Origin of the sequence: Mumia sp. zg.B17 (genome assembly GCF_019550915.1) — a bacterium.
Classification (GTDB): domain Bacteria; phylum Actinomycetota; class Actinomycetes; order Propionibacteriales; family Nocardioidaceae; genus Mumia.
This window is the reverse complement of sequence record NZ_JAHWCI010000001.1, coordinates 1-111,565: the sequence shown is the minus strand read 5'-3', so window position 1 is coordinate 111,565 and position 111,565 is coordinate 1. Positions and strand designations below refer to the sequence as shown.

Genomic DNA, 111,565 nt, shown 5'->3' with positions numbered 1-111,565 from the left:
TACGCGCCGTCGCCGTAGCCGGGGTTCAGGACGTCGAGCCGTTCGTGCAGCTCGGCGCGCGGCGAACGGGCGCCGCAGCCCAGGCAGACGACGTCGGCGATCCGCCCGTGCAGGGCGACGAGCTCGCGCTGGCCGGCGGCCTCGTGCAGCCCGTCGACGTTCTGGGTGATCACCGCTGAGACCACGCCGGACTGCTCCAGGGCGACCAGCGCGTGGTGGGCGGCGTTCGGCTCGGCACCGGTCATGTGCCGCCAGCCGATGTGGGCCCGGGCCCAGTAGCGCTGCTGCGCCTGCGGGCTGGCCACGAACTCCTGGTACGTCATCGGCTGACGCGGCACCGAGCCCGGTCCGCGGTAGTCCGGGATGCCGGAGTCGGTGCTGATGCCAGCGCCGGTCAAAGCGACCACGCGCCGCCCGTCGAGCAGGGCACGCACCTCGTCGAGCGCCGGCTGCTCAGTGACGATGTCCACGCTTCCAGCGTACGAGGGACCCGGCGACGCGACGGCGTCTACGCTGGCCAGCGTGAACAGCCGGGTCGCGTGGAGCAAGGGTGTGGTGGTCCCCGCTGCGCTCGGGGTGCTGTGCGCGACGGCCGGGCTGCTGACGTGGGCGGGCGCCGGCGCGGACGCGCGTGTGGGTGCGGCCAGCGTGAGCGCGTACGACCCACCGTCCACGGCTGCGGCCACGGCCTCCACCGCCGCTCCTCTCCTCGCGACCTCGTCGCTCGACTCGGGCGTCGGGAGGCTCGGATCGGGCCTCGACCGCGGATGGGTGTCGGCGGAGGCCGGTCGGACCGGGATCGCGGCCAGGGCGGTGACCGCCTATGCGAGAGCCGCCCTGCGGCTCGAGGAGGAGGATCCCGGTTGTCGCCTGGGGTGGACGACGCTGGCCGGCATCGGCTGGGTCGAGTCGCAGCACGGCACCATCGACGGCAACACGCTGCTCGCCGACGGGACCACCCGGCGACCGATCCACGGTCCGGCGCTCGACGGCACCGGCGGCGTCTCCGCGCTCGCGGCCTCGGCCGACGACACCGCCGCCCACGGCAACCCGGCCTGGGACCACGCCGTCGGCCCGATGCAGTTCATCGGGAGCACGTGGCGACGGTGGGGCTCCGACGGCGACGGCGACGGCGTGGCAGACCGTGCGGACCTCGACGACGCCGCGTACGCCGCCGGCCGTTATCTGTGCGCCAACGGCGACGACCTCACCACGGGGTCCGGGTGGACCGCCGCGGTGAGGTCGTACAACCACGCCGTCGCCTACGTTGCCGCGGTGCTGGCCGCGGCCGACTCCTACGGCGCCTGAGCGCCGACGGGCTCCGACTCAGTCCGCTCCCCGAGGCGCTTGGCGAGCGCGTCGCCCTCGATGTCGAGGTCCGGGATGATCTTGTCCAGCCAGGCGGGGAGCCACCAGGCGGAGCGGCCGGCGATCGCCATGAAGGCCGGGATCAGCGTCATCCGGACCAGGAACGCGTCGGCGAGGATGCCGAAGGCGAGCCCGAAGCCGATCGGCTTGATCATCGCCTCGTCGCTGATGATGAAGCTGCCGAAGACCGAGATCATGATGATCGCCGCGGCGGTCACCACGCGGGCGCTGTGGCTGAACCCGTTGACGACGGCGCGCTGGGCGTCCTTGCTGTGGACGTAGTCCTCCCGCATCCGCGACACCAGGAACACCTGGTAGTCCATGGCGAGCCCGAACAGGATGCCCACCATGAGCAGCGGCAGGATGCTGATGATCGGCCCTGGCGTGTCCACACCGAACACGTCGGCCAGCCAGCCCCACTGGAAGACCGCCACGGTCGCGCCCAGCGCCATCCCGATGGTGAGGAGGAAGCCCAGGACCGCCGACAGCGGCACCAGGATCGAGCGGAACACCAGGATCAGCAGCACGAACGCCAGGCCCACCACCAGCGTCAGATAGACGGGCAGGGCGTCGGCCAGCTTCTCCGACACGTCCACCGAGACGGCCGTCTGACCGCTGACCAGCACGTCGGCACCCGTCTCGCCCTTCACGTCCTGCACGGCGTCACGGATCTCGCCGACCAGGTCCTGGGTCTCCTGGTCTGCGGGGCCGCTCTTGGGGACGACGGTGATCGTGGCGAGGTCGGTGTCCGGCATCGGCTGGCCGGGCACGACCGCGGCCACGTCGGTGTCGATGCCCTCGACGGCCTTCGTCGTCTCCGCCACCGCGGCCTCGGGATCGTCGGCCTTCGCGGTGTCGACGACCACGAGGAGCGGTCCGTTCGACCCCGCCCCGAACCCCTCGGCGATGAGGTCGTACGCCTTGCGCTGGGTCGTCCCGACCGAGGCGGTGCCGTCGTCGGGCAGGGACTCCTCCAGCGAGAGGACGGGGATCGAGGCGACGAGCGCGACGGCCACACCGAGCACGGCGACGACGGCCTTGCGCCGGGTGACGAGTCCGGCCCAGCGCTGGCCCATGGCCGGCTTGCCCGAGTGGTCGTCCGCCTCGGGGTCGTGCTGCCGCAGACCCGGGATCTTGCCCTTGATGATGCGGCGCTTGGAGAAGCCGAAGAGGGCCGGCAGCAGGGTCAGGGCGATGAGCACCGCGATCGCGACCGTGGCCGCGGCGGCGAGTCCCATCTCGGTGAGGATCGAGATGTTGACGACCGACAGTCCGACGAGGGCGATGACGACCGTCAGCCCGGCGAAGACGACCGCGCTGCCGGCGGTGCCGACCGCACGCCCGGAGGCCTCCTCCGGATCGCGTCCGACCATCACCTCGTGCCGGTACCGGGACACGATGAAGAGCGCGTAGTCGATGCCGACCGCGAGCCCGAGCATGGTGGCGAGGATGGGCGTGGTCGAGCCCAGCGACATGAAGCCGGTCAGGGTGGTGATCCCCGCGACGCCGATGCCGACGCCGATCAGCGCGGTCAGCAGCGGCATGCCGGCCGCGATCAGCGAGCCGAACGTGATGATCAGGACGATCAGCGCGACGACGACGCCGATGATCTCCGAGCTCCCGGTCTCGGGGATCTGGGTCAGCGCGTCACCGCCCACCTCGACGGTCATGCCGGCGTCGCGTCCGGCCTCGGGCGCCTCCTCGAGCGCGGAGACCTGCGCCTCCGAGAGGTCGATGGCCTGCGACTCGTAGGTGACGGTCGTGTAGGCCATCGTCTCGTCCGGCGAGACCTGCTTGGCCTGGAACGGGTCGACGGCGTTGACGACCCCCTTGTCCGCGGCCATCGACGACACCGTGTCGGTGATGACGCCGGCGAACTCTGGGTCGGTGACCTTCGAGCCCTCGGGGGCCTTGAAGACGATGCGCGCGGTGGCGCCGTCGGCGGCGGCCTGGGGGTTGCGCTCCTTCATGAGGTCGAACGCCTGGACCGACTCCAGACCCGGCATCGAGAAGTTGTCCGAGGTCTTGCCCGACAGCGTCGCCGCACCGGTCCCCGCGAGCAGCAGGACGGCCAGCCACGCGACGAGGACACTCTTGCGGTGGCGGAACGCCCACCGACCAAGGCGGTAGAGGTACCAGGACACGGTGTCTCCTGTGGTTCGTGCGCCAGTGGGCGCGTGGGAGGGATCAGGGAGAGGGGGACGTGACGCCGAGCGCGGGGAGCAGCACGGCGTCGAGGAACCGGGTGACGTACGCGAGGTCGGACGGCTCTCCGTCGATGACCTCGCGCAGCAGGGCCGGCCCCGTCATGGTGACGACGACGAACGGGAGCGCCGGGTTGTCGGCCGCGACCTCCCCGCGTGCGACGGCACGCTCGAGGAGGACACCGATCTCGGCGCTCCGGCTGGCGACGATGCGCTCGCGGAGCGACTCGGCCAGCTCCGGGTGCGTCTTGCAGGCGTGGATGACCGCGACGACGAGGCCGATCTCGGTATCCTCGGCGTGACCGTGGTCGCAGGCCAGGGCCAGGAGGTCCCCGCGCAGACTGCCGGTGTCGGGCAGCTCGGACGCATCCGGTGCCAGGGCACCGATGGCGCTGGTGACCAGCGCCTCCTTGCTGCCCCACTGGCGATACAACGTCGCCTTGCTGGAGCGCGTCATGTCCGCGACACCGTCCATCGTGAGCTTGTCGTAGCCCACGTCGGCGAGCAGGCGCAGCACAGCCGCGTACAGCTCGTCGGTACGTTCGGGCGTCAGACGGCTCATGCAGAGACCTCGCAGACCAGTGGACGAGACATGACGTGACAGCGAAACGAAACCGTTTCGTATCGATCGTAGGCCGCGACACCTGAGAACGAACATCGCCGACAGGTGTGCTCGCTCACACCCCGTCGGTCGCCGCCAGCACCCAGGTAGCGTCGGGGGCATGGCAGACCTCGGCACGGCCCTCCGCTCCCTCCTCGACGGCCCGTACGCGCAGGCGCGCGAGTCGACACGCGACCTGCTCGCGAGCACCGGCGTCCTCACCGACCCGAGCCACCGCGTGGAGGAGCAACGGACCCAGACCCGCGAGGCGCTCCTCGCGCTGGCCAAGAGCGGCATCCCGGCCGCCGGGTTCGCCAAGGACCACGGCGGCACGGGAGATCCCGGCGCCTCGATCGTCGGGTTCGAGATGCTGGTGTACGCCGATGTCTCGCTGATGGTGAAGGCGGGAGTCCAGTGGGGTCTGTTCGGCGGCGCCGTCGAGAACCTCGGCACCCAGCGCCACCACGACACGTACCTTCCCCGCATCATCGACGGCGACCTCCTCGGCTGCTTCGCGATGACCGAGACCGGCCACGGGAGCGACGTCCAGAGCCTCGAGACGACAGCGACGTACGACGCCGCCACGGGTGAGTTCATCATCGACTCGCCGACCGCGACGGCGCGCAAGGACTACATCGGCGGCGCCGCCCACGACGCGACGCTGGCCGCGGTCTTCGCGCAGCTGGTCACCGCGGGCCCGGGCGAGGAGGCGCACTCGCGCGGGGTCCACTGCCTTCTCGTGCCGCTGCGGGACGACGAAGGCCGAGACCTCCCCGGTGTCACCACCTCCGACTGCGGGGTCAAGGGCGGCCTCAACGGCGTCGACAACGGCCGGATCGTGTTCGACCAGGTCCGAGTGCCGCGCGAGAACCTGCTCGACCGCTACGCGAGCGTGGCCGAGGACGGCACCTACTCCTCCCCCATCGAGAACCCCAACCGCCGCTTCTTCACGATGCTCGGCACCCTGATCCGCGGACGTGTCAGCATCGCGGGCGCCAGCGGCGCGGCCGCCCGCCAGGCGCTGGCGATCGCGGTCCGCTACGCCCTGCGCCGTCGGCAGTTCGGCGCACCGGGCGCCGCTGCGGGCGAGCCGCAGGAGGTGCTGCTGATGGACTACCGCACCCACCAGCGCCGGCTGCTGCCCGCGCTCGCCCGGGCGTACGCCCTCCAGACCGCTCAGAACGGCCTCGTGGAGACCCTCTCGAACATCCAGGGCGGCGGCGCCGTGGCCGACCCCACCGCGCAGCGCGACCTCGAGGCACTCGCCGCCGGGGTCAAGGCGTACGCCTCCTGGCACGCCACCGAGACGATCCAAGAGTGCCGCGAGGCGTGCGGCGGCGCCGGCTACATGGCCGCGAACCGCCTCACCACCCTCAAGGCCGACACCGACGTGTTCACCACCTTCGAGGGTGACAACACCGTGCTCATGCAGCTGGTCGGCAAGGAGCTGCTCACCGGCTACGCCGACGACGTGCGCGGGCTCGACCCCCTCGGCATGGCGAGCTTCGCGGTCTCCAACGCCGCCGAGGTCGTGCTCGAGCGCACCCCGGTGGCACCGCTGGTGGCGCGGCTGCGCGACGCGACGCGCCGTGAGGGCGACGAGCCCGACCTGCTCGACCGCGGCACCCAGATCTCGCTGCTCACCGACCGCGAGGAGCACCTGCTCGACACGCTCGCCCGCCGCATGCAGGCCGCCCGCAAGCTGTCCGGCGCGGAGGCTTTCGCCGCCGTCAACCGGGCGCAGGACCACCTGGTCCACCTCGGCCGCGCCCACGTCGAGCGGGTGGTGCTCGAGTCGTTCGTGGCTGCCGTGTGCGAGGTCGAGGACGACGAGCTCCGGTCGGTCCTCGACGCCGTCTGCGACCTCTACGCACTGAGCGTGGTGGAGGCCGACAAGGCATGGTTCCTGGAGCACCGGAGGCTGTCGGTCGGGCGCGCAAAGAACGTGACGGCCTCGGTCAACGCGCTCTGCGAGCGGCTGCGGCCCCACGCCGCCGACCTGGTCGATGCGTTCGGGATCCCGGAGAACCTCCTCGACGTCGAGATGCTGCGCTAGGCAGAGCCCGACGAGGCCTCGAAGTCGGCGCTGACCTCGGCGCCGACCTCGATGTCGTCCGGACGCAGCTCCATGCCGCCGTACGACTCCGGCCCGGCAGCCGTTCGCATCGCTGTCGCCTCGCCGAAGGCCGACACCGGCCCGACGTGTGGACGCAGTCCGTGCTCGTACAGCGCGACGAGGTGGACGGGCCCGAGGCCGAGAGCGCCGGCGTAGGCCTGAGCGCGGACCACCGCGTCGCGCGCCGCGTCCGCACGGACCGTCGCGACGGCGGCGTCGCGACGCACCTCGGTGAGTGCCCACTCCACTCCGTCGACGGCGACGCCGTCGAGCAGCGCGACCTCGCCCACCCATCGCGAGAGGGCGTCGAAGTCACGGAACGTCACCCGTACGCCAGCGCTCGCGCGGAAGCGTCGGACCTTCGTCTCGTCCTCCTGCGCGCTCGGCTTGATCCACTCGTCGTAGATCCACGCCGAGACCTGGTCGGCCCCCCACCACGTCGCCGAACCCGAGGTGACGTGCTGCTTGGCCTGTCCGACGAGAGTGCTGTGAGTGCGCGCAGCGGCGGCCACGACGTCGTCGCGGCGCGGTCCGGCGAACGACACGGTGAGCCGGACGGTCCCACGCTCGGCGGCGATGGTCTGGACGGCACGTCCCATCACGGTGATCTTGGGCATGGCCGCACCCTAGCCGCCACCGGACCGCTCAGGCGTCGGCGTCAGACAGGGTCGGCGTCGCTGAGGATCCGCTGGAACAGGACGTGGTCCTGCCACGCCCCGGCGATGAAGAGGTAGTCCGGCGCCACGCCGATCGCCGAGAAGCCGTTGCGGCGGAGCACCTGCTGCGAGCCGGCGTTGTGCAGCAGCGTCGCGGCCTGGAGGCGGTGCAGCCCCTCGGCGCGCGCATGGTCGCAGACCGCCGCGACCGCCCGGGTCATCAACCCTCGACCGGTGTGCTCGCCGTCGGTCCAGTAGCCGAGGTGACCGTTGCCGAAGACCGCGCGCACGATGTCGTTGACGTTGACCGACGCCACCACGGCGTCCGCCCCGTCCACGACGACCGCGGTGATGCTCTCGCCCCTGGCGTCGGACGCCACGCGGGAGTGGAGTCGTCGCGCCTGCTCGTCCACGGCGAAGAACCCGTCGCCTCTCACCGGCTCCCACGGAGCCAGGTGCGCACGGTTGCGCAGGTAGGCCGCCGCCAGTGCCGGAGCGTCGTCGGGCGTCACCGACCGGAGCAGATAACCGTCACCGAGCGCGACGCGCAGCTCGGTCGCCGCACCCGTCACGAGCGAGGGTCGACGGAGCCGGCGGAAGACTCCACCTGCTGGTCGGCCTCGGCGTCGGCCTGGGCCGTCTCCTTGAGCACCTGCTCGGACGCATCCCCTTCGGGCGCCGTCTCCTCAGAGGACTGCGTCTCAGAGGCCTGCGTCTCGGTCAGGGCGCCCGCCGGCGTGCTCAGGACCGCTCCGGGCGGAGCGACGCGAGCGATGACCGGCGGGGTCTCGCCGACGATGGCGTTGTGGCCACCGCGCCAGAAGATGTAGCGGGACCCCAGGTTGATCATCGTCGCCAGGCGGTTGCGCCCGCCGAGCAGGAAGTACAGGTGGACGACGATCCAGGTCACCCACGCGAAGAAGCCGGTCAGCTTGCCGAAGGGCCGCAGCTCCGCGACGGCCGAGCTGCGGCCGATCGTCGCCATCGTGCCCTTGTCGAGGTACGAGAAGGGCTTGTGCTCCTTGCCCTTCAGACGCGCACGGATGTCCTTCGCGGCGTACTTGCCGCCCTGCAGCGCCGGCTGGGCGAGCTGCGGCAGCGCGCGGTCCCCGTCCTCCACCGCGATGTCGCCCACGGCGTAGACGTTCTCCAGGCCCTGCACGCGCAGGTGGTCGTCGACCATGATCCGACGTCCGCGGCCGAGCGGGACGCCCCAGTTCGCGATGACGGGGTGGGTGGTGATGCCGGAGCCCCAGATGACCATGTCGGCGGGGATGAACTCCCCGTCGTTCACGATCACGCCGTCGGGCCTGACCTCCTTCACCGAGGTCTCGAGCCGCAGGTCGACCCCGCGCTTCTCCAGCGACCGGCGAGCGTAGTTGCGCAGCTTGGGCGCGAACGGCCCGAGCACGTGGGGCGCCATCTCCACCAGCGTGATGTGGACGCGCTCCGTGTCGATCTCGGGATAGGTGACCGGCATGTCGTGGTTGCGCATCTCCGCCAGCGCCCCGGCCGTCTCGACGCCGGTCGGACCGCCGCCGACGACGACGGCCCGGAACTCGGTGTCGCGGCCGTTGACCGCCGCGTCCTCGAGGATCGCGAACATCCGGTCACGCACGGCGAGAGCGTGCGAACGGCGGTAGAGCGGCAGCGAGTACTCCTCGGCACCCGGGATGCCGAAGAAGTTGGCGGTCGTGCCGGAGGCGATGATCAGGTAGTCGTACGACAGCGTCAGGCCGCCGTCGAGGTTGATGGTGCGCGTCGAGTGCTCCATCGACGTGACGGTGCCCTTCAAGAAGCGCACGTTGTCCTGCTTGGAGCGGATCGAACGCAGGAACCACGTGATGTCGCCGGGGTTCAGGGTCGAGGTCGCGACCTGGTAGAGCAGGGGCTGGAACGTGTTGTAGGTGTGCCGGTCGACGAGCGTCACGTCGACGTCGGCGCGCTTGAGCGCCCGCACTGCAGACACTCCGCCGAAGCCACCGCCCACGACCACCACGTGCGGCCGGTTCCGGGGCATGATCTGCGAGTCTCCCATGACTTTCAGCGTACGCCGCGGATGTGAGACCCGTATATGAGGTCGAAGCGGCGACCGGCGGGGCGTGACGTGTCTCACCTCCCTACGATTGGCACATGAGTGATCACTACGACGTCGTCGTCCTCGGCGCCGGACCGGGCGGTTACGTCGCCGCGATCCGCGCCGCACAGCTCGGCAAGTCCGTGGCTGTCATCGAACCCAAGTACTGGGGAGGTGTCTGCCTCAACGTCGGGTGCATCCCCAGCAAGTCCCTCCTGCGCAACGCCGAGCTCGCGCACATCATCCAGCACGAGGCCGAGTCCGTCTTCGGTATCGGCGTCGGTGACGTCACGCTCGACTACGGCAAGGCGTACTCCCGCAGCCGCGAGGTCGCCGACGGGCGCGTCAAGGGCGTCCACTTCCTCATGAAGAAGAACAAGATCGCCGAGATCCACGGCACGGGCACCTTCACCGGCCCCAAGGCGATCGAGGTGGCGCTCAACGACGGTGGCTCGCAGGAGGTCACCTTCGACGCGTGCATCATCGCCACCGGCTCGACGACCCGCCTGCTCCCCGGCACCCAGCTCTCCGAGCGCGTGGTGACGTACGAGGAGCAGATCCTGGCCGACGACCTGCCGGGATCGATCATCATCGCCGGTGCCGGCGCGATCGGTGTCGAGTTCGCGTACGTCCTCAACTCGTACGGCGTGAAGGTGACGATCGTCGAGTTCCTCGACCGGGCCGTCCCCAACGAGGACGCCGACGTGTCCAAGGAGCTCGCCCGCGGCTACAAGAAGCTCGGGATCGAGATCCTCACCTCCACCCGCGTCGACGCGATCGACGACTCGGGCGACAAGGTCAAGGTGACCGTCACCCGCAACCCCGAGGGCAACGCCAAGGAGGAGGTCCTCGAGGCCGACAAGGTCCTCCAGGCCATCGGCTTCGCCCCCCGCAGCGAGGGCATCGGCCTCGACAAGGCCGGCGTCAAGGTCTCCGACCGTGGCGCGATCGAGATCGACGACTACATGCGGACGAACGTCGACGGCATCTACGCGATCGGCGACGTCACCGCCAAGCTGATGCTGGCCCACGTCGCCGAGGCCCAGGGCATCGTGGCGGCGGAGACGATCGGCGGCGTCGAGACGTTCCCGCTCGACTACGCGATGATGCCGCGCGCGACGTTCTGCCACCCGCAGATCGCGTCGTTCGGCTACACCGAGGCCCAGGCCAAGGAGCTCGGCTTCGACGTCAAGGTCGACAAGTTCCCGTTCACCGCCAACGGGAAGGCGCCCGGCCTGGCCGACACGGCGGGCTTCGTGAAGCTGGTGACCGACACGACCTACAAGGAGCTGCTCGGGGCACACCTCGTCGGCCCTGAGGTCACGGAGATGCTGGGCGAGCTGACGCTGGCCCAGCGCTGGGACCTGACCGCGGACGAGGTGGCACGCAACGTCCACGCCCACCCCACGCTGTCCGAGGCGGTGCAGGAGGCCGTCCACGGCGCAGCGGGGCACATGATCAACCTCTGACCTCGACGCCAGAGCGCCGAAGCCCCCTCCCGCTGGTGCGGGAGGGGGCTTCGGCGTTCAGACCGAGCTGTCAGTGCTTGCCGTGGCCGTGGCCGTGCCCGTTGCCGTGCCCGTTGCCGTGGCCTCGCGAGTACGAAGGCTGCGACTGCGGGTTGAACTCGTCGTACTTGTAGCCCTTGGCACCCGCCAGGCGACGATCCTTCACCTGGAAGACGTCGAAGCCCTTCTGGATGTCGCTGGAGTAGATGTAGCCGTTGTAGTAGTACGCCGACCACGATCCACCAAGGATCAGACGATCAGCGGAGAGCGGGCCGCGGTCGAACCACGCCAGCTCCTTCGGGTTGGCCGAGTCGGTGAAGTCCCACACCGAGATGCCGCCCTGGTACCAGGCCTGGACCATGATGTCCTTGCCCTTGATCGGGATCAGGGACCCGTTGTGCGCCACGCAGTTCTCGGTGTTGGCCTGGGTCCGCGGGATCTTGAAGTAGCTCTTGAACACCAGCTGGTTGCCGCGCTCGATGTCGTAGATCGCGTCCGCGCCCTTGGTCTGGCCGACGGTCGGGTTGCAGGTCGGGCCGCCACCGCCGCCGAGCTCGTCGGTGAAGACGACCTTGCTGCCCTCGTTGTTGAACGTCGCCGAGTGCCAGAACGCGAAGTTGGTGGTGTCGCGGACCTGCTCGATCACCTTCGGGTTCGCACGGTCCTTGATGTCGAAGAGGACGCCGTCACCCATGCAGGCGCCTGCGGCGATGTCCTTCGACGGGTATGCCGTGATGTCGTGGCAGCCCGACGTGGTCGACGAGTAGTTGCCCGGCGGGTTGCCGCCGTCAGGGAAGACGACCGGCTCGGACACGACCGCCGCGGCGGCCGGGTTCTTCACCGGGATCTTGACGACCGAGACCAGGTCGTGGGGCGGCTGGCAGTCGGGGAACGCCACGTTTGGCGAGTAGGACGAGACGTAGACGAAGAGGTCCCTCTTGTTCTTCGACGGCGCCAGCGTGTGCGTGTGAGAACCACACTTGGTCTCGACCGAAGCGACGTACTTCGGGGCCGTGGGCCGGCTGATGTCGAAGATCTTCAGGCCCTCCCACGACTCCTTCACCGTCGCGGGCTGGGTCGTGTTGTCGCACGAGTCGTTGCTGCGGCTGGAGTCGGTGCTGAGGATCAGCAGGTTGCCGCTCACCGAGATGTCGTTCTGGGAGCCGGGGCAGAGCACCTGGGTGACCTGCTTGGGCCTGCTGCCCTTCTTGATGTCATAGACCGTGAAGCCGTTGTAGTTGCCGGCGAAGGCGTAGTTGCCCTGGAACGCCAGGTCGGTCTGGAAGGCTTCCTCCGGCGCGAAGGCCCCGTTCTTGGGGATGTTCGCGAGCAGCCTCATGTTGGGGCTGGAGGCGGTCTCGCCGACGCCGAGCTCGGTGGAGCTGTCGTCGACGGCGGCCAGCCGCTGGGCGGCCACGGGAGCCGGCGAGCTGCCGTCGTCGGGGACGCCGGCCGAAGGGCCGGCACCAGCGAGGGAGGCGAGGACGAGCGCGCTTGCGCCCGCGGAGACGGTAATTGCGCGGGTGAGACGTGATCGTTTCAATGGGTTCATGGTGAGAACCCCTTCTCGTGAGGTTCCCAGCAGCATTGCGCCATTAGCAGAATTCCGCAACGCTTCAGACATCACCACTTCCGAAGGGACGTTCGTCCGTTGACCTCACGCTCACGCCGCCCGGTCGCTCTCACGCTCGTCGGTCTCGTCCTGACCGCTGGAGCGCTCACCGCCTGCTCGGAGGACGGCGAGGCGGGAGGCCAGGAGACGAGCCCACCGCCGGCCCAGGGCACCGTGCTGCAGCCGGGTCGCCCTGGCGAGCCCAACGCCTCCGTCGCCCCCGAGGACTACCCGAAGGCCGCGAAGCAGAACGAGGCGGACGTCGACTTCATCACGATGATGATCACCCACCACCTCCAGGCACTGGAGATGACCGAGCTGGCGAAGACCCGGGCGGAGCACGCGAGCGTGCGCAGCCTCTCCGACCGCATCTCGGCGTCCCAGGGCCCGGAGATCCATGCGATGGTGGCGTGGCTGGAGGCTCGAGGACTTCCGGTGCCCGAGGGTGCCGAGGGCCACGGAGGCCACGGTGACCACGGACCGACGACCCAGGCTCCCGACATGGCCTACGGGATGCTGACCGACGACGAGATGAAGGCCTTGGCAGGCGCCGACGGCAACGCGTTCGACCAGCTCTTCCTGCGCGGCATGATCGAGCACCACTCGGGCGCGGTGGCGATGGCCGAGACGGCCCAGGCCGAGGGATCCGACCTGGTCGTCAGCGAGATCGCCGCCGATGTCGCGTCAGGGCAGGGCGCGGAGATCGCACGGATGCAGGTGCTGCTCGACCAGGTCGCCTGACGCCGGCTAGCGACGGGCCGCCCGAAACCAGTCCGACACCTCGCGGCGCCAGACCAGGACGACGCAGGCGACCTCGGCCAGCAGCCACACGAGCCCCAACGGCGCGGTCAGCACGGACGCGACCATGCCGAGGGCGGCGACCACGGTGAAGACGATCCGCGTGGCGGGGCTGCGCGACAGCATCGCCAGTGCGGACACCGCTCCGGCGACCGCGAGGAGCGCCAGAGCGAGGGAGAGCCAGAACATCGTCCGGGCCAGCTCGGCGGCCGTCATGCCGAGCTGGCCGAGGATGTCGGAGTCGGCGATCATGGGCTGCTCGGCGATGAGGTCGGCGTACTGCCCCGGCGACGCGAGATAGAGCAGGACGTTGAGGCCGAACACCGCGGCAGCCACACCAGACAGTGCCGCGGCGACGACCACGGCCGTCACCAGCGGGCGCGGTCGACCCGGGACCGGCATCCGACCGTACGGCGCAGGGTTGGCGCCCGGTCCGTACTGCGACGACTGCGGCGAGAACGGCTGCGAGACCGCCTCGGGACCAGACGCGTACGGACGCGCAGCAGGTGCCGGCTGACCGCCCGACGCCGCCGGGTCGGGCGCGCGCACGGAGGGCGGCGGCGCCTGGGTCTGCGACGTGGGCAGCACAGGCGTCGGAGGGCCCGGAGGGTCCACAGGCCGATGTTGCTGCGACGTGGTCTCGGCGGGAGCCTCTCCGGCGAACCAGGCACGACTCTCTCTGCCCCACAGGAACACGACCACCATCACCCCGAGGAGCGCCGGGACGATGCCCGCTGCCCCGGCGACGAGGAAGGCGAGGCTCGAGAGCACGGCGAGGACGGTCAGACCGATCCGCGCACCGCGGTGACGCTTGGCCGTCCAGATCGCCAAGACGATCGCCGCCGCGGACAGCGCTCCGGCGCCCATGAGCACGCCGCGCAGCCATCCGAGCGCCTGGTCGACCGAGATCGCACCGTCGGCCGGTCCTGCCGCGAGCGCGTCCTCGATCTGCTCGCGGACCTCGATCGAGCCCCAGTTCGACAACGTCGACACGATGCTGACCAGCACGATCGCGGAGGCGACACCCGCCGCCAGGCAGGCCATCGTCACCTTCTGGGGACGTGCTGTCGTCGCGTTGGCCATGGGGCTATCCCATCACGCGGCCGTCAGCGCACCAGCAGGCGGTGAGCCCGCCGTCACCTGAGGCGGTGACGGCGGGCTCACTCGGCGTGTCAGGCCGCCGCGACGCGCAGGCCCTCGCGCGACGGGTCGAGGTCGACCACGACCTCGTCCCCGTCGCGGACATCGCCCGCGAGCAGCTCCCGTGCGAGCGTGTCCCCGATCGCCTGCTGGATCAGGCGACGAAGCGGACGAGCGCCGTAGGTCGGGTCGAACCCGGTGAGTGCCAGCCACTCCTTGGCCGCGTCGGTCACCGTGAGCCGAATCCGCCGGGTCTCCAGCCGCTTCGCGAGGGCCTCGACCTGCAGGTCGACGATCCGCGTGAGGTCCTCGACCGACAGCGCGTCGAACATGACGACCTCGTCGAGGCGGTTGAGGAACTCCGGACGGAACGACGCTCGTACGATCTCCATGACCTTGTCCCGCTTGGCGGCCTCGTCGAGCGCCGGGTCTGCCAGGTAGACCGAGCCGAGGTTCGACGTGAGGATCAGGATCACGTTGCGGAAGTCGACCGTACGACCCTGCCCGTCGGTCAGACGCCCGTCGTCGAGCACCTGGAGCAGGATGTCGAAGACCTCCGGGTGAGCCTTCTCGACCTCGTCCAGCAGCACGACCGAGTACGGGCGCCGACGCACAGCCTCGGTCAGCTGACCGCCCTCGTCGTAGCCGACGTAGCCCGGAGGCGCACCGACCAGACGCGAGACCGAGTGCTTCTCGGAGTACTCGCTCATGTCGATGCGGACCATCGCCCGCTCGTCGTCGAACAAGAACTCCGCCAGCGCCTTGGCAAGCTCCGTCTTGCCGACGCCGGTCGGGCCGAGGAACAGGAACGAGCCGGTGGGCCGGTTCGGATCGGCGATGCCAGCGCGTGAACGGCGCACGGCGTCGGAGACAGCCTTGACCGCATCGGACTGGCCGATCAGCCGGTGACCGAGCTCCTCCTCCATACGGAGCAGCTTGCCGGTCTCCCCCTCGAGCAGGCGGCCCGTCGGGATCCCGGTCCACGACGCGATGACCTCGGCGATCTCGTCGGGGCCGACCTCGTCGTTGACCATCTTGTCCTCGGGCTCGGCCTCCTCGTCAGCCACGGCCTCCTCGAGCTGCCTCTCCAGGCCGGGGATCTCGCCGTAGTTCAGCCGCGCGGCGGTCTCGAGGTCGCCGGCGTTCTGCGCGCGCTCGGCCTCGCGCCGCTTCTCGTCGATCTGCTTCTTGATCTCACCGACCTCGTTGAGACCCGAGCGCTCACGCTCCCACCGGGCCTCGAGCGCCCGCAGCTGCTCCTCGGAGTCGGCGAGGTCGGCACGAAGCTTCTCGAGCCGCTCGCGGCTTCCCTCGTCGGTCTCCTTCGCGAGGTGCAGCTCCTCCATCTTCATCCGGTCGACCGAACGCCGCAGCGTGTCGATCTCGACGGGGTTGGAGTCGATCTCCATCCGCAGCCGGCTGCTGGCCTCGTCGACGAGGTCGATCGCCTTGTCGGGCAGCTGCCGCCCGGAGATGTAGCGGTCGGACAGCGCGGCCGCCGCGACGAGTGCCGCGTCGGAGATCTCGACCTTGTGGTGCGCCTCGTAGGTCTCCTTGAGACCCCGCAGGATCGCGATCGTGTCCTCGACACTCGGCTCGTCGACCAGCACGGGCTGGAAGCGGCGCTCCAGCGCGGGGTCCTTCTCGATGTTCTCGCGGTACTCGTCGAGGGTGGTGGCACCGACCAGACGCAGCTCGCCGCGGGCCAGCATCGGCTTGAGCATGTTGCCGGCGTCCATGGAGGAGTCACCGGTCGCGCCGGCACCGACGACGGTGTGGAGCTCGTCGATGAAGGTGATGATCTGTCCATCGGAGTCCTTGATCTCCTGCAAGACGGCCTTCAGCCGCTCCTCGAACTCGCCGCGGTACTTCGCGCCGGCGACCATCGCGCCCAGGTCGAGCGACACCAGCCGCCGTCCCTGAAGCGAGCTCGGGACGTCGCCGGCGACGATGCGCTGGGCGAGGCCCTCGACGACGGCGGTCTTGCCGACGCCGGGCTCGCCGATGAGGACCGGGTTGTTCTTGGTGCGCCGCGTGAGCACCTGGACAGTGCGCCGGATCTCGGCGTCGCGGCCGATGACGGGGTCGAGCTTGCCCTCACGCGCCGCAGCGGTGAGGTCGACGCCGTACTTCTCCAGCGCCTGGTAGGTGTCCTCGGCGTCCTGGCTCGTCACCCGCGCGGAGCCTCGTACGGTCTGGAACGCGCCGCGCAGCGCGTCGGCGGTCGCCCCGACACCGTCGAGGATCTCGCGGGCCTTCGACTGGACGGTCGCGAGGCCGACCATCAGATGCTCCGTCGAGACGTACTCGTCACCGAGCTCGCTGGCGAGGTCCTGGGCCCGCTGCAGCACCTCGAGGGTGGCGCGGGCATATCCGGGGGAGGCCACGCTCTGGCCTGCAGCCGACGGCAGCGTCTTGACGGCCTCGTCGGTCCGGGCCCGCGCGACGGCAGGATCGGCTCCCGCAGCCTGGAGCAGCGGCACGGCGGTGCCGCCGTCGGCGTCGAGCAGCGCGTCGAGCAGGTGCAGCGGGTCGACCGCCGGGTTGCCGGCGGCGGCCGCAGCCTGGATCGCCGCGGCGAGCGCCTGCTGGCTGCGGGTCGTGAGCTTGGAAGCGTCCATGTGGGTCCTCTGGTCTGTCAGTTCAACGGTTACCAGGTTCAACGCGTCGAGAGTTGAGTCGATTCCACTCAACTCTGTCCCTTTCTAACATGCCCTGCCCGCGTCCGCGTGATGAAGGGTTGCGGTCGGTTCTGGGCGCGCAGAGCGACCGCAACCCTTCACAACGCGGACGGGGCGGGCTCAGCAGCCGCCGAGGGCCTCACGCACGGTGCGGGTGTAGACCTTGGCGCCTCGCGCGTTGGGATGCACCCGGTCCGAGGCGAGGAGCGAATAACGCCCCGCGACGGCTCCGTGCCAGTCCGCGAGCCTCACGGACCGATGGTCGGCGGCCACACGGCGCACCGCCGAGAGCGCGCTGCGCTGCCACGGGCGCCCGGGCACGTACGGAGCCACCAGGATGACCTGGCGCCCGGCCAGCCGTCGCGTGACCAGGCGGTCGAGGTCGCGGCGGTCGACGAACCCGTTGGTGCCCGTCCCGATCACGACGACCGGCCCCAGGACGCCGCGTGCCGCGGCCCGGCGTACGGCAGCAGCGACGTCGTCGTACTGCCAGCCGACCTTCGCCGTCGCGTCGAGCTTCGGCATCGCCGACACCAGCTGCGGCGCGGCGGCGACGAGGACCGAGTCGCCGAACGCACTGACCCGTACGGACCTGCCCACCGTCCGGCACGTCGCGGCAGGGGCGGAGGGCTTCGTCCGTGAGGGCTTCTCCGCCGCGGGCCGCGGCGCCTCGGCGAGAACCCGCTCTCCCGTCGAGAGGCTGGCCTGCAGCGGGCTCCGGTCCGGCGCGGTGGCGACCGCGCCGGCAGCGACCGCGACGACGACGCCAGCCGTCGCCGTCACGAGCACCCAGCGGCGCCGCGGCCGGCGCCGGTCCTCCGCAAGGCGGTAGGCGGGCGCAGCCCACCGCCGCAGCGTGAACGCGATGCCGTCGCTGCGCATGGGCATCTCGACGAACCGGTACGACACGGCGGCGACGCCCACCGCGACCAGCGCGGCGAGCCCACCCGCCAAGGGCGACCACTCCGGAGGAGCGACCCGGGTGGCGAGCACGATCAGCGGCCAGTGCCAGAGATAGATCCCGTACGACCGGGCGCCGAGCCAACGCAACGGCGCGACAGCCAGCGCACTGGCGAGCGGGGTCCGGTTGACCGCGGACAGCACCAGCGCGGCGCTCGCCACGCTGACGACGAGCAGGCCACCGGTGTAGGGGACCGCGCTCGACCACGACACCGTCCCCGCGTAGGCCAGCAGGATGGCGAGGCCGAACACGCCGCAGGCCGTGATCCCTAGCCGGCTCTCGAACGTCGCCGAGGCCCGGTCGGACCGCAGCAGGTGCGGCGCCCGGCTCAGTGCGAGCGCCGCGCCGACGAGCAGACCGAAGACGTGGGTGTCGGTCCCGACGTAGGCCCGGGTCGGGTCGTCGGGGGTGTAGAGGACGGCCATCCACACCGCCGACGCCACCGCGAGGATCGTCGCCGCACGGACGAACCGGGCCCGCGAGAGGACGAGGATGCCGAGCGCCAGCACGACGGGCCACACGACGTAGAACTGCTCCTCGATCCCGAGCGACCACAGGTGGTTGAGCACGGGAGGCTCTCCCCGCTCCGCGTACGCCTGCCCCTGCGCGACCTGGAACCAGTTCGAGGACCAGGTCAGGCCGCCGAGCACCTGCCACCTCAGACCGGCTGCGGTGTCACGGCCGACCAGCACCGTCAGCGCGGCGACGACCACGATCATCACGGTGGCTGCAGGGACGAGCCGGCGGACGCGCCGGACCCAGAACGACGGCAGGTCGAACCTGCGGGTGCGGTCGGCGTCCTCGAGCAGCACGGCCGTGATGAGGAACCCGCTGAGGACGAAGAACACGTCGACCCCGACGTACCCGCCGGGCATCTGCGAGGGCGCGACGTGATAGGCGACCACGAGGACGACGGCCACCGCCCGGAGACCGTCGAGGCCGGGCGCCGTCGGCCGGCGCGCCGTGGGCCGGCGCGGGAGGTTGCGGCCGCTCGTCCCGGTCCGGCGCCCGGCGGCCTCCGGGCGCCGTAAGCCCTCGCTCGCTCGCTCGAGCGGACGTGACGCTTCCCTACCCCCGAGATGCAGCACCTCGCCTCAGCCCAACCTCACCAGCTGGACGCGGCACGAGGGCGCGGAGCCGGGGTTCACCGGGAGCCGGTCGACGGTGAACGGGGTGTCCACCCCGGTCGAGACCTTGGGGATGACGATCCGCCGCGCCGCCGCCCGGGTCGAACCGGGCGAGGCGACGATCACGGTCAGCCGGTAGTCGGCCGTGCTCGCCGAGTTGACGATGACGCCCTGCGCTGTCCACACCTTCGGGTCGGCGGTCGCCACGCACCGCAGCGACAGGAGGTCCTCGGGGGCTGCCCGCGTCTTGGAAGCGGGCGTCGGAGCCGACGAGGACGCCGTGGCGGACGGGTCCGCAGCGACAGGCTGCGCCCCGCCGCCCGAGCACCCTGGCAGGCAGGCGACCGCTGCCAGGGCAGCGGCGACGAGGAAGGGCTGAGACCGGCGCATAGCGCCATGACACCACGATCGGCGGCCCTCACCAGGGAGGCACGTCCGGGACCGTCCAACCCGGTCCGCACCGGACGTCGCTCAGCGTCGCGTACGGCGGATGAGGAACGGCTGGGCGTCGAAGCGCACAGGAAGATTGCGTACCCGCGGAGCGTCGGAGTCGCGCTCCTCCAGCTCGGTCTCGAGCTCGACGACCCGAGCCTGCAGGGCGAGCACCTGGTTCTCGAGCTCGAGGACGCGCTTGACGCCCTCGAGCCCGAGACCCTCGGCCGTGAGCCGCGCGACCGAGCGGAGGAGCTCGATGTCGCGCAGCGAGTAGCGCCGCCCGCCACCACCGGTCCGGGCGGGCCTCACCAGCCCGAGCCGGTCGTACGCCCGCAGGGTCTGCGGGTGGAGCCCCGAGAGCTCCGCCGCCACGCTGATCACGAAGACCTTGGCCTCCGGGCCGGGCGGGACGAAGTCACCCTGGGAACGGCTCATCAGACACCTCCGGAGAAGAGCTGCGCGCGGGGGTCGTCTCCTTCACGAGCGTTGCGCAACGACTCGACCGCGGTCCGAGCATCGTCGGTCAGGGACGACGGCACCTGAACCTCCACCGTCACCAGCAGGTCGGCCTTGGTGCCGTCCTTGCGAGGAGCGCCCTTGCCACGCGCACGGAACGTGCGGCCGTTCGGGGTCCCCGCCGGCACCTTGATGCGGACCGGCGCTCCGCCGAGCGTCGGGACGGCGATCTCGGCACCCAGCACGGCCTCGTCGAACGCCACCGGCACGGTGATGGTGAGGTTGTCGCCCTTGCGGCCGAACAGACGGTGGGGCTTGACGTGGACCGAGACGTAGAGGTCGCCGGAGGGGCCGCCGTTCTCGCCCTTCGCGCCCTTGCCCTTGAGTCGGATGCGCTGCCCGTCCTTGACCCCCGCGGGGATGCGGACCTGCATCGTGCGTGTCGACGCCGCACGGCCCGACCCGTGGCAGGTCTCGCACGGATCCTCGACCACGAGGCCGCGTCCGCGGCAGACGTCGCACGGCTCGGTCATCGCGAACAGGCCACCCGAGGCGCTGGTCTGCATCCCGCTGCCCTCGCAGCGGGGACAGACCCGGGGCACGGTGCCGGCCTTGGCGCCGGTGCCACGACACGTGGGGCAGGGCTCGTCGCTGGTCGTCCGCAGCGGCACGGTGACGCCGGCGATCGCGTCGTCGAACGACAGCGTCGCCTCGGTCTCGACGTCGGCCCCGCGACGGGCCGGCGCCGACCGGGTGCGGGTGGTCCCACCCCCGCCGAACATCCCGCCCAGCAGGTCCGAGAAGTCGAACCCGCCGGTCGTCGTCGTACCGCCGGGATAGCCGAACCCACCTTCCGAGCCCGCACGACCGAAGCCGCCGACCCCGGAGGAGAACATCGCCCGCTGCTCGTCGTACTCCTTGCGCTTGTCCGCGTTGGAGAGCACGCCGTACGCCTCGGAGATCTCCTTGAACTTCTCCTCGGCAGCCTTGTCACCGGGCTTGGCGTCGGGGTGGTGGTCCCGTGCGAGCTTGCGGTACGCCTTCTTGATGTCGGACGCGCTCGCGTCCTTCGAGACTCCCAGGACCTTGTAGAAGTCCTTCTCGAACCACTCGTTGTTCACGAGACCACCTCCTCACACCTCGTCGTACGGATCACTCGGTCGCCGGCTGCGACGCGTCCTCGTCGGCCTCGGCCACCGGGGTGTCGTCGTGCTCGACCACGGAGACCCGCGCCGGCCGGAGGACCTTGTCACCGATCCGGTAGCCCACCTGCATGATCGCGTCGACGGTCGGCTCCCCCTCGGGAGCGTCGGCGTCGAGACGGTGCATGAGCGCCTCGTGGAGCATCGGGTCGAACACGTCTCCGGGCGCTCCGAACGGCTCCAGCCCATGAGCGCTGGTGGCCTGGACCAACGAGTCGGCGACGGCCTTGAAGCCGCCCTCGAGCTCGCCGTGGTCACGGGCACGCCCGATGTCGTCGAGGACCGGGAGGAACGAGACGAGGACCGCCGCGGTGGCGTTCAGTCTCTGCGCCTCACGGTCACGGTCGACCCGCCGCTTGTAGTTGACGTACTCGGCCTGCAGACGCTGGAGATCGGCCGTGCGCTCGGCGAGCTGACGGGCGAGGTCGTCCTCGCCACCCTCCCGGCTTGCGCCGGCCACCTCCGGCTGCGCGTCCGCGGGCCCGGGGGCCGGAGCAGGGGTCTCCTGCTCCGGCTCCACGGTCTCCTCGAACTCGTTCGTCACTTGTTCTCACCCTCGTCGTCGACGATCTCGGCCTCGACGACGTCGTCGTCCTCGGCCTGGGCCTGGGCCTGGGCCTGACCCTCGCCCGAGCCGGCCGCGTTGGCCTGGGCGGCCGCGGCCTCGTACATCGCCGTGCCCATCTTCTGGCTCGACTCACCCAGCTTGGCGATGGCGGCCTTGATGGCGTCGATGTCGTCGCCGTTGAGCGACTCCTTGAGCGCGTCGACGTCGGCCTGGACCTCGGACTTCACGTCGTCGGAGACCTTGTCGCCGTTCTCGGAGAGGAACGTCGTGGTCGAGTGCACGAGCGTCTCGCCCTGGTTGCGGACCTCGACGGCCTCGCGGGCCTTGCGGTCCTCCTCGGCGTACTTCTCGGCGTCGCGCACCATCCGGTCGATGTCCTCCTTGGAGAGGGCGGACCCGCCGGTGATGGTCATCGACTGCTCCTTGCCGGTGCCACGGTCCTTGGCGGAGACGTTGACGATGCCGTTGGCGTCGATGTCGAAGGTGACCTCGATCTGCGGCACGCCACGCGGAGCCGGCGCGATGCCCGTCAGCTCGAACGTGCCGAGCATCTGGTTGTGCGCCGCGATCTCGCGCTCGCCCTGGTAGACCTGGATCGCGACCGACGGCTGGTTGTCGTCGGCTGTCGTGAAGACCTCCGAGCGCCGGGTCGGGATCGTGGTGTTGCGCTCGATGAGCTTGGTCATCACGCCGCCCTTGGTCTCGATGCCGAGGCTGAGCGGAGTGACGTCCAGGAGCAGCACGTCCTTGACCTCGCCCTTGAGGACACCGGCCTGCAGGCTCGCGCCCACAGCGACGACCTCGTCAGGGTTGACGCCCTTGTTGGGCTCCTTGCCGCCGAGCAGCTCGCGCACCAGGTCGGAGACGGCCGGCATGCGGGTGGAGCCGCCGACGAGGACGACGTGGTCGATGTCAGCGACCTTGATGCTCGCGTCCTTGATGACGTGCTCGAAGGGCGCACGGGTGCGCTGGAGCAGGTCGGCGGTGATCTTCTGGAACTCCGCACGGGTCAGCGTCTCGTCGAGGAACACGGGGTTCTTCTCGGCGTCGACGGTGATGTACGGCAGGTTGATCGACGTCGACTGCGAGCTCGAGAGCTCGATCTTGGCGCGCTCGGCGGCCTCACGGACACGCGGCATCGCCATCTTGTCCTTGGTGAGGTCGAGGCCGGTGCTGGACTTGAACCGGTCGACGATCCAGTCGACGATCTTCTGGTCCCAGTCGTCGCCGCCGAGGTGGTTGTCACCGCTGGTCGCCTTGACCTCGATGACGCCGTCACCGATCTCGAGCAGGGACACGTCGAACGTCCCGCCACCGAGGTCGAAGACGAGGATGGTCTGGTCGTCACCCTTGTCGAGCCCGTACGCCAGCGCGGCGGCAGTCGGCTCGTTGATGATCCGGCTCACCGTGAGGCCGGCGATCTCGCCCGCCTCCTTGGTGGCCTGACGCTGGGCGTCGTTGAAGTACGCCGGGACGGTGATCACCGCGTCGGTGACCGGCTCGCCCAGGTAGGCCTCGGCATCGCGCTTGAGCTTCTGCAGCACGAACGCGGAGATCTGCTGGGGCGTGAAGGACTTGTCGTCGATCTTGACCGACCAGTCGGTGCCCATGTGGCGCTTGACGGACCGGATCGTCCGGTCGACGTTGGTGACGCCCTGGCGCTTGGCGACCTCACCGGTCAGCACCTCGCCGTTCTTGGCGAAGGCGACCACGGACGGGGTCGTGCGTGCACCCTCGGCGTTCGCGATGACGGTGGGTTCTCCACCTTCCAGCACGGCGACGACAGAGTTGGTCGTGCCGAGATCGATTCCGACCGCACGGGCCATGTGTTCCTCCTGAGGGTTCGCGGGGCGGGCTTGTGACCCGCCGACTGCCTGCGTTCAATGAGTTGAGTCTGATCGTATCAACTTATATGAGCGCGACTTCATTCCACCGTAGCGGCCCCGATCCCGGACCGCGCGGACGGGTGAGATGGCACCGACCCTGCGGTGGGCGCTCAGATGACGAGCTCGGGCTGCAGCTGCTTCGGTGTCCAGACCTTCTGCCGTCGCGCGGCCAGCGCGGTCAGGATGATCGCCACGACGAACACGCCGACCAGCACCGAGAGGTCCCGGACGACGATCCACGCCTCGCCCCCGTAGAGGGTCTGCCGAAGCCCGTTGACCGCGTAGGACATCGGCAGGAGCCAGTGCAGCGACCGCAGCGGCTCGGGGATCGTCTCCCACGGGAACGTGCCGCCCGCCGTGACGAGCTGGACGAGCATGAGGACGAGCCCCAGGAACTCGCCCACCTCGCCGAGCCAGGCGTTGAGCGCCTGCAGGATCGCGACGAAGGACATCGATGCGATCACGAGCACAGCGGCCGTCGCGACCTCGTAGACCGGAGCGATGTCGAGCGCGAACCGGACGATCGTGAACATGACCGCGACCTGGACCAGCCCGACGACCGCCGGCGGGGCCCATCCGCCGAGCGCCGTCCGGGTCGCCGGACCGTTCGCCGCGAGGGCACGCGACGACAACGGCCGGACGAGCAGGAAGAGCACGTACGCCCCGATCCATGCTGCGAGCGGCAGGAAGAAGGGGGCGAGGCCGGCCCCGTACGACCCCGCACGCGCGAGGGTGTCCTCCTTGACCGCTACGGGGTCACCGATCGTCTCTGCGGTATCGCGCGCGGTCGTCTTGTCCAGGTCGGGGACCTTGCGCAGCCCGTCCTGCAGCCCGTTCCGGAGCTCGCCGGTCCCGGTCTCGAGCCTCGCGCTGCCCTTGCGCAGCGCGGTGCTCGAGGTGGCGAGCCGCTCAGCACCGTTCGCCACCTTCTCCGTCCCGTCCGCCAGGGTGCCGGCACCACGCGCCAGCGTCTGGGCGCCGCGGTCGACGCGTGCCGATCCCGAGGCGAGCTCCGCTCCTCCCGACGCGGCCCTCCTGACGCCCTGCGTGAGGTCCGGGGCAGCGGCCGCGAGCTTCTCGGTGCCGGCGGCGACCTCGGAGGACCCCCTGCTGAGCGCGTCGAGCCGGTCTGCGGCGCTCTCGATCTGCGCTGCCACCGCGTCGACCGGGACCTCGGCGTCGGCGAACAACGCCATCAGGGCGTCTCTCTCGGCGTCGGTCATCCTCCCCTGCTCGACGAGCGCATCGAGGCCTTCGTCGAGCGAGGCGCGCGAGGCGCGGAACTGGTCGACGACCGTTCCCGCCACCTCGGCCGCGTCGTCACCGACGGCGGCGACCTTCGCGTTCCCGTCGGCGACCTCCTGCGCGCCGTGCGCGAGCTTGCGCGTGTCCGCCGGCAGGCTCCCGGTGCGACGCTTCAGCTCGTCGAGCCCGTTCGAGAGCGTGCTCGCGCCGTTGGCGATGCGACGCGTCCCGCTCGCCAGCTCGTCGGCACCCGACTCGAGCCGGGCGGACCCGTTCGCAGCCTCCTGCGCACCACGCGCGAGCGTCGCCGTCCCGTCGACGAGCTCGACGGTCCCGTTGGTGAGCCGGCTGGAGCCGGCGACGAGCTCCTGCGCACCGTCCACCCCCTTCGTCAGATCGGTGTGCACCACGGAGAGCCCGTCGAGGAAGGTGCCCGCGGCGAAGGTGCCCACCTGTGTCGCGATCGTGTCCCGCACGTCTCCCACGATCGTCTCGGCGACCCGGGTGACGAGGTAGTTGTTGGCGTCGTTGGTGATGAGGGTGAGCCCTGCTCGCTCCGGCTCGAACCGGGCGGACGACGTCAGCTCCTCGGAGAACTGTGGACCGATGATGAGCGCGGCGTCGTAGCGTCCGTTCCGCACACCGGACTCCGCCTCTCCCTCCGACGTCTCGACCCAGCCGAATCCACCGTCGCCGCTCAGGAGGCGGTCGGCGACCTGGTCCCCGTAGTCGACCTTCTCGGTCGTCCCGTTGATCGCGTCGGTCATCGTCGCCCCACGGTCCTGCACCACGAGGGCCGCCGGTACGCGGTGGAGCTCGCCGTACGGGTCCTCGTTGGCGAACAGGTAGAGCCCTGCGTACAACGAAGGGATCACCACCATGGCGAGGATCGCCAGCTTGGGCAGCGTGCCGGCGCTGATGCGCCGGATCTCCGAGACGGCCAGCCGGATCGCGATCATTGATCCTTCTCTCTCTCGCCGAACAGCCAGTCGGAATCGTCGGTCTCGTCGGACGGCGAGCGCTCCGGGTCGACCGGTTCCGGGCGGGTGCGCAGGGCCTCGACCGGTGTCGCCAGACGTGCGCTGTCGCCGCGGGCGGCAGGGAGGTTGGCGCCGAGGTCCCGCGCTGACGACCGTCCGCACTGAACGAGGACCCCGTACCCGGAGGATGCGTAGGACTGCGCGATCTCCCACCAGTCCACCGGCTCACCGCCGTGACGGTCCGGGAGCGAGAGCACGAGGAACCGGACATCCTCGTGCTCGGCCGCCAGCGCGCTGAGAAGGGCCGTACGCACGGCTCCTAAGATCGCGTCCATCCGGACCGACCGGAGCTGCTCCCAGCCGTGAGCACGGAGCCACTTCGTGGGTTCGCCGGGCATCGAGCCACGACAGGCGAGGGCAAGACCTTCGGCGGCGACGGTCCCGACGGGCACCGCGTCGTCGGGCTCGGAGACAGCAGGCAGGTCCACGACGGCCGCGAGCTTCCGCAGCTCCGCCTTGTCGTTGGTCGTCGTCCCGTCGTCGCGGACGAGCGTCGCCTTGCCCTCGAACGGCGCCAGCCGCCCCGCGGCTACCAGAGCCATCGCCGTGTTCCCCTGGCCCGGCTCCCCTGCCATCAGGACGCACTCACCGGTGTCCACCGAGAAGTGGTCGATGTCGAGCAGCAGGCCACGCCGCCCGTGCACCTTGACGTCGTCGAGTACGACACGCACGTCCGCACCTACCCCTCGTCAGCGCTCACGGCTGGACACCGGACAGACAACCAACCTGGGTGTCGTCGTTTCTCGATGGTTCGCCGCGGCCCGAACCGCCGCAAGCCGAACAGAGCTGCCAGGACACGTCCGGCGCGCGGGTATCGACCGTCCGGCCTACTGTCGGCAGGAGGCGACTCTCACCATGCGACGGGGGCTTCTGTCATGGCGTCGAACTCCCGACCGACGAAGATCCGCGGTGGCTCGGTCGCGCTCGTCTTCGTGGGTGCGATGGTCGGGGTCGCGGCTCGCGAGGGCCTCAAGCTCGCCATCCCGAACAGAGACGGGATCCCCATCGTCGTCCCCGTCGTGAACATCCTCAGCGCGTTCGTGTTCGGCTACCTGTTCGAGGCGCTCGCCCGCAAGGCGCCTGGCACCGAAAACACCTCGCCGTGGATGCAGCTCATCGGGGTCGGGTTCTGCGGCGGGCTGTCGACGTACAGCTACCTCGCTACCGAGACGGCCGTGCTCCTGTACGACTCACGGGTCGGCATCGGCGTGTCGTACGCCATAGGGACGATCATCCTCGGTGCCGTCGCGACGTTCGCGGGGTTCATGCTCGCGTCGCGGCTGCGCGCGCGGAGCACCGGCGACACCGAGGTCGAGACATGACCTTTCCGCTCTTCCTCCTGATGATCGTGGCCGGCGGCGTCGGCGCGTGCGTGCGCTTCGTCCTCGACGAGACGATCAGGTCGAGGAACCCGGAGCCACCCTTCCCGATCTCTACCGCACTCATCAACCTGAGCGGCTGCTTCGTGCTTGGACTTGTCACCGGCCTCGTCGTCAGCAGGCTCGCCTCGGCAGACGTACGCGCCGTGGTCGGGTCGGGGTTCGTCGGCGGATACACGACGTTCAGCATGGCAAGCTTCGAGACCGTTCAGCTGATCCGCGAGATGCGCTATGGTGCGGCTGCCGCCTACGCCTTCGGCATCCTCGGGGGAGGCGTCGCGCTCTCGCTCCTCGGATTCGTCTGGGGCAAGACCCTGTAGCCGCGGCTAGCTCCGCGAAGATCTCGAGGGTGCGCGTGTGACGGACAATCGGAGGGACAGTCGCCGCACCGGCCACCCCGGACGAGATCGGAACCCATCACGGTGAGCACGACGAGACGGGGACGCGCGCCCCTTCGCGCAGCATCGATCGGGCTCGTCGTCTTCGGAGGAACCCTCGGCGCGGCAGCGCGCGAGGGACTCGTGCTCGCCGGTCGGCACACGGACGGGGCCCTGTTCGTGGTGCCGCTGGCGAACGTGATCGGCGCGTTCATCCTCGGCTACCTGTTCGAAGCCCTGACCCGCACCGCTCCTGCGCCGGAGCGGACGAGGCGCTCGATGCTGCTCGTCGGTACGGGGTTCTGCGGTGGGCTCACGACCTACAGCGCGCTCGCGACGGGCACAGCGGCGCTGTTCGACGACTCCAGGATCGGCATCGGTCTCGCGTACGCGTTAGGCACCGTCGTGGTCGGCGCCGGCGCGACGCTGCTGGGCATCGTGCTCGCGTCCGGGCTCCATGACCGGAGGGCTGCGGACAGGCACGAGGCTGGAGGGGCGGATTCGTGACGTTCCTCCAGTTCCTGATGCTCGTCGTGGCCGGCGGCGCAGGGGCCGGCGTGCGCTACGTGGTCACGTGGACGGTCGCAGCCAGGACGTCGCGCTCGGGCTTCCCCTGGGCAACCATGATCGTCAACCTGACCGGGTCTCTCCTGCTGGGCTGCCTCCTCGGCCTGGCGTCCGGCGACCGGGCCCCGTCCGACATCGCGGTGACGGTCGGGGCAGGCTTCCTGGGCGGCTACACGACATTCAGCGCGGCCAGCCTCGAGACCGTCACGCTGGTCCGGGAGAAGCGTTACGTCCTCGCCGCCACGTACGGGCTGGGCGTGCTCGTCGCGGCGGTTGCGCTCGCGCTGCTCGGGTGCGCATGGAGCAGAAGCCTCTGACTCCTACGGCGGTCGCCGGACACGGTCCTGTGGCGTGAGGCGGCTACTCCGCGAAGATCGCCAACGTGCGCGCGACGCACACGGGCTTGTCGATGCCCTCGGCCTCGATCGTGAACTCGACGCTCACGCGCTGGCCCAGGGCGACCGGCACGACCTCGACGAGCCTCGCGCGACCGCGCACCTTGGACCCGACGGGCAGCGGCGCGGGGAAGCGGACCTTGTCCGACCCGTAGTTGACGCCCATCTTCACGCTCTCGACCTTGTAGGTCTCCGCGGCCAGCATCGGGATCAGCGAGACCGTGAGGTAGCCGTGCGCGATCGTACGACCGAAGGGCCCCGCGGCTGCCTTCTCGGGGTCGACGTGGATCCACTGGTGGTCACCGGTCGCCTCCGCGAACAGGTTGACCTGCTCCTGGGTGATCTCGTGCCACTCGCTGACGCCGAGCTCCTCCCCCACACACGAGGTGAGCTCGGCCAGGTTCTTGAAGACGCGCATCCGATTCCTCCGCACTAAGCGCTCGCTTACTGCCCCGATCCTAGAGGGGAGGAGCTCAGCGGACGAGCCAGGGTACGGCGGCGAGCGCGACGCCGAGAGCCAGCAGCGCGCTGTCGGCGCGGGACCACGGCGCCGGCTCCGCCCAGGTGCGCCGCTGCGCCGAGGCGAAGCCGCGTGCGTCCATCGCCACCGACATCCGGGTCGCGTCGCGCAGCGCGGACACGAGGAGCGCGAACGCGAGCGAGACCGCGTGCCTCACCCGTGATAACGGGCTGCGCGTCGGCCCGAACCCACGCGCTCGTCGCGTCCGGTCGAGCTGGCCCCACGTCTCGCGCAGCGCACCGAAGCGTTGCATCGCCGCGGCGAACGCCACCACCGGCCGCGCCGGCAGCCGCAACCGCTGGCCGAGCTGGTCGGCCAGCTTCGACGGGTCGACGTACGCCGCGAGCACCGCCCCGGGCAGCGCGAGCACGACGATGCGCAGGCCCGCGGTCAGGGCGACCTCGAGATCACGCCCACCAAGCCACCACGTCGACCACACGAGCGACACCGAGGCGACGGCGATCGCCCCGAAGCGGGCGAGCGCGAACCTCGGCGACGGGAGCAGGACGACACCGGCGACCGCGTACGCGCCGAGAGCGAGGCACGCGGTCTGCAGGTCGCGCACCGCCAGCGAGGCGACGATCGCCAGCGTGCCGATCGCGAGCAGCACCAACGGGTTGGCATCTCGGACGAAGCGTCTCATCGAGCGTCGTCCACCGGTGCGGGCGCGGGCGCAGGCCCGGGCGCGACGTTACGACCGCCCTCGAGCGGCACGACACGGTCGGCCCGCGCTGCGAGATCGGCGTCGTGGCTGGCCGCGCCGATCACCGCGTCGGCACCCGCAGCGGCACGCATCCACCCCGTGACGGCAGCCCACGTACCCCGGTCCTGACCGACGGTGGGCTCGTCCAGCAGGAGGACGGGCGGACGGTGAGCCAGGGCAGCACCGAGGGCCAGCCGTCGCTGCTCCCCGCCGGAGAGCCGGTACGGGTTCGCGTCGGCGAGGTGGTCCAGCCGGAGATGGACGAGAACGGCGTCGACGTCGACCGGGACGCCGATCCGCCGGGAGGTCGCCGCGATCTCGTCGCGGACGCGGGTCGTGAGAAAGCCGTGCTCCGGGTTCTGCGGGACCCACCCGATCAGCGCGGCGAGATCGCGCGAACCGATCCGGTGCGGCGGTCGACCCAGCCCTCGCACCTCGCCGGCACCCGGACGTCGCAGACCCCCGACGACCTCGAGCAACGTGGACTTGCCCGCCCCGCTCGGCCCGCTGAGAACGGTGACGGCGCGCGACTCCAGGGCGGCGTCGACGTCGCGCAGCGCCGCGGTGACAGTGGCGCCCCGGATGTCGGTGCGACGCAGGTCGACGCCCAGCGCGAGCGCATCGAGGCGCGGCACCGCGCGGTCGGTCTCGACCAGCACGACCGGCGGCTCGACCGGCTCCGGCGCGGCGACCCCCGGCATCCACACCCCGACGCCGGCGAGGTCGTCGCGCAGTGTGGCGACGAAGCTCACCGGGTCGATGTCGGCGACCACGGATCCGTCGTGGCCCAGGACGACCACACGGTCGACGTGAGGGAGCCACGGGGCGATGCGGTGCTCGACCACGACGAGGGTCGCCCCTGTCTCGGCGACGACCTCCGCGACGCAGCGGCGTACGGCGTCGGCGTTGACGTCGTCGAGCATCGACGTCGGCTCGTCGAGGAGCAGGAGGTCCGCCTGCGACGCCAGCACCCCGGCCAGCGCGGAGCGCTGAAGCTCTCCTCCGGACAGCGCGGACGTCGGGTGCTGCATGCCGTACGGCAGGCGTACGGCTCGCAGCGCGTCGCGCACCCGCGGCCAGATCGCAGCCGGGGCGACGCGGGCGTTCTCGAGCCCGAAGGCCACGTCGCGGCCGAGCCGCTCGGCGACCACCGCGTCGCCGGGGTTCTGCAGCAGCATGCCGACGCGGCCGATGGTGGTGACCTCGCCGAGGGCGTCGCCGTCGCCGGTGGTCTCGAGCACCCCTGCGGCGGCCCGGAGCACCGTCGACTTCCCGGCACCCGACGGCCCCGCCAGCAGCACCCGCTCACCCGGGTCGACGCGCAGGTCGAGGCCGGCGACGACCGGCGTGCGCCGGCCCAGCGGACGCCAGCCGAAGCCGCGGAACGCGACCGATCCGGTCACGCTCGCGGGGAAGGGCTCGTGGACGACGCCGCGGCTCGGTCGTGGTGCTCGCGACCGGCCCCGAAGGCGTCGAGAGCACCCGTCTTCGCCAGGGCCCGGACGAGCAGCCACCCTCCGACGCCCGCGACGAGCGCCCCCGACACCGCGAGGAACACGAGATAGACGAGCTGGTAGCCGAAGGCCCAGTCGGCGTAGTACGCGTACCACTCGTACACCGCCTCGAACGCCCCGGCGAGCGCGCCTCCTGCGGCGGCGACGACGACACCCCACCGGCGGTACAGGAAGAGGGCGAACACCAGCTCGACCCCCAGGCCCTGGATCAGGCCCGAGACGAGGACGGACATGCCCCACTGGTTGCCCAGCAGGCCGGAGACGACGGCTGCGACCACCTCGGTACCGACCGCGGCGCCGGGTCTGCGGACGACGAGCCCGCCGATGACACCGCCGATCAGCCAGACGCCGGAGATCAGGCCGGAGCTCGGGGGGTAGGCGAACAGCGCCGTGCCGCTGACGACGGCGAACAGCTGGTTCCATCCCCAGAACACCACGCCGATCGCCACGCCGAGCATCGCCACCGTGACGAGGTCGATCGTGCGGTAGCGGGTCGAGGACGTGCGAGGACGAATGGCATCAGCCACGGTGACTCCCTTCGCCGGTGCTAACCGGTGCAGGTTCGGAGGGTCTGCGGGCTTTCCGCACTCTCAGCGCACCGTGCCCCTCGGGCACCTGCGCTCCCCTGTCGTGAGGTCGACTCTAGCCGCACCCGCGGCGTCGTGACGAGCGCCCGCTAGGGCGCGGTCCGCAGCGAGGACGCCAGATCGGTCAGCGCGGAGTCGACGACGCGGTAGTAGGCCCATCGGCCTCGCTGCTCGCGGGTGACGAGGCCGGCGGAGACGAGCTGTTTCATGTGGTGCGAGACGGTCGGCTGACTCAGCCCGACCGGCTCGGTGAGGTCGCAGATGCAGGCCTCGCCTCCTTCGGACGCGGCGATCAGCGACATCAGCCGCACCCTGGTCGGATCACCCAAGGCTTTGAACATCCGGGCGAGCACCGCGGCCTGGTCGTCGTCGAGGACGCCCCCGGTCAGCGGCGAGCAGCATGCTCCGGCGGAGGTCTCGAGGACGGGAAGCGTCATGTCCATCACCCCATCGTGCCACACGTATTGACATCCGTCGATCAATCGGTAGTGTTCGATGCATCGAACTTCCTCGATCTCAGGAGACATCATGACCCTCACGAACGACGAGCTCGTCGAGCAGGTCCGCGAGCGCTACGCCACCGCCGCCGTCCAGGCCCGATCCGGCACCACGAACGACCTGGTTCTCGCGACGACCGAGTCGTGCTGCGCACCGGCCGCCGACGCCGCGGACTCGTGCTGCGGCGGCTCCACCGCGGAGGTCGATCCCTCGTTCGGTGCCGGCCTGTACTCGAGCGCCGAGGCGGCCGAGCTCCCGGCCGAGGCGCTCGCCGCGTCGCTCGGCTGCGGCAACCCGCTCGCCGTCGCTGCCTTGAGCCCCGGCGAGAAGGTGCTCGACCTGGGCTCCGGCGGTGGGATCGACGTCCTGCTGTCCGCCCGGCGCGTCGGTCCCGACGGCTTCGCGTACGGCGTGGACATGACCGACGAGATGCTCGACCTGGCCCGGGCCAACGCCACGAAGGCCGAGGCCACGAACGTGGAGTTCCTCAAGGGGTCGATCGAGGACGTGCCGCTGCCCGACGCGGCCGTCGACGTGGTCATCTCCAACTGCGTGATCAACCTGTCGGTCGACAAGCCCCAGGTCCTCGCCGAGATGTTCCGCGTCCTGGTTCCGGGCGGGCGCATCGGCATCTCCGACGTCGTCGCCGAGGACCACCTCACGCCGGCCGACCGTGCCGAGCGCGGGTCGTACGTCGCCTGCATCGCCGGCGCGCTGTCGCGCAGCGAGTACCTCGACGGGCTCGCCGCGGCGGGCTTCGCCGACGCGACGGTCGAGCTGACCCATGAGGCGGCCCCGGGCATGCACGGTGCGATCATCCGTGCCACCAAGCCGACTGCATGACGGTCTCCGACGCCGGCACCCGCCCCGCTCTCGCCGGGCGGCTGTCGGCGACCGACCGGCTGCTGCCGGTGTGGATCGTCGCCGCGATGGCGGTCGGGCTGCTGGTCGGGCGCCTGGTCCCCGGACTCGACGACGCGCTGGGCGGCTGGGAGATCGGGGAGGTCTCCGCGCCGATCGCGCTGGGCCTGCTCGTGATGATGTACCCCGTCCTGGCGAAGGTCCGCTACGACCGGACACGCGCGATCCTCGGCGACCGCCGTCTGATCGCGGTGTCGCTGACGCTGAACTGGATCGTGGGTCCGGCGCTCATGTTCGCGCTCGCCTGGCTGCTGCTTCCCGACCTCCCCGAGTACCGCACCGGGTTGATCATCGTCGGCCTGGCCCGGTGCATCGCGATGGTCCTCATCTGGAACGACCTCGCCTGCGGTGACCGGGAGGCCGCCGTCGTCCTGGTGGCGATCAACAGCGTGTTCCAGCTCGTCGCGTTCGCCGCGCTCGGCTGGTTCTACCTCCAGATCCTCCCCGCGTGGCTCGGCCTGCCGACGACCAGCGCCGAGCTGAGCGTGGGAGCGATCGCGATCAGCGTGCTGGTGTTCCTCGGGATCCCGCTCGCCGCCGGCGCCGCCAGCCGGCTCCTGGGCGAGCGCCTCAAGGGCCGCACCTGGTACGAGACCCGCTTCCTCCCCACGGTGAGCCCGCTCGCGCTGTGGGGGCTGCTGTTCACGATCGTGGTGCTGTTCGCCCTCCAGGGCGACGCCATCACCCGCCGACCTCTGGACGTCGGACGCATCGCCGTGCCGCTGCTCCTCTACTTCGTCGCGATGTTCGCCCTCGCCTGGATCGGCTCGCGCGCCGCCGGGCTCGACGACGCACGGACGACGACGGTCGCGTTCACGGCTGCCGGCAACAACTTCGAGCTCGCGATCGCCGTGGCGATCAGCACCTTCGGCGCCACCTCGGGTGAAGCCCTCGCCGGCGTCGTCGGCCCTCTCATCGAGGTGCCCGCGCTCCTGGCGCTCGTCTACGCCGCCCGCGCCCTCCGGCCACCCCCACCTCAGGAGATCCCCCGATGAGCGTTCGCACCGTGCTTTTCGTCTGTGTCCACAACGCAGGCCGTTCTCAGATGGCAGCCGGCTTCGTCCGGCACCTCGCCGGCGAGTCCGTCACCGTGCTGTCTGCCGGCTCCGAGCCTGCTGACCGGCTCAACCCTGTCGCCGTGGCAGCCATGGCCGAGCTCGGCATCGACATCGCCCAGAACCAGCCGCGGCTCCTCGAGACGACCGACGTCCGGCGCGCCGACGTCGTCGTCACCATGGGGTGCGGCGACACGTGCCCCGTCTATCCCGGCACCCGGTACGAGGACTGGGTGCTCGACGACCCCGCGGGACGCACCCTCGAGGAGGTCCGCCCGATCCGGGACGAGATCCGTGCCCGGGTCCGACGACTCGTCGAGAGCCTCGAGCCGGTCGACTGAGCGGAGGCGTCAGTCGACGCCGAGGTCCACGAGACTCTCGGCCACGAAGTCGCCGAGCTCTCGATGACCCGCAGGTGTCAGGTGGAGCCCGTCGTCGAGGTAGGGCAGGTCGAGCCCGACCGTCGAGACGTACGCCGCCCCGGCCCGGCCCGCGAGCAGCGCGAGCTGGGCGTCCACCCGCCGCGCCCCCCGTTCGCGGGCCGGCGCGGCGGCGGGCCCGACCACGACCACGGGCGGACCCTGCACGGACCTCATCACGCGCTCGAAGCCGGCCCGGACCGCCTCCGGCGTCTGGTCGACGTCGTTGAGCCCTCCTGCGATCACCACCAGATCCGCTCCGCCGGCCACGGCACGGGCAGCACGGGCGGCGAACCACGAGCCGTCGCACGGGCTCGCGGACCGGCTGAAGCCCGAACCGGAGAACGCGTCGACGTGGACCTGCCCCGACAACCGGGATGTCCAGGCGTCGCCGGCATCGTCCAGACCGAGCCCGGCGGACCAGGAGTCGCCGATCACGACGACCCGCTTCCCGGCGGGGGCGCCGACGACCCGGCGTGCCTCGGACTGCGACGTGAACCGCTCGCACCGCACGGCGTCGGCCCGGCTCTGCCCGAGGTCGGTGAGGAACGCCGCGCTGATCGTCAGGAGGAGCAGAACCACGGCCAGACGCGCCCGCCAGGAGACGTCCAGCAGACGTGGTCGGGCGACGCGACGTGCTCTCACCACCCCATGATCACTCCCCGCGGCGCCGAACGGTGAGAACCTGCGGAACAGATCAGGCCACGTAGACCTTCCGCAGCCGCTCGCGCACCTCCCACACCGTGCGATCGCCGGCGTGCAGGCGTACGGCGACTCCGGGTCGCAGCTCGAGGGCGCTACGGTCCTCGAACCGTACGGTCGCGTCCCCGGACAGCACCACGAACACCTCGTCGACCTCGGTGTCACGGACGGTGCCGGCAGTCATCTCCCAGATCCCGACCTCGGTGTCCCCGAGCGCAGCGAGTACGGCCGAGGCCGTCTGTGGCACCCCTGCGACGACGTCGCTCGGGTCGAGCGCGTCACCGGTGAGCGCGTGCGTCCGCACGTCGACGGAGGCGACGCGGTCGTCGACGGGATCCATGTCTCTCACCCGCCCGTGAACGTCGAGGCGACGGCGGCGTTGTCGTCGCCCGAGCGGCGCAGCACCGCCCACACCACCGCGAGCGCAGCGAGTGTGAGGAGCAGCATCACGGTCGACACCGCGGCGATCTCCGGCCGCAGCCCGACCTTGAGCGACCCGAACACATAGACCGGCCACGGCGTGTAGCCGGGGACCTGGATGAACGAGGCGACGATCGTGTTGTCGAGGCTCAGCGTGAACGCCATCAGGGCGCCGGCGAAGATGCCGGGCCAGGCCAGCGGCATCGTGACCTGACGGAACCTGTTCCACGGGTTCGCGTACAGGTCGGCCGCCGCCTCCTCGATCTGCTCGTCCATCCCCCGCATGCGCGCCCGGACGATGAACGTGACCACGGCGAGCGCGAGCGAGGTGTGCACGATGACGAGCCGCACCATCCCGTTGTTGACGACCGAGAGCCCGCCGTCGGTCCCGAGCGTCACGAGCCACGGCAGGATCGCGATGCCGTCGATGACCTCCGGCGTGATCAGCGTGACCGCGAGCAGCGCGGTCAGCAGCCCCGCCCACCGGGCGCCGGACCGGGCGCGGGCGAGCGCGACACCGCCCACCGTCCCGAGCACGGTGGCCACGAGCGACGCGAGCACCCCGGAGACCAGCGACGTACGGACGGCGTTGCCGATGACCGGGTTCTCCCAGGCCCGCGTGTACGCGTCGAACCCGAAGCTGTCCCAGGCGCCGAGGAGTCGGCCGGTGTTGAACGAGTAGACGACGATCACGAGGATCGGCAGGAAGAGGAACACGAAGACCAGCACGCCGAGCACCGCGAGCGCGAGGTTCACCGGATCCGTACGGCGACGAGTGGCGCTCACGGCGTCACCTCCAGGTTCAGGTGGCGGGCTCGTCGTATGACCGCCCGTACGAGCAGGAAGGCCGCGGCGGCAAGCACCACCGTCAGCAGCACGAACACCATCAGCGTGACGGCCATCGCCGCCCCGAGCGCCCAGTTCTGGGCCGACGTGAACTGGCGTGCCACGACCTGGCCGATCATCGTGCCGCGAGCGCCGCCGAGCACCGACGCGGTGAGGAAGTCGCCCATCAGCGGGATGAACACCAGGAGGCAACCCGAGGCGATCCCCGGCAGCGTGTCGGGGACGGTGACGGAGAAGAAGGTCCTCCACCGTCCGGCGCCGAGGTCGCGGCTCGCCTCCCGCTGGCTCGGGTCGAGCCGCTCGAACACGACGTACAGCGGCAGGATCATCAGCGGCAGGTAGTTGTAGACGACGCCGAGCTGGACGGCCCCACGCGTGTAGAGGACGTCGAGCGGGCCGCTCAGGATGCCCAGCCACTGGAGTGCGTCCGACGCCATGCCGTTCGGCGACAGGATGATCTGCCAACCGAGCGTCCGGACCAGGAAGTTCGTCCAGAACGGCACGAGCACGAGGGCGAGCAGGAGCGGGCGCCAGCGCGGGTCGACCTTGACGGCCATCCAGTACGCGAACGGGACGCCGACCAGGAGGCACAGCAGCGTGCCGGTGGCGGCGATCCTCAGCGTTGCCCAGAACGTCGACATGAAGACGCCGTCGAGGACCTCGGCGTACCGGTCGAACGACAGGTTGTCCATGGAGACGGCGGTGAAGAGGTCGGGCTTCTCGCCGAACGAGTACCAGACGACCAGCGCCAGCGGGGTGAACACGAAGAACGCCAGCCACGCCCACACGGGGAACGACAGCCAGGCGCTCGTCGCGCGGGGACGGAGTCGCGACATCGTCCTCATCCCGCCTTCGCCTGGACGTGCTCGAGGATCGCGGTGAGACGGTCCTGGGCATCGCTCAGCGTGGCCGGCGTGAGTCGCGAGACCACCGCGTCCGACGGGAAGATCAGGTCGAGCATCTCCAGCTCCCACTCCTCGGCGAGGTCCCGTTGGCCGGTGATCCCGGTCGGGTAGCCGTTCCAGTCGACCTCGCCGATCGCGGTCTCGGGGTCGAGCATGAAGTTGATGAACGCGTGCGCGGCGTCGACGTGCTGCGCGCCCCGCGCGATCGCCCAGGTGTCGACCCACAGGTTCGCGGTCGGCGTCGGGTAGACGAAGCGCCACCGGTCGGGGTCGTCGGACTCGGAGAAGGCGAGCCGGGCGTCGCCGTTGTACATCTGCAACAGCGCGAGCTCGTTCTGGACGACGCTCTGCGTCGGTGCCGAGTTGAAGGCCCGTACGTGCGGGGCGAGCCGGCTCGTCAGGTACGCCTCCGCCGCGTCGAGCGCCTTCGGATCGGTCGTGTTCGGGTCGATCCCCTCGGAGCCGAAGTAGATCGAGGCGACCTCCCACGGGTCGTCGAGCAGCGACACGGAGCCGCTCGCCTGCCCCGCGGCGAGATCGAGGAAATCGCGCCACGAGGTCGGGTTGCCGTCCACCTTCGTCGTGTCGTAGGCGAAGCCCGTCGTCCCCCACGCCTTCGGGACGGCATGGGTGTTGCCCGGGTCCCAGGGTTGGTCGACGAACGCCGTCTCGAGGTTCGCGATGTTCGGGATCAGACGGTGGTCCAGCGGGGACAGGAGGTCGTTCGCGACCATCATCGGGACGAACTGGCCCGACGGGACGAGGACGTCGTACCCGCTGGTCCCCCGGCTCGCGCCGATCTTGGCGATCATCTCCTCGTTGGAGGCGAAGCTGTCGACCTGGACGGTGATGTCGTGCGAGCTGCGGAACGCGCGGATGTTGTCCGGGCTCTCGTAGTCGCCCCACGAGTAGACGTTGAGCCGGTCCTCGAGGGTTCCGTCGGGCACGGCGGTGGTCGCCATCGTGCGGCTGCCGCTGCACCCGAGCAGCGTCGCGGTGCCGATCGCCGCAAAGCCGCCGAGCAGCGCCCGCCTGCTGATCCGCCCCGCCTCGGCGCGCGGTGCGAGAACCCGCACCGTGGCGGGCGGGCGTCGGCGGGTCATCCCTGCTCTTCCGCGAACACGTGGACGGCGGACGGCTCCCACGTCGCCCAGACCGTCGACCCGGTGGCGAGCGCAGGCGACGTGGACGCAGGGGTCCTCGCCAGCACCTCCCGGCCTTCCTCGCCGAGCACGACGTGCTGCACGACGTCGCCGAGGAACGACGTGCTGGCGAGCGTGCCGGCGACGACGTTCGGCGCACCCACCACAGGCTCGTCGGCCGTCACCGTCACAGCCTCGGCGCGCACCGCGACGCGTGCCGCGACGCCGTCGTCCATGCCGTCGAGCGCGGACGACTCGGGCACGAAGGTGACGCCGTCGGCGATCACGGCACCGTCCTTCACGATGCCGTCGGCGAAGTTCTGGGTGCCGATGAACCCCGCGACGAACGCCGTCGCGGGCGCGCCGTACACCTCCTCCGGCGTCCCGACCTGCTCGATCCGGCCGGCGTTCATCACCACGATCCGGTCGCTCATCGACAACGCCTCGGCCTGGTCGTGGGTGACGAACACGAAGGTGATGCCGACCTGGCGCTGGATCAGCTTGAGCTCCACCTGCATCTGCTCGCGCAGGTTGCGGTCCAGCGCCGACAGCGGCTCGTCGAGCAGGAGCACGTCGGGTCGGTTCACGATCGCGCGGGCGAGCGCGACACGTTGCTGCTGGCCGCCGGACAGCTTCTTCGGGCGCCGTTCGGCGTAGTCGCTCATCCGGACCAGCGCGAGCGCCTCGCGGACCCGCTCCGCGATCACGGCCTTGGCGAGGCGCGGCTGGCCCGCCCGCCGCTGGCGCAGGCCGTACGCGACGTTCTCCGCGACGGTCATGTGCGGGAACAGTGCGTACGCCTGGAAGACGGTGTTGACCGCGCGCCGGTTCGGGGGCACGCCGACGACCGACGTCCCGGAGAGGAGGACGTCACCCTCGTCCGGCTCCTCGAACCCGCCGATCACCCGCAGCAGCGTCGTCTTGCCACAGCCCGACGGTCCGAGGAGCGAGAGGAACTCCCCCTCGGCGATGTCGAGGTCGACTCCGTCGACGGCGGTCACCGTGCCGTACGTCTTGCGGATCCCGCTCAGCGAGACCGTGGTGGTGGTCATGCGTACCCTTCCGTGTTCCCGTGTCAGCCCCCGCTGGTCGAACCCGCCGCGATCTAGGAGTCGAACCCGAGCCCTGCCGCGTCCAGCGCACGCAGCCAGGCGTTGCGCCGGCCCTCGCGATGGTCGGCCCGGTCGAGGGCCCACCGCGTGACGTTGATGCCGAGCGCCGCGGCCGGCTCCGGCGGGAACGGCAGCGGCTTCTTGCGGACCATCTCCAGCTCGGTGCGCGGTGTCCGCTCGCCGGAGAGCCGGTCGAGCATCACGTCGGCGGCGAAGTGGGTGGCGCCGACCCCCAGGCCGGTGAAGCCGGCGGTGTAGGCCACCCGGCCCTGCTTCGCCAGTCCGTGGAAGGCGCAGAACTGCGTCGACGTGTCGATCGCGCCGGCCCACCGGTGGGTGAACCGGATGCCCTCGAGCTGAGGGAAGGTGGTGAGGAAGTGCGACGCCAGCGCCCGGTACGTCGCCGGCCGGTGCTCGTAGGCCGAACGCACCTTGCGCCCGTAGTGGTAGACCGCGTCGTACCCGCCGAACAGGATCCGGCCCTCCGGCGTGATCCGGTAGTAGTGGAACTGGTTCGCCATGTCGCTGACGCCCTGACGCTGCCGCCACCCGATCGCGTCGCGCTGGGCCGGGCTGAGCGGCTCGGTCATCAGCACGTAGTCGTAGACGGGCACGGTCATCAGCCGGGTGCGGGCCAGCAGCGACGGGAACACGTTCGTCGCCAGCACCACCCGGTCGGCGCGGACCGACCCGCGTGGGGTCCGCACCACCACCGGCCCGGTGCGTCCGTGGGTCTCCAGCGACTCGGCCGCACTGTTCTCGAAGATCTCCACCCCCAGGCCCGCCGCCACCCGGGCGAGCTCCTTGGCCAGCTTGGCCGGGTGCAACATCGCGGTCGAGTCACGGTGCCAGACGCCCGCGAGGTACGTCGGGCTGTTCACCTCCGCGCGCACAGCGTCGGCGTCGAGCACCTCGGCGCCGGACTCGCGGAGCTGGTCGACCTGGTACGGCTCGACAGCCACGTCGAGGCTGCCGGAGCGCTCGAGCTCGCAGTCGATGCCGAGCGCGTCGATCGCCTTGGCCATCGCCTCCAGGTTGTCCTGGCCCAGCCGCTCGAGCGTGTCGAAGTCGTCCGGCCAGCGGGTGCGGCCGTTGTCCTCGCCGTGGGTCAGGCTGGCGTCGCAGAACCCGCCGTTGCGCCCCGACGCGGCCCAGCCGACGGTCTGCGCCTCGATCAGCACCACCCGCGCGGCCGGGTTGCGGACCTTGGCCTTCACCGCGGTCCACAGGCCGGTGTAACCACCGCCGACCACCAGCAGGTCGGCGCTGTACGCACCGTGCAGCACCGGGTACGTCACCGCGTCCGCGACGTCGTCGAGCCAGAAGCAGGCGTCGCGCGTCTGCTCCAGCGAGGCCTCCACGGCAGCGGCGGGCGCCGGCTGCCGTTCGAAGACGGTCGGGTGCCGGCGTGCGCGCGCGTCAGCGTGCGGCATGGGCATCGCCGACCGACAGCGCCTCGTCCAGGACCGCCAGACCGGCACGCGCCTCGTCGGCGGTGATGTTGAGGGCGGGCACGACGTGGAGGCGGTGGTAGTTCACGAACGGCAGCAGCCCGTGCTTCTTGCACGCCGCGACGATCTCGTTCATCGCCGGGCTCGTCCCCCCGTACGGTGCCAGCGGCTCCCGGGTCTCCCGGTCGGCGACGAGGTCGAGCGCCCAGAACGCCCCCACCCCACGGACCTCACCGACACAGGGGTGTCGCTCGGCCAGCTCGGCGAGCCCCGGTGCGAAGACCGTCTCCCCCAGCGTGGCGGCGTTCTCGACGATGCGCTCGTCCTTCATCGTCTCGATCGTGGCGACCGCGGCGGCGCAGGCGAGCGGGTGGCCCGAGTAGGTGAGGCCGCCGGGATAGGGCCGGTCGGCGAAGGTCTCGTAGATCGGCTCGGAGATGATCACGCCGCCCAGCGGCACGTATCCCGACGTCACGCCCTTGGCGAACGTGATGAGGTCCGGTGTCGCGTCGTACAGGTCGAGTGCGAACCACGTGCCGGTCCGGCCGAACCCGGCCATCACCTCATCGGCGATCCAGACGATCCCGTAGCGGTCGCACAGCGCCCGAACCCCCTCGAGGTAGCCCGGCGGCGGGGGCATGATGCCCGCGGTGCCCGGGATGGTCTCGAGGATGATCGCCGCGATCGTGTCGGGCCCCTCCATCTGGATCGTGTGCTCGAGGTGCGTGAGCGCACGCTCGCACTCCTCGGCCTCGGTCGTCGCGTGGAACTCGGTGCGATAGAGGAACGGCCCGAAGAAGTGGACGACACCGTCCGCCCCGTAGTCGTTGGGCCAGCGCCGCGGGTCACCGGTCAGGTTGACCGCGGTCTGGGTGCCACCGTGGTACGAGCGGTAGCGGCTCAGCACCTTGCGGCGTCCGGTGTGCAGGCGCGCCATGCGCACGGCGTGCTCGACGGCGTCCGCCCCGCCGTTGGTGAAGAAGACGCGGTCCATCCCCTCGGGCGCGAGCTCGGCGACGAGGGCCGCGGCCTCCGAGCGGGCGGCGTTGGCGTGCTGGGGCGCGATCGTGCACAGGCGCGCGGCCTGGTCCTGGATCGCCTTGACCACGCGCGGGTGCTGGTGCCCGATGTTGGTGAAGACCAGCTGCGAGGAGAAGTCGAGGTATCGCTGCCCCTGGTCGTCGACGACGTAGCTCCCCTCGGCGCTCTCGATCACCATCGGGTTCATGGAGGCCTGCGCGACCCACGAGTGGAAGACGTGCGCGCGGTCGAGCTCGTACGTGCGGTTCGTCATGACGTCCTCTCTAGCTGTTCTTCGGGAAGGCGAGCTCGAGGCCGCCGACGGGCTTCACGGCGGGATCACCCCACCGCGAGGTGACCACCTTTCCACGGGTGAAGAAGTGGACGCCCTCGGTCCCGTGCGCGTGGCTATCGCCGAAGAGCGAGCTCTTCCACCCTCCGAACGAGTAGTACGCCATCGGCACCGGGATCGGGACGTTGATGCCGATCATCCCGACCTCGACCTCGTACTCGAACTTCCGCGCGGCCCCGCCGTTGCTGGTGAACAGCGCGACACCGTTGCCATACGGGTTCGCGTTGACGAGGGCGACGGCCTCGTCGTACGTGTCGGTGCGCACGACCGAGAGGACCGGGCCGAAGATCTCCTCGGTGTAGACGCTCATGTCGGGCGTGACCTGGTCGAACAACGTGGGGCCGAGCCAGAAGCCCTCCGCTCCACCGTCGGCGGCGACCTCGCGCCCGTCCACGACCAGCTTGGCTCCGGCCTCCTCGCCGGCATCGACGAACGACGCGACCTTGTCGCGGTGCGCCCGGGTGACGAGCGGCCCCATGTCGGCGCCCTTCGTCCCGTCGCCGGTGCGCAGGGTGCGCGTGCGGTCGGCGATCTTGGCGACGAGCTCGTCCCCGACTCCACCGACGGCGACGACGACGCTGATCGCCATGCAGCGTTCGCCGGCAGAGCCGTAGCCGGCGCTGACCGCCTGGTCCGCGGCCAGGTCGAGGTCCGCGTCGGGCAGCACGACCATGTGGTTCTTGGCACCACCCAGCGCCTGCACCCGCTTGCCCGACTGGCTCGCCCGCTCGTAGACGTAGCGGGCGATGGGCGTCGAGCCGACGAAGCTGATCGCCTTGACGTCGGGGCTGTCCAGGAGTGCGTCGACAGCGACCTTGTCCCCCTGGAGGACGTTGAAGACACCGTCGGGCAGCCCAGCCTCCTTCCACCGCTCGGCGATCCAGATTGCGGCCGAGGGATCCTTCTCGCTCGGCTTGAGGACCACCGTGTTGCCCGCGGCGATCGCGACCGGGAAGAACCACATCGGGACCATCGCCGGGAAGTTGAACGGGCTGATGATCCCGACTACGCCGAGCGGCTGGCGCTTGGAGTGCACGTCGACCCCGGAGGAGACGCCCTCGGAGTAGCCACCCTTCAGCAGGTGCGGGATCCCGCAGGCGAACTCGACGACCTCCAGGCCTCGGGTCACCTCCCCCAGAGCGTCGTCGAGCACCTTGCCGTGCTCGGCGGTGATGATCGCCGCGAGCTCCTCCTTGCGGGCGTTGAGGATCTCGCGGAACGCGAAGACGGTCTGCGTGCGCCTGGTGACCGACGTGTCGGCCCAGGAGCGCGCCGCGGCCGAGGCCGCACCGATCACGCGCTCGGCGTCGGCCTGGTCGGCGAAGACGACCTGCCCGGTCACGGCGCCGGTCGCGGGGTTGGTGACATCGCCGGTACGAGCGGCGGCGCCGGACCTGGAGCTGCCGAGGAACGGCGCGCCGTCGAGCCAGTGCGGAATCACGGTGGGAGTGCTCATGGGCACGAGCGTGCGCCTGGCGGGCCACCCCCCACAATGGACGGATTGTCACCCGTGCTCGACACAGGATTGCGGAGTGTAGCCTTCTGCCATGCCGCTCCCGACGCTCCGCGCCGTCTTGGCCTCGGACGCCCTCCGCGTCGCCGAGCCGCAGGTGCTGGCGGGCGCCGACCGGCTCGACCGGCAGGTCCGTTGGGTCCACGTCAGCGAGGTCCGAGAGGTCACCGGGCTGCTCACCGGCGGCGAGCTGCTCCTCTCCACCGGCCTGGCGATGCGGGGGGACGAGGCCGACGCGGCGGCGTACGTCGGTGAGCTCGTCGACGCCGGCGCGACCGGGCTCCTCGTCGAGCTCGGCGAGTCCTTCAGCGCGGTGCCCGCGGCGGCGCTGGCCGTCGCCCGTCGGCGCCGGTTCCCCGTGGTCGCCCTCCGGAGGCCCACCCGCTTCGTCGAGATCACCGAGCAGGTGCACCGTGCGATCGTCGCCGAGCAGTACGAGCACGTCGACTTCGCGCGGCGGGTCCACGAACGCTTCACCTCGCTGAGCCTCGAGGGAGCCGGGGCCCAGGTGATCGTCGAGGAGACCGCCGCCCTGGCCGGCTCGTCCGTCGTGCTCGAGGACCTGTCTCGTCACGTCGTGGCCTACGCGGCGCTGGGGCGCCCCGCCGCCGGCCTGCTCCAGGCGTGGGAGCGACGCTCGCGGCTGGTCGCCTTCACCGACCTCACCGGCGTGACGGGGCCCGAGGGCTGGATGACCTCCCCGGTCGGCGTGCAGCAGCAGCGCTGGGGCCGGCTGGTCGTCGTGAATCCCGCCTCCGACCAGGAGCGCCTCGCGATGGTCCTCGAGCGCGCGGCCCAGGCGCTGGAGCTCGGCCGGATGGTGGAGAGCGACCGGTTCGGGATCACCCACCAGGCTCAGGGTGGATTCCTCACCGAGCTCGCCGCGGGTCGCGTGGTCGACGTCGCCGAGGCCGAGGCGCGCGCCCGAGCGCTCGGGCTCCCCGCGGTGGCGCCGTACGTGGCCCTCGTCGTGCGCGCCGCACCGCGCGCCGGAGGGACGAGCACCGATCCGGTGGCGGCCCACCGCGGCGCACGGCGCCTCGTCGAGCGCGTCGCCCAGGCCGGGCGCGACGCCCGGCTCCCCCTCATCCTCGGCTCGCTCGGGCCTGTGGAGGTGGCGGTGCTGCTCGCGACCGGCGAGCGGGGCGGCGACGCCGCTGTCGCGCAGCTCGCGGAGACCCTGCACGCCCAGCGCGTCCGCCAGCCCGACCTCGATCCCGTGTCGGTCGGCGTGGGCGTCCCTGCCGAGACGGTGCTCACCGCCGGCGCTGGGCTGCGGCACGCCCAGCACGTCGCGGAGGTGGCCCACGCCCTGCCACCGGCACGCCGCAGACCGTTCTTCCGGGCCAGCGACGTCCGTCTCCACGGACTCGTGGCCCTCTTGCAGGACGACCCGCGGGTCCAGGCGTTCGCCGAGGCAGAGCTCGACCGGCTGCTCGTCCACGAGGCGACGCACGAGGACGGGATGCTCCAGCTGCTCCGCCAGTACCTCGCCGTGGGCGGCAACAAGACCGAGCTGGCGCGCGTCAGCCACCGCAGCCGCCCCGCGCTCTACAAGAAGCTCGCGCACCTCGAGCGCATCCTCGGCGTCCGCCTCGACGACGCCGACTCCCGGCTCGCCCTGGGGGTCGCCCTCCTGGTGCACGACCAGCCGCGGTGACCGCGCGCGGTCGACGCCGCCTCGACCGATAGGTTGGTGACCCAGGCCGCACCGGCGGCCACGGGAGCGAGGAGCACGACATGACGACCTGGGGCTGGATCGCCGTCTTCACCGTGGTGGCAGGTTTCGGCATGCTGCCGCTCGTCGTCGACCGCGCGACGTCCGCCAAGCTCGTCGGCACCACCGCGGCGTGCCTGGTGCTCGCCTTCTTCGCCGCCCTCCTCGTCATCGCACTGCCGAAGACGATCGCCTGAGCGGCGACACGACGTCACCGCAGACGACCCTGTGGTGACACACCGGCTGTTGTCCGCTCGCGGACGACGTGCTGGAATCGCGCCATGACCACACCCCGCGCCTTCGACCCCGCCAGCATCCCCGCCGGACAGCACATCGGCGGTCGGTACGCCGACGGCTCCGGTGCCGACGACGTCGTGGTCAGCAACCCCGCGACGGGGGAGGTCGTACGCAGGTTCGCCTCGGCCACAGACTCCGACGTCGACGACGCGGTGGCCGCAGCGGCCCGCGCGTACCCCGGATGGTCCGCCGCCACCCCTGGTGAGCGGAGCACCGCGCTCCACGCGCTGGCGCGCCGGCTCGAGCAGATCGCGGACGACCTCGCCGCCGCCGAGACGTTGCAGACGGGCAAGTCGATCCGGATGTCCACGGAGTTCGACGTCCCGGGCACGATCGACAACACCGCCTTCTTCGCCGGGGCTGCCCGCAACCTGGAGGGCAGGGCGAGCGCCCGCTACTCCGCCGACCACACCTCCTCGATCCGGCGTGAGCCGATCGGCGTGGTCGGCTCGGTCGCCCCGTGGAACTACCCGCTCCAGATGGCGGCCTGGAAGGTCCTCCCGGCGATCGCCGCTGGCAACACCGTGGTCCTCAAGCCGGCCGAGATCACACCGTTCACCTCCCTGATGCTCGCCCAGGCCGCCACCGAGGCCGGGCTGCCCGACGGTGTCGTCAACGTCGTCAACGGCCCCGGTCCGACGACCGGGAGCGCCGTCGTCGGCCACCCGGGCGTCCGCATGGTGTCCTTCACCGGGTCGACGGCGGTCGGCCGGCAGATCGCGACGACGGCCGCCGCCTCGGTGAAGCGCGTACACCTCGAGCTGGGCGGCAAGGCGCCGTTCGTCGTGTTCGACGACGCCGACCTCGAGGCGGCCGTCCGTGGCGCCGTCGCGGGCTCGCTGATCAACGGCGGGCAGGACTGCACGGCGGCCACCCGGGCGTACGTCCACGCGAGCCTCTTCGAGGCGTTCGTCGACGGGGTCGCCGAGCTGATGGGCAAGGTGGTCGTCGGAGACCCCACTGACCCCGCGACCGACCTCGGGGCGCTCAGCTCGGCGGCGCACCGCGACAAGGTGGCCGCGATGGTCGACCGCGCCCGGGCCGCCGGCGCCCAGGTGGTGTGCGGTGGAAGCTCGCCCGAGCGCTCGGGCTTCTTCTACGAGCCGACCCTCCTGACGGGGCTCCCCCAGGACGCGGAGGCCGTCCAGCAGGAGATCTTCGGGCCGGTTCTGGTGGCGCTTCCGTTCGAGTCCGACGACGAGGCGGTCCGGCTCGCCAACGACACCCCGTACGGCTTGGCGGCGTCGGCGTGGACGCGTGACGTCTACCGTGCCCAGCGCGCGGCCGCGGAGATCCAGGCCGGCTGCGTGTGGATCAACGACCACATCTCCATCGTCTCCGAGATGCCGCACGGCGGCTACAAGCAGTCGGGCTACGGCAAGGACATGAGCGCGTACTCGTTCGAGGAGTACACCCAGGTCAAGCACGTGATGCAGGACGTGACCGGCACTGCTCGCAGGCCGTGGCACAGCACCGTCATGGGGGTGTGACCGGCGGCACTTCAGCAAAGCGGGGGGATTGCATAGAAGGTCTATCTGTTGACGGGCGTATAACATAGGTCTGTGGACTCGCTGCCTCCGGTCGACCAGACCGACATCCGGTTCACGCTCGGGATGCAGTTGCGAGAGCTCTTGCGCGTCGCACCATCGGTGCACGCCCGCCTCGCCTCCGAGATCGGGATCGGCGTCACCGACGCCCTGGCGCTCGACAACGCCATGGCGGCACTGCCGCGACCCCTGGGCGTCGGCGACCTGGCCCACCGGCTCGGAATCCGGTCCGCCTCGGCGACCGTCGCGGTCGACCGCCTGGTCTCGTCGGGTCACATGGAGCGCACTCCGCACCCGACCGACCGGCGTCGCACCAGCCTCCAGCCGACCGGCTCCGCCTACTCCGACGCCCGACGTGCTCTCTCTCCGCTGATCTCCGCCATCCGCGAGCTCACCTCCGACCTCGATGACGAGTCGGCCCGCACGATCTCGACGTTCCTCGACGACGCCATCGCGATCCTGCGCGAGTACGCCGACCACGGAGGCGCTGACGAGCCCGTGCGCGGGCCCGCGAGCGACGTCCCGGCTCCCCGTTCCGACACCTAGGAGAGTGCGGCCAGCGCGGCGCGGATCAGCCGTTCGTCCCGCTCACGCACCACGAGGGTGACCGCACGCTCGCCGCGTCGGACCGCTCGGGCGGCCCGGTCCGCGCCGGGCGACCCGATCTCCACCGCGCCCACCTCGTCGGTCAGCGTGCGTACGGCGAGGGCATCGAGGACGAGCGGCCCGTGGATCTCGTCGCGGTCGACCTCCACCCGCGTGCGGTCGCGGGTCGCACGAGCGCGCGCCTGAGCCACGACGACGTCCACGAGCGAGTCACGCTCCGGCTCGGTCGGGGCCCGCACGTCGAGGACGCCGGCGGTCTCCCCGGCGGTGAGGCCGTCGGCGGGCTCGCGGGACGTGAGTTCGCCGAAGGTGGCGCGTACGTCGGCATCTCCGTGCACCTTGGCCTGCTTCGCTGCCGCCAGGACCGTCATCGCACAGGTCAGCGAGGGGTCGGCGCGTACCGCCATGGGCGCCTCGTACGGCACGGGGTCGCCGCGGAAGGTGAACCTCCACCGACCGCGTGGCCAGGCGATTGAGACGACCCCCGCCGCGGCCTCGGGTGGGAGCACGCAGGCGAGGTCGTCGGCGACCTCGACCCAGACGCCCGAGGGTGTGCGCCACCAGGTCCACCCAGGCCCCTGCTCCACCACCGACGCACCGTCCATGACGGCCATCCTGCCGGGTCTGGCACGAGGAGCGCGACACCTGCACGGGATACTGGCGCCATGCGCATCACCCGGGACGACACCGACGCTGTCGAGGAGTCCGACCTCACCGCCCGCCAGAAGGCCGAGAAGCTGGTCGAGCTCGCCACCGGCGCGGGCTACGAGCTCGCCGACGACGTCACACCGCGCTCGCTCCTGGTCGCCGCCTCGGAGTTCCTCGGGTTCGACGGCTCTTGGGACCGGCAGGAGGAGGTGCTGGCGATGGCGGACACGGCCGCGGGCGCCTCGGCCATCCACCCCGACGTCGTGCGGGTCGGCGCTGCGCTCGCACGTGGTCTCGACCCGTCGGAGTACGCCGACCGCTACCGCCGGTCGGGACGCATCACGCCACTGTCGGCCCACTACATGGCCGACCTCTACGACGAGGCCGGCGAGCCGCTGGCGGCCGAGCGGTGGCTCAACATCGGGATCCGGGCGCTCGAGCACCTCGACCCCGACATGGTGGACACGAGCACCTGGGACCTTCTGCTCCTGTCCCGCCGCAACCTGCGCGCACGCCTCGGCCGCCCCAAGGACGGGTACGACGAGGAGGCAGAGGCCGCCGACACGCACGTCGCGATCGACAGCGACGAGAGCGATTGACATGGAGTTCGGGGACGTCGTCCGGAGGCGACGGATGGTGCGGGCCTACGACGGACGACCGGTGCCGCGGGCACTCGTCGACCGGATGCTCGAGCACGCGACCCACGCTCCGAGCGCGGGGTTCAGCCAGGGATGGGCCTTCCTCGTCCTGGACTCCCCCGAGGACGTCACCCGGTTCTGGGAGGCGACGACGCCCCCGGACCGGGCGGCCGCGCCGTCACGGTGGCAGCGCGGCATGCGGACCGCTCCGGTGGTGATCGTGCCGCTGGCGCACAAGGACGCCTACCTCGAGCGCTACGCCGAGCCCGACAAAGGATGGACCGACCGCGACGAGGCACGCTGGGCGGTGCCGTACTGGTACGTGGACACCGCCATGGCGTCGCTGCTCATCCTGCTGACCGCCGTCGACGAGGGCCTCGGCGCGTGCTTCTTCGGGATCCCCCCGACGCGTACGGCCGCGTTCCGCAGCACCTTCGGCGTCCCTGAGGCGTACGACCCGATCGGCGCGGTCACGGTCGGATACCGCGCCGAGGACCACGTGCCGTCCTCGCGCGGACGTGCGCGCCGTGGACTCGACGAGGTCGTCCACCGGGGGTCGTGGGGCCTGCCGTCCGACGATGATCTTGGCATGTGATCAACATCACGAGTAGCCTCACCGCATGCTGCTCGCCGAGGAACTCACGCTGCTCGCTCTCGACCCGGAGACGGGAATGCTCCGGGGACGTGAGGCGTGCGTCGACCACGCCCTCGCCGGTGCCGTCCTCCTCGACCTCGCCGCGGCCGGCCACCTCCGTCTCGACGACGACACGATGCTCGTCCTCGGTGACACGTCACCGAGGTCGCCGCTGCTCGGCGGCGGCCTCTCCTTGCTGACCGGCCAGCTCCCCGTCGGCGTGCGTGATGCGATCCGGCACCTCGCGCCCACGCTGCGGGCCACGGTGCTCGAGAGCATGGCCGAGCGCGGCATGCTGCGGCGCGAGATTCACCGCAGCCTGGTGCTCAAGATCCTCGTCCGGTGGTACACCGCGTCACCCGACACGAGCGACTCCGTCCGCGCCGACCTGGAGACGATCTTCGCGGCTGTCGGCGGCTCGGCACCTGAGCCCGGCACCGACCTCGAGCCACGGGCGGCCGGCCTCCTCACCGTCCTCGACGGGGCCGATCTTCTCGAGCTGGTGAGCCCGTCGCAGCCGGACACGACACAGGTGCGCTCGTGGTGCCAGACACCGCGGCCCGACGAGGGTGACGACCTCCGTTGCGCCGTGCACGCCGCGCTCAGCGAGCTCTCTGCTCCCGGTCCGAGAGCCTCGCGCACGTCCAGGCGGACCGCCTCGGTCTGAGGCGCCGGCGGGTCAGCCCTCGGGTCCCCGTGACCTCGGATACGCGCGGGGCGCACCCAGGTCGCATCCCGGCTGCCTCTCGACGGGGATGGTGTGCGCTCTCGGCCTGGTACGGATCGTCGCCCAGGCCACGATCGCGCCGAGTCCCAGCATCGCCGCACAGATGACCATCGCCTGGTCGAAGCCCGCGTCGAACACTCCCGGGTCCGACAGTGCACCGCCGACGATCCCGACCAGGGGCGGCAGCGCGGCCACCGCGAGCAGCTGCGCCGTACGCGCCACCGCGTTGTTCACCCCCGACGCGATCCCGGCGAGGCGGTCGGGCGCCGCGGCCAGAACCGCCGTGGTCAGCGGCGCCACCAGCACCGTGAGACCGATCCCGAAGACGACGACTCCCGGCGCCACCTCGCTCAGGTACGCCGCGTCCGGACCGATCCGCAGCATCAGCAGCAGCCCAGCCGCCGCGACGACCGGCCCCACGGTCATGGGGATCCGCGGCCCGATGCGGGTCGCCACGGCGCCGGCGTCGGAGGAGAAGAGAAGCATCAGGAACGTGACCGGGAGCGTCGCCGCCCCCGCCGCCAGCGGCGAGTAGCCGGCGACGACCTGCAGCTGCACCACGAGCAGGAAGAAGACCGCGCCCAGCGCGCCGTACACGACGAACGTCACCAGGTTCGCGCCGCTGAACACCCGGTCGCGAAAGAGGCCCAGCGGCACGAGCGGGTCAGGACTGCGACGCTCCTGCACGACGAAGAGCAGCAGGACGACGAGACCGCCGACGGCCAGCCAGTCGCTGGAGGCGATGAGGCCGTAGGTCAGGACGGCCAGTCCGCCCGCGGCCAGCGCCACCCCGAGGAGGTCGAGATGCTTCGGCGCCCGCGGGTCCCGACTCTCGGGCACGTGCCGGGCGCACACCCAGACCACCAGCACCGCGAGCGGCAGGTTGAGCAGGAACACCGCACGCCAGCTCACCGCCTCCACGAGCCATCCCCCGAGGAGGGGGCCCACGGCCGCAGCGACTCCGCCAAGTCCCGACCACGCCCCGATCGCCGCTCCTCTGTCCTCGGGGTCGAACGACGCGGAGATCAGCGCCAGGCTCCCCGGTGTCAGCAGAGCCCCGCCGATGCCCTGGAGGACGCGGGCGGCGATCAGCGTGGAGACGTCCGGAGCGACGCCGCACAGCAGCGAGGCGACCGCGAACCAGAGCACGCCGATCACGAACACCCGCCGCCGGCCGAAGCGGTCACCGAGTGCGCCGCCGAGCAGGATCAGCGACGCGAGGCTCAGCGTGTAGCCGTTGACGACCCACTGCAGACCGCCGATGTCGGCGTCGAGGTCGTCGCCGATCGTGGGGAGGGCGACGTTGACCACGGTGCCGTCGAGCATCGCCATGCTCGACCCGAGCACGGTGGCGAGCAGGAGCCAGCGGCCTGCGGCGCTGCGGAGACGGACGGGCTCGTCCACGTGCGACACCGTACGCACCGATGGGGCCTCATGGGGAAGACTGGCGTCATGACGGTACGCACGCCCGACCCCAACCCCGGCTGGCTCTCCGATCACGCGCTCGACGAGACCCGCGGCCGGGTCCCGATCCTCTACGTCGAGGCGATCCCGGTCCGCATGGATCCTGACGGGCTCGTCGCCGAGATCGGGCTGCTGCTGCGGGGCTCCGCGCACACCGGCGCGATCTCGCGCTCGTTCGTCTCCGGGCGCGTCATGCACGGCGAGCGCGTCCGCGACGCTCTGATGCGCCACCTCGAGAAGGACCTGGGCCCGACCGCCTTCCCGGTGTTGCCGGTCAGCACCGTGCCGTTCGCGGTCACCGAGTACTTCCCCTACCCGGGGGCGTCGCAGTTCTTCGACGCCCGCCAGCACGCCGTCGCGCTCGCGTACGTGGTGCCGGTCTCGGGCGAGTGCCAGCCGCGCCAGGACGCGCTGGAGCTGACGTGGCTCACCCCGGGCGAGGCGTCGACCGACGCGGTCGCGGCCGAGATGGAGGGCGGTCGCGGGGCCCTGCTGCGGCAGGCGCTGGGCTACCTGGGGGTCCTCGGCGGCTGACCGCCTCAGCCCACCGCCTTGAGCCCCACCACCCCGCCGATGATCATCGCGAGGAACAGCAGGCGCACCACGGAGACCGGCTCGACACCGGTCGCCATCGCGTACGCGACGGTGAGCGAGGCGCCGATGCCGACCCACACGGCGTACGCGGTGCCGGTCGGCAGGCTCCGCATGGCGTACGCCAGCCCGACCATGCTGAGGACCACCGCCACGCCGAACACGACCGACGGGACGAGTCGGGTGAGACCGGCCGATCGCCCGAGCGCGGTCGCCCAGACCGCTTCGAGGACGCCGGAGACGACGAGGACCAGCCATGCCATGACGGGCTCCTGACCACGTGGTGTCGACGTCTTCGCATGACCGGGTACGTCGCTTCTCGTCCGGAGCCGGGTGGCTGATCACAGCGTACGAGACGCCTCGAAGTTACCCACCGGTAGTGTTTGGCGTACCTTACCCAGAGAACGCCCTTCGCTGGGGCTAAGGTGCGCTAGTCAGTACTACCGGCAGGAGCAGAGCATGCAGGTCGTCGCGATCGTCGTCTCGCTGGCCATCACCGCCGTCGCCGTCGCGCTCGCCGCCAGGGCGGTCGCCTCGATGGTGCGCGTGGTGAGGATGGGCCGGCAGACGCACAACCGGACCGACAACCCGGGGACGCGCTGGAAGAACATGCTGGTCGAGACCCTCGGCCACACGCGGATGCTCCAGTGGCACTGGATCGGCATCATGCACTGGTTCGTGTTCGCGGGATTCATCCTGCTGTCCACGATGGTCGCCGCGGCCTACTTCCAGATCTTCGACGCCCACGCGGTGCTTCCGATCATCGGGCACTGGGTCGTCTACCAGTGGGTGAGCGACCTCCTGTCGTGGCTGACCCTGATCGGCATCCTGTACCTGATCTTCGTCCGCCAGCGGAACAAGCCCAACAAGCTCGGCCGCAAGTCCCGCTTCTTCGGCTCCACGTTCTGGCAGGCCTACTTCGTCGAGGCTGTCATCCTGTCGGTCGTCGTCTGCGGCTTCCTGCTCCGCGGCCTCGAGTACGCGCTGTTCTCGCACGACGACCCCGCCCAGGCGACGTTCGCCCACTTCCCCGGCACCTTCTGGCTCGGCGATCTCTTCTCCGGGATGTCGGCCGGAGCGCTCGAGACGACCATCTACGCCGTCGCGATGGTGAAGATCGCCATCTCGATGACCTGGTTGATCACGATCTCGCTCAACATCACCATGGGTGTCGCCTGGCACCGCTTCACCGCCTGGGTCAACATCTGGTTCAAGCGCGAGGCCTCCGGCGCTCCCGCCCTCGGTGGGCTGAAGCCGATCTACGTGGACGACACGCCGGTCACGATCGAGACGATGGAGGACCTCGACGAGGACGCGTTCGAGAAGCTCGGCGTCGGCAAGGTCGAGGACTTCTCCTGGAAGGGCATCCTCGACTTCACCACCTGCACCGAGTGCGGCCGCTGCCAGTCGCAGTGCCCCGCCTGGAACACCGACAAGCCGCTCTCGCCCAAGCTGCTCGTGATGGGTCTGCGCGACCACGCGTACGCCAAGGCGCCGTACGTCCTCGCCGGCGAGGACGGTCGCGACGGTCTCTCCGAGGCGGTCACCACGGAGGCGGAGCGTCCGCTGATTGGCGACGAGTCGGTCTACGGCGTCATCGACCCCGACGTCCTCTGGTCCTGCACCAACTGCGGCGCCTGCGTCCAGCAGTGCCCGGTCGACATCGAGCACGTCGACCACATCATGGACATGCGCCGCTACCAGGTGCTCGTGGAGTCCAACTTCCCCACCGAGCTCAACAACATCTTCAAGGGCCTCGAGCGCAAGGGGAACCCCTGGAACATGTCGCCCAAGAACCGGATGGACTGGGCGAAGGACCTCGACTTCGAGGTGAAGCAGGTCGGCGTCGACATCGAGGACCTGGACGAGGTCGACTGGCTGTTCTGGGTCGGCTGCGCCGGGGCGTACGAGGACCGCGCCAAGAAGACCACGCAGGCGGTCGCCGAGCTGCTCGACACCGCGGGCGTCTCGTTCGCCGTCCTGGGTGACGGCGAGACGTGCTCGGGTGATCCTGCCCGCCGCGCCGGCAACGAGATCGTGTTCGCCCAGCTCGCGGCGCAGAACGTCGAGGTCTTCAAGGAGACGAAGGTCAAGAAGGTCGTCTCGACCTGCGCCCACTGCTTCAACACGCTCAAGAACGAGTACAAGGACTTCGGCATCGAGCTCGAGGTCGTGCACCACACGCAGCTGCTCAACCGGCTCGTGCGCGAGGGCCGGCTCACACCGCTCGCACCGGCCGACGAGAAGGTCGCCGGCAAGACGATCACCTACCACGACCCGTGCTTCCTCGGCCGCCACAACAAGGTGTACGAGGCGCCCCGCGAGCTGCTCGACGTGATCCCCAACGCCGAGCTCAAGGAGATGCCGCGCAACTCCGAGCGCTCGTTCTGCTGCGGTGCTGGTGGCGCCCGGATGTGGATGGAGGAGACGCTCGGCGAGCGGATCAACCTCAACCGCACCCAGGAGGCCATCGACACCGGTGCCGACCAGATCGCGGTCGGCTGTCCGTTCTGCCGGGTGATGCTGGCCGACGGCCTGACCGCGAAGCAGGCCGACGGCGCTGCTCGCGAAGAGGTCGAGGTGCTCGACGTGGCGCAGCTCCTCCTCGCCGGTGTCAAGCGCAAGGCGGCCGCCGACCCCGCGACCGAGCCCGGGCCCGACGCGACCGCCGCCGACGCCGGCATGGCGGCGACGGCGACCGCCGTCCTCGAGCGGCCCGAGGGCCCCGGTGAGGACCTCGACGAGCCCGAGGCGGGCACGCCGGAGGAGAACCGCAAGATCGCCGAGGAGTCCGACATCCCCGTCGACGACGAGGGCCACGGCCACTCCAAGCCCTGACGCCCGCCCTCGCGCGATTCGGTGAGGAGATCGGGGGCCGTCGACGGCCGAGTCCCGATTTCCTCACCGAATCGCCGTCTTGGTGGGCGGGGTCACGCGTCGCGGCGGCGGAGCGCGACAGCTGCGAGCGTCATCAGCACGGCGATCTCCGCCGCGAAGATCGCGAAGCTCGGCCAGGCGTCCAGCAGGTTCGGGTTGAACGACACGGGCGTCGCGATCACCGTTCCGGCGCTGCCCGGCATGACCCGTTCGAGGAACAGGCCGATGGCACCGGGGATCAGCGCGACCATGTTGCTCACCACGAAGCACAGCCCGATGGTGATCGTGATGGCCGCCGCGGTGTGGCGCAGCAGGGTCCCGATCGCGATCGAGAGCAGCCCCAGACCCGCCATGAAGAGGCCGCTGCCGTACATCGCCCGCAGAACGTCCCCCTCGAGCGCCATGCCGATGCCCTCGCGGTCGAGGAAGTAGTTGCCGCCGAAGTAGCCGATCAGGGCCGTCAGCGTGCCGACGACGAACAGCAGGCTCGCGACCAGCAGCGACTTCGCTGCGAGCACGCGCCCTCGTCGGGGAACGGCGGCGAACGTCGCCCGGACCATCCCGGTGCCGTACTCGCTGGTGACGGCGAGCACCCCCAGCACGACGGCCGTGATCTGGGCGATCATCATGCCCCAGGTGAGGAAGGCGCCGGGCGACTCGTCGGCCTCCGGGCTCGCGAGCCAGTCGGCATTGCCCCAGCACACGACGACCGTCAGGCCGGCTCCCAGGCCGACCAGAGCGGCGAGGGTCCACCACGTCGCGCGGACCGAGCGCAGCTTGATCCACTCGGCGCTGAGCACGTCGCCGAACCCTTGCCGGTGGACCGCCTGCTCCGACCCGACCGCGACGGTCTGCGTCGCGGTGCTCATGCCGCTGCTCCTGCCGTGACGGCGCCAACCTTCGAGCGGTACTCGACACTGTCGGCGGTCAACCTCATGAAGGCGTCCTCGAGCGAGGACCGCACCAGCGTGAGCTCGTGCAGCGGGAGGCTGTCGTGGTGCAGGAGATCGCCGATCGCCGACGCGTCGAGGCCCTGGACGTGGAGCGCGTCGCCGACGCCCTCCACGTCGAGCCCGCTCCTCGTCAGCAGCTCGGCCACGGCCGTGCGTGCCGGTGACTTGACCCGGACGTACGAGGTGGCGTGCGCGGCGATGAAGTCCTCGGTCGACATGTCGGCGAGGATCTGTCCGCGCCCGATGACGATCAGGTGGTCGGCCATCATCGCCATCTCCGACATGAGGTGGCTGGAGATGAAGACCGTACGGCCTTCGTCGGCGAGCCGGCGCGCGAGTGCGCGGACCCACCTGATGCCCTCGGGGTCGAGCCCGTTGACCGGCTCGTCGAGGATGACGACCGGCGGATCGCCGATCAGCGCAGCGGCGATCCCGAGCCGCTGCCCCATCCCCAGCGAGTAGCGTCCCGCCCGCTGACGAGCCACGGACTCCAGACCGACGAGCTCGAGCACCTCACCGACGCGGGTGGCCGGGATGCCGTTGCTCGCGGCGAGCCAGCGCAGGTGGTCACGCGCTGATCGGCCTGGGTGGAAGGCGTGGGCGTCGAGGAGCGCGCCGACCGAGCGCAGCGGCGCAGGTGACGTCTGGTGCCGATGACCGTTGACCGTCACCGAGCCCGCCGTCGGGGCGTCCAGACCGAGGATCATCCTCATGGTGGTCGACTTCCCCGCACCGTTGGGGCCGAGGAATCCGGTCACGCGACCTGGTCTGACCGTGAAGTCGATGGCGTCGACGGCGACCTTGTCGCCGAACGTCTTGGTGAGTGCCTGGGCGCGGATCATCCGATCGCCCGCCCCGATGTCTGAGCTGTCCATGCGCTCAGAGTCACGGGCAGTGGCGCCTGGGGGCATCGGGGAAACACCCCGGCCGTCCCCTGAGCCGACCCTGGAGACCGCCGTCGTACGGCGTCAGCCGATGACGGGGCGTGACTCCCCCAGCGCGGGGCGTGCGCCGGTACGAGACACCGCGAGAGCGGCCGTCTCCGCCCCCCGGCGCAGCGCCTGCTGCGCGTCGAGGCCGTCCACGCTCGCGGAGAGGAAGCCGGCGGCGAACGCGTCACCCGCGCCGGTGAGGTCCTCGACCTCCGTCTTCTCGGCCCGCTGGCGTACGAGGAAGCCGTCGGGGGTCATCTGGACCGCCCCAGAGGCGCCGAGGGTGGCGACCGCGGTCGGATACCACCGGCCCAGCGCCAGCAGCGCCCTGTCGGGTTCGTCCTCCCCGGTCATGCATCGCAGCTCGTCGGCGTTGGGCAGAATCACGTCGACCCCGGACGTCCAGTCCACGAACTCCTCGACCCCGGCCTCGCGCAGGAACGCCACCGACCCCGGGTCGACCGACACCACAGCGCCGCGGTCGCGTGCACGGGCGACGATCTCCTGCGCGACCGGACGCGTCGCGGGATCGAAGAACGAGTAGCCGGTGAGGTGTACCCACCGGACGTCCTTCCAGGCGGACAGGGGGACGTCCTTGGTCGACAGGGCGCTGTTCGCGCCGCGGTCGACGAACATCGTCCGCTCTCCCGCCTCGTCGAGGGTGATGACGATCGTGGCGGTGTCGTGCTCCCCGTCGGCGGCGATGCGCGCCTGCACGCCGAAGCGCTCGAGCGACTCCGTGTGCCGGCGTGCGCCGTCCCTGCCGGCACGTCCGACGAACATCACATCGGCACCGAGCGACCCCAGCCACGCCGCGACGTTCGCCGCGGAACCGCCATCGCGCCTGCGGATCACCGCGGGGGTGTCGCTCGCTGGGGTGACAGTCGAGAGGGGCCGGACGATGAGGTCGTCGACCACGTCACCGACCACGAGGATGCGTGCCATGCGTCGAACGCTACCGCCCGGATAATCGGGTGCGCCGGACCTGCCCCTCGCCCTAGTGTCGGAGCCAGTTGCCAACGAACGAGCCGCGGAGGGAGGCAGAGATGGACGACTGCACGCACGACATCATGACGCGTCAGCGCGAGGCCCACGTACGCCGCACGCTGGAGCGCCGCCGGCCCGGGACGATCCACCAGGCCTCCTGGCGGGCCCGGGCAGCCGGCGCGGTGCGCCGGCTCGCCGACTCGGTCGACTCCCGCCCAGCGGGGACGACCGCGCCCACTCGTCCGATGTGACCCTCGGTCGCCCCGGATCGACGTGACGCCGAGCGCCGCAGACGCGGCGCCGCCACGACGGTGAATCCTCCCCGTCTACCGCACGAACCACACATCATCGACGTCCCGTACGGGCACGTCGACGACGCCTGCACAGGCATAGGGGCAATGACATGAACGAGTACACCCATCTCCTGCTCACGAACATGCGTGAACGAGAGCTCACCCGCCGACTCGAGCAGCGAGAGCACCTCGGTACGACCTACCGCCCCTCGCTGCGCAACCGGACGGCCAGGACGCTGCACAGGGTCGCTGACCGCCTCGACGGCCAGTCGTGACCGACGACCGTCAGAGCCGACACCACCGAGACCGGTGGCACCGAGACCGGTGTCACCGGTCTCGTGCGCTCCAGGCAGTGGCGATCTCGGCGCCGACCGTGATGTTGTTGGCCGCGATGTCGAGGTTGACCTCGAGGCTCGAGCCGTGGGTCAGCTCGACGATCCGGGCGAGCAGGTAGGGGCTGACGTCCTTGCCGGTGATCGCATCGCGCTCGGCCTCGGCGAGCGCCTGCCGCAGCGCCTCGTCGTGGACCCGCGGGTCCAGCTGCTTGCCGGACGGCAGGGGGTTGGCCACCAGCACCGCGCTCTCACGACCGAGGGCGTCGTTGGCGGCCATCACCGCAGCGACCGTCGCGGCGTCGGGGACCGCCCAGTCCAGAGTCTCCCCCGACTCCGTCAGCCAGAAGCTCGGGAACTGGTCCGTCCCGTAGCCCAGCACCGTGACGCCGAGAGTCTCGAGGCGCTCCAGGGTCGCCGGGATGTCGAGGATCGACTTCACGCCGGCCGACACCACCGTGATGCGTGTGCCGGCGAGCGTGGTGAGGTCGGCCGACTCGTCGAACGTGGCGCTCGCCCCTCGGTGCACCCCACCCAGGCCGCCGGTGGAGAACACGCGGATCCCCGCCCGGGCCGCGAGGAAGGCCGTGGCCGCGACCGTCGTGGCACCGGAGGTCCGGGTCGCCATCGCGACCGGAAGGTCGCGTACGGACACCTTCACCACGGAGTCGTCGAGGGCGATCCGCTCGAGCGCGGCGTCGTCGAGCCCCACGTGCGGTTCCCCGTCGAGCACGGCGATCGTCGCGGGGACGACGTCGCGCTTGCGCAGGATCTCCTCGAAGTCACGGGCCGCCTGCAGGTTGCGGGGTCGTGGCAGGCCGTGGGAGATGATCGTCGACTCGAGCGCGACGACAGGTCGGCCGGCCTCGCAGGCAGCGGCGACGTCGGGGTGGATCCTCATCCGAGCGGTCTCTCCTCAGATCGTGGCGCGATAGAAGTTGGCGAAGGAACGCGAGGGCGTGGGACCGCGTTGGCCCTGGTAGCGCGACCCGTACTTCTCGGAGCCGTACGGGTGCTCGGCCGGCGACGAGAGCCGGAAGAAGCAGAGCTGGCCGATCTTCATGCCGGGGTAGAGCTTGATCGGGAGCGTCGCCACGTTGGCGAGCTCGAGCGTGACGTGCCCGTCGAACCCGGGGTCGACGAACCCTGCCGTGGCGTGGGTCAGGAGGCCGAGACGCCCGAGCGACGACTTGCCCTCGACCCGGGCGGCGACGTCGACAGGGAGGGCGACCCGCTCGTACGTCGACCCTAGGACGAACTCGCCGGGGTGCAGGATGAACGGTCCACCGTCGGCCGCCGTGACCTCTTTGGTGAGATCGGACTGGTCCTCTGCGGGGTCGATGTGCGGATAGCGATGGTTCTCGAAGACCCGGAAGAACTTGTCCAGGCGGACGTCGATGCTGGACGGCTGCATCATCTCCTCGTCGTAGGGATCGAGGACGATCCGTCCTTCGTCGAGCTCGGCTCGGATGTCGCGGTCGGAGAGCAGCACAGACCGACGGTAGCGCAGGTCTGTGGACGGAGGCCTTGGCTGACCCCCGGTGGATGTGCTTCACTTCCGAGGTCCCCCCTGCTCTCCACGGAAGGTGAACTTGTGGCTACCCCCGGCCGCAGGAAGGCTCACCGCGCCCCCCGCAAGCGCAAGACGAGCCCGACGTCGTCCAGGATCCGTCCTTCCGTGACGGTCACGCCCGAGACCCCGCACGAGCGCCTGGAGGCTCTGCCTCTGCGCTCCGCCCGTCGCCGACCCGCCGCGCTGGCCGGTCTTCTGCTCGCAGGAGTGGCGACCGTGGCCGCTTCTGCCCCGCAGGCGATCAGCACGACCGCTGCCAACGTCGAGGGCGCGTCGACCAGCGGCATCGTGATCCGGTCCGCACCTAGCCTCGAGCAGCACATCGCCGAGCGTCGTGAGATCGCCGTCACGCGCTCGAGCGGACGTGCGGCCCTCACCGCCCCCGGCAAGCAGGTGGTCGCCGGCGTCGCCGAGGCCACCGCAGAGCCGGAGGAGGAGGACGCGGCCGAGACCGAGGGCGCAGACTCCGAAAGCCCCGATGCCAGCACGCCGAGCGGATCGGTCTCGGGCAAGCCGTGCGCCAGCGGCTCCTCGGTCGAGAGCGGTCTCTCCTCGAACGCGATCGCCGTCCACCGGGCGGTGTGCGCCGAGTTCCCCAGCGTCTCCTCGTACGGCGGGGTCCGCGCGGGAGACGGCGGCGAGCACGGCACCGGACGCGCGCTCGACATCATGGTGAGCGGCTCGACCGGTGACGCGATCGCCGCCTTCGTGCGCGCGAACGCCTCCAAGCTCGGCGTCTCAGAGGTCCTCTGGGCGCAGAAGATCTGGACTACCCAGCGTGCCTCCGAGGGCTGGCGCCCGATGGAGGACCGCGGCTCGTCGACAGCGAACCACTACGACCACGTCCACGTGACGGTGAGCTGAGCGGCACCTATATAGTGGTCGGCGTCGCCTCGGCGACGACGCCCGCGGGCGTAGTTCAATGGCAGAACATCAGCTTCCCAAGCTGATAGTGCGGGTTCGATTCCCGTCGCCCGCTCCCTTCACGAAGGCCCTGGCCGAGACGACAACAGTCCCGGCCAGGGCCTTCGCTGCGAGTTAGCTCGACCAACCGAGGCCGTCGACGAACTCCTCCACCGCGGTCACGACGCGACCCAGGACAGCGACCGAGTCGGTCAGCGGGCCGGGGACGTACATGCCGTGATCTGCGCCCTCGACCTCGAGCACCCGCGCCGAGAGGCGGCGCGCGGCGTCGCCGTCCCACAGTGCGTCCGCCGTGCCGCCCACGAGCAGGAACGGCGCGGTTGCGCGGCTCAGGGCGTCGACCACCCACGGGAGGGTGAGTAGCGGCGTGATCCACACGGCGGACAACGATCTTTCCGCGGCGATCGCCGCGGCATTCGTGCCCAGGGACTTGCCGATCAGCAGCGGTCGGCCGCCCACGTGGTCGATGAGAGGAACGATCTCGCCGCAGACCCAGTGCTCGATCCCCGGCTGATCGAGAGCCGAGGGCTGTCGGGACCACGAGTGCCGGTGCACGGTCGCGCCCCGCCGCTCTGCGACGTCACCGGCATGCATCAGCAGCGGCGCGCCCGGTCCGAATCGAGCGCCGGGGATCACGACGACGTCGGTCATGCGGAGACCGTACCGACCGCCGGGCCACTTCGGGGCCATCGTCGTTCGTCGAGCAAGACGTGGTGCCCACCGCGCGATCAGTTCATTCGTCGCTGGCAGCGATTCGCCAGGTTCTCGCCCGCGCCGCCTGGCTCGCGCGGCGAGTTGCTGCCACGAACGGGATTTTTCGGCTGCTGCCCCTGTCGCTGTCTGGTCGGCTCGCCTAGGTTGAAGCGGGTCCGACACGACTCAACGAGGAGGTCCGAGGTGCGAAGAGCACTCACCGGAGCCCTGGGAGCAGCGGTCGCCGCCACCCTGGTGACCACTGCGACACCCGCGGCGGCAATCGACGACGTCAACACGACGCAGCTCCGCAAGGCAGTCACCGTCAACGGCATCCTGAAGCACGCGCGTGCACTGCAGGTCATCGCCAACCAGAACGAGGGGACGCGCGCCTCCGGGCTCCCCGGCTACGAGGCATCCGTCGACTACGTCACCAAGCAGCTCCGCCGATCGGGCTACTCGGTCAAGAAGCAGGCCTTCACGTTCTCGTTCTTCCGGTCGCTCTCCGAGCCGACCCTCTCGCAGGTGTCGCCGACGGCCACCGACTACGAGACCGACATCTACAGCTACTCCGGCGGCGGTGAGGTGACCGGCGTCGTCGTGCCCGCGAACGACAACGTCATCCCCGCGACCGAGGAGCCGAGCAGCACCGCCGGATGCACCCCGGGCAGCTTCGATCCCGCGCCGGCCGAGGACGCGATCGCGCTCGTCCAACGCGGCGGCTGCGACTTCGCCGTCAAGGTCGACAACGCCGCGGCGGCGGGCTACGACGCCGTGATCATCTTCAACGAGGGCAACCCGGGCCGTACCGAGCTGTCCATCGGGACCCTCGGCGATCCCAAGGACATCCCGGTCGTCGGGCTGTCCTACGCCGACGCCGTGGCACTGCTCGAGCAGGCCGCCGCAGGCCCCGTGACGCTCTCGGTCTCGACCGAGGTGGAGACCGATCCCAACCGCACCACGTGGAACGTGATCGCGGACCTCTCGCCGAAGGACCTCAAGAAGGTCAAGAACAAGGACCAGGTCGTCGTCGTGGGCGCTCACCTCGACTCCGTCCCCGAGGGCCCCGGCATCAACGACAACGGCAGCGGCTCGGCCGGCACGCTCGCGATCGCACAGGCGATGTCGGACCTCAAGCTGACCAAGAAGCTGTCCCGCCCGGTGCGCTTCGCGTTCTGGGGTGCTGAGGAGTCCGGTCTGCTCGGAGCCGAGCACTACGTCGCGTCGCTGAGCGATCAGCAGCGCTCGAAGATCTACGCGAACCTCAACTTCGACATGATCGGGTCGCCGAACTACGTCCGCTTCGTCTACGACGGCGACGGCTCCTCCGGCGGTCCGGTCGGTCCGCCCGGATCCGACGTCATCGAGACGATCTTCACGGACTACTTCGAGAGCCAGGGTCTGGCGAGCGAGCCGACCGACTTCGACGGACGCTCCGACTACGGGCCGTTCATCGCGGCCGGCATCCCGGCGGGCGGTCTCTTCTCGGGCGCCGAGGGTGTGAAGACGCCGGAGGAGGCAGCCGTCTACGGCGGTACGGCCGGCGAGTGGTACGACCCGTGCTACCACCAGGCCTGCGACGACATCACCAACCTCAGCGTGAAGGCGCTCAACGAGCTCGGCGACGCCGCTGCGCACGCGACCTTGACGTTGACGAAGTCGAAGTCCGGTCTCTTCCCCGACGGCAGCCGCAAGGCGAACGCTGCGGCGTCGGCGAAGGCCCAGGCCCTGTCCGCGCCGGCCCCGGCACGGCATCAGGGTCACGCGGCGACGCGCTGAGCCGACCGACCGGTTCACCATCTGACCGATGCCCCTCCGCTCCCTCGGGCGGAGGGGCATCGGTGTCCTCAGTCGTTCGGCACGCGCTGGACCGCGAGGAGCGCCTCGCCGAGAGCCCTCACACCATCCTCGCCGACGACGTCACCGAGGAGACCCAGGAACGCGCCTTCGAGCGCGCTCTGCGCATCGCGCCAGCGGCCGGAGTCGCTGGGCCGCTGGCGCAGTCTCGCCTCGGCGATCTCGTCGTCGTTCCACCCGAGCGTGGACATGCGCTCGGCGCCTGCGCCCGGATCGACGAGCATCGCGCGCGGGACGGAGAGCCCGACCAGGCCGAGGGCGGCGAAGTACTGACCCCCACGGATCTCCCGCACCGCCATCGCCGCTTGCGCCAACCGTGCCGGGACGTCGTTCGGGCGCTCGGCCCGCTGCCAGCCCTGAGCCAGCAGCATCGGCGCCAGGTCGGCCTCGTCGAGCACCTGCTCGAGCAGGACCGTGGCGCGCGCTGCCGCCTTGTCGTCCACGAGGTTCTCGCGGCCCCACCGGTGACACACGTCGAGGTAGGCGTCCACCGCGGCCTGTGGCGCCGTCTCGGCACTGCGCTCCCAGACGCTGTCGACCACACGCCGGGAGAAGATCCCCAGGACGTCGAAGGCCGCGTCCGTCGAGACGTCGCCGAGGACGCCGACGCGCCCGCGGAAGTAGAGGGCTGAGGCCGGCATGCCGGCCTCCTTGGAGGTCGACCGGATCATGGTCGACGTCATGAAGGTGCTGCCGACTGTGTTGAGCGCGTCGCGCCAGGGGTTCGCGGGGGGCATGGGTGCACGGTAGCCGCCCCCAGAGGCCCCGCGCAGGGCGCCGTCGCTAGACTCGGCGGGACTTCTCCCTGAGGAGGTCCCCCTTGCTCGTCCTGCGAATCCTCGCGGCCAACGCCGCTGTCGTCGCGGTGTGGATCGCGGCGCTCTCGGCGCTCGGCTTCCGGGCGATCCCGATGGAGGTGGCCCTTCTCGCGATGGGACTCATCACCTCGTCCCTCCTCGTGACGCGCGCGGTGATGGCGCGCGAGCGCCGCCGCGTCCCGGTCCCCGGGCTGATCGAGGAGCCCGCGCGCCTCGAGCCGTGAGCGGGCCCGCTCGGCCCGTCGTCTCAACGACTCAGTGCGGCTGCCACGCGTCTTCGTCCGTGGTCATCGCCTCCACCGCGTCCGGGAGGACCCCGTCGGCGAGGTGCTGGATCGTCACCGACTCGAAGACCTCACGGAGACTCGCCCGGGCCGCGATCCACACGTGCTGCAGCACCTCTGCCGACCCGGTGTAGGCCACGGACTCGGGCCGTAGTCCGTACACGCTCACGAGAGGGCCGTCGACCGCACGGATGACGTCGGCGACGGTGATCTCGGTGGCGGCCCGGGCAAGGCGCCAGCCACCGGACTGGCCGCGCTGGCTGACGACGATCCCCGAACGGCGGAGGTCGGCGAGGATCGCCTGGAGGAAGCCGTGGGGGATCTCCTGCTTGCGCCCGATCTCCTCGGCAGAGACCGGGGAGGCATCGTCGCGGCTGGTGATCTCGATCAGGCCCCGGAGGGCGTAGTCGGACTTGGTGGAGACCCGCATGGCTGAAGTCTCCCAGATCCCTCGACGTACCCCGGTTCGGCGCCCCGGGGTTGCATCGGTTACCCGCGAGTAGGACACTTGTTATTACTCGCGAGTAATCCGCTGCGTGCGAGGCAGCACGAAAGACTAAGGACCTGTCGCCGTGAGCCACTACAAGAGCAACCTTCGCGACATCGAGTTCAACCTCTTCGAGGTCTTCGGCCGCGACGAAGTCTTGGGGAAGGGCCTGTTCGAGGACCTCGACGTCGACACCGCCAAGAGCATCTTGAGCGAGATCGACCGGATGGCGCGCGAGGACCTCGCCGTGTCCTTCGCCGAGGCCGACCGCAACCCCCCGGTCTACGATCCCGAGGCCTGCACCGTCACGATGCCGGCCGGCTTCGCCAAGAGCTACAAGACGTGGATGGACTCGGAGTGGTACCGCCTCCAGCTCCCGGTCGAGCTCGGCGGTCAGCCTGCTCCCGCGTCGCTCGTGTGGTCCACCGCGGAGCTGGTGCTCGGTGCCAACCCCCCGGTCTGGATGTACTCGGCCGGCCCGAACTTCGGCTCCATCCTGCACCGCAACGGCACCGACCGTGACAAGAAGATCGCGCAGCACATGGTCGACCGCAAGTGGGGCGCCACGATGGTCCTCACCGAGCCCGACGCCGGATCCGACGTCGGCGCCGGCCGCACGAAGGCGTACCTCCAGGAGGACGGCACCTGGAACATCGAGGGTGTCAAGCGCTTCATCACCTCCGCCGAGCACGACATGAGCGAGAACATCATCCACCTGGTGCTCGCGCGCCCGGTCGGCATCGAGGGCGTCGGCGGCCCCGGCACCAAGGGGCTGTCGCTCTTCATCGTCCCCAAGTACGGCTTCGACCTCGACACCGGTGAGCTCGACGGCACCCGCAACGGCGCCTACGTCACCAACGTCGAGAAGAAGATGGGCATCAAGGTCTCGACGACCTGCGAGGTCACCTTCGGCGATCCGTCGGTCGGCAACGGCGCTCCGGCCAAGGGCTGGCTGCTCGGTGAGGTGCACAACGGCATCGCCCAGATGTTCCAGGTCATCGAGAACGCCCGCATGCTGGTCGGCACCAAGGCCATCGCGACGCTCTCGACCGGCTACCTCAACGCCCTCGAGTACGCCAAGGAGCGCATCCAGGGTGCCGACATGCTCGACCCGGCCAAGGACGCGCCGCGGGTGACGATCACCCACCACCCGGACGTGCGTCGCTCGCTGATGACTCAGAAGTCGTACTCCGAGGCGCTGCGCTCGCTGGTCATCTACACCGCGACCTGGCAGGACCGCGTGATGATGTCCGAGGCGGCCGGCGAGGAGGACACGCTCGCCGAGCGCGTCAACGACCTGCTGCTGCCGATCGTCAAGGGCTACGGCTCCGAGCGCTCGTGGGTCCTGCTCGGGACGGAGTCGCTCCAGACCTTCGGCGGCTCGGGCTTCCTTCAGGACTACCCGGTCGAGCAGTACGTCCGTGACGCCAAGATCGACACCCTGTACGAGGGCACCACCGCGATCCAGGGGCAGGACCTCTTCTTCCGCAAGATCGTCAAGGACCAGGGCCAGGCGATCGCCCACATGGCGCAGGAGATCCAGTCGTTCATCGGCTCGGAGGCGGGCAACGGCCGCCTCAAGGTTGAGCGCGAGCTCCTCGCCAAGGGTCTCGAGGACGCCCAGGGCATCCTCGGTGCGGTCTTCGGTCAGATGATGTCGGCCAACCCGGCCGACGGTGGCGATCCGAAGAACGTCTACAAGGTGGGGCTCAACAGCACCCGCCTGCTCATGGCGCTCGGTGACGTGGTCTGCGCGTGGCTGCTGCTGCGCGGCGCCGAAGTCGCCCTCGCGAAGCTCGAGGGCGCCGTCTCGCCAGCGGACAAGCACTTCTACGAGGGCAAGATCGCCGCGGCGCAGTTCTTCGCGCGCCAGGTCCTCCCGAAGCTCGCCGCCGAAAAGGCCATCGCCGAGGCGATCGACCTCGACGTGATGGAGCTCGACGAGGCTGCGTTCTGACGACCTGACGCACATCTCGACAGAAGGACCCGACTGTCCGCCGGAGACGGCGGGACGTCGGGTCCTTCTGTCGGGTCCTCGTCTCAGGACGACGGACCTGAGCAGGTGCGCGAGCTGATCACGTCCTTGGGTCGGACCAGCTCGCACAGATCCGAGCTGCGGTCGTCCGTACGAGTGGTGCCCGGGCTCTTGCTGATCCCGCCACCGTTCTCCTGGTCTCCCGGCGCGTCCAGCAGGTTGCCGTCGTCGTCGAGCACCTGCGTCTCGAGGGTCAACGCGCGCACCCCGACGAGATCACGCTTCGCAATCCGCGCCTGGAGGAAGACGTAGCCGTCGACAGCCCGAGCCACGTGCCACGGACCGGCCTGCCCGTCGACGACGAAGCGCCGGCGCATGGACGCCACCCGCTCGTCGACCTGGTAGGTGTCCCCGGCGTACCCGAGGGCGTAGCCGCCCGGACCGTCGACCGGGACCGCAGGATGCGTCGTGTCGTTGGCGTTCCTGGTCGACTTGCTCCCCGGCCCACGCATCAGCGCGGAATCCATCCCGACGGTGGTGCCCCGGTAGCGCAGCGGGATCTCGCACCCGATGCGCTGCCCCGTCGCGGAGTCCTCGGCGACGACGACCGCCGTCCGGCCGAGGCCGGTCATTCCACGTTGAACGTGGGCGGACAGCACCTCCTCCGGCTCGAACACCGAGCGTCTGCTCCCCATCCCCTTCGCGCAGTCGGTGGCGAGAGCGGCTGCCTCCTCGCGCGGGAGGTCACGCAGCCACAGCTCGACATCAGGCTGGGCGGGCTCCGGTCGCGCCGTCGGCGACGCCGCGACCTCGGACTCCGGGACGGCGGGCGGCGAGGTCGCAGGGTCGTCGCCGGCGAAGGCCAGGCTCAGGCCGATGACCGCCGCCGCCGCCACGGACGCCACGGCCGGGCCCGCCCAGCCACGTGTGATCGGGCGGCGGCCCCGGGATGCCGTCGCGACGATCTGCGCGGCGCGCTCGTCCTTGTCGGTGAGCACTCGCTCGGTCGGAAGCTCGATCCTCATGACCGCTCCTCACGTTGCAGGATGACTGACTGCTCGCCGAGGCGCGCACGGGCGCGAGCGAGCCGGGACTTCACCGTGCCGACAGGCAGCCCGAGCGCCTCGGCGGCCTCCTGCATCGAGCAGCCCGACCACCACACCAGCTCCACGACGACCCGCTGGCCGGCGGGCAGTCGACCCACGACGGCGCGGATCTCACGCATCCGTCGTTCGCTGTCGACGTCGGCCGCTACCCCGTCGGCGTGGTCGTGGTCGATCTCGTTCAACGGCACCTTGCGCCTCAGCGCCGCCAGCCGCCGACGCCCACGCAAGGCGTTGGCGCACTCCTGCGACGCCATCGCGAGCAGGACGCCGCGAGCGGACTCGCCCCTGAGCTCGTCGACCCGTCCGTCAGCGGCCCGCCGCCACAGGGCGACGAACGTGGCCTGCGCGACGTCCTCGGCGGTCGCCCAGCACGCCACCCGGCGGAACGCGAAGTTGTAGACCGCATCGCCGTACCGGGTGAACAGCTCGGCGAAGGCGTGCTCGCTCCCCGACCGCAGCTGCGCCCACACCTCGTGATCGGCGTGCGGGTCGATGCGGTCCTCCACCTGGCTGCTCACACCCTGGAGAGTCCACCACCGACGATCGGGTTCCCTCGACGCCCCGCGATCAGATCGTTGAGCCATCCGTAGTCGACCGCGCCCGCGGTCGCGCCGTAGGTGCCGCTCGACGCCATCTCCTCGACCGCGCGCTGGACCACGGCGTAGGCGGCCTGCGCCACGCTCGACCCCAGACTCACCCGTGCCACCCCGAGACGGCCGAGGTCGTCGATGCTGAGTGCTCCGGGTCCGACCATGACGTTGACGGGGACGGGGAGCGCGGCCGTGAGGGCACCGATGCACTCAGCGGTGGAGGCACCGGGGACGAAGATGCCGTCCGCACCGGCCTCGATGTAGCGGTCGGCGCGCGCGAGCGCCTCGGCGAGCTGCTCGTCGGGGGAGCCGACCGCTGCGAGGAAGACGTCCGTACGAGCGTTGATGAACATCGGCACGCCGGCGGCGTCGGCAGCGCGTCTCGCCGCGACGATCCTCGCGACGAGCTCCTCCGGACCGCGGTCGCCGTCCTCGATGTTGATGCCCACGGCCCCCGCGTCCAGGATCACAGCCACGGTCTCGCCGACGCCGTCGGCCGACGCCGCGTAGCCGCCCTCGACGTCGACGGTGACGGGCACGTCGACCGCGGCAGCGATCGCGGACACGACGGCCGTACCCCTTGCACGGTCCAGCTGGTCGCCGTCCGGCCTCCCCAAGGCCCAGGCGACTCCCGCGCTGGTCGTCGCGACCGCCGGCGCACCGGCCTCCTCGGCGACGACCGCGCTCGCCACGTCCCAGACGTTGGTCAGGGCCAGCGGCCGCGTCCCTTCATGGAGTGAGCGGAAGCGGGCGGCCTTGTCGTTGCTCGTCGCGTTCATCGCCCTAGTACACCGGGATCACAGCACTCCGGGCTGGCGGATATCGGACGTCACCAGCGAGTCGCGGCCACCGTCCCCAAGGCCAGGCGGCCGAGCTCCCGTGCGTGCACCTCGACACTGTCGACGAGGGGAACTGGGACGTCGTGGGGCTGGATCAGCAGACCGATCTCGGTGCAGGCGAGCACGACCGCATCCGCACCCTGGTCAGCCAACCGCTGGATGGTGTCGATGTACGCCGACCGGGAGGCGACCTGCACGATCCCCTTGGTCAGCTCGTCGAAGATGATGGTGTCGGACATCTCGCGGTCAGCCTCGTCGGGGATGACAGAGTCGATCCCGTGCCGAGCCAGCCGCCCGGCGTAGAAGTCCTCCTCCATCACCCACCGGGTGCCCAGGATGCCGAGCGTCCGCCACCCGTTGCGGGCCGCCTCCGCCGCGACGGCGTCCGCGATGTGAGCGAGCGGGACGTCGATGCCGGCTTCGACCTCGGGGGCGACCTTGTGCATCAGGTTCGTGCAGATCGCCACCGTGGTCGCTCCGCTGCGGACGCAGCGCTGCCCTGCCTCGGTCAGCAGAGCCGCGGCCGAAGCCCAGTCACCGCGGATCTGGCACTGGCGGATCTCCTCGAAGTCGAGCGACTCGAGCGTGATCCGCGCGGAGGCGTGACCGCCTCTCGCGGCGGCCACGATCTCGTTGATGATCCGGTAGTAGGTCGCGGTCGAGTGCCAGCTCATGCCGCCGATCAGTCCTAAGGTCTCCATGCCTCCATGCTGTTCCGACCCTGACGTCCCCGGAAGCCCACACTTGCCGAGGGCATCTCTTAGCGCCTCTAATGGGTCGAGATGGACCCACGACGTGTGCTCATGTTCCGTGTCGTCGCTCGTACGGGCTCGCTCAGTGCCGCGGCCCGCGAGCTCGGCACCACGCAGTCGGCCGTCAGCCAGCAGCTGAGACAGCTGGAGCGCGAGGCCGGCGGCCCGCTCCTGCTGCGGACCGCGCGGGGGACACAGCTCACCGAGGCCGGCGCCTCCCTGCTGGGGCACGCCGACGTCATGCACGGGGCCCTGCACCTCGCCGGCGAGGAGCTCGGTGCGCTGGCGCAGAGGCACAGCGGGGTCGTACGCCTCGCGTCCTTCCCCTCGGGTGTCGCGACCCTCGTGCCACCGGCCGTACGCTCGCTGCGCGCCGACCACCCCGGTGTGGGGGTCTCCCTGGTCGAGACCGAGCCGCCCGAGGCGTGGGCGTCGGTGCTTGCCGGCGAGACCGACGTAGCCCTGGTCTTCGGCTACGACGGCCCGCCGGACGACGACGGCTCGCTCAGCTGGGCGCCGCTCGGAGTGGAGCCGATCCACCTCGTGATCCCGCCCGGGACCGCGCCCACCGAGCTCGACACCCCGTGGCTCGCCGAGCAGGACTGGGTCGCCGGCTGCGCTCGATGCCGTCAGCACCTCGTGGCCTGCTGTCACGGCGCAGGCTTCGAACCGCGACTGCTCCACGAGAGCGACGACTACGTCGCGGTCCAGAACCTGGTGGCGCACGGGTTCGGAGTGACCGTCCTGCCGCAGCTCGCCCTCTCGGCGTTCCGACACCCCGATGTCGAGGTACGGCGGTCCACACTGTTCGGCGAGCGGCACGTCGGGATGGTCCACCGCAGAGGCGCGGAGGCCGTCCCCGTCATCCGCGCGTTGATGGAGCGCCTGCAGGTCTGCGCCCGAGGGCTGCTCGGGGCGAGCGCGGCCGGGTCATGATGCCGTCCCTCCTGCCCCGTCATGACGGCGAGGTGCTGGTGGTCGGAGGCCCGACGCTGGTGATGGACCTGGGCGGGTTGCGCATCGTCAGCGACCCCACCTTCGACGACCCGGGACCGCACGGCTACCTCACGAAGACCTCGGGCCCGGTCGTGACCGAGGGCCAGCTGGCCGACGTCGACATGGTGTTGGTGAGCCACGACGACCACGCCGACAACCTCGACGACCGTGGCCGTGCCTTTGCGATGGCGGCTCCGCTGCTGCTCACCACGACCGGTGGCGCAGAACGCCTCGGCTCTCCAGCGCAAGGCCTCGCCGCCTGGGAGACACGGAGGTTCCCCCGGCCCTACGACGGTGAGCTGACTGTCACCGCCGTACCGGCCGTGCACGGCCCCGAGGACGGCGAGCGGGACGCGGAGGGCAACGTCAACTGCCAGGTCGTCGGATTCGTCCTCGCCGGAGCCGGTCTGCCGACCGTCTACGTCAGCGGTGACAACGCGTCGGTCCGGACCGTCGCCGAGATCGCCCGGCGCGTCCCCGGCATCGACGCGGCGGTCCTCCACGCCGGCGCGGCCCGCGTCCCGGGAAAGTTCCGGGGGCGCCCGGTCAGTCTCGACAGCGTCCGCACGGCTGCGGCAGCTGCGATCCTGTCCGACCCGGTCACCATCCCCGTCCACTACGACGGGTGGGCGCACTTCACCGAGGGTCGCGACGCCATCGTCTCCGCGTTCGACGACGCCGGCCTCGCTGCCGTCGTGCGCATCGCCGACCACGGCACCTGGATCCCGCTGACGCCCTAGCGCCTCCGGCCCGGAGAGGGCACCGATACGCTCGCGCCATGGTCCAGCCAGTCACCTCGCGCGAGCCACGACGCCCGCGGCGGCTCTCTCGAGGCTGGTACGCCGTCGGCGCGGTGATCGCCCTCGTCGGGGTCGCCGGCGCACTCGTCCTCGGTCTCGGCGCCGTGGGCGTCGCCCGCGACGCAGCCGTGACGGCGCTGCCCGACGACAGCTCCGTCACCGTGACCAAGAACCGGCTCGCGGTGTGGGTGCGAGCCGACGTCCCCGCGGAAGCCACGGGTGCCGACCTCGGTGTCGCGTGCGACCTGATCCCCCAAGGCGGGCCCGTCATCGAGGTTCCCGCGCTGCGCAACCAGTCCGCGGCGGTCGGTGGGTGGCACCTCGTGGCGCTGTCGGCACGAGACTCGACGACCGGCTGGGTCGGCACGGAGGCCACGCTGTCGTGCGACGCGACCGACCCACGGCTGGCGACGGCCACGTGGGGCACGGGCAAGCAGCCGCAGGTGCTCGGCGTCGTCGCGCTGTCCCTCGGTGCGCTCGCGTTCGGCGTCGGCGGCGTCGTCGTCGGGACGCTCGCGGCGCTCCTGGTGTGGCTCGCGCGGAGGCGGACGCTGCGGCCCTGAGCCGCGACCGGTCCGCTAGGCCGTACCGCCGAGCGGGAGCACGATCCGAGCCTCGCCGTCTGGTGTGACCCGGACCGGGACCCCCCAGTCCTGCTGATGGATGTAGCAGGCGGCGCCGACTCCGCCGTCGTCGTCGCAGGACGCCGCCATGGCGGCCACGTGGAGGACTCCGTCACCGACCGCGGGATCGAGGACCAACCGACGGTCGAGTCCGGTCTCCCGGCCCTCGCCCTCGCGGAGGAGTGCCGGCGGCGTCGACGTGACGACCAGCCGCGTCGCGGGGCCGTACCGCTCGTCGAGGTGCTGCCCCGGTGGCGGCGTGAACGCGACCACCAGCTCGACCTCGCCGCCGCGGACGTCGGTGGTCGGGCGGCCGGTCGTGTGGCTGGCGCCGCTGGCGGCCGCGGAGGACCCGACCGCCACTCGGGTGAGCCGGTGCCCCGTCGACTCGACGACGAGCACGGTGTCACCGTCCACGAGCAGGCCGGACGGCTCGGCGAGGCCGGTGGCCAGGGTGCTCACCTCGTCGGTCGCCGGGTCGTAGCGGCGCACGGCGCCGTTGTAGGTGTCCGCGATCGCCACCGAGCCGTCGGGGAGGACCGCAAGACCGAGCGGGTGCTGGAGGAGCGCCTCGTCGGCCGGGCCGTCGACGAACCCGAAGTCGAAGAGGCCTTGCCCCACGACCGTCTCCACGACGAGCTCACCGTCGCGCTCGACGATGCGGCGAAGCGCGCTCGCCTCCGGGTCGGCCAGCCACAGCACCTCCCCGTCGGGGGCGAGGCGCGACGGCTGGGCGAACCACGCGTCGATCAGCGGCCCGTCGACCAGTCCTTCGTTGGTGGTGCCGGCGACCACCTCGACGGTTCCGGTGGCCGGGTCGAAGGTCCAGAGCTGATGGATCCCGGCCATCGCGACCCAGACCCGGCCGCGCCACCAGGCCACGTCCCACGGTGACGACAGCGACGTGGTCCCGTCGCCCTGCATCCACTGCCGACCGTCACCCGCGAGCGGCTCCGCCGCACCGTCGTCGAGCCGGAGTCCGACGAGCTGGTGCGCCACCGTGTCGGCGACGACCACGTCGTACGCGACGGTGTCCCGTACGCCCTCGGGGAGGAGCACGAGTCCGTTCGGCTCGCGGAACCCCTCGTGGCGGCCGACGACGGTCGCGGCGTCCGCCGCGAGCTCGACGACGCTCCCGCTGCCGGCGTCCGCGACGAGGACGTTGCCGGACGGGAGCCGGATCGCGGTCGCGGGAAAGCGGAGGTCGCCCGGCTCGGGATCGGGAGCGACGTACGGCGACCGGCCTCGCGTGAGCGAGCCTCGCTCCTCGTACTCGGGGACGAGCGTCGCGAGCAGCGCGTCGATGGCGTGCACGTGGCCCTCCCCGGCGTACTGGGCGACGACGTAGCCCTCCGGGTCGACCACGACCAGGGTCGGCCAGGCGCGCACGGCGTACGCCTGCCACGTCGTCAGGTCGGGGTCGTCGAGGACCGGGTGGGTGACGCCGTTGCGCTGGACCGCCGCGGCGAGCGCGTCGGCGGTCGCCTCGTGGGCGAACTTGGGCGAGTGCACGCTCACGACCACCAGCGCGTCGGCGTACTTCTCCTCCAGCGGGCGCATCTCGTCCAGGACGTGCAGGCAGTTGATGCAGCCTGAGGTCCAAAAATCGAGGACGACGAACCGTCCGCGCAGGTCGGCGAGCCCGAGGTCCGCGCCCCCCGTGTTCAGCCAGCCGCGACCCACCAGCTCGGGCGCCCTGACACGGACGCGACGCTTCTCGTTCACGCTCCGAGAGTAGGCACGGCGACCCCAGCGCGGAGGGGCCCGCCAGAATCAGGACAGGAAATGTCCGCAATCGACCTTAACGTCGGGTCATGACGACATCACCCATTCCTCCCGACTACGGCACGCTGACCCCCTACGTCTCCGTGCGAGGTGCTTCAGAGTTCGTCGACTTCATGGTGGCCGCCTTCGGGGCGGTCGAACGCGGGCGGTTCGCGCTCCCCGACGGACGGCTCGGGCACGCCGAGGTGCTCATCGGCGACCGTGTCGTCATGGCGTTCGACGCAGCACCGGAGTGGCCAGACTGCATCGCCCTGCTCAGCCTCTACGTCGAGGACGTGGACGCGACGTTCGTCTCGGCGCTGAATGCCGGAGCTCAGGAGGTGACTCCACTGGCCGACGACGCCTTCGGCAACCGAGGGGGCCGCATCCGCGACCCCTTCGGCAACGTCTGGTGGCTCGCGTCGCACGTCGAGGACGTCACACCGGACGAGATGGCGGCACGCCTCGCTGAGCCCGCGTACCAGCAGCAGATGACGACGGCGATGGAGACGTTCGACGCCGAGATGCGGTCGCGTCGCTCGAGACGCGGGTGATTTCTCGAAGGTCGGGTCCAGCACCGTCCCGGCTCCCCTAGGCTTTCGCGCATGGATCTCTCGCTGTACGTCGACGCCTGGGCCGAGTCCGCCGACCGGACCCTGGCGCTCCTCGACGCCGTGGTGGACGACGCGTGGGAGCTGCCGACCGGCTGCCCGGGTTGGCGCGTCCGTGACGTGGTCGCTCACCTCGCTGCGCTGGAGTCGGAGCTCGCGGGCACCGGCCGCGGTGGCCCCGCGCAGGGACGTGTCGACGGCGGCGAGTTCACGTCGGCGTACACCGAGGCCGGGGTGCGTGAGCGCGACGACGCCACGCCCCGCGAGGTGGTCGACGAGCTCCGCGAGGCCGTCGAGGTCCGCAAGAAGGCCCTCGCGTCTCTCCCCGACGACCCGTCGGCCGCCGCGGGGGTCACGCCCGGAGGCATCGGCTGGAGCAACGAGACGCTGCTGCGCAACCGGATGGTCGACATGTTCGTGCACGAGCAGGACCTGCGCGGCGCCGTCGGCGCCCCGGGCGGGTACGACGGCCGCGCCGGCGCCCTCGTGGTCGGAAGCTTCCTGACCGCGTTGCCCTATGTCCTCGCCAAGCGGCTGAAGGCCGAGCCAGGCACCGAGCTGGACGTCGAGCTCACCGGCGGCGTGAGGCGCTCGGTCTGGGTCGAGGTCGGCGACGGCGGACGGGGACGGCTCCACGACGGCACGTCCCCGCAGCCGACGGCGCGGGTCAGCATGGCCGCCGAGACGTTCCTGATGCTCGTCTCGGGGCGCGAGGCGCTCCATCCCCTCTCGGTCACCTGGACCGGCGACTCCAGCCTGGTAGGTGACCTCCTCGCCGAGATCGCGGTCACGCCGTGAGGCCGGCGCCCGCGGCGGGTTCCTGGACCACTGACGACATCGGTGACCTCCACGGCACCACGGTCGTCCTCACCGGGGTCACCGGAGGCCTGGGCACCGAGGTGGCCTTTCAGCTCGCGCACCACGGCGCGAAGATCGTCGCCGCCGGGCGCGATCTCGCCACGGTGGAGGACGCACTGTCAGCGCTGCGGCACGGGGTGCGTGACGCGCAGGCGCTCGCCGTCCGGCTGGACCTCGCCGACCTGGACTCGGTCGCCGCGGCTGCCACCGAGATCGCCGAGCGCGCCGGGCGGATCGACGTGCTGATCAACAACGCCGGCATCATGGCGGCGCCCTTCCGCACCTCCGCGCAGGGGTTCGAGCTGCAGATGGCGACCAACCACCTCGGCCACTTCGCGCTCACCGCGCACCTCTGGCCGACCCTGACGACGAGCCGTGCGCGGGTCGTGTCGGTCTCGTCGCTGATGCACTCGTTCGCCCGCAAACTCGACCTGAGGTCGCTGGAACCGGGTGCGGCGCTCGCCCGCTACGACCGCTGGGGGGCGTACGCGCAGTCGAAGCTCGCGAATCTTCTCTTCATGCGCGAGCTGGACCGACGGGTCCGCGCCGCCGGGATCGACGTCACGAGCCTCGGGGCACACCCGGGCTATGCGCTGACGCAGCTCTCCCGGTCGGGCCTCCAGCTCGGCGGCCGCAGCCTCCAGGGGGCCGTCGTCCACCAGGTCAGCCGAGCGGTCGCTCAGTCCGCCTCCGCAGGGGCGTGGCCGATCGAGCGCGCGGCGACGGACCCGACGCTCGAGGGCGGCGCGTACGTCGGGCCGTCAGGCTTCCGCCAGCTCCGTGGCCGGCCGAAGCCGGTCGGGATGACGGCGCTGGCCCGTGATCCCGAGCTCGCCGCCGAGCTCTGGGATGCCTCGGAGACCGCGGCCGGGGTGAGGTTCACCATCGGCTGAGCGCCAGCGAAGAACTCCCGCCTGGGCTCAGCACAGGTTAGGCTCCCGCCATGCTGGTACGCCGGATCGACGACCCCGATCTCGACGCCGTGCTCGCCCTCAACCAGGGCGCGCTCGAAGGCGTCGGGCCCCTGACCATGGAGCGGCTCGAGGAGATCCTCGGGTACGCCGAGCAGGCCGTGGTGGCGCAGGACGCCGACGGGGCGCTGGGAGGCTTCGCCCTCACGCTGCCGCCAGGCACCGCCTACGACAGCATCAACTACCGCTGGTTCTGTGACGAGCTGGACGACTTCTCCTACGTCGACCGGGCTGTCGTCGCGCCCGGCTTCCGACGGCGTGGCATCGCGACGATGCTCTACAACGTGCTCGAGGAGCGTGCGCGTGCGCGTGAGCTGATGGCTCTGGAGGTCTACGTGGAGCCGCGCAACGATGCGTCCCTGGCCTTCCACGGCTCGCGCGGCTACGCCGAGGTGGGGCGGCTCGACCAGGCCGACGGCAAGAAGGCCGCGATGATGACGAAGCAGGTCGGTTGAGCCTCAGGCACCGACGCTGACGGACTCGCCGCGCCTCATCGCCGCCAGGACGTCGGGCGCGGTCTCGGCGAGCTTGCGCCGGATCCTGCGGCGGTGGCGCACGATCATCGCTGCACCGAGGAGCCACGGGACGACCTGGACCGCCATCGCGCCTCGGAAGGCGCTGGAGGCGTAGACGTCGGAGCCCGCGGGTGTGAGCAGGTCGAGCACCACCCCGATCGCGAGGATCGTGCACAGCGACGCGATGAAGCCACCGGTGTTGACCAGGGCTGTCGCCAGGCCGGCGCGCTCGGCACTGCCGAAGGTGCGCACGAAGTCGAAGCCGACCATCGATGCAGGCCCCCCGACGGCCGTCACCACGACCATCGTGACCAGCAGCCACGGCGGCGCGTCACCCGGCCAGAGCAGCACGGCGGCCCACGAGCTCGCGATCGCGGCCACGATGGTGAGGGTGGTCGACGACCGGTGGTACGGCCGGTGGGCGGTGAGCCACGCGAGGAACGGTCCGCTCGCCATCGTGGCGAGGGTGAGCAGGGTCAGCAGGAACGCCGCGAACGCCGGAGTGGTGTGCTCGCCGCGGACGAAGAACGGGTAGCCCCAGAGGATGCCGAGGACCGTGGCGCTGAACTGGGTCGAGAAGTGCGTCCAGAACCCGAGCCGAGTCCCGTCGTCGCTCCACGCGTCACGGATGCGGCTTGCCAGCCCTCGGATCTGGAGCGGCGCACCGAGGTGCCGCCGGACGCCAGGACGGTCGTGCACGACGAGGAGGAGCGCGGCGGCGAGAACGAGCCCGGCCACGGCGGTCGTGAGATAGGCCCAGGTCCAGCCCAGCCGGTGGAGCGCCCACGTCATCGGCACCGCGGCCAGGATCATCCCGAGCTGGCCGCTGATCCCGGTCAGCTGCGTCATGAGCGGCACCGTGCGGGGCGCGAACCAGTAGGCGACGAGCCGCAGCACGCAGACGAACACCATCGCGTCACCGGCGCCGACGGCGATGCGCGCGACCAGGGCCACGGGGTAGGACGTGGCGAGGGCGAACACGACCTGCGCGGCGCTCAGGGTGAGGACACCGGTGAGGATCACCGCACGAGGTCCGAACCGGTCCAGCGCGAGGCCGACCGGGATCTGCATCCCCGCGTAGACGACCAGCTGGAGGACGGTGAACGTCGAGAGCTGGGCCGCGCCGATGTCGAACCGTTCGGTGGCCTCGAGCCCGGCGACCGCGAGCGACGATCGGTGGAACACCGCGAGCACGTAGACCGAGAGGGCGACGAGCCACACCACGTAGGCGTTGCGGCGCAGGCCGAGCCGGCGCGAGACCCGGGCGATCACGCCGACGCTCCGCCAAGACCCAGGACCGCGTGGCGGCTCGCTGAGAGGTGGGCGTCGGTCGCGGTCAGGAATGCGTCGAGATCGTCGCCGGCGATCAGGCGCGCGAGCTCGCGGTGGTCGCGTACGGCGGCCTCCATGCGCTCAGGAGACAGACCCATCGCGGTGGCGTTGACCATCATCTGCCGCTCACGGAGGCTGCGGTAGAAGCGGCAGACGTGCGGGTTGCCGGCCGCAGCGACGACGACCTCGTGGAAGCGGCGGTCGGCCTCGGTGAAGGCGGCCAGGTCGCGCTGCACACGGTGCTCCTCGGCGGAGTCGACGAGCGCGTCGAGCTCGGCACGGATCCGGCCCCCTGCGGCGAACGCACGCGGGGCGGCCCACTGCTCGACGAGAGCGCGCGCCTCCCAGACCGACTCCGCCTCGGCACTGGTCACCGTCAGGACGATCGCACCGCGCTTGGGATAGATGCGTACGAGTCCCTCCGTCTGCAGGCGCAGCAGCGCCTCACGCACCGGCGTCCGCGAGCATCCAAGACGCTCCGCGAGCGCGACCTCTCCGAGCTCCTCCCCACCGGGAAGGTCGCCGACGAGGATCTCTCGCTTCAGGGTCGCGTACGCCCGCTCCGTCGCGGAGGGACGAGCAGGAACGGTGGGGGCAGCGTCAGGGAGGCGGCTTGCACACATGTTGCATACATGATGGCACGCGCCTGCGACAGGCTCCGACCGGAGCCCTACGGCGTCACCTCACCCGGACGTCGTCGACCCGTCCGCCGTGGTCCAGCCACCACTGGGCACCGTGGCGCATCGCCGACGAGCGCCGGCGGTCCTTGCTGACCCGTTCGAGGATCGGGTCGCGCTGCATCCCGGCCGTGTACAACGCCGCGTGCGCGACGCTCAGGTCGGCATGGCCGAGCAGGTCGGCGACGCTGGGCACGGGACCTCCCGGCACGTGGGCGAGGGCGATGAGAGTCTGGCGGACGTCGGCGCCGCTCAGGCTCAGACGGTTGATCAAGGCGTCCCGCTCGGCCTTGCCGACGACGTACGGCAGCACACCCGGCGCTCCCTCGAAGCACCGGTTGGGCTGGGTCTGCTCGATCAGCACCTCCCCCAGCGCGGCGGCGTACGGGCTGCGCGACAGCACCAGGGCGGACTGGTGGCGCACGTCGTGGCTCGTCGCGCTGTAGGCGTCCTCGACGATCGTGCGACCGACGGGGTCGACCTCCCGCCCGGTGAACGACTCGATCCGCGCCGTCGCACCCCGGACCGCGGTCGCGAGCATCGTGGCGCGACTGGTCGCCGAGTTGGAGAGCGCGCGCGGACGCGACGGGAAGAGCTGCGGCCGGAGGCGTCGGAGCCGGTCGGCGGTCTGGACGGGAAGCACCTCCAGCAGCGGCACGATCCTGTGCAACGAGGTCTCGCTGGCCCCGTCGAAGAGCATGTGGGCCAGCTGCGCCTCCAGAGCCGCCATCGAGGACGGCGTGACCTCGTGACGGACGAGCTTGCGGTGCAATCCCCAGGTGGCACCGAGCTGGAGCTGGGCCGACGGCTGCGTGAGCAGCGAGATGAGGGTGTTGACCGCCTTCTCCGCGCGGACGTCGGCGATGAGGAGGACGGGGACGAGAGTGGCCTGGGCGCGCGGCTCGATCACCTGGGCACCCACCGCGCGCATGACGCGCGGCTGGTGCAGCGGCGCCTCGATCAGGCGGCGGAGCGCCTCGTAGCGGGTCACGAGTGCCAGGCCGTTGGCACGCGACGCCTCGCTGACCAGTCGACAGAGGAGGGGGTCGAGGGCGCTCAGGTAGGGGTCGTCGAACGGGTCCGACGCGGCGACGCACCCCGCCCACTCGAACCAGTCGACACCCTCGACGACCGGCCCCTGGACGGTGGCGAAGGCCTCGTCGAGCCGGGCACCGGAGACGTCGACGCTGCGGGCGGGAGGCCGCGCACCCCACGACCGCGCCAGTCCCTCGCAGGTCGCTGCGAGGCCGGCTCGCGGCAGACCGAGGATCTCCTCGTACGACCGCAGGACGGCTTCGGGGACCCGCAGGCGTCCCGACTCCCACCTGCTGACCCGCGAGGCGTCGGCCCGGTGGCCGTGCCGCGCGAGCTCCTCGGCGTACGGCTGGAGCTTGCGCAGATCAGTGTCTGCCGACATCAGCCGCCATTGGCGCAGGAGCCATCCCACGCGTTCGTAGGCGCTGATCTCCCGCGACTCGCCTGTCACCGGATCACCCCTTCCCCCGGCAGCGGTCATCACGCGAACGTAACGACCCGGAGGGTCTGAGTGGACGGGTTCTGAGAATTTGGCGCATTTCCGACATGCCGCAGCGCATCGGCTCCGGAACCGATGCGCCACGGCTCAGACGCCGCGGGTCACTCTCAGAGGGCGAGTGCGCTCGCGGGATCCTCCAGCAGCCGACCGACGTCGGCGAGGAATCGCGAGCCCTGTTCACCGTCGACGACCCGGTGGTCGAACGACACCGCGAGGGTCGTCACCCACCGCGCCACGATGTCGTCGTCGACCACCCAGGGGCGGCGGTTGATCGCCCCGACGGCAAGGATCCCCGTCTGACCGGGCACCAGGATGGGCGTGCCGGCGTCGACCCCGAAGACGCCGACGTTGGTGATGCTGAACGTCCCTCCTGCAAGGTCCGACGGTTGTGTCTTGCCGTCGCGTGCCGTCCGGACGACGTCTCCGATCTCGGCGGCGAGGTCGGGCATCGAGCGGCGGTCGGCGTCACGCACGACCGGGACGAGCAGACCGCGCGGAGTGGCCGCGGCGATACCGAGGTTGACGTCGTGCTTGAGCACGACCTCCTGCCGCTCGCTGTCGAACGACGCGTTCATCTCTGGCGTGCGTCGCAGCGCGAGGCACACCGCGCGGACCACGAGCAGGAGCGGCGACAGCTTGACCTCCGACAGCGCGCGATCGGAGCGCATGCGCTCCAGCAGCTCCATCGAGCGTGTGACGTCGACCGTCAGCCATTCGGTGACGTGGGGTGCCGTGAACGCCGAGGCGACCATCGCCTCCGCGGTGGCCTTGCGCACCCCCTTCATGGGGATGCGGGTCTCCCGGTCGCCACCGCCGGATGCGGTCGCCGCGGCGACGACGGTCGGGGCGGCTGACCCAGGTGCGGTCGGCGTCGAGATCTGGCGCGCGTAGGCCTCCACGTCCGGACGGCGTACCACTCCGCCGTCGCCGGGCGGCACCTGGCGGAGGTCGACGCCGAGGTCCTTGGCCAGCTTGCGGACAGGGGGCTTCGCGAGGGTCCGGACCGCGGCGGGCGGCGCCGCTGCCGGAGCCGGTGCAGCCGCGGGAGCCGGTGCGGCTGCCGGTGCCGGTGCCGGCGAGGAGACGGTGCCGCGGCGGCGCCGGCGTACGGAGTGACGCTCGCGCGGGCCGTACCCGACGAGGGTCGCGACCGGCGCAGCCTCCGCCTCCGGTGGCAGCTCGGCCCCCGTCTCCGCCCGCTCCTCGACCGGAGGCGGCTCCGCCGTCCCCGAGGGCGGCGCAACAGGCTCGTCGGCGCCGTCGGAGACCGCGATGATCGGGGTGCCGACGGCGACGGTGTCACCCTCGGCGACCAGGAGAGCGGCGACCGTCCCCGCGTACGGGGTGGGCAGCTCGACGATGGACTTGGCGGTCTCGATCTCGCAGACGATGTCGTTGACCTTGAGCGTGTCTCCGACCGCGACGTGCCACGAGACGATCTCGGCCTCGGTCAGCCCCTCGCCGGGATCGGGCAGCTTGTACTCGTTCGTCGCCACCGCCCTCACCACGCCAGGCTGCGGTCGACGGCGTCCAGGACCTGGTCCAGGTCTGGCAGCCACGTCTCCTCGACGCGGCTCGGCGGGTACGGCGTGTCGAACCCGCCGACCCTCAGCACCGGGGCCTCGAGCGAGTAGAAGCACTCCTCGGCGATCCGCGCCGCCAGCTCCGCGCCCATGCCCAGGTTGCGGTGCGCCTCGTGCACGACGACGGCGCGCCCGGTCTTGCGGACCGACGCGTGGACCGGCGCCATGTCGAGCGGCGACAGCGTCCGCAGGTCGATGACCTCGAGGTCGAGACCGTCGGCGATGCCGGCCTCGGCGGCACCCATGGCGACCGCGACCGACGGCCCGTACGCGAGGACGGTCGCCGACGTGCCGGACCTGACGACCTGCGAGGAGAACAGCGGGGGCGGCGCCACGTCGAGGTCGATCTCGGCCTTCGTCGAGTGGTAGAGCCGCTTGGGCTCGAGGAACACCACCGGGTCCGGCGCGGCGACGGCCTGCTGGATCATCCAGTAGGCGTCACGCGGGTTGGAGCACGCCACCACCTTGAGGCCCGGCGTGTGCGCGAACTGCGCCTCGGGACTCTCGGAGTGGTGCTCCACCGCGCCGATGCCGCCGCCGAACGGGATCCGGATCACCAGCGGCATCACCACCCGCCCGCCGGAGCGGTAGCGGTACTTGGCGACCTGGCTGACGATCTGGTCGTAGGCCGGATAGACGAAACCGTCGAACTGGATCTCCACCACCGGTCGGTATCCACGCAGCGCGAGGCCCACGGCCGTCCCGAGGATGCCGGCCTCTGCGAGCGGCGTGTCCATCACCCGGTCCTCGCCGAAGTCCTTCTGCAGGCCGTCCGTGATGCGGAAGACGCCACCGAGGCGGCCGATGTCCTCGCCCATGAGGATGACCTTGGCGTCGTCGTCCATCGCGTGCCGCAGGCCGGCGTTCAGCGCCTTGGCCATCGTCATCGTCGTGCTCACCGGGCCACCTCCGTCTCGAACGTCTCCGTCCAGGAGCGGAACTCCTCCTGCTCGGCCGCGATCTCGGCGGTCTGCTCGACGAACACGTTGGCGAACAGGTCTACGGGGTCGGGGTCGGGCAGCGCGCGTACGTCGGCGCGCAGGCGTTCGCCGAGGGCGTCGGCCTCCTCCTCGATGTCGCTGAAGAACTGGTCGTCGACCGCATTGACACGACGCAGGTAGGCGCGGACCCGCTCGAGCGGGTCGCGCAGCCTCCACCGCTCGACCTCGTCCGAGAGGCGGTAGCGCGTCGGGTCGTCGGTCGTCGTGTGCGCACCCATCCGGTAGGTGAACGCCTCGATCAAGGTCGGTCCGCTGCCCTCGCGAGCGCGCTGAAGGGCTTCCTGGGTGACCGCGTGCACGGCGAGGACGTCGTTGCCGTCGACGCGGACGCCGGGGAAGCCGAAACCGGCCGCACGCTGGTAGAGCGGCACGCGGGTCTGCCGGCTCGTGGGTTCGGAGATGGCCCACTGGTTGTTCTGGCAGAAGAACACGACGGGCGCGTTCATCACCGCGGCGTAGATGAAGGCCTCGTTGACGTCGCCCTGGCTCGTCGCGCCGTCGCCGAAGTAGGCGACGACGGCGGCGTCGCGGCCGGGCTCGCCGGTGCCGACCGCACCGTCACGCTGGATGCCCATCGCGTAGCCCGTGGCGTGCAGCGTCTGAGCGCCGATCACGATCGTGTAGAGGCCGAAGTTGTGCTCGTCGGGATCCCAGGTGCCCTGGTCGGTGCCGCGGAAGAGTCGCAGCAGCGCGATCGGGTCGACCTCGCGGCACCAGGCGACGCCGTGCTCGCGGTAGGTCGGGAACGCGTAGTCCTGCGGGGCGAGGGCTCGACCGGACCCGATCTGTGCGGCTTCCTGCCCGAGGAGCGAGGCCCAGATGCCGAGCTCCCCGTGACGCTGGAGCGCGGTGGCCTCGGTGTCGATCCGGCGGGTGAGGACGAGGTCGCGGTAGAGACTCGCGATGGTGTCGTCGTCACCGTCGAAGTGGTAGTCGGGGTGCTCGACGCGCTCGCCCTCAGGGCTGAGCAGCTGGACGAGCGGAGGGTCGACAGGATCGGCCATGAGGCACTCCTCGCGTTCGGCGACCTCGGGGTCTCCGCGGCCGGCGGATGTGAGTCGTCGAACGCCAACCGGACGGTAGCCGGGCAGGCTGTCGACGGGGTGTGAGCGGGCTCACACGTGGAGCCAGGCTAGCACCGGCCCGCAGGGCCCGGGGGGTGCCTCCACGTCCTCCAGGCCCTGCGGGGCGGACGCCGGTCATCGTGCGCGGGTCACCGTGTGCTGGTCACCGTCACGCCCGGATCGGCGGCGTCGCCGGTGGAGTACACGTAGTCGGCGGCCGCACCGTCGCCGAGCTGCGCCTTGAGGAACGTCGCGGCCCAGCGTGCCGACGTCGCGATGCTCGCCGCCTGGCTGATCGGCTGCACGCTCGCGTCGGGGTCGGCACCTGCCGGGTTCTGCGTGTCGGTGATGCCGTAGTGGTTGGCACCGGCCACCCGGACGATCTGCTTCGGGCCGTTCTCGAGCTTGGTGTACGAGGTCTCCGCGTCGGCGGGCAGCGCCACGCCGTCGACCGTCCCCTGGACGAGCTGCACGGGGATCTGGTTGTCCATGCTCGCCGACGAGCCGAGCAGCGGGGACTTGTTGTTGGTGCCGAACAGCGAGGCAGCCTTCACCTCGTCGGGGAGGGAGTAGCCGAGAGTGGTGCAGAACGGGATCCCGCAGGACTCCTCGGCGACCCCGAGGGCAGCAGCGCCGCCGAAGGAGTGCCCGAGCAGGACGAGAGTGTCGGTGTCGATCCGTCCGGCGAGCGGCGACGACGCCGTGGCGTTCTCCGCAGCCATCCAGTCGATCGCCTGCGCCGGCATCTTCTGCGACGGGTAGTAGTCGCTGTCGAAGAAGACGAGACGCTTGTGGTTGGGGACGACGACCACGAAGCCGTACGCGGCGACGGCGCGCGCGTAGGCCGCGTAGTGCATGCGGTGGACCTGCGCACCCTGCATTAGCAGGGCGACGGGGAGCTCGCCCTGTGCACCGGCGGGGTAGTAGACGTCGGTGCCGTCGTTGACGATCTCGCTCGAGTAGTGGGCGACGGCGGGCGGGGGGGCAGCGGCGGCGGAGGTCGTCGGGACGACCGACAGGATTCCCCCGGTCAGGGCGGCGGTCAGGGCGAGGTGGGCGGCACGCTTCAGGGGCACGAATCCTCCAAGGGTGTGGAACGACGTTCCAGCGGGTGGTGCCCACCGTGGCCCCCCTCGCGCCCACCGTCAAGAGGCACAGGCGCCGGGGTGGGAACCCGCTCCGGCGTACGGTCGGACCGTGCCACCGATCTGGATCGCCCCGATGCTCGCCACGCTCACGTCGCGACGCTTCGACGACCCGGCGTGGGTGTTCGAGCGGAAGCTGGACGGCGAGCGCCTGATGGCGATCCGCGAGGATGGCGAGGTGCGCCTGTGGACGCGCAACCGGATCGACGTCAGCGTCAGCTATCCCGAGATCATCGAGGCTCTTCGGCCCTTCGACTCCGCCTCGGACTGGGTGCTCGACGGCGAGCTGTGCGCGATGCGAGGAGACCAGACCAGCTTCGAGGACCTGCAGAAGCGGATGCACGTCACCGACGCGCGAGCGATCGCCTCGGCCCATGTCACGCTCGCCTACGTCGTCTTCGACCTCCCCCGCTACGACGGGCACGACCTCCAGCGCCTGCCGCTCACCACCCGCAAGGACGCGCTCCGTGACGCGTACACGTTCTCCCCGACGCTCCGCTTCAGCGAGCACCAGGCGGGCGCCGGGACGGCGATGTTCCACCACGCGGAGAGCGTCGGGTGGGAAGGGGTGATGGCCAAGCGGGCCGCTTCGACGTACCAGGCGGGACGACGCTCACCCGACTGGCTGAAGCTCAAGGTGGTGCGCGGGCAGGAGCTCGTGGTCGGCGGATGGACCGACCCGCAGGGCGCCCGCAGCGGCCTCGGCGCGCTGCTGCTGGGCTACTACGAGGGCGACGACCTCCGCTACGCCGGCAAGGTCGGGACGGGGTTCGACGAGAAGACGTTGGCCCACCTGGGCTCCCTGCTCGCACCGCTGTCCCGCTCCACCAACCCGTTCGCCGACTCCGCCGACGAGATCCGCAGGACCAGTCGGACGGCGGCGGCGCAGACGCACTGGGTGGAGCCCCGCCTCGTCGTGCAGATCGGCTTCAGCGAGTGGACGGGAGCGGGCCGGCTCCGCCACCCGCGCTACCAGGGGCTGCGCGACGACAAGGACCCGCGAGAGGTCGTCCGCGAGGAGCCGCACCCGATCGGCCCGTGACTGCGACGGTCAGCGCCTGGCCGAGCAACCCGCTGCGAGCACCGCCGGAGGCCCTCATGGGCGCGTGACGCGGTCCACGGTGTCCCGGATGTCGTCGTCGGTGGTCCAGGGCTGGATGCCTGCCATCGTCGTGGTGAGGGTGTCGTCCTCGAGGGCGGGGTCTCGCGAGAGCGCGTAGAGGGTCGCCGCATGCCCGCGCGCGACCCCGGCTTGGAAGGTGACCTTGTTGGTGATGGCGTTGACGACGGTGACGGCGGCGAGGAGGAGGCACAGCCCGGTCGCAGTGTCTTCGCCGACGACGTACAAGCCTGCGGCGGCGGCAGCCAAGACGGGTGCCATGACGAGCTTGCCGGCCCACCAGCGCCACTGCGCGCCGACGTCTTTGCGCTGTGGTTCTGTCATGGCGAGCATCGTGCCAGGCCGGAAGGTCTTGTCTTCGCTCGTGAGCTGCCGCCTGGTGACAGGGGACCGACTCGTTCACACGGTCAGCGCGTGGCGGACACGAGGGTCGAGACACCCAGAGTGGCGATGATCCCGGCCGTCCCGCGGTCGATGGCCTGCTCCACCCGCGGACGACGCAACCAGTCGACGGCACGCCCCGCGACGACGGCGATGAGGGCGAAGTAGACCAGTCCGATCGCGGCGAAGATGACCCCCAGGAGCAGGGTCGCTCCGAGCGTCGCGTCGTGGCCGGGGAGGAACTGCGGGACGACAGCGATGAAGAAGAGCCCGACCTTGGGGTTGAGCACGTTGGAGAGCAGACCGGCGCGCATCGCCGCGCCGGCGCGCACGCCGTACGCACCCTCGATCTCACCGAGTCCCTTCCCTCGCCGCAGCAGCGCCCGCAGGCCGAGCCAGAGCAGGTAGAGCCCGCCGGCGATCTTCACGGCACGGAACGCCTCGGCCGACTGCTCCAGGAGCGTCGCGAGACCGGCGGCGACCGCGAGCGCCCAGAGCAACGACCCGGTGGACGAGCCGGCGGCGGCAGCAAGGCCCGCGCGGGTCCCGCCCAGGCTGAAGCGGAGGACAAGGAAGGTGTCGGGCCCAGGGGTCAGCGCCAAGAGAAGGCACAGCCCGGCAAAGGCCACGAGAAGGGAGGGATCCATTTTTTTCCTGAGAACCAACATCATTGGCAGAGTGACTGGCTGATCGGCTTACAGCCTAACAGGATGCACAATCTAAGCCCCCGGTCAGTAGGCAATTATTCGCGATATGACGCAGGTCACTTGCCAGCGTGAATACCCGAGCGCCGGCACCCGGACCGCCGCCTCGGCGTCGCCGTTGCCTACCCTCGACACGTGATCACCCTCGCCGACCTCCAGGTCTCCTCACTCGGGCCCTGCCGGTACGACTCCCCCCTCGCGTCCTACGTCGCCGACCGCCAGACCAACGAGTACTACGTCTCCGAGGGTGACCGCGTCCTCTACGACGACACGATCGACCTCCTCGAGCGGCGCGCGGAGCCGGTCGAGCGGTCGCCCTCCTTCGAACCGGGAGGCCCCCGCGCCCGGATCTTCCACGATCCCGCCACGACGCACGTCGGGGTCGTCACCTGCGGCGGGCTGTGCCCCGGTCTCAACGACGTGATCCGCGCCGTGACGCTCGAGCTCTACACCCACTACGGCGTCACGCAGGTCACCGGCTTCCAAAACGGCTACGCCGGACTCGTCCCTCAGCTGGGCTTCGAACCCGTCTCTCTCACCCCCGGGCTGGTCGGGTCCATCAACAAGCGCGGCGGCACCGTCCTCGGGACCTCCCGTGGCGCCCAGGACCCCTCCGTCATCGTCGACCGCCTCGTCGAGCTCGAGATCGACGCGCTGATCGTGATCGGCGGCGACGGCTCGATGCACGGCGCCCACAAGATCGTCGAGGAGATCGGGCGCCGGGGCCTCGCCATCGGCGTGGTCGGGATCCCGAAGACCATCGACAACGACATCCCCCACATCGGCCAGAGCTTCGGGTTCGCCACCGCCTTCTCCGAGGCGTCGAAGGCGATCACCGCCGCCCACGTCGAGGCCGAGTCGGCCTACAACGGTGTCGGACTCGTCAAGGTGATGGGACGCCACGCAGGGTTCATCGCGTGCTACGCCGCGCTCGCCAACCACGACGCCGACTTCGTCCTCATCCCCGAGGTGCCGTTCGCCCTCGACGGCGAGAACGGGCTGCTGCGCACCCTCGCCCGCCGGGTCCGCGCCCACGGCAGCGCCGTCGTCGTGCTCGCGGAGGGCGCCGGCCAGGAGCTCATGCCCGCCACCGGGAAGTCGGACGCGTCCGGCAACAGGCGCCTCGGCGACATCGCGGCCGTCGTCCGCGCCGCCATCGAGAAGGACTTCCACGACCGAGGCGAGCCGTTGACCCTGAAGTACCTCGATCCCGGCTACGGCATCCGGGCGGTCCCCGCCGACGCCGCCGACTCCGTCTACTGCGCGCGGCTCGCCCAGATCGCCGTGCACGCGGCGATGTCCGGGCGCACCGACATGGTCGTCGGACGCCGCCGCCACCGCTTCGTGCACGTCCCGATCCCCCTGGTGATCGAGCGACGGCACTCGGTGGCCCCCGACGGCGACCTGTGGCTCAGCGTCCTGGAGTCGACGGCCCAGCCCCTCGACATGAGCTGAGGGGCCGGACCGGACGGACGCAGGTCTAGCTGCCGGCCGACTGCCGGCGCAGCACGTCGAGCACGCGGTCGTTCGCGCCGGGCTCCCCGATCGTGATCCGCATGCCGTCGCCGGCGAACGGACGCACGGCAAGCCCGTCGCGCCCGAAGGCCTCCGCGACCTCGAGCGTCCTCGCGCCGGTCGGCAGCCAGAAGAAGTTCGCCTGGGTGTCTGGCACAGGCCACCCGGCCGCCCGCGCCGCGTCGACCGTCCGGTCGCGCTCGGCAACGATGGCGTCGACGCGTTCGAACAGCTCCTTCTCTGCCGCCAAGGAGGCGACCGCGGCCGCCTGAGCCACGTCGGAGACGCCGAACGGGAGCGCCACCTTGCGCACCGCGGAGGCGATCCGGGCGGGCGCCACCGCATAGCCGACCCGCAGACCCGCCAGCCCGTACGCCTTGGAGAAGGTCCGCAGGACGACCACGTTGTCCCGGGCGCGATAGTGCTCGAGCGCCTCGGGGCCGGAGGAGTCCCCCGCGCGCCGGACGAACTCGGCGTACGCCTCGTCGACGACGACCAGCACGTTGTCGGGGACCGCGTCCACGAACGCCGCGAGAGCGTCGGGCTCCACGGCGGGCCCGGTGGGGTTGTTCGGAGTGCACACGATCACGACCCGCGTGCGCGGCGTGATCGCCGCGAGCATCGCCTCCAGGTCGTGCTCGGCGGCCGCCGTGAGCGGCACCTCGACAGGGGTGGCGCCGACGAGCCGAACCGCGATCGGGTAGGCCTCGAACGACCGCCACGCATAGACCACCTCGTCGCCGGCCTCGCACGTCGCCTGCAGCAGGTGGTAGAGCACGGCCACGGATCCCGTCGCCGCCGCAAGGTCGGTGGTCGGGACAGCGTGGTGCTGTGCCAGCGCGGCGTACAGCCCCACCGCACCCATGTCGGGATAACGGTTCACCCGGCGGGCGGCGTCGTCGATCGCGTCCAGGACGCTCGGCAGCGGAGGGTACGGGTTCTCGTTGCTCGACAGCTTGTACGGCACACGGTCGTCGGTCGTGGTCGGCGGGCGGCCGGGACGGTAGTCCGGCACTCCGTCGAGGGCTTGTCTGATGCGGGGTTCTCCCATGGCCGCACCCTAGCCAGCCGAGCCGGGTCGCGGCAGGCCCCCGGTGCTACCGTGCTGCGGCCAGCCAGCTCCGTCCCGAGGAAGGTGTCTCCGTGCCCGTCTCGACCCTCCTCGCCGGCGTGGCGCTCTTCGTCGTGATCGTCGCCCTCGAGCGGTGGCGCCGTCACGGCCTCCTGCGCGACCGCGGTCGGGCCGGGCAGCGCGACCGCGAGCGCCGCTCCGCGACCCATCGCGAGTGGCTGGCCACCGGGCTCGTGCTCGAGACCGACCCGGACACCGCGGACGCGATCGTCGACCGGGTCGTGACCGCGACGATGAGCAAGCCCGTCGGCCCGCGACGGTGGGCGCTCCTCACCGGCTTCGAGGAGCACGCCGCCTCCGCGGGGTGGATACGCACCGCGTCGGGAGAGATCGCGCTCGCGGCCCTCACCGCGCCCGACCGGGACGGCGCTCCGGACGGCTCGGCGTGGCTCGACTTCCGCGACCGGGTCGCGAAGGCCGCGCGGAAGGCGGGAGTCACGACGCACGAGACGGAGACCGGCGCCCTGACGTCCACCACCGACTCCCGACGAGGGACCGTCTGGACCTCCCCGGCGGCGCCCGCCTAGCATCTGCGGGCCGCGCCACACGCGTGAGAGCATCCCGACGTGGCGCGCACACAGTCCAGGCCAAGCCTCGGCTACGCCCTCGTCGTCGGCGGGGCCTGCTTCTTCGTCCTCAACGCCGGTGTCTCCCGGGTCGTCCTGCGGGCAGGGATCGACCCGGCCCTCCTGACGACGTTCCGGACCACGGGCTCGGCGCTCCTCTTCGTCCTCTTCGCCGTCGTCGCCGACCGCAGCGCGCTGCGCCTGCCCCGAGGACGCGAGCTCGCCCTCCTGCTGCTGCTCGGCGTCGTGGGGATCGCGAGCGTGCAGTGGACGTACAACATCGCGATCGACCGCATCCCGGTCGGCATGGCGCTGCTCCTCGAGTACCTCGCGCCCGTCCTGGTGGTGCTCTGGGCGCGGTTCGTGCAGCGGCAGCACGTCCGACGCACGATGTGGCTGGCCGTCGCGCTGACGCTGGTCGGTCTGGCGCTCGTGGCGCAGATCGCGAGCGGCCTGGCGTTCGACGGGCTCGGCATGCTCGCCGGGCTCGCCGCAGCGGCGTGCCTGGCCACCTACTTCCTCGTGGGCGAGCAGGGAGTGAGCGAGGCAGACCCGATCCGGGTCGTCGTCTGGGCGTTCGTCTTCGCCGCGATCGCCATGAACGTCGTGCGTCCGCTCTGGACGTCGCCCGACCTGGACGGCTCGGCCAACCTCCTCGGCGCGCTCGACGCGTACGAGGTCCCGCTGTGGCTCGCGATCGGCTGGGTGGTCGTCCTCGGCACCCTCACGCCGTTCTTCATGGAGCTCAGTGCGCTGCAGCACCTCCCCGCCACGGTCGTCACGATGGTGGCGACCCTCGAGCCGGTGGGAGCCGCGGCCCTCGGGTGGGCGTGGTTCGGCGAGTCGCTCGACGCGCTGCAGGTGGTCGGCGGGCTTCTCGTGGTCGCGGGCATCGTCCTCGCGCAGGCGTCACGCGCCGTACCGCCACCTGCGGTGCCCGAGGTGGCGGGCTGATCAGGGGACCCCGATCTGGTTGGATGGGGCGCATGAAGCTCGTGCTGACGTGGTTGTGCAACGCTGCGGCCATCGCGGTCGCCGCCGGGATCTTCGCCGGGATCAGCATCGGCGAGTCGGGGCAGGACTGGTGGGAGAAGGCCGGCACCCTCCTGGTCATCGCGGCCGTCTTCACGGTCATCAACCTGACCGTCGGACGCCTCCTCAAGCTCCTCTCGATCCCCTTCATCGTCCTGACGCTGGGGCTCCTGCTCCTGGTGCTCAACGCGTTGCTCCTGCGGTTCACCGCCTGGGTGACCGACGCGCTGCCGGTCGAGTTCAACATCGACGGGTTCTGGGTCGCGGTGGGAGGCTCCATCGTGATCTCGCTCGTCAACATGGTGCTGCGCATCTTCGTCGACGCCGACTAGAGTCCGCACCGCTACCGTGAAGCCATGACCACCGGCTCCGGGCACCCGCTCCGCATCGCCCTCGTCTGCCTCGGCAACATCTGCCGCTCCCCGATGGCCGACGTCGTGCTGGAGAAGAAGCTCGCCGACGCGGGTCTGGCCGACGAGGTGCACGTCGACTCCGCCGGCACCGGCGACTGGCACCGCGGCGAGCCGATGGACCCCCGTGCCGCCGCGATCCTCGAGGAGCACGGCTACGACCCGACCCGGCACCGTGCGCAGCAGATCACCAGCCGCTGGTTCGACGACCACGACCTGGTCCTCACCATGGACGGGTCCAACTTCGACGCCGTGCGCGCCCTCGCCCGGACGCCGCGCGACCGCAGCAAGGTCCAGATGTTCCGCTCGTACGATCCCGTGGCGACGCCGGGCGACGACGAGGTCCCCGACCCCTGGTACGGAGGTCCCTCAGGGTTCGAGCACGTCCTCAGGCTGATCGAGCGGACGTCGGACGCGATCGTCGCCAGCGCTCCGAGGCTCGTCGAGGAGCTTGCCAGATAAGGGGCAGGCGAGCCCGACCGTGTGTAGCGTCAGCACATGGCGCGCATGGGGGGCATCGCAGCGAAGGCTGAGGCACTGCTGGGTGTGGCCGTCGTCGCGACGACGCCCGTGGCCGGCGGGGACACCAACACCGCGACCCGGCTGCGTCTGACCGACGGCCGCAGCGCCGTCCTGAAGACCCGTCCGCAGGTGCCGCACGACTTCTACACGGCGGAGGCCGAGGGCCTGCAGTGGCTCGGCGAGGCCGGGGCGCCCGTGCCGCAGGTGCTGGGGGTGTCCGCGGACTGCCTCGTCGTCTCGTGGATCGAGCCGGGCAAGGCGACCGCCGACGCGGCGGAGAGCCTCGGTCGCGCACTCGCCGCCACCCACCGCGCCGGTGCCGACGAGTTCGGCTATCCCCGTGACGGATACATCGGGCTGGCTCCGCTGCCCAACAAGCCGGCGCCCACGTGGACGGAGTTCTACACGACCCGGCGCATCCTGCCCTACCTCAAGGTGGCCGTCGACCGCGGCGCGATGACCACGGAGGACGCGGCACCGGTCGAGGAGGTCGTGCGTCGCATCGACGACTTCGCCGGCCCACCCGAGCCGCCCGCGCGGATCCATGGTGACCTCTGGTCCGGCAACGTGGTGTGGTCGACCGAGGACCGCGCCTTCCTCATCGACCCCGCCGCGCACGGCTGCCACCGCGAGACCGACCTGGCGATGCTCGCCCTGTTCGGCATCCAGCACCTCCAGCGGATCCTCGATGCCTACATCGAGACGTTCCCGCTCGCCGACGGGTGGCACGAGCGGGTGCCGCTCCACCAGCTCCATCCCCTGCTCGTGCACGCCGCCCTGTTCGGTGGTGGGTACGGCGCCAGGGCACGGGCCGCGGCCGAGCAGCTCCTGGACGGCGAGGCGCCGAGGGCCACGGGCTGAGCGCTGGTGGGGCCGAGCACGGCAACCGAGGGCTGCCGCTGAGTGCCGGCCGGCTGCACGAGGTCGGGTGCTGCTGGGCCAGACCTGGCACCCTGGCCCCATGCGCATCCTCGTGGTGGACGACGACCGGGCGGTCCGTGACTCGCTGCGCCGGTCGTTGGAGTTCAACGGCTACGACGTCGATGTCGCCGCCGACGGTGCAGAGGCGCTGGCACGCGTCCCGATGATCGACCCCGACGCGATCGTGATGGACGTGATGATGCCGCGGCTCGACGGGCTCGAGGCGACGCGCGCCCTGCGGGCAGCGGGCAACGAGGTCCCGATCCTCGTCCTCACGGCCAAGGACGCCGTGGACGAGCGCGTCGACGGGCTGGACGCCGGAGCGGACGACTACCTCACCAAGCCGTTCGCGCTGGCCGAGCTCCTCGCGAGGGTCCGGGCGCTGCTGCGCCGCTCGAGGCGCACCGGTGACTCCGACGAGGAGGAGGTGGTCCTCGAGTTCGCCGACCTCACCATGAACACCGCCACCCGGGAGGTGATGCGGGGCGAGCGGCCCATCTCGCTGACCCGGACCGAGTTCGCCCTGCTGGAGCTCTTCATGGAGCGCCCCAAGCGGGTGCTCGAACGCTCGTTCATCCTCGAGGAGGTGTGGGGGTTCGACTTCCCGACCACCGCCAACTCGCTGGAGGTCTACGTCGGCTATGTCCGCCGCAAGCTCGAGGCCGACGGCGAGCCTCGCCTCCTCCACACGGTGCGCGGTGTCGGCTACGTCCTGCGCGAGACAGCACCGTGACCGGAGGATCCCGCTGATGGAGGCCGCAGCCCACACCCGCTCGTGGCGCCGTTGGGTCGGCGACCGCGCCCAGCGCGTCTCCTTGGCCACCCGCGTCTCGCTCCTCACGACCGCCGCGGTCGGCGTGACCCTCGCGTTCGTCAGCGCCATCATCTACGTCAGCGTCGAGTCCGAGTTCACGTCCAGCGTCGACGAGAACCTCAAGCTCCGGGCGGCCGCGGCCGTACGTGCCGGGATCGCCGACCAGCTCAACTCCGGAAGCTTCCCCAAGGCGGCCCTTGCCGCCGCAGACGTCCAGATGGCGCTGATCTACGCTGGCGCGCCGTCTCGCGATTTCGGGGACTTCATCGGGCCGGACGAGGAGGCGGTCGCCGAGGGGCGGGTGTCGCACTCGCTGCGCACGGCCACCATCGGTGGCGTCCACTACCGCGTCGTCGCCGTCGGAGCCGCACCGGGCACGGCGCTCGTGGTGGGTCAGTCGATGGCCAACATGGAGACGGCGCTCTCCCGGCTCCAGGTCGTGCTGTGGGCGGTGAGCGGCTTCGGCGTGCTCGTCGCCGGCCTGCTCGGCTCGGTCGTGGCCACCGGCGGACTGCGCCCGGTGCGCCGCCTCACGACCGCCGTCGAGCAGGTCGCGCGCACCGAGGACCTTCGTCCCATCGCGGTGTACGGGCACGACGACCTCGCGCGCCTCACCGTCGCCTACAACCAGATGATGGTCGCGCTCAAGGGTTCCCAGGAGCGGCAGCGGCAGCTGGTGGCCGACGCGGGACACGAGCTGCGGACTCCCCTGACCTCGCTCCGGACCAACATCGAGCTGCTCGGCCAGGCCGAACAGCGCGGGGGGATGTCCCGCCGGGCCCGCCAGGAGCTGATCGACGACGTCCGTGCCCAGCTCGACGAGCTCACCACGCTCGTCGGCGACCTCGTCGAGCTCGCCCGCGACCCCGGCGACCCCGACCCCGAGCCGATCGACCTCGCGGAGGTCGTCGAGACGGCGGTCGACCGCGTGCAGCGGCGGGCTCCCGGCGTGGCGTTCGAGGTCTCGACCGAGCCCTGGATCGTGATCGGCGAGTCCCGCACGCTCGAGCGCGCGGTCACCAACCTGCTCGACAACGCGGCCAAGTGGAGCCCGCCGCTCGGGGAGGTGCAGGTGCGACTGAAGGACGGTGTGCTCACGGTGCAGGACGCGGGTCCCGGCATCAGCGACGAGGACCTCCCGCACGTCTTCGACCGCTTCTACCGCTCGCGGGAGGCTCGACGCCTGCCCGGCTCGGGACTGGGCCTCGCGATCGTCGCCCAGGCGGCCCACCGGCACGGCGGGACGGTCACCGCGTCGCGCGGACCCGGCGGAGGCGCGCTCATGACCCTGCACATCCCCGGCCGCCGCGGCGACGGCGACCAGGACCGCTCCACGAGCGCCGAGCGGTGACTATTCTGCAGCTCCCAGGGTGATCTCAGCACGCTCTTAGTCGCGGCGGTCATGCTAGAGGCATGAACGATGAGTCCCGACCAACAGAGCCTGTGGGGCCGGCTCCGCAGCCGGCGTCGCAGCCCACCCCTTCCTACGCGGCGCCGAGCAGCACGGGACTTCCCGGCAGCTCCTCGTACACGCACCGCTACGACTCGGCCACCGGCACGCAGGACCGCCCCGGCGAGCACACGCAGGCGTACCCCTTCGGGTTCACGCCGCAGTCCGTCACGCCGCCGGAGAAGAACCAGCGACGCGGCGGGTTCGCCGCTGCGGTGGTCGCGGGCGCGCTCGTGGCCGGTCTCGTCGGCGGGATCGGCGGAGCCGCCGGCTACCACGCGCTGAACGACGACTCCAATCCGACGACCGCACAGTCCTCGCTGGACACCGCCTCGAACGCGTCCACCGCGTCGCTGCCCGAGGGGCAGGTCGAGAAGGTCGCCCAGACGGTCCTCCCCTCCACGGTCCAGCTCAACGTGAAGGGCGGCCAGGCCAGCGGGAGCGGCACCGGCATCATCATCAGCAGCGACGGCGAGATCCTGACGAACAACCACGTCATCGAGGCCGCCGCCGACTCCGGTGAGATCACCGTCTCGTTCAGCGACGGCTCGATCGCCCGTGCCCAGATCGTCGGCAGGGATCCGGTCACCGACCTCGCGGTCGTCAAGGCGGAGGGCAAGAGCGGCCTCAAGCCCGCCAGGCTGGGCAACTCTGCGGACCTGCGCGTGGGCCAGGATGTCATCGCGATCGGCTCGCCGTACGGACTGGAGAGCACGGTCACCTCCGGCATCATCTCCGCGCTGAACCGTCCGGTGCAGGCCGGTCAGACCGCCGAGACGAGCCACGTCTTCCCGGCGATCCAGACCGACGCGGCGATCAACCCGGGCAACTCCGGTGGTCCCCTCGTCGACGCCAACGGCGCGGTGATCGGCGTCAACAGCGCGATCCGCACCAGCGGCAGCGGCGAGTCGGGCTCCATCGGCCTCGGGTTCGCGATCCCGATCGACGTCGCCAAGAACGTCGCCGCGCAGCTCGTCGAGGGCAAGACCGTCGAGCACGCCCGCATCGGCGTCACCGTGTCCGACGCGGTCGAGTCCGACGGCATGACGACCATCGGTGCCGAGGTGAAGTCGGTCAGCGACAACAGCGCCGCGGCCAAGGCCGGCCTCAAGGCAGGCGACGTGATCGTCCGCCTCGGTGACCAGCCGATCGCCTCCTCCGACGCGCTGGTCGCGACGATCCGCGGCTACCAGCCGGGCGAGAAGGTCCAGGTGACCTACACCCGCGGCGGGCAGCAGGAGAAGACCGAGATCACGCTCGACAGCGACGGTGGGTCGCTGGGCTCCTGATCCAGAACGCTCAGAAGGGCCGTACGCACAAGATGCGTACGGCCCTTCTGTCAACCTGGGGTGCTCAGCCGAGCAGCTCGGACACCAGCTCACCGATGACCCGGTCGCCGTGCTGGGTGAGGATCGACTCCGCGTGGAACTGGATCCCGCGGAACGTCGGCCCAGCCACCGTGTGGACGTCGCCGGACACCGGGTCGACCTCCACGGTGACGCGGTCGGGCAGCCCGTCGCCCGGCTCACGCGCCACGAACGTGTTGTAGAAGCCGACGGTCTCCGTACGACCGCGGAGCGGCAGCGCCGACTGCGTCCCCTGGAACACGATGTCCTTGTAGGCGAGGTCCAGACCGAGCGCGCCGCACAGCACCTGGTGGCCGAGGCAGACCGCGAGGAACCGACGACCTGTCTCCAGCAGGTCGTCGACGGCGCGTCGTACGGTCGCGATCTTGGGATCGTCGAGGTCGCGGGGGTCACCGGGACCGGGTCCGATGACGACCAAGTCGTACCCGTCGAAGGTCTCCGGGCCGTCGTAGTCCTCGTGGCGGACGACGTCGGTGCTGATCCCCAGCACGCCGAGCAGGTGCGACAGCATGTTGACGAAGTCGTCCTCGTTGTCGAGGACGACCGCCCGGGTGCCCGCCAGGGAGTCGGCCGGCGCAGTGTCCGACTGGTCCGACAGCCAGAACTGGCTCAACCGCTGGTTGCGCGATCCGAGCGCGATCAGGACCTCGTCGTCGTGGGCGAACGCGTCGAAGCCCTCGATCGGCGCCGGGGCCGCGGGCACGAGGCCGAAGGCGCTCAGCACCCCTGCGGCCTTGGCGTGCGTCTCCGCCGTCTCGTGGTCCGGGTCGGAGTCGCGGACCAGCGTCGCCCCCGCGGTCACGGTGAGGTTGCCCTCGAGGTCCACGTCGGCGGTCCGGATGAGGATCGGAGAGTCGGCTGTCGGACGCCCCTGCGCGTCGCGTCCGAGCAGCGCCGCCGCCGCCGCGTAGTAGCCGCGGCCCTCCTGCTCGTACTTGGTGATGAGCCGGCAGGCGTTCTCGACCGGGCTGCCAGTGACGGTCGCCGCGAACATCGAATCGCGAAGCACCTCACGGACGTCACGGTGGGTCCGCCCGGCGAGCAGGTACTCGGTGTGGACGAGGTGGGTCATCGGCTTCAGGTACGGGCCCAGCACCAGGCCGCCCTCCGAGCAGATGTCGCACATCATCTTGAGCTCCTCGTCGACGACCATGAAGAGCTCGTAGATCTCCTTCTCGTCGCCGAGGAACCGCAGCAGCTCGCGCTTGCGGTCGGCCTGGCTCTCCAGCCCGCGCAGCCGGAACGTGCCCGAGATCGGGTTCATCCTGACCTGCCCGGCGTCGACACTGACGTGACGCTCGGGGCTCGCACCGATCAGGTAGCGGTCGCCGGTGAACACCAGGAACGTCCAGTGGGCGCCCCGCTCCCGCTCCAGCAGACGGCGCAGGACCGTCAGAGCGGCGGCCGGGCCCCAGTCGGCGAGCCGCGCCCGGTAGTGTCGGCCGATCACCAGGTTGGCGCCCTCGCCCTGACCGATCTCGGCGTCGATCACGGTCCGGACCATCTCGGCGTACGTCGCGTCGTCGGTCTCGAAGCCGCCCTTGTCGGCGGGAGCGAGCTCTCCGTCGGGGAGGACGGCGAGGAGCTCGTCCAGCGCCACGTCGGTCGACGTCTCGGCCGCGATCACCGACAACGGGGTGCCGTCGTCGTGAGCCTCGAACCCGCGCTCGCGGACCTGCCGGTAGGGAACGAGCACGAGGCTGTCGTACGAAGCGGGTGCGCCGTCGACCGGGTCGCTCAGCGGGACGTCCATCAACGAGTCGACATCGGTACGGGCTCCGCCGATCAGGACGACCCGGTCGGAGTCGCGGACACGGATGATCGCGTACGACGGCAGAGCCATCAGCTGCTCGAGCGCCGCAGCGGTCTCGGCAGCCGAGTCGTGAGGAGAGGGCATCGTCGGTCCTAGGGTTCGTCGGCCGACGGGCTCACCAGACACGGCCGAGGAGGCGGGGTCTGGGATGTGCACGAGACGCCACCTAGAGGTGGCGCCACCAACCGAGTGTGGTCCGTGCGTTCATAGGCGAGAGCGTAGCGCACGCCTGGCTCCGTCCTGGCGTCCTGCCCGCCTCTTGGGACGGCGGTCAGGAGCACGAGCATGCCCACCGCTCCGAGTCCGAGAAGCCCCGGGCCGACGACGCCCACGGGCACCGCCGGCGGTGTCACGTCGGCGATGGCGGGATAGAGGTGTCCCAGCACCGTCCACGCAGACGCGGCGGCGCCGCTGGTCCCCGACACCAGCGCCGCGGTACGCAGCCCGGACGGTACGGGCGACCGTCGTCCGGCGAGGACCCGCGCGAGCCCGATCGCGACCAGACCGAGCAGCACGAACGCGAAGAGCAGCATCGCGAGGCCGACCTCGCGCACCGCGCCGCCGTACGACCCGTCGAGGCCGTCGACGACCCGCAGGAGCCCCGACAGCACGAGGAGCAGCGGTGCGACGATCGCCGGGCCGACGACGAGCGGCTGGCGGGGGCGGGGTGCCACGAACGGTGTCATCTGTCCACGGTCGGTCCGCGCCGTGCGCAGGCACCACCGGTGAAGCCCCGGAGACGACCCGGAGCCGCCCCGGGCCGGGCTACCCGGCAGGAGCGGGTGTGGGCGCCGAGGTCGGCGTCGGAGCCGGCGTCGTCGACGTCGTCGGAGCCGGCGCGTCGGAAGTGACGTCGACCGGCACGTACGGCGTGACCTGGATGGTGCCGTCGGGGATGAAGTTCACCGGCTGCAGCCCCACGGGCCGTCCATCCCGGTAGGTGATCAGCGTGGCCTGCGCCTGTCGCCTGAGCTTGCTCCCGAGGGCGAAGGCGAACGCAGCGCCACCAGTGCTGGCATTGGTGAACGTCACGGTGCGCCGACCGTCCTCAGCCGTGAGAACGGTAGGCCCGCGCTGGACGTGGAGGTGGCCGGACAGCACCAGGTCGACGCACCCTGAGCGCGCGACCTCCTCGCCGGTGGTAGGGCTGTGGACGACGACCGTGCTGATGGAGCCGTCCTCGCACGCCGTCTCGGTGAGCTCGCGTCCCTGCTCGATGATCGAGGACGAGCCCTGGGACCATCCCGCGGTGAATCCCGAGCTGCGCGGGTCGCTGTATCCGAGGAACCGGATGCCCTCGACGTCGACCGGCTTGCCGTCGAGGACCTCGAAGCCGTCCTTCTTCATCTGCTCGGCGACGAAGTCGCCCTCGTCATGGTTGCCGGCGACGGCCACGGTGGGCACGTCGCGGAACTGCTGAGCGAGCGAGCGGATGCTGAAGCCCTCCCACGACCCCCCGGTCGACGTGTCGTCGCCGGCGTCGATGAGCAAGGAGGCGTCGACCTCGTCGGCAACCGCCCGGACGACCTTGTCCATGCCGATGTTGTCGTGCCGGTCGGCGACGAGGACCGCCACGATCTCCCCGTCCGCGGGCTTGCGGAGCTGCTCGGCGACCTCCGGCACGCGGTCCGCGAGGGCGCCGTAGAAGGTCACCGACGTCTCGTACGTCGTGATCGCCGACTCGACGATCGCCCGGCTGGCGTCGGTCGCGCTCCCGGAGGAGATCTGGAGCCTGTCGAGCGCGAGGTCGTCGGGGATCTGCGGATAGACCTCCGTCAGCGGACGCCAGCGGGTCTGCGTCACCGACTCGTCGGCCGGCTCGGGCCAGGTCAGCAGGACCACGGCCAGGACGGTCACGAGACCGAACGCGACCATGGTCCGCAGCGGCGCGTGCGGAACCGTACGGCGAGCGACGAAGCCCCGGACGCGCTCGGCGACCTCGTGGCGGCGACGACGCCCGAGCAGCACCCATCCGGCGACGAGGAGGAGCGCGACGGCGAGACCGGCCCCGAGCCCGCGCAGCGCCGAGGCGACCGCGATGTCGCGGACCACCCCGCTGATCTGGTCGATCTCGGCCTCGGGCTGGGAGGCGATGACGGCGTCGCGGGCGACGAGCTCGTTGAGGTCGTTGGCCTGGGTGTCGCCGATGTCGATGGTCACGCCGACCGACAGCGGTGTGTCGATCGGCATCCGGATCTGCGGGAGCACCGACCCGAAGTCGAGCGTCGCGTGCCCGTCGAACGTCGGCGTGACGACACCGGTGTGCGCACCCACGACCACGGTGCGGTGGGCGTTGGTGAAGGTCGTCAGTGCCACACCGCCGGAGACCACGAGGCCGACGAGCACCAGGGCGAGGATGGGCAGCCACGCGCGTCGGCGACGGCGCGCGGGCATCGACGGGGAGCCGGCGGGAGCGGGTCGGTCGTTCTGCTCAGGCATCGCCTCAAGTCTCTCGCACCGCACCACGCGCAGGGGCGGCGGTGTCCGTCCTGATCTGTGGTGCAGATCCTCGGCGGCACCCTACGCTGGGCTCCGGGAGGTCGTCATGGTGCTGGCGCTGGTGGTCTACGAGTCTCTCTGGGGCAACACCGAGTCGGTCGCACGCGCGATCGCCGACGGCATCGCCTCCACGTTCGGCGACGACGCGGTCACGGTCGCCGAAGCCGGGCCGGACGTCGGTCTCGACCCAGATCTCGCCCTCCTCGTGGTCGGCGGTCCGACCCACGCGTTCGGCATGTCGAGTGGGGCCACCCGTGAGTCCGGGCGCGAGCGTGGCGCGCCACACCTCCCTGACTGGGGAATCAGAGAGTGGATCGACGCACTCCCGTCACCCGGCAGAGCCGTTCGCGTCGCGGCCTTCGACACCCGTACGGTCTCGCCCCGACTGCCCGGGTCGGCCGCCAAGAAGGCGCTCAAGCGGTTGGTGGCACGCGGTTTCGAACCGGCCGCGAAGGCGCGGACGTTCGGCGTCCACGGGTACGAGGGGCCGCTCGCCGACGGAGAGCTCGACAGCGCCCGAGCGTGGGGCACCGAGCTCGCCGCCGTCGTGCGGTGAGCTCGGTGCGGTCAGGCCTCGACGCGGTCCAACCAGTGGCGGGTGGACCCGACGGTGAGCAGGAGCTGGGTCGCACGGGTCAGCACGACGTACAGCGTGCGCCACCCGGCCTCCGACTCGGCGACGACCTCGTCCGGCTCGACCAGGACCACCGCGTCGAACTCCAGACCCTTGGTGTCCAGACCGTCGAGCACCCGCAGCCGGTCCAGGTCGTGCAGCTCCTCGGCGAGCTCGGCGGTGCCCTCCTCACGGCGGCCGGTCGGGACGACGACGGCGATCGTGCCCTCCACCCGCTCGGCGAGGTCGCGCACGCCTCTGCGGACGGCCGACCACACCGCGGCAGCCTCGACGACCTCGTGCCGGGGCTCCTCGCCCGTACGGCGCACGGCGTCGGGGGTGTCGGCCCCCGGGATCGCGACCCGCGCCACCTGGGCGGCGAGGTCGTAGATCTCGGCGGAGTTGCGGTAGTTCGTGGAGAGCCGGAAGTGGTGCTCCTCCTTGCCGTCCAGGGCCGCGGTCCGCGCCCGGGCGGCCTCGTCGGGGTATGGCCAGGACGACTGCGCGGCATCGCCGACGATGGTCCAGCTGGCGTACTTCCCACGACGGCCGAGCATCCGCCACTGCATCGGCGACAGGTCCTGCGCCTCGTCGACGAGCACGTGCGCGTACGAGTCGTCCTCGATGGACTGCGTCGACCGCTGTTTGCGGACCGCAGCCTCCTCACGCTCGAACGACATGAGCTGCTTGACGTCGTACGGGTCGTCGTCGCCGTCGGCGGCCGAGACCTCGCCGAGCAGGTAGCGCAGCTCGTCGATCAAGGGCACGTCCTCGACGGACGGGGTGCCGTCGGCGCTGCGCCACGACGTGGCGAGCAGGTCGATCTCGCTGCGCTTGAGGATGCCCTCGGCGGAGCGCCGCAGCGTCTCGGGATCACCGAGGGTCTCCCACACGTCGACGGCGTCGAGCGGCGGCCACCACGCGGTGGCGAAGTCGAGGAACGCGTCGTCGGTGGTGAGCACCTTGTCGAACTCGTCCCGCTCCTTCTCGAGCGCCCGCTCGCCCTCCACCTGCGACCAGAGCGCGTCGAGCAGGGTCTGCTGGACCTTGCCGTACGCCCGGTTGCGCTGCTGGCCCGAGAGGAGCTGGCGCCGCAGGCGGTCGAGCGCCTGCGCGTCGAGGCGCAGCACGTCGTCGCGGTAGAAGTAGCGGAACGCGGTCGGCTCACCCGGCTGGGCGCTGCGGGCCACCCGGGACAGCACCTGGAGCATCCGTGCGGATCCCTTGACCGCGGCCACGGCGGGGGCGTCGTGGCGCCGACCCGAGACGCCGTCGACCACCTCACCCAGCGATCGCAGCGTCACCGAGGTCTCGCCAAGGCTGGGGAGGACGCGCTCGATGTAGCCCATGAAGACGCCGGACGGCCCGACGACAAGGACGCCACCGGACTCGAAGCGACGGCGGTCGACGTAGAGGAGGTAGGCCGCGCGGTGCAGCGCCACGACCGTCTTGCCCGTGCCAGGGCCACCACCGATGGTGGTCGCGCCACGGCTGGGTGCGCGGATCGCCTCGTCCTGCTCCTTCTGGATGGTCGCGACGACGGAGTGCATCGACGCGTCGCGAGCCCGGCTCAGGCTCGCGAGCAGCGCGCCCTCCCCCACGACGACCATGTCAGCGGGTGCGTTGTCGCCGTCGAGCAGCTCGTCCTCGACACCCACCACGGTCGCACCCCGGCTGCGGAGGACGCGGCGGCGTACGACACCGGCAGGGTCCTGCGCCGTCGCCTGGTAGAAGACCGATGCCGCCGGTGCTCGCCAGTCGATGAGCAACACCTCACGCTCGGCGTCCCGGACGCCGATGCGGCCGATGTAGCGCTTGACGCCGTCGACCAGGTCGAGCCGGCCGAAGACCAGGCCCTCGTGGGCGGCGTTGAGCGCCGCAATCCGCTTGGACGCCTGGTAGACCATCGCGTCGCGCTCGACCAGCCCGCCCTCGTGGCCGACGTGGCCACGGGCGTACCCCTCCCGAGCGAGTGCCTGCGCAGCCTTCGTCGACTCCTCGAGCCGGCCGTAGACGACGTCGACGTACGCCTGCTCGTCAGCGATCTCGCGCTGCTCGGCCGACGACGAGTTGGGTTGGTCCGACACGGAGCTCCTCGATAACGTCACACACCTGGGGACAGAACACACAAGTCTATCCGGGGGGCGGGACATTCCCACGCGCCTCCCGAGAGGATGTCGCATGGCCCAGCTGATGACCGACTCCACGGTGCTCGCGACCGTGCGCGCCCGGGACGCCGTGACCTGGATGAAGGACGCGGCGGTGGCAGCGCACCGCGGCGATCTCCACGCACCGGCTCGGGTACGAGCCGACCTCGGAGGCGGGGCCCTCGTGGTCACCGCGGGCCACCTCGACGGGTCCTGGTACGGCTACCGGGCCTACGACACGTTCGGACTGGTCACCGGCGAGCAGGTCGTGGTCGTGCACGACGCGGAGACCGGCCGGGTCCACGCGGTCGCGATCGGCGCCGAGCTCGGCCCGCGTCGTACGGGTGCCCTCGGCGGTGCTGCCGCCGACGTCCTCGCAAACCCCGACGCGTCCCGCCTCGCGTTGATCGGGGCGGGCACGCAGGCGTGGACGCAGCTGTGGGCGATCGCCGCGGTCCGCGACCTGGCGGAGGTGCGGGTGTTCGCCCGCGACCAGGGCCACCGTGCCGCGTTCGCCCGACGGGTGCGAGAAGAGCACGGCGTCGCCTGCGTCCCCGCCACCTCCGCCCGCGACGCCGTGGACGGCGCCGACCTCGTCGTCTGCGCGACCACGAGCCCGACTCCGGTGATCGCCGCCGAGTGGCTCGTCCCCGGTGCGTACGTCGCGACGCTCGGTCCCAAGCAGATGGGCCGTCACGAGATCGAGACCGGCCTGCTGGAGTCGGCCGACGTGGTGGTGACCGACTCACGGGCGCAGGCTGTCGGCTACGACCCGCCGAGCACCGTCGTCGGGACACGGGTCGAGGACCACCTGGTCGAGCTCGGCGCGGTCCTCGACGGAGCCGCGACGGGACGCAGCTCGCGCGACCAGATCTGCCTCTTCTACTCGGTCGGCCTCGCCGGCACCGAGCCGTACCTGCTGGCGAAGCTCGCCGGTCTCGACTGACGCCGGGCGCGCCTAGACGTCCAGCGGCACGTTGAGCAAGGTCAGCAGGCGCCGCCTCAGTGCGCCGAACCGCGGGTCGTCCACCGTGCGCGGGTGCGCGAGGGGGACGTCGATCTCCTCGATGATCCGACCGTCTTCCAGCACCAGCAGACGGTCCGCCAGCAGGACCGCCTCGTCGACGTCGTGCGTGACCAGCAGCGCGGCGAATTCGTGCGCCGACTGCAGTTCGCGGAACAGCCGCTGCATCTTGAGGCGGTTCAGGGCGTCGAGTGCTCCGAACGGCTCGTCCAACAACAGCAGGTCGGGGCGTCGGACGAGCGCTCGTGCGATCGCGACGCGTTGCGACTGGCCGCCTGAGAGCTCCCCCGGCCACGCCTCACCGCGGTCGACGAGCCCGACCTCGGACAGTGCCCCTGAGACCCGCTGGGCCACGTTCGGACCGCGGACCCCCAGCGCGACGTTGGCCGAGACCCGCTTCCAGGGCAGGAGGCGGTGCTCCTGGAAGACGACAGCGTGCGACGGCGGTACGTCGAGCGTCCCGGTCGCCTCGCGGTCGAGTCCCGCGAGGATGCGCAACAGTGTGCTCTTTCCGGAACCGCTCGCGCCGAGCAGCACGACGACCTCGCCGCGCTCCAGGTCGAGGTCGACTCCGTCCAGCACGACCACGTCGCCGAAGCTCCGGCGTACGTCTCGTGCTGTCACGAAGCCTGCAGTCCCCGTCGCCACGACAGCGCCCTCCTCTCCGCGACCCGCAGCACGAGGTCGGACAGCAGCCCGAGGACGGCGTACGCCAGAAGGCCGAGAAGCACGATCTCCGTCTGGGAGAACTCGCGCGCCTCCATCATCATGAAACCGAGCCCCGAGTCGGTGTTGACCTGCTCGCCGACCACCAGGCTCAGCCACCCGGCGGCGAACGCGAGCCGCAGACCCAGGAACAGCGACGGCATCGTGCCCGGGATCACCACGTGCCGGATCCGCTCCGCTGCCGACAACCCACAGGTGCGTGCCGCCTCCACCAGTCGCTCGTCGATGTTGCGTATCCCGGCGTAGAGATTCAGGTAGATCGGGAAGAAGGCGCCGAGCGCCACCAGCGTGATCTTGAGCGGCTCCCCGATGCCGAGCCAGATGATGAGCAGCGGGACGAGGCCCAGGTGAGGAAGCATCCGGGCCATCTGCACGGTCGGGTCGACGAGCGCGTCGCCGACGCGGACCAGCCCTGCGAATGCCCCGAGCACGAGCGCCAGTCCGCCGCCGATCAACAGTCCGACGAGCGCGCGGGTGAGGGACTCGTACACGTGCGCGGGCAGGCTGCCGTCCTGCGTCAGACGCCAACCCGCCGCCAGGACCTCGCTCGGCGGAGGCAGCTTGTCGGGCGACACGATGCGGGTCTGTGCCAGCAGCTCCCAGGCGCCCGCCAGGACCAGCGGGGTGACCAGCCGCAGTCGGCGCAACCACGCCTCCGTGCGGGCACGTCGACGGGCCGCGGTCGGTCGTCCCCCCGGGGCCTGGCCCGTGGACCCCGCGGAGACCGACCTGGCGGCTTCGGGCAGGGTCACCCCGCCGGTCACGGCGGTCGGCGCCTCGGTCACTCGAGGATCTCCGAGTACCTGTCGTCCACGCGGCCGGCGACATCGACGGGGCCAGGGATCAGGTCGAGGTCCGCGAAACCGTCGGCGATCGTCTGGATCTCGGCACCGATCTCCGGGGTGAGCGCCGCCAACGGCTGGGCGCTGCGGGCGAGCGCACGTGCCGCCGTCTCCCGCGGGATCTTGAGCTCCGGAGCGAGCAGGTCGGCCCGCTCCTCGGGGTTCGCGATGCCCCAGTCGGTGACCTCGCGGTACGTCCGGAGGAACTCCTCGATCTGCTCCGGCTTCTCCTCGAGCGCCTCCGGGGAGACGAGCACGTACTCGCGGTTGTTCGCCAGGCCCGTCGCGTCCGCGAGCACCTTCACGCCGGGCTGCTCTGCGAGCGCGAAGTACGGGTCCCAGATGATCCAGGCGTCGACCTGGTCGTTGTCGAACGCGGGTCGCGCCTCAGCGGGCTTGAGGTACTTCACGTCGATGTCGTCGATCGTCATGTCGTGCGCCTCGAGGAGCTTCACGAGGAGCCAGTGGACGTTGGAGCCCTTGTTGAGGGCGACGGTCTTGCCCTTGAGATCCTCGAACGACGTGAAGCCGCTCTTCTCCTTCACGAGCACCGCTTCGCCCTTCGGGACGGGTGCGGAGGTCGCGATGATGGTGAAGTCGGTCTTGCCGGCGGCGGCGAAGATGGGCGGCGCCTCGCCGGTCTGCCCGATGTCGACCGCCCCGGCCTTCAGCGCCTCGGTCAGCGCCGGGCCGCTCTCGAAGAGCGACCACTCCGCACCACGAGCGGCGTTGCGCGCCTTCACGAGGCTCAGACCGCCGAAGCGTTGGTAGCCGACCTGGAGCGGCTCGTCGGCGTCGGCGTCGTCCCCGCCGCCGCACGCGCTCAGCCAGCTCGACATCAGCAGCGCGACGGCGGCGGTCAGGGTGGCGGTGGTTCTGCGCATGAGGGTCCTCGGAGGTCTCGACGAAGCGACGGCGGCCAGTCTTGCGAGGACTTCGCGTCACCGGCAGGGTTGCGCTCGCCGCGGGAGAAACACCGAGGGACGCGTCGATCGGCGGCTCCCGCCGGATCGCGTGGTCACGATCGGAGAACGAACCCGTTGGAACGCCGTCCGGGTCCCCTAGTGTGTGTCCGCCCGCCAACTCCGGCGGGCCCTACCACCCGAGGTGGCCATGCGTCGCGCCCTTGTCCCAGCTCTCGCCCTTGCTCTCGTCCCCCTGGCCTCGTTGCCGGCTCCCGCGGTCGCCGGCCCGGCGACACCGGGCGTCGTCACGCCGACCAGCGGACCGGCCGCCTTCTCGTTCGAGGTGCCGGAGGCGATGACCGCCGTGCTCCTCGAGATCCGTCGGGTCGGCTCGTCCGCCGTCGTCGCCTCGACCGACCTGGGCGACCTGGCCGCCGGCACGACCAGCGCCACGTGGGACGCGCGCACGACCTCGGGCACTGCGGTCGCCGACGGGTCGTACGTCGCCACGCTGCGCGCCTCCGACGCCGCGACCCCGCTCGCCGACGAGTCGACCGTCCGAGTGAACCTCGTCGCGCCGAAGTCCGCCGCGGCCCCGGCGTTCTCGGCCACGAGCGTGTTCCCGTGGAACGACGGCTACCGCGACGCGATCACGCTCACCGGCGTCACGCCGACGACCGAGACGCCTGCGTCCGCCGCCGTGCAGGTGCTCAACGCCTCGGGTGCCGTGGTCTGGTCGGCTGTCGGCCGTACCGCGCGCTGGACGGGCCGCTCCAGCGTGGGCGCCATCGTGCCCGCCGGCACCTACCGCGTCCGCTCGCGGTACGTCGACGCCGACGGCCTCGTCGGCTACAGCGCTCCCCGCGCCGTCACCGTGTCGGCCAAGCGCCTGGTGACCCGGAAGGTCACCGAGCGGATCTCGCCCAAGGCCTTCCTGTACCGCCCGTACGTCGGTAGGTGCGGCAAGATCGTGAAGCCTGCCCGCAAGGGCAAGGCGTGGAAGAAGTCGATCTCGGTCTCCAGCAACCACCGCTGCAAGAGCAAGCCCTCGCGCTCGGGCACCGAGGCGCGCTTCAGCGTCGGCATGCGCGGCGCGTACGACTACAGCGCGATCACGTTCAAGGCGGTCGGGGCCGGCCACACGAAGGCACGCAAGAACGCTGCCGTCGGCTTTGGGATCACCAGCGACTGGAGCGACATCAGCCGCGTGCGTCGCCTCAAGCCCGCGTACGGCACCCGTACGGTCTTCTCCGCCTCCGGCCGCAGCCTCCAGCGCTTCGTCGACAGCGACGGGTTCATCACGTTCGGCATCGCCACCTTCGAGGGCGGACGGTACGACGTGAAGTGGCTGCGCGTGACGGCGACGTACCGCACGCTCGTCGACCCGACCGCGCGCGGCGCCCGTGTCGCCGGAGGACCGGCGTCCCAGGCGCGTCGCTGACCCCGCAATCTGCGGCGGACGCCTGTTATCACTACCTTGATGGGCGTCCGCCGACCCCGCGGCGGACCGTCTCCCAGGAGGCCATCCATGGTCCGTTCGTCTCGCAAGACCTCCGTTAGTCAGATCGTCACCGTCCTCGTGGTGGTGTGGCTCGTGATCGGTGCGCTGGCAGCAGCGCAGCGCGGCTACTTCCGCGGCACCGATGCCGACTGCACCAAGGTCAGCACGATCGCCGTCACCATCGTCGCCGGCCCGCTCAACTACGTGGGCGCCAACCCGAAGGTCGACTGCGACATCGAACCCAGCAAGTGAGTCACCCCACCCGGTGAACTCGCGGCGGACCCGGCTCGTGCACGATGCGAGCCGGGTCCGTCGTCGTTCAGCGGCGCAGTACGGCGGATCGATTCATCGCTTCGAGTAGCCGACCTCGACCGGGTGCGGGGGCCACTCGCTGATCGACCGCCGCCCGTCCTCGATCCAGCCACGCCGCGCATAGAACCGGCGGGCGCGGGTGTTCTCCTCCAGCACCCAGAGCCGGATCGGTTGAGCGCCGCGGCGCCGCAGCACCTCGTCGTGCAGGCGGCCGGCGAGGCCGCTCCCCCACCGTTCCGGCACCACGCCGAGGTGCCGGAGCACCTGGTCGTCGTACGTCGCGAACCCGAGGATGCGGCCGCCGGAGTCGTCCACGACGAGCGTCGTCACGCCCGGATCAGCCAGCTCGGCGACCCATCGCCGCCAGATCCCCTCGCGCGGCCACGGCAGGTCACCGAACACGTGCGCCAGCCCGGTGCCGTACGCCACCTCCTCACAGTCGGTCAGCGCATCGGCGTCCTCGGGTCCTGCCTCGCGGAGCTGCACGTGCCCAGTCTGGCGCAGCCCCGCGAGGAGGATTGTTCTACTTCAGGTCGTCGATGGCCCGCTGCGAGC

Annotated in this window: 112 protein-coding genes, 1 tRNA gene and 2 riboswitches (1 of these 115 cut by a window edge); of the genes, 48 read left to right on the top strand and 65 right to left on the bottom strand. The window is 71.0% G+C overall.

Features of this window, described 5'->3' with window-relative positions; genetic code table 11:
• On the bottom strand, positions 1–470 hold the 5' portion of the coding sequence (locus KV097_RS00565; protein WP_220364796.1) for an NAD-dependent protein deacetylase. Its footprint begins 355 nt before the window's first position; only the first 470 of its 825 coding nucleotides appear in the window; its start codon is at positions 468–470; the stop codon falls past the left edge of the window.
• A 52-nt stretch (positions 471–522) separates the two neighbouring features.
• On the opposite strand from KV097_RS00565, the gene KV097_RS00560 reads away from it, so the two are divergent.
• Positions 523–1,308: a lytic murein transglycosylase gene (locus KV097_RS00560; RefSeq protein ID WP_220364795.1), complete on the top strand. Its 786-nt coding sequence runs from the start codon at positions 523–525 to the stop codon at positions 1,306–1,308.
• Here the strand turns inward: KV097_RS00560 and KV097_RS00555 are convergent.
• Both KV097_RS00555 and KV097_RS00550 read right to left on the bottom strand, forming a co-directional pair.
• Positions 1,296–3,512 carry an MMPL family transporter gene (locus KV097_RS00555; RefSeq protein ID WP_220364794.1) on the bottom strand — a complete coding sequence of 739 codons (2,217 nt, stop codon included), beginning with the start codon at positions 3,510–3,512 and terminating at the stop codon, positions 1,296–1,298. The two genes, KV097_RS00560 and KV097_RS00555, sit on opposite strands and share 13 nt — an antisense overlap.
• A gap of 43 nt (positions 3,513–3,555) precedes the next feature.
• Positions 3,556–4,134 carry a TetR/AcrR family transcriptional regulator gene (locus KV097_RS00550; protein WP_220342307.1) on the bottom strand — a complete coding sequence of 193 codons (579 nt, stop codon included), beginning with the start codon at positions 4,132–4,134 and terminating at the stop codon, positions 3,556–3,558.
• A 160-nt stretch (positions 4,135–4,294) separates the two neighbouring features.
• Here KV097_RS00550 and KV097_RS00545 point away from each other — a divergent pair, with 160 nt between their 5' ends.
• Positions 4,295–6,229, top strand: a complete 1,935-nt coding sequence (locus KV097_RS00545; RefSeq protein ID WP_220345482.1) for an acyl-CoA dehydrogenase — start codon at positions 4,295–4,297, stop codon at positions 6,227–6,229.
• Here KV097_RS00545 and KV097_RS00540 read toward each other — a convergent pair.
• Genes KV097_RS00540 through KV097_RS00530 form a run of 3 tightly spaced genes read right to left on the bottom strand, consistent with a single transcriptional unit; the run spans position 6,226 to position 8,983 of the window.
• On the bottom strand, positions 6,226–6,906 hold the full coding sequence (locus KV097_RS00540; protein WP_220364793.1) for an SIMPL domain-containing protein: 681 nt from the start codon (positions 6,904–6,906) through the stop codon (positions 6,226–6,228). The genes KV097_RS00545 and KV097_RS00540 overlap by 4 nt on opposite strands.
• Positions 6,907–6,947: 41 nt before the next feature.
• On the bottom strand, positions 6,948–7,517 hold the full coding sequence (locus KV097_RS00535) for a GNAT family N-acetyltransferase (protein ID WP_220342310.1): 570 nt from the start codon (positions 7,515–7,517) through the stop codon (positions 6,948–6,950).
• The gene (locus KV097_RS00530) at positions 7,514–8,983 is read right to left on the bottom strand and encodes an NAD(P)/FAD-dependent oxidoreductase (RefSeq protein ID WP_220364792.1); all 1,470 of its coding nucleotides are present in this window, start codon (positions 8,981–8,983) and stop codon (positions 7,514–7,516) included. The genes KV097_RS00535 and KV097_RS00530 overlap by 4 nt, the downstream gene beginning before the upstream one ends.
• 95 nt (positions 8,984–9,078) lie before the next feature.
• On the opposite strand from KV097_RS00530, the gene lpdA reads away from it, so the two are divergent.
• Positions 9,079–10,491 carry a dihydrolipoyl dehydrogenase gene (gene lpdA / locus KV097_RS00525; protein ID WP_220342312.1) on the top strand — a complete coding sequence of 471 codons (1,413 nt, stop codon included), beginning with the start codon at positions 9,079–9,081 and terminating at the stop codon, positions 10,489–10,491.
• Between the two features lie 70 nt (positions 10,492–10,561).
• On the opposite strand, the gene KV097_RS00520 is transcribed toward lpdA, so the two are convergent.
• The gene (locus tag KV097_RS00520; protein WP_220364791.1) at positions 10,562–12,082 is read right to left on the bottom strand and encodes an LVIVD repeat-containing protein; all 1,521 of its coding nucleotides are present in this window, start codon (positions 12,080–12,082) and stop codon (positions 10,562–10,564) included.
• A gap of 99 nt (positions 12,083–12,181) precedes the next feature.
• On the opposite strand from KV097_RS00520, the gene KV097_RS00515 reads away from it, so the two are divergent.
• Complete coding sequence (locus tag KV097_RS00515) at positions 12,182–12,883, top strand: DUF305 domain-containing protein (protein ID WP_220364790.1); 702 nt, start codon at positions 12,182–12,184, stop codon at positions 12,881–12,883.
• A 6-nt stretch (positions 12,884–12,889) separates the two neighbouring features.
• On the opposite strand, the gene KV097_RS00510 is transcribed toward KV097_RS00515, so the two are convergent.
• The 10 genes from KV097_RS00510 to KV097_RS00465 all read right to left on the bottom strand — a co-directional run bounded on the left by KV097_RS00510 (position 12,890) and on the right by KV097_RS00465 (position 26,352).
• Entirely contained in the window at positions 12,890–14,023 is a 1,134-nt protein-coding gene (locus KV097_RS00510; protein WP_220364789.1) for a hypothetical protein, read from the bottom strand.
• 89 nt (positions 14,024–14,112) lie between these two features.
• Positions 14,113–16,701, bottom strand: coding sequence for an ATP-dependent chaperone ClpB (gene clpB, locus KV097_RS00505; protein WP_220342316.1), 2,589 nt, complete (start codon positions 16,699–16,701; stop codon positions 14,113–14,115).
• Positions 16,702–16,881: 180 nt separating this feature from the next.
• On the bottom strand, positions 16,882–18,810 hold the full coding sequence (locus KV097_RS00500) for an acyltransferase family protein (protein WP_308289283.1): 1,929 nt from the start codon (positions 18,808–18,810) through the stop codon (positions 16,882–16,884).
• 6 nt (positions 18,811–18,816) lie between these two features.
• Positions 18,817–19,239: a hypothetical protein gene (locus tag KV097_RS00495; protein WP_220342318.1), complete on the bottom strand. Its 423-nt coding sequence runs from the start codon at positions 19,237–19,239 to the stop codon at positions 18,817–18,819.
• Positions 19,240–19,320: 81 nt separating this feature from the next.
• Positions 19,321–19,719: a heat shock protein transcriptional repressor HspR gene (locus KV097_RS00490; protein ID WP_220342319.1), complete on the bottom strand. Its 399-nt coding sequence runs from the start codon at positions 19,717–19,719 to the stop codon at positions 19,321–19,323.
• Positions 19,719–20,861 (bottom strand): molecular chaperone DnaJ, encoded by a 1,143-nt coding sequence (gene dnaJ, locus KV097_RS00485; protein ID WP_220342320.1) that lies wholly within the window; start codon positions 20,859–20,861, stop codon positions 19,719–19,721. The genes KV097_RS00490 and dnaJ overlap by 1 nt, the downstream gene beginning before the upstream one ends.
• Before the next feature lie 31 nt (positions 20,862–20,892).
• Complete coding sequence (gene grpE / locus KV097_RS00480) at positions 20,893–21,486, bottom strand: nucleotide exchange factor GrpE (protein ID WP_220342321.1); 594 nt, start codon at positions 21,484–21,486, stop codon at positions 20,893–20,895.
• The gene (dnaK, locus tag KV097_RS00475) at positions 21,483–23,336 is read right to left on the bottom strand and encodes a molecular chaperone DnaK (RefSeq protein ID WP_220345491.1); all 1,854 of its coding nucleotides are present in this window, start codon (positions 23,334–23,336) and stop codon (positions 21,483–21,485) included. Before dnaK ends, grpE begins: the two co-directional genes overlap by 4 nt.
• Before the next feature lie 170 nt (positions 23,337–23,506).
• The gene (locus KV097_RS00470; protein ID WP_220364787.1) at positions 23,507–25,600 is read right to left on the bottom strand and encodes a YhgE/Pip domain-containing protein; all 2,094 of its coding nucleotides are present in this window, start codon (positions 25,598–25,600) and stop codon (positions 23,507–23,509) included.
• The gene (locus tag KV097_RS00465; RefSeq protein WP_220345493.1) at positions 25,597–26,352 is read right to left on the bottom strand and encodes a hypothetical protein; all 756 of its coding nucleotides are present in this window, start codon (positions 26,350–26,352) and stop codon (positions 25,597–25,599) included. Before KV097_RS00465 ends, KV097_RS00470 begins: the two co-directional genes overlap by 4 nt.
• 204 nt (positions 26,353–26,556) lie before the next feature.
• On the opposite strand from KV097_RS00465, the gene KV097_RS00460 reads away from it, so the two are divergent.
• From KV097_RS00460 to KV097_RS00445, 4 genes are all read left to right on the top strand, one after another.
• A complete protein-coding gene (locus tag KV097_RS00460; protein ID WP_220364786.1) occupies positions 26,557–27,003 on the top strand; it encodes a CrcB family protein in 447 nt (148 codons plus the stop codon).
• Entirely contained in the window at positions 27,000–27,380 is a 381-nt protein-coding gene (gene crcB / locus KV097_RS00455; protein WP_220345495.1) for a fluoride efflux transporter CrcB, read from the top strand. Before KV097_RS00460 ends, crcB begins: the two co-directional genes overlap by 4 nt.
• A gap of 102 nt (positions 27,381–27,482) precedes the next feature.
• On the top strand, positions 27,483–27,944 hold the full coding sequence (locus KV097_RS00450; protein WP_220364785.1) for a CrcB family protein: 462 nt from the start codon (positions 27,483–27,485) through the stop codon (positions 27,942–27,944).
• A complete protein-coding gene (locus KV097_RS00445) occupies positions 27,941–28,321 on the top strand; it encodes a CrcB family protein (protein ID WP_220345497.1) in 381 nt (126 codons plus the stop codon). The genes KV097_RS00450 and KV097_RS00445 overlap by 4 nt, the downstream gene beginning before the upstream one ends.
• A gap of 43 nt (positions 28,322–28,364) precedes the next feature.
• Here the strand turns inward: KV097_RS00445 and KV097_RS00440 are convergent, their stop codons facing one another.
• The 5 genes from KV097_RS00440 to KV097_RS00420 form a co-directional block, all read right to left on the bottom strand.
• The gene (locus tag KV097_RS00440) at positions 28,365–28,817 is read right to left on the bottom strand and encodes a MaoC family dehydratase (protein ID WP_220345498.1); all 453 of its coding nucleotides are present in this window, start codon (positions 28,815–28,817) and stop codon (positions 28,365–28,367) included.
• A gap of 55 nt (positions 28,818–28,872) precedes the next feature.
• A complete protein-coding gene (locus tag KV097_RS00435; RefSeq protein ID WP_220364784.1) occupies positions 28,873–29,562 on the bottom strand; it encodes an energy-coupling factor transporter transmembrane protein EcfT in 690 nt (229 codons plus the stop codon).
• Entirely contained in the window at positions 29,559–31,025 is a 1,467-nt protein-coding gene (locus KV097_RS19500; RefSeq protein WP_220364783.1) for an ABC transporter ATP-binding protein, read from the bottom strand. The genes KV097_RS00435 and KV097_RS19500 overlap by 4 nt, the downstream gene beginning before the upstream one ends.
• Complete coding sequence (locus KV097_RS00425; protein WP_308289282.1) at positions 31,022–31,663, bottom strand: ECF transporter S component; 642 nt, start codon at positions 31,661–31,663, stop codon at positions 31,022–31,024. Before KV097_RS00425 ends, KV097_RS19500 begins: the two co-directional genes overlap by 4 nt.
• Positions 31,653–31,773, bottom strand: a riboswitch (TPP riboswitch). Its footprint overlaps the gene before it by 11 nt.
• A 39-nt stretch (positions 31,774–31,812) precedes the next feature.
• The gene (locus tag KV097_RS00420; RefSeq protein ID WP_220342332.1) at positions 31,813–32,166 is read right to left on the bottom strand and encodes a metalloregulator ArsR/SmtB family transcription factor; all 354 of its coding nucleotides are present in this window, start codon (positions 32,164–32,166) and stop codon (positions 31,813–31,815) included.
• Between the two features lie 85 nt (positions 32,167–32,251).
• On the opposite strand from KV097_RS00420, the gene arsM reads away from it, so the two are divergent.
• The 3 genes from arsM to KV097_RS00405 are packed head-to-tail and all read left to right on the top strand — an operon-like array spanning position 32,252 to position 34,538.
• Positions 32,252–33,064 (top strand): arsenite methyltransferase, encoded by an 813-nt coding sequence (gene arsM / locus KV097_RS00415; RefSeq protein WP_220364782.1) that lies wholly within the window; start codon positions 32,252–32,254, stop codon positions 33,062–33,064.
• Positions 33,061–34,137 (top strand): ACR3 family arsenite efflux transporter, encoded by a 1,077-nt coding sequence (arsB, locus tag KV097_RS00410; protein WP_220342334.1) that lies wholly within the window; start codon positions 33,061–33,063, stop codon positions 34,135–34,137. The genes arsM and arsB overlap by 4 nt, the downstream gene beginning before the upstream one ends.
• Positions 34,134–34,538, top strand: a complete 405-nt coding sequence (locus tag KV097_RS00405; RefSeq protein WP_220364781.1) for an arsenate reductase ArsC — start codon at positions 34,134–34,136, stop codon at positions 34,536–34,538. The genes arsB and KV097_RS00405 overlap by 4 nt, the downstream gene beginning before the upstream one ends.
• Before the next feature lie 9 nt (positions 34,539–34,547).
• Here the strand turns inward: KV097_RS00405 and KV097_RS00400 are convergent, their stop codons facing one another.
• From KV097_RS00400 to KV097_RS00360, 9 genes are read right to left on the bottom strand one after another with little or no spacing between them, the layout of a single operon-like run.
• A complete protein-coding gene (locus tag KV097_RS00400) occupies positions 34,548–35,261 on the bottom strand; it encodes an SGNH/GDSL hydrolase family protein (RefSeq protein ID WP_220342336.1) in 714 nt (237 codons plus the stop codon).
• A 52-nt stretch (positions 35,262–35,313) separates the two neighbouring features.
• Positions 35,314–35,658 carry a cupin domain-containing protein gene (locus KV097_RS00395; protein WP_220364780.1) on the bottom strand — a complete coding sequence of 115 codons (345 nt, stop codon included), beginning with the start codon at positions 35,656–35,658 and terminating at the stop codon, positions 35,314–35,316.
• Positions 35,659–35,663: 5 nt separating this feature from the next.
• Positions 35,664–36,524 (bottom strand): ABC transporter permease, encoded by an 861-nt coding sequence (locus tag KV097_RS00390; protein WP_301022787.1) that lies wholly within the window; start codon positions 36,522–36,524, stop codon positions 35,664–35,666.
• On the bottom strand, positions 36,521–37,429 hold the full coding sequence (locus KV097_RS00385; protein ID WP_220364779.1) for an ABC transporter permease: 909 nt from the start codon (positions 37,427–37,429) through the stop codon (positions 36,521–36,523). Before KV097_RS00385 ends, KV097_RS00390 begins: the two co-directional genes overlap by 4 nt.
• Complete coding sequence (locus tag KV097_RS00380) at positions 37,426–38,592, bottom strand: spermidine/putrescine ABC transporter substrate-binding protein (protein WP_220364778.1); 1,167 nt, start codon at positions 38,590–38,592, stop codon at positions 37,426–37,428. The genes KV097_RS00385 and KV097_RS00380 overlap by 4 nt, the downstream gene beginning before the upstream one ends.
• Entirely contained in the window at positions 38,589–39,683 is a 1,095-nt protein-coding gene (locus KV097_RS00375) for an ABC transporter ATP-binding protein (protein WP_220342340.1), read from the bottom strand. The genes KV097_RS00380 and KV097_RS00375 overlap by 4 nt, the downstream gene beginning before the upstream one ends.
• A 53-nt stretch (positions 39,684–39,736) precedes the next feature.
• Positions 39,737–41,176, bottom strand: coding sequence for an FAD-binding oxidoreductase (locus KV097_RS00370; protein WP_220364777.1), 1,440 nt, complete (start codon positions 41,174–41,176; stop codon positions 39,737–39,739).
• Entirely contained in the window at positions 41,163–42,488 is a 1,326-nt protein-coding gene (locus KV097_RS00365) for an aspartate aminotransferase family protein (protein ID WP_220345508.1), read from the bottom strand. The genes KV097_RS00370 and KV097_RS00365 overlap by 14 nt, the downstream gene beginning before the upstream one ends.
• A gap of 10 nt (positions 42,489–42,498) precedes the next feature.
• Positions 42,499–44,022, bottom strand: a complete 1,524-nt coding sequence (locus KV097_RS00360) for a CoA-acylating methylmalonate-semialdehyde dehydrogenase (RefSeq protein ID WP_220345509.1) — start codon at positions 44,020–44,022, stop codon at positions 42,499–42,501.
• Positions 44,023–44,113: 91 nt separating this feature from the next.
• Between KV097_RS00360 and KV097_RS00355 the strand changes: the two genes are divergently transcribed.
• The 4 genes from KV097_RS00355 to KV097_RS00340 all read left to right on the top strand — a co-directional run bounded on the left by KV097_RS00355 (position 44,114) and on the right by KV097_RS00340 (position 48,186).
• A complete protein-coding gene (locus KV097_RS00355) occupies positions 44,114–45,739 on the top strand; it encodes a PucR family transcriptional regulator (protein WP_220342344.1) in 1,626 nt (541 codons plus the stop codon).
• A gap of 80 nt (positions 45,740–45,819) precedes the next feature.
• On the top strand, positions 45,820–45,993 hold the full coding sequence (locus tag KV097_RS00350) for a hypothetical protein (protein WP_220342345.1): 174 nt from the start codon (positions 45,820–45,822) through the stop codon (positions 45,991–45,993).
• Positions 45,994–46,077: 84 nt separating this feature from the next.
• Positions 46,078–47,583 (top strand): gamma-aminobutyraldehyde dehydrogenase, encoded by a 1,506-nt coding sequence (locus KV097_RS00345; RefSeq protein ID WP_220345511.1) that lies wholly within the window; start codon positions 46,078–46,080, stop codon positions 47,581–47,583.
• Positions 47,584–47,655: 72 nt separating this feature from the next.
• A complete protein-coding gene (locus tag KV097_RS00340) occupies positions 47,656–48,186 on the top strand; it encodes a MarR family winged helix-turn-helix transcriptional regulator (protein WP_220364776.1) in 531 nt (176 codons plus the stop codon).
• Here KV097_RS00340 and KV097_RS00335 read toward each other — a convergent pair.
• Positions 48,183–48,851 carry a hypothetical protein gene (locus KV097_RS00335; RefSeq protein ID WP_220345512.1) on the bottom strand — a complete coding sequence of 223 codons (669 nt, stop codon included), beginning with the start codon at positions 48,849–48,851 and terminating at the stop codon, positions 48,183–48,185. The genes KV097_RS00340 and KV097_RS00335 overlap by 4 nt on opposite strands.
• A gap of 60 nt (positions 48,852–48,911) precedes the next feature.
• Here KV097_RS00335 and KV097_RS00330 point away from each other — a divergent pair, with 60 nt between their 5' ends.
• From KV097_RS00330 to KV097_RS00320, 3 genes are read left to right on the top strand one after another with little or no spacing between them, the layout of a single operon-like run.
• Positions 48,912–49,493: a hypothetical protein gene (locus KV097_RS00330; RefSeq protein ID WP_220342349.1), complete on the top strand. Its 582-nt coding sequence runs from the start codon at positions 48,912–48,914 to the stop codon at positions 49,491–49,493.
• Between the two features lies 1 nt (position 49,494).
• Positions 49,495–50,127 carry a nitroreductase family protein gene (locus KV097_RS00325; RefSeq protein WP_220364775.1) on the top strand — a complete coding sequence of 211 codons (633 nt, stop codon included), beginning with the start codon at positions 49,495–49,497 and terminating at the stop codon, positions 50,125–50,127.
• Between the two features lie 25 nt (positions 50,128–50,152).
• The gene (locus KV097_RS00320) at positions 50,153–50,833 is read left to right on the top strand and encodes a GPP34 family phosphoprotein (RefSeq protein WP_220342351.1); all 681 of its coding nucleotides are present in this window, start codon (positions 50,153–50,155) and stop codon (positions 50,831–50,833) included.
• A 12-nt stretch (positions 50,834–50,845) separates the two neighbouring features.
• Here the strand turns inward: KV097_RS00320 and KV097_RS00315 are convergent, their stop codons facing one another.
• On the bottom strand, positions 50,846–52,297 hold the full coding sequence (locus tag KV097_RS00315) for an MFS transporter (RefSeq protein ID WP_308289281.1): 1,452 nt from the start codon (positions 52,295–52,297) through the stop codon (positions 50,846–50,848).
• 48 nt (positions 52,298–52,345) lie between these two features.
• Here KV097_RS00315 and KV097_RS00310 point away from each other — a divergent pair, with 48 nt between their 5' ends.
• Positions 52,346–52,891: an NUDIX hydrolase family protein gene (locus KV097_RS00310; protein WP_220342352.1), complete on the top strand. Its 546-nt coding sequence runs from the start codon at positions 52,346–52,348 to the stop codon at positions 52,889–52,891.
• Between the two features lie 5 nt (positions 52,892–52,896).
• Here KV097_RS00310 and KV097_RS00305 read toward each other — a convergent pair whose 3' ends face one another.
• Positions 52,897–53,211: a multidrug efflux SMR transporter gene (locus KV097_RS00305; RefSeq protein WP_220342353.1), complete on the bottom strand. Its 315-nt coding sequence runs from the start codon at positions 53,209–53,211 to the stop codon at positions 52,897–52,899.
• Positions 53,212–53,230: 19 nt separating this feature from the next.
• Positions 53,231–53,291: riboswitch (guanidine-III (ykkC-III) riboswitch) on the bottom strand.
• Positions 53,292–53,407: 116 nt separating this feature from the next.
• Here KV097_RS00305 and KV097_RS00300 point away from each other — a divergent pair.
• Positions 53,408–55,786 carry a (Fe-S)-binding protein gene (locus tag KV097_RS00300; protein ID WP_220364774.1) on the top strand — a complete coding sequence of 793 codons (2,379 nt, stop codon included), beginning with the start codon at positions 53,408–53,410 and terminating at the stop codon, positions 55,784–55,786.
• Between the two features lie 92 nt (positions 55,787–55,878).
• On the opposite strand, the gene KV097_RS00295 is transcribed toward KV097_RS00300, so the two are convergent.
• The 3 genes from KV097_RS00295 to KV097_RS00285 all read right to left on the bottom strand — a co-directional run bounded on the left by KV097_RS00295 (position 55,879) and on the right by KV097_RS00285 (position 58,655).
• Entirely contained in the window at positions 55,879–56,694 is an 816-nt protein-coding gene (locus tag KV097_RS00295; RefSeq protein ID WP_220364773.1) for an ABC transporter permease subunit, read from the bottom strand.
• Entirely contained in the window at positions 56,691–57,653 is a 963-nt protein-coding gene (locus KV097_RS00290; RefSeq protein WP_308289280.1) for an ABC transporter ATP-binding protein, read from the bottom strand. Before KV097_RS00290 ends, KV097_RS00295 begins: the two co-directional genes overlap by 4 nt.
• Positions 57,654–57,746: 93 nt before the next feature.
• Entirely contained in the window at positions 57,747–58,655 is a 909-nt protein-coding gene (locus KV097_RS00285; RefSeq protein ID WP_220342356.1) for a carbohydrate kinase family protein, read from the bottom strand.
• 101 nt (positions 58,656–58,756) lie between these two features.
• Here KV097_RS00285 and KV097_RS00280 point away from each other — a divergent pair, with 101 nt between their 5' ends.
• Both KV097_RS00280 and KV097_RS00275 read left to right on the top strand, forming a co-directional pair.
• Positions 58,757–58,948, top strand: coding sequence for a hypothetical protein (locus tag KV097_RS00280; protein ID WP_220345518.1), 192 nt, complete (start codon positions 58,757–58,759; stop codon positions 58,946–58,948).
• 152 nt (positions 58,949–59,100) lie between these two features.
• On the top strand, positions 59,101–59,265 hold the full coding sequence (locus KV097_RS00275; RefSeq protein ID WP_220342358.1) for a hypothetical protein: 165 nt from the start codon (positions 59,101–59,103) through the stop codon (positions 59,263–59,265).
• Between the two features lie 52 nt (positions 59,266–59,317).
• Here KV097_RS00275 and KV097_RS00270 read toward each other — a convergent pair whose 3' ends face one another.
• Positions 59,318–60,223: a pseudouridine-5'-phosphate glycosidase gene (locus tag KV097_RS00270; RefSeq protein WP_220364772.1), complete on the bottom strand. Its 906-nt coding sequence runs from the start codon at positions 60,221–60,223 to the stop codon at positions 59,318–59,320.
• 15 nt (positions 60,224–60,238) lie between these two features.
• Complete coding sequence (gene dcd / locus KV097_RS00265) at positions 60,239–60,814, bottom strand: dCTP deaminase (protein ID WP_220342360.1); 576 nt, start codon at positions 60,812–60,814, stop codon at positions 60,239–60,241.
• Positions 60,815–61,000: 186 nt separating this feature from the next.
• Here dcd and KV097_RS00260 point away from each other — a divergent pair, with 186 nt between their 5' ends.
• Entirely contained in the window at positions 61,001–61,759 is a 759-nt protein-coding gene (locus tag KV097_RS00260; RefSeq protein WP_220364771.1) for a hypothetical protein, read from the top strand.
• 44 nt (positions 61,760–61,803) lie between these two features.
• Positions 61,804–61,874 (top strand) — tRNA-Gly (locus KV097_RS00255).
• A gap of 59 nt (positions 61,875–61,933) precedes the next feature.
• Here the strand turns inward: KV097_RS00255 and KV097_RS00250 are convergent.
• Positions 61,934–62,470: an alpha/beta hydrolase gene (locus KV097_RS00250; protein WP_220364770.1), complete on the bottom strand. Its 537-nt coding sequence runs from the start codon at positions 62,468–62,470 to the stop codon at positions 61,934–61,936.
• A 246-nt stretch (positions 62,471–62,716) separates the two neighbouring features.
• Between KV097_RS00250 and KV097_RS00245 the strand changes: the two genes are divergently transcribed.
• A complete protein-coding gene (locus KV097_RS00245) occupies positions 62,717–64,291 on the top strand; it encodes a M20/M25/M40 family metallo-hydrolase (protein WP_220364769.1) in 1,575 nt (524 codons plus the stop codon).
• Between the two features lie 68 nt (positions 64,292–64,359).
• On the opposite strand, the gene KV097_RS00240 is transcribed toward KV097_RS00245, so the two are convergent.
• A complete protein-coding gene (locus KV097_RS00240; RefSeq protein ID WP_220364768.1) occupies positions 64,360–65,106 on the bottom strand; it encodes a hypothetical protein in 747 nt (248 codons plus the stop codon).
• Between the two features lie 83 nt (positions 65,107–65,189).
• On the opposite strand from KV097_RS00240, the gene KV097_RS00235 reads away from it, so the two are divergent.
• Complete coding sequence (locus tag KV097_RS00235; protein ID WP_220364767.1) at positions 65,190–65,411, top strand: hypothetical protein; 222 nt, start codon at positions 65,190–65,192, stop codon at positions 65,409–65,411.
• Between the two features lie 31 nt (positions 65,412–65,442).
• Here the strand turns inward: KV097_RS00235 and KV097_RS00230 are convergent, their stop codons facing one another.
• Positions 65,443–65,901: an Rrf2 family transcriptional regulator gene (locus tag KV097_RS00230; RefSeq protein ID WP_220342366.1), complete on the bottom strand. Its 459-nt coding sequence runs from the start codon at positions 65,899–65,901 to the stop codon at positions 65,443–65,445.
• Between the two features lie 142 nt (positions 65,902–66,043).
• Here KV097_RS00230 and KV097_RS00225 point away from each other — a divergent pair, with 142 nt between their 5' ends.
• Positions 66,044–67,915: an acyl-CoA dehydrogenase gene (locus tag KV097_RS00225; RefSeq protein ID WP_220342367.1), complete on the top strand. Its 1,872-nt coding sequence runs from the start codon at positions 66,044–66,046 to the stop codon at positions 67,913–67,915.
• An 83-nt stretch (positions 67,916–67,998) separates the two neighbouring features.
• Here KV097_RS00225 and KV097_RS00220 read toward each other — a convergent pair whose 3' ends face one another.
• The 4 genes from KV097_RS00220 to KV097_RS00205 are packed head-to-tail and all read right to left on the bottom strand — an operon-like array spanning position 67,999 to position 71,169.
• Complete coding sequence (locus KV097_RS00220; RefSeq protein WP_220364766.1) at positions 67,999–68,958, bottom strand: hypothetical protein; 960 nt, start codon at positions 68,956–68,958, stop codon at positions 67,999–68,001.
• Complete coding sequence (locus tag KV097_RS00215) at positions 68,955–69,557, bottom strand: sigma-70 family RNA polymerase sigma factor (protein ID WP_308289279.1); 603 nt, start codon at positions 69,555–69,557, stop codon at positions 68,955–68,957. The genes KV097_RS00220 and KV097_RS00215 overlap by 4 nt, the downstream gene beginning before the upstream one ends.
• Positions 69,554–70,408 carry an isocitrate lyase/phosphoenolpyruvate mutase family protein gene (locus KV097_RS00210; RefSeq protein ID WP_220345522.1) on the bottom strand — a complete coding sequence of 285 codons (855 nt, stop codon included), beginning with the start codon at positions 70,406–70,408 and terminating at the stop codon, positions 69,554–69,556. The genes KV097_RS00215 and KV097_RS00210 overlap by 4 nt, the downstream gene beginning before the upstream one ends.
• A 50-nt stretch (positions 70,409–70,458) precedes the next feature.
• Positions 70,459–71,169 carry an aspartate/glutamate racemase family protein gene (locus KV097_RS00205; protein WP_220364764.1) on the bottom strand — a complete coding sequence of 237 codons (711 nt, stop codon included), beginning with the start codon at positions 71,167–71,169 and terminating at the stop codon, positions 70,459–70,461.
• 81 nt (positions 71,170–71,250) lie between these two features.
• Here KV097_RS00205 and KV097_RS00200 point away from each other — a divergent pair, with 81 nt between their 5' ends.
• The 3 genes from KV097_RS00200 to KV097_RS00190 are packed head-to-tail and all read left to right on the top strand — an operon-like array spanning position 71,251 to position 73,579.
• Positions 71,251–72,156 (top strand): LysR family transcriptional regulator, encoded by a 906-nt coding sequence (locus tag KV097_RS00200; RefSeq protein WP_220364763.1) that lies wholly within the window; start codon positions 71,251–71,253, stop codon positions 72,154–72,156.
• The gene (locus KV097_RS00195; protein ID WP_255558994.1) at positions 72,153–72,956 is read left to right on the top strand and encodes an MBL fold metallo-hydrolase; all 804 of its coding nucleotides are present in this window, start codon (positions 72,153–72,155) and stop codon (positions 72,954–72,956) included. The genes KV097_RS00200 and KV097_RS00195 overlap by 4 nt, the downstream gene beginning before the upstream one ends.
• Before the next feature lie 38 nt (positions 72,957–72,994).
• Positions 72,995–73,579 (top strand): hypothetical protein, encoded by a 585-nt coding sequence (locus KV097_RS00190; RefSeq protein WP_220345525.1) that lies wholly within the window; start codon positions 72,995–72,997, stop codon positions 73,577–73,579.
• A gap of 15 nt (positions 73,580–73,594) precedes the next feature.
• Here the strand turns inward: KV097_RS00190 and KV097_RS00185 are convergent, their stop codons facing one another.
• Entirely contained in the window at positions 73,595–75,364 is a 1,770-nt protein-coding gene (locus KV097_RS00185; RefSeq protein ID WP_220345526.1) for a thioredoxin-like domain-containing protein, read from the bottom strand.
• 89 nt (positions 75,365–75,453) lie between these two features.
• Between KV097_RS00185 and KV097_RS00180 the strand changes: the two genes are divergently transcribed.
• Genes KV097_RS00180 through KV097_RS00165 form a run of 4 tightly spaced genes read left to right on the top strand, consistent with a single transcriptional unit; the run spans position 75,454 to position 78,298 of the window.
• Positions 75,454–75,957 (top strand): VOC family protein, encoded by a 504-nt coding sequence (locus KV097_RS00180; RefSeq protein ID WP_220342375.1) that lies wholly within the window; start codon positions 75,454–75,456, stop codon positions 75,955–75,957.
• 51 nt (positions 75,958–76,008) lie between these two features.
• Positions 76,009–76,812 (top strand): maleylpyruvate isomerase family mycothiol-dependent enzyme, encoded by an 804-nt coding sequence (locus KV097_RS00175; protein ID WP_220364762.1) that lies wholly within the window; start codon positions 76,009–76,011, stop codon positions 76,810–76,812.
• Entirely contained in the window at positions 76,809–77,765 is a 957-nt protein-coding gene (locus KV097_RS00170) for an oxidoreductase (RefSeq protein WP_220364761.1), read from the top strand. Before KV097_RS00175 ends, KV097_RS00170 begins: the two co-directional genes overlap by 4 nt.
• Before the next feature lie 50 nt (positions 77,766–77,815).
• Positions 77,816–78,298 (top strand): GNAT family N-acetyltransferase, encoded by a 483-nt coding sequence (locus tag KV097_RS00165; RefSeq protein ID WP_220342378.1) that lies wholly within the window; start codon positions 77,816–77,818, stop codon positions 78,296–78,298.
• A 3-nt stretch (positions 78,299–78,301) separates the two neighbouring features.
• Here KV097_RS00165 and KV097_RS00160 read toward each other — a convergent pair whose 3' ends face one another.
• From KV097_RS00160 to KV097_RS00130, 7 genes are all read right to left on the bottom strand, one after another.
• The gene (locus KV097_RS00160) at positions 78,302–79,630 is read right to left on the bottom strand and encodes an MFS transporter (RefSeq protein WP_308289278.1); all 1,329 of its coding nucleotides are present in this window, start codon (positions 79,628–79,630) and stop codon (positions 78,302–78,304) included.
• Positions 79,627–80,313, bottom strand: coding sequence for a GntR family transcriptional regulator (locus KV097_RS00155; protein ID WP_220364760.1), 687 nt, complete (start codon positions 80,311–80,313; stop codon positions 79,627–79,629). The genes KV097_RS00160 and KV097_RS00155 overlap by 4 nt, the downstream gene beginning before the upstream one ends.
• A 55-nt stretch (positions 80,314–80,368) precedes the next feature.
• Positions 80,369–81,883, bottom strand: coding sequence for a hypothetical protein (locus KV097_RS00150; protein ID WP_220345530.1), 1,515 nt, complete (start codon positions 81,881–81,883; stop codon positions 80,369–80,371).
• A 125-nt stretch (positions 81,884–82,008) separates the two neighbouring features.
• On the bottom strand, positions 82,009–83,397 hold the full coding sequence (locus KV097_RS00145) for a dihydrolipoamide acetyltransferase family protein (protein WP_220364759.1): 1,389 nt from the start codon (positions 83,395–83,397) through the stop codon (positions 82,009–82,011).
• 5 nt (positions 83,398–83,402) lie between these two features.
• Entirely contained in the window at positions 83,403–84,371 is a 969-nt protein-coding gene (locus KV097_RS00140; protein WP_220364893.1) for an alpha-ketoacid dehydrogenase subunit beta, read from the bottom strand.
• An 8-nt stretch (positions 84,372–84,379) separates the two neighbouring features.
• Positions 84,380–85,489: a pyruvate dehydrogenase (acetyl-transferring) E1 component subunit alpha gene (gene pdhA / locus KV097_RS00135; RefSeq protein ID WP_220364758.1), complete on the bottom strand. Its 1,110-nt coding sequence runs from the start codon at positions 85,487–85,489 to the stop codon at positions 84,380–84,382.
• Between the two features lie 209 nt (positions 85,490–85,698).
• Positions 85,699–86,625, bottom strand: coding sequence for a hypothetical protein (locus tag KV097_RS00130; RefSeq protein WP_220364757.1), 927 nt, complete (start codon positions 86,623–86,625; stop codon positions 85,699–85,701).
• Between the two features lie 121 nt (positions 86,626–86,746).
• Between KV097_RS00130 and ligD the strand changes: the two genes are divergently transcribed.
• Positions 86,747–87,736 carry a non-homologous end-joining DNA ligase gene (gene ligD, locus KV097_RS00125; RefSeq protein WP_220364756.1) on the top strand — a complete coding sequence of 330 codons (990 nt, stop codon included), beginning with the start codon at positions 86,747–86,749 and terminating at the stop codon, positions 87,734–87,736.
• 54 nt (positions 87,737–87,790) lie between these two features.
• On the opposite strand, the gene KV097_RS00120 is transcribed toward ligD, so the two are convergent.
• Positions 87,791–88,138: a hypothetical protein gene (locus KV097_RS00120; protein WP_220364755.1), complete on the bottom strand. Its 348-nt coding sequence runs from the start codon at positions 88,136–88,138 to the stop codon at positions 87,791–87,793.
• An 83-nt stretch (positions 88,139–88,221) separates the two neighbouring features.
• The gene (locus KV097_RS00115; RefSeq protein WP_220342386.1) at positions 88,222–88,842 is read right to left on the bottom strand and encodes a LysE family translocator; all 621 of its coding nucleotides are present in this window, start codon (positions 88,840–88,842) and stop codon (positions 88,222–88,224) included.
• Between the two features lie 192 nt (positions 88,843–89,034).
• Here KV097_RS00115 and KV097_RS00110 point away from each other — a divergent pair, with 192 nt between their 5' ends.
• Positions 89,035–90,354, top strand: a complete 1,320-nt coding sequence (locus KV097_RS00110) for an ATP-dependent 6-phosphofructokinase (protein WP_220342387.1) — start codon at positions 89,035–89,037, stop codon at positions 90,352–90,354.
• Positions 90,355–90,379: 25 nt separating this feature from the next.
• Here KV097_RS00110 and hisC read toward each other — a convergent pair whose 3' ends face one another.
• Entirely contained in the window at positions 90,380–91,465 is a 1,086-nt protein-coding gene (gene hisC / locus KV097_RS00105; RefSeq protein ID WP_220342388.1) for a histidinol-phosphate transaminase, read from the bottom strand.
• Between the two features lie 92 nt (positions 91,466–91,557).
• On the opposite strand from hisC, the gene KV097_RS00100 reads away from it, so the two are divergent.
• The 8 genes from KV097_RS00100 (at position 91,558) to KV097_RS00065 (ending at position 98,550) form a co-directional block, all read left to right on the top strand.
• Positions 91,558–92,073: a hypothetical protein gene (locus KV097_RS00100; RefSeq protein WP_220342389.1), complete on the top strand. Its 516-nt coding sequence runs from the start codon at positions 91,558–91,560 to the stop codon at positions 92,071–92,073.
• Between the two features lie 39 nt (positions 92,074–92,112).
• Complete coding sequence (locus KV097_RS19560; protein ID WP_220364754.1) at positions 92,113–93,066, top strand: DMT family transporter; 954 nt, start codon at positions 92,113–92,115, stop codon at positions 93,064–93,066.
• A gap of 32 nt (positions 93,067–93,098) precedes the next feature.
• Positions 93,099–93,476, top strand: a complete 378-nt coding sequence (locus KV097_RS00090) for a phage holin family protein (protein ID WP_220364753.1) — start codon at positions 93,099–93,101, stop codon at positions 93,474–93,476.
• A 24-nt stretch (positions 93,477–93,500) separates the two neighbouring features.
• Positions 93,501–94,016, top strand: coding sequence for a low molecular weight protein-tyrosine-phosphatase (locus KV097_RS00085; protein WP_220342392.1), 516 nt, complete (start codon positions 93,501–93,503; stop codon positions 94,014–94,016).
• Between the two features lie 36 nt (positions 94,017–94,052).
• Positions 94,053–94,937 (top strand): fructosamine kinase family protein, encoded by an 885-nt coding sequence (locus KV097_RS00080; RefSeq protein ID WP_220342393.1) that lies wholly within the window; start codon positions 94,053–94,055, stop codon positions 94,935–94,937.
• Between the two features lie 100 nt (positions 94,938–95,037).
• Positions 95,038–95,730 (top strand): response regulator transcription factor, encoded by a 693-nt coding sequence (locus KV097_RS00075; protein WP_220342394.1) that lies wholly within the window; start codon positions 95,038–95,040, stop codon positions 95,728–95,730.
• A 16-nt stretch (positions 95,731–95,746) separates the two neighbouring features.
• A complete protein-coding gene (locus tag KV097_RS00070; RefSeq protein WP_220345537.1) occupies positions 95,747–97,162 on the top strand; it encodes a cell wall metabolism sensor histidine kinase WalK in 1,416 nt (471 codons plus the stop codon).
• Positions 97,163–97,224: 62 nt separating this feature from the next.
• On the top strand, positions 97,225–98,550 hold the full coding sequence (locus KV097_RS00065) for a S1C family serine protease (protein WP_220342396.1): 1,326 nt from the start codon (positions 97,225–97,227) through the stop codon (positions 98,548–98,550).
• A gap of 64 nt (positions 98,551–98,614) precedes the next feature.
• Here KV097_RS00065 and KV097_RS00060 read toward each other — a convergent pair whose 3' ends face one another.
• The 3 genes from KV097_RS00060 to KV097_RS00050 all read right to left on the bottom strand — a co-directional run bounded on the left by KV097_RS00060 (position 98,615) and on the right by KV097_RS00050 (position 102,880).
• Entirely contained in the window at positions 98,615–100,525 is a 1,911-nt protein-coding gene (locus KV097_RS00060) for an anthranilate synthase family protein (RefSeq protein ID WP_220342397.1), read from the bottom strand.
• Between the two features lie 8 nt (positions 100,526–100,533).
• Complete coding sequence (locus tag KV097_RS00055) at positions 100,534–101,127, bottom strand: hypothetical protein (protein WP_220342398.1); 594 nt, start codon at positions 101,125–101,127, stop codon at positions 100,534–100,536.
• 79 nt (positions 101,128–101,206) lie between these two features.
• On the bottom strand, positions 101,207–102,880 hold the full coding sequence (locus tag KV097_RS00050) for a metallophosphoesterase (protein WP_220364752.1): 1,674 nt from the start codon (positions 102,878–102,880) through the stop codon (positions 101,207–101,209).
• A gap of 106 nt (positions 102,881–102,986) precedes the next feature.
• Here KV097_RS00050 and KV097_RS00045 point away from each other — a divergent pair, with 106 nt between their 5' ends.
• Complete coding sequence (locus KV097_RS00045; protein ID WP_220342400.1) at positions 102,987–103,496, top strand: flavodoxin domain-containing protein; 510 nt, start codon at positions 102,987–102,989, stop codon at positions 103,494–103,496.
• A gap of 11 nt (positions 103,497–103,507) precedes the next feature.
• Here KV097_RS00045 and KV097_RS00040 read toward each other — a convergent pair whose 3' ends face one another.
• The gene (locus KV097_RS00040) at positions 103,508–105,640 is read right to left on the bottom strand and encodes a UvrD-helicase domain-containing protein (protein WP_301021757.1); all 2,133 of its coding nucleotides are present in this window, start codon (positions 105,638–105,640) and stop codon (positions 103,508–103,510) included.
• A gap of 94 nt (positions 105,641–105,734) precedes the next feature.
• Between KV097_RS00040 and KV097_RS00035 the strand changes: the two genes are divergently transcribed.
• Positions 105,735–106,646, top strand: coding sequence for an ornithine cyclodeaminase family protein (locus tag KV097_RS00035; RefSeq protein WP_220342402.1), 912 nt, complete (start codon positions 105,735–105,737; stop codon positions 106,644–106,646).
• Positions 106,647–106,658: 12 nt separating this feature from the next.
• Here KV097_RS00035 and KV097_RS00030 read toward each other — a convergent pair whose 3' ends face one another.
• The 3 genes from KV097_RS00030 to KV097_RS00020 are packed head-to-tail and all read right to left on the bottom strand — an operon-like array spanning position 106,659 to position 109,176.
• Entirely contained in the window at positions 106,659–107,348 is a 690-nt protein-coding gene (locus KV097_RS00030; RefSeq protein ID WP_308289277.1) for an ABC transporter ATP-binding protein, read from the bottom strand.
• Entirely contained in the window at positions 107,345–108,235 is an 891-nt protein-coding gene (locus tag KV097_RS19555) for an ABC transporter permease (protein ID WP_220342404.1), read from the bottom strand. Before KV097_RS19555 ends, KV097_RS00030 begins: the two co-directional genes overlap by 4 nt.
• Positions 108,232–109,176: an aliphatic sulfonate ABC transporter substrate-binding protein gene (locus KV097_RS00020; RefSeq protein ID WP_220342405.1), complete on the bottom strand. Its 945-nt coding sequence runs from the start codon at positions 109,174–109,176 to the stop codon at positions 108,232–108,234. Before KV097_RS00020 ends, KV097_RS19555 begins: the two co-directional genes overlap by 4 nt.
• A 229-nt stretch (positions 109,177–109,405) precedes the next feature.
• On the opposite strand from KV097_RS00020, the gene KV097_RS00015 reads away from it, so the two are divergent.
• Positions 109,406–110,638 carry a FlgD immunoglobulin-like domain containing protein gene (locus tag KV097_RS00015; RefSeq protein ID WP_220364750.1) on the top strand — a complete coding sequence of 411 codons (1,233 nt, stop codon included), beginning with the start codon at positions 109,406–109,408 and terminating at the stop codon, positions 110,636–110,638.
• A gap of 87 nt (positions 110,639–110,725) precedes the next feature.
• Positions 110,726–110,950, top strand: coding sequence for a hypothetical protein (locus KV097_RS00010; RefSeq protein WP_220342407.1), 225 nt, complete (start codon positions 110,726–110,728; stop codon positions 110,948–110,950).
• A gap of 93 nt (positions 110,951–111,043) precedes the next feature.
• Here KV097_RS00010 and KV097_RS00005 read toward each other — a convergent pair whose 3' ends face one another.
• Positions 111,044–111,496 carry a GNAT family N-acetyltransferase gene (locus KV097_RS00005; RefSeq protein WP_220364749.1) on the bottom strand — a complete coding sequence of 151 codons (453 nt, stop codon included), beginning with the start codon at positions 111,494–111,496 and terminating at the stop codon, positions 111,044–111,046.
• Positions 111,497–111,565: the final 69 nt, after the last annotated feature.

What these genes read in the sequence shown, in the direction of transcription:
- KV097_RS00035 (WP_220342402.1), top strand. Translation starts at nt 105,735, where the DNA reads ATGGCCCAGCTGATGACCGACTCCACGGTGCTCGCGACCGTGCGCGCC.
- KV097_RS00330 (WP_220342349.1), top strand. Translation starts at nt 48,912, where the DNA reads ATGCGCATCACCCGGGACGACACCGACGCTGTCGAGGAGTCCGACCTC.
- KV097_RS00195 (WP_255558994.1), top strand. Translation starts at nt 72,153, where the DNA reads ATGATGCCGTCCCTCCTGCCCCGTCATGACGGCGAGGTGCTGGTGGTC.
- KV097_RS00020 (WP_220342405.1), bottom strand. Translation starts at nt 109,176, where the DNA reads ATGCGCAGAACCACCGCCACCCTGACCGCCGCCGTCGCGCTGCTGATG.
- KV097_RS00080 (WP_220342393.1), top strand. Translation starts at nt 94,053, where the DNA reads ATGGCGCGCATGGGGGGCATCGCAGCGAAGGCTGAGGCACTGCTGGGT.
- KV097_RS00350 (WP_220342345.1), top strand. Translation starts at nt 45,820, where the DNA reads ATGACGACCTGGGGCTGGATCGCCGTCTTCACCGTGGTGGCAGGTTTC.
- pdhA (WP_220364758.1), bottom strand. Translation starts at nt 85,489, where the DNA reads ATGGCCGATCCTGTCGACCCTCCGCTCGTCCAGCTGCTCAGCCCTGAG.
- KV097_RS00550 (WP_220342307.1), bottom strand. Translation starts at nt 4,134, where the DNA reads ATGAGCCGTCTGACGCCCGAACGTACCGACGAGCTGTACGCGGCTGTG.
- KV097_RS00420 (WP_220342332.1), bottom strand. Translation starts at nt 32,166, where the DNA reads ATGGACATGACGCTTCCCGTCCTCGAGACCTCCGCCGGAGCATGCTGC.
- KV097_RS00090 (WP_220364753.1), top strand. Translation starts at nt 93,099, where the DNA reads ATGAAGCTCGTGCTGACGTGGTTGTGCAACGCTGCGGCCATCGCGGTC.
- arsM (WP_220364782.1), top strand. Translation starts at nt 32,252, where the DNA reads ATGACCCTCACGAACGACGAGCTCGTCGAGCAGGTCCGCGAGCGCTAC.
- KV097_RS00355 (WP_220342344.1), top strand. Translation starts at nt 44,114, where the DNA reads ATGCCGCTCCCGACGCTCCGCGCCGTCTTGGCCTCGGACGCCCTCCGC.
- KV097_RS00280 (WP_220345518.1), top strand. Translation starts at nt 58,757, where the DNA reads ATGGACGACTGCACGCACGACATCATGACGCGTCAGCGCGAGGCCCAC.
- KV097_RS00380 (WP_220364778.1), bottom strand. Translation starts at nt 38,592, where the DNA reads ATGACCCGCCGACGCCCGCCCGCCACGGTGCGGGTTCTCGCACCGCGC.
- KV097_RS00530 (WP_220364792.1), bottom strand. Translation starts at nt 8,983, where the DNA reads ATGGGAGACTCGCAGATCATGCCCCGGAACCGGCCGCACGTGGTGGTC.
- KV097_RS00275 (WP_220342358.1), top strand. Translation starts at nt 59,101, where the DNA reads ATGAACGAGTACACCCATCTCCTGCTCACGAACATGCGTGAACGAGAG.
- KV097_RS00345 (WP_220345511.1), top strand. Translation starts at nt 46,078, where the DNA reads ATGACCACACCCCGCGCCTTCGACCCCGCCAGCATCCCCGCCGGACAG.
- KV097_RS00495 (WP_220342318.1), bottom strand. Translation starts at nt 19,239, where the DNA reads ATGCGCCGGTCTCAGCCCTTCCTCGTCGCCGCTGCCCTGGCAGCGGTC.
- KV097_RS00385 (WP_220364779.1), bottom strand. Translation starts at nt 37,429, where the DNA reads ATGAGGACGATGTCGCGACTCCGTCCCCGCGCGACGAGCGCCTGGCTG.
- KV097_RS00165 (WP_220342378.1), top strand. Translation starts at nt 77,816, where the DNA reads ATGCTGGTACGCCGGATCGACGACCCCGATCTCGACGCCGTGCTCGCC.
- KV097_RS00015 (WP_220364750.1), top strand. Translation starts at nt 109,406, where the DNA reads ATGCGTCGCGCCCTTGTCCCAGCTCTCGCCCTTGCTCTCGTCCCCCTG.
- KV097_RS00140 (WP_220364893.1), bottom strand. Translation starts at nt 84,371, where the DNA reads ATGACGATGGCCAAGGCGCTGAACGCCGGCCTGCGGCACGCGATGGAC.
- KV097_RS00370 (WP_220364777.1), bottom strand. Translation starts at nt 41,176, where the DNA reads ATGCCGCACGCTGACGCGCGCGCACGCCGGCACCCGACCGTCTTCGAA.
- KV097_RS00200 (WP_220364763.1), top strand. Translation starts at nt 71,251, where the DNA reads ATGGACCCACGACGTGTGCTCATGTTCCGTGTCGTCGCTCGTACGGGC.
- KV097_RS00320 (WP_220342351.1), top strand. Translation starts at nt 50,153, where the DNA reads ATGCTGCTCGCCGAGGAACTCACGCTGCTCGCTCTCGACCCGGAGACG.
- KV097_RS00295 (WP_220364773.1), bottom strand. Translation starts at nt 56,694, where the DNA reads ATGAGCACCGCGACGCAGACCGTCGCGGTCGGGTCGGAGCAGGCGGTC.
- KV097_RS00440 (WP_220345498.1), bottom strand. Translation starts at nt 28,817, where the DNA reads ATGCGCGTCTTCAAGAACCTGGCCGAGCTCACCTCGTGTGTGGGGGAG.
- KV097_RS00010 (WP_220342407.1), top strand. Translation starts at nt 110,726, where the DNA reads ATGGTCCGTTCGTCTCGCAAGACCTCCGTTAGTCAGATCGTCACCGTC.
- clpB (WP_220342316.1), bottom strand. Translation starts at nt 16,701, where the DNA reads ATGGACGCTTCCAAGCTCACGACCCGCAGCCAGCAGGCGCTCGCCGCG.
- KV097_RS00055 (WP_220342398.1), bottom strand. Translation starts at nt 101,127, where the DNA reads ATGACACCGTTCGTGGCACCCCGCCCCCGCCAGCCGCTCGTCGTCGGC.
- KV097_RS00060 (WP_220342397.1), bottom strand. Translation starts at nt 100,525, where the DNA reads ATGCCCTCTCCTCACGACTCGGCTGCCGAGACCGCTGCGGCGCTCGAG.
- KV097_RS00180 (WP_220342375.1), top strand. Translation starts at nt 75,454, where the DNA reads ATGACGACATCACCCATTCCTCCCGACTACGGCACGCTGACCCCCTAC.
- KV097_RS00490 (WP_220342319.1), bottom strand. Translation starts at nt 19,719, where the DNA reads ATGAGCCGTTCCCAGGGTGACTTCGTCCCGCCCGGCCCGGAGGCCAAG.
- crcB (WP_220345495.1), top strand. Translation starts at nt 27,000, where the DNA reads ATGACCTTTCCGCTCTTCCTCCTGATGATCGTGGCCGGCGGCGTCGGC.
- KV097_RS00050 (WP_220364752.1), bottom strand. Translation starts at nt 102,880, where the DNA reads ATGCCTGAGCAGAACGACCGACCCGCTCCCGCCGGCTCCCCGTCGATG.
- KV097_RS00305 (WP_220342353.1), bottom strand. Translation starts at nt 53,211, where the DNA reads ATGGCATGGCTGGTCCTCGTCGTCTCCGGCGTCCTCGAAGCGGTCTGG.
- KV097_RS00240 (WP_220364768.1), bottom strand. Translation starts at nt 65,106, where the DNA reads ATGCCCCCCGCGAACCCCTGGCGCGACGCGCTCAACACAGTCGGCAGC.
- KV097_RS00070 (WP_220345537.1), top strand. Translation starts at nt 95,747, where the DNA reads ATGGAGGCCGCAGCCCACACCCGCTCGTGGCGCCGTTGGGTCGGCGAC.
- KV097_RS00375 (WP_220342340.1), bottom strand. Translation starts at nt 39,683, where the DNA reads ATGACCACCACCACGGTCTCGCTGAGCGGGATCCGCAAGACGTACGGC.
- KV097_RS00470 (WP_220364787.1), bottom strand. Translation starts at nt 25,600, where the DNA reads ATGATCGCGATCCGGCTGGCCGTCTCGGAGATCCGGCGCATCAGCGCC.
- KV097_RS00545 (WP_220345482.1), top strand. Translation starts at nt 4,295, where the DNA reads ATGGCAGACCTCGGCACGGCCCTCCGCTCCCTCCTCGACGGCCCGTAC.
- KV097_RS00460 (WP_220364786.1), top strand. Translation starts at nt 26,557, where the DNA reads ATGGCGTCGAACTCCCGACCGACGAAGATCCGCGGTGGCTCGGTCGCG.
- KV097_RS00395 (WP_220364780.1), bottom strand. Translation starts at nt 35,658, where the DNA reads ATGGATCCCGTCGACGACCGCGTCGCCTCCGTCGACGTGCGGACGCAC.
- KV097_RS00075 (WP_220342394.1), top strand. Translation starts at nt 95,038, where the DNA reads ATGCGCATCCTCGTGGTGGACGACGACCGGGCGGTCCGTGACTCGCTG.
- KV097_RS00085 (WP_220342392.1), top strand. Translation starts at nt 93,501, where the DNA reads ATGACCACCGGCTCCGGGCACCCGCTCCGCATCGCCCTCGTCTGCCTC.
- KV097_RS00230 (WP_220342366.1), bottom strand. Translation starts at nt 65,901, where the DNA reads ATGCGGGTCTCCACCAAGTCCGACTACGCCCTCCGGGGCCTGATCGAG.
- KV097_RS00205 (WP_220364764.1), bottom strand. Translation starts at nt 71,169, where the DNA reads ATGGAGACCTTAGGACTGATCGGCGGCATGAGCTGGCACTCGACCGCG.
- arsB (WP_220342334.1), top strand. Translation starts at nt 33,061, where the DNA reads ATGACGGTCTCCGACGCCGGCACCCGCCCCGCTCTCGCCGGGCGGCTG.
- KV097_RS00150 (WP_220345530.1), bottom strand. Translation starts at nt 81,883, where the DNA reads ATGACCGCTGCCGGGGGAAGGGGTGATCCGGTGACAGGCGAGTCGCGG.
- KV097_RS00290 (WP_308289280.1), bottom strand. Translation starts at nt 57,653, where the DNA reads ATGGACAGCTCAGACATCGGGGCGGGCGATCGGATGATCCGCGCCCAG.
- KV097_RS00325 (WP_220364775.1), top strand. Translation starts at nt 49,495, where the DNA reads ATGGAGTTCGGGGACGTCGTCCGGAGGCGACGGATGGTGCGGGCCTAC.
- KV097_RS00065 (WP_220342396.1), top strand. Translation starts at nt 97,225, where the DNA reads ATGAACGATGAGTCCCGACCAACAGAGCCTGTGGGGCCGGCTCCGCAG.
- KV097_RS00270 (WP_220364772.1), bottom strand. Translation starts at nt 60,223, where the DNA reads ATGAGGATCCACCCCGACGTCGCCGCTGCCTGCGAGGCCGGCCGACCT.
- KV097_RS00520 (WP_220364791.1), bottom strand. Translation starts at nt 12,082, where the DNA reads ATGAACCCATTGAAACGATCACGTCTCACCCGCGCAATTACCGTCTCC.
- KV097_RS00285 (WP_220342356.1), bottom strand. Translation starts at nt 58,655, where the DNA reads ATGGCACGCATCCTCGTGGTCGGTGACGTGGTCGACGACCTCATCGTC.
- KV097_RS00190 (WP_220345525.1), top strand. Translation starts at nt 72,995, where the DNA reads ATGGTCCAGCCAGTCACCTCGCGCGAGCCACGACGCCCGCGGCGGCTC.
- KV097_RS00115 (WP_220342386.1), bottom strand. Translation starts at nt 88,842, where the DNA reads ATGGATCCCTCCCTTCTCGTGGCCTTTGCCGGGCTGTGCCTTCTCTTG.
- KV097_RS00365 (WP_220345508.1), bottom strand. Translation starts at nt 42,488, where the DNA reads ATGACGAACCGCACGTACGAGCTCGACCGCGCGCACGTCTTCCACTCG.
- KV097_RS00510 (WP_220364789.1), bottom strand. Translation starts at nt 14,023, where the DNA reads ATGGCCAACGCGACGACAGCACGTCCCCAGAAGGTGACGATGGCCTGC.
- hisC (WP_220342388.1), bottom strand. Translation starts at nt 91,465, where the DNA reads ATGGGAGAACCCCGCATCAGACAAGCCCTCGACGGAGTGCCGGACTAC.
- KV097_RS00045 (WP_220342400.1), top strand. Translation starts at nt 102,987, where the DNA reads ATGGTGCTGGCGCTGGTGGTCTACGAGTCTCTCTGGGGCAACACCGAG.
- KV097_RS00300 (WP_220364774.1), top strand. Translation starts at nt 53,408, where the DNA reads ATGCAGGTCGTCGCGATCGTCGTCTCGCTGGCCATCACCGCCGTCGCC.
- KV097_RS00175 (WP_220364762.1), top strand. Translation starts at nt 76,009, where the DNA reads ATGGATCTCTCGCTGTACGTCGACGCCTGGGCCGAGTCCGCCGACCGG.
- KV097_RS00220 (WP_220364766.1), bottom strand. Translation starts at nt 68,958, where the DNA reads ATGAGGATCGAGCTTCCGACCGAGCGAGTGCTCACCGACAAGGACGAG.
- KV097_RS00540 (WP_220364793.1), bottom strand. Translation starts at nt 6,906, where the DNA reads ATGCCCAAGATCACCGTGATGGGACGTGCCGTCCAGACCATCGCCGCC.
- KV097_RS00155 (WP_220364760.1), bottom strand. Translation starts at nt 80,313, where the DNA reads ATGTGTGCAAGCCGCCTCCCTGACGCTGCCCCCACCGTTCCTGCTCGT.
- KV097_RS00250 (WP_220364770.1), bottom strand. Translation starts at nt 62,470, where the DNA reads ATGACCGACGTCGTCGTGATCCCCGGCGCTCGATTCGGACCGGGCGCG.
- KV097_RS00120 (WP_220364755.1), bottom strand. Translation starts at nt 88,138, where the DNA reads ATGACAGAACCACAGCGCAAAGACGTCGGCGCGCAGTGGCGCTGGTGG.
- KV097_RS00405 (WP_220364781.1), top strand. Translation starts at nt 34,134, where the DNA reads ATGAGCGTTCGCACCGTGCTTTTCGTCTGTGTCCACAACGCAGGCCGT.
- KV097_RS00435 (WP_220364784.1), bottom strand. Translation starts at nt 29,562, where the DNA reads ATGAGACGCTTCGTCCGAGATGCCAACCCGTTGGTGCTGCTCGCGATC.
- dnaK (WP_220345491.1), bottom strand. Translation starts at nt 23,336, where the DNA reads ATGGCCCGTGCGGTCGGAATCGATCTCGGCACGACCAACTCTGTCGTC.
- KV097_RS00310 (WP_220342352.1), top strand. Translation starts at nt 52,346, where the DNA reads ATGACGGTACGCACGCCCGACCCCAACCCCGGCTGGCTCTCCGATCAC.
- KV097_RS00335 (WP_220345512.1), bottom strand. Translation starts at nt 48,851, where the DNA reads ATGGACGGTGCGTCGGTGGTGGAGCAGGGGCCTGGGTGGACCTGGTGG.
- lpdA (WP_220342312.1), top strand. Translation starts at nt 9,079, where the DNA reads ATGAGTGATCACTACGACGTCGTCGTCCTCGGCGCCGGACCGGGCGGT.
- KV097_RS00360 (WP_220345509.1), bottom strand. Translation starts at nt 44,022, where the DNA reads ATGAGCACTCCCACCGTGATTCCGCACTGGCTCGACGGCGCGCCGTTC.
- KV097_RS00210 (WP_220345522.1), bottom strand. Translation starts at nt 70,408, where the DNA reads ATGAACGCGACGAGCAACGACAAGGCCGCCCGCTTCCGCTCACTCCAT.